Below are 115,343 nucleotides of genomic sequence, written 5' to 3'. Positions count from 1 at the left end.
CCATTCATCCCATTACAGGCGACTATTACTTAGTGTCTTCCAAAGACAATTTTTTTATGATACTCAGCAATGAAGGGCAATTTCGCTACATCCGTCAATTAGATAGTTCAATCTTTCGCAAACCTGAAGGCATCACCTTTTTACCCAATGGTGATCTCTTCATTTCCAATGAAGGTGTAAGCGAAATCGCAAATATTACCCGTTTCAACTATGTGAAAGATATTGAATAAGTAACGAATAAGAATTAAAATGAAAAAAACATTTCTAAATCAGGTTGTTGGGAATTTCAAATCTACAACTTATTTTTTGACCGTTACTCAACTCATGCAATGTAACTTCAATATAATATCCCGCTTACTATTCCTCTTTTGGAATTAAATGCGGAAAGGACAGCAGACAAATCGGGAAGTTATTTTATTCCACATAGCAAAATTTGCTACTTCATTTTATTTTTGAGTTTGATCATCTCTTGCTGTAAATCAATCACTGTACTCATCAATTTTTCAAGTGTTGTATCGCTGTTATTAGAAGGCAATTCTTTGCTAATAAACGCCTTTGCATTCCACATCTCTACCACTTCTTCAATTTTTATAGGATAAGGAGGATAGGCTGGATTGTCTGATTGTAGAATCAGCGTTTTGTTTTCATCAATATTGTTGAGTACTCTTTTGTAAACAATTCCTTCACTTTGTGAAACAATAATATAAGTATCATTGTTTTTTACATCATACCAATCTGCCACATATTCACCTACTACCACCGAACCAGGTTGAAGTGGCAACATAGAGTCTCCTTTTATTTCAAAAGCACGATATGTTCCTTGCGGCAAAAATGGGAGGCGAAATTTAGCCAAATTTTCTATGTATTCAGGATCAGCGTAACCATCTAAATACCCTGCTCTTGCTTTCTCGGCAACAAGTTCGATGTTCTCATTGTCGTTTTCATCAACGGTGATGGACAATACCCGCAGTTTTTTCCCTTCAATGTCTGTAGAAGGCATTTCGGTAACGCTATGAGGAGAAACAGAGGAATCTGTATAACTACTTGATCCAAAAACACTTTCATCTGCAATCTTTGCCAAATCTTGTGTTAGCAGTTTGTCGATAGAGATATTGAATTTTCGAGCAATCGTTTGAATGGTTTCATAATTGGGCTTTGCTCGTCCTTCCTCATACGCACCCAATGAAGACCGTTTGATGCCGATTAAATCCGCAAAACTTTGTTGTGTCATACTTTTTTGCTTGCGAATAAATTTGATATTTGCATTGATAGTACTACTTGCCATAACCGTACAATTTTTTCAGTATAATGTTGCTATTAAATTACTTATTTGGCTAAAAATTTTAGTTTAAACTAAGTAATTTGGTAAATTCTTGTTACTCTTGTAAATATACTAACAAATTTAAAGAATAGAAAGTTTCTAATAAAAAAAATAGTATTTCTCTCGAAAAAGTAGTAAATAGAGAGCGATTACGGCAATATCTGAGCAATTTGCAGTAAAATTTGATGAATCTTCCTAAAAAAAGAAGTCATTATTGCAATCGTTTGAAGACAAATACGATTTCTTTGCCATTTCCCGAAATGATGGCTTTCATACTATCTGCTGTCATTAGTTCGTAGCTTATTTTTTTAGGAAAATCGTGTTCAGGGTTTTCAAATACGACCACATTCTCCTGCAAATCGGTTAGCTCAAAGATAGTAGGTTGATTGTTGTGGGGTACAATGGCAATGTATTGTACTTTGTCTCCTTTAATTTGCAATTTTAATTGTTCTTTGAAAAGAACTTTATCCCCCTCCGTCGTCAATCCCACTCCTGCCAAATGTCCATCTTCTTGCAGTTCCCACAGCTCCAATGAGACCCTTTCGGGAACTTCATTGGTGCGTTGCCATTCACCTATTAGCCAATGTAATTGTTTCATCTTCAATTTATTTTCAGTGTTACTCGATTCATTTATACAGGCAGAAAATAGGAGTAAGTTCACCCAAATTAAGCAATGTAAATATTTCATACGTCAAATCTAATCAAATTTTAAATGGCTAAATATCGTGAACAAAAACCATTGCTTGTTGTAAAATAGGTAAAGATGGGGTGCATCTCAAATTATCGCAAGATGGAACGGTGTCGGTACGCTGTACCTTTTATTTACTTCTCCAATAATGTCCTACAAACAGGGTCGGAGCTACGCTCCTGATACGCAATTTCTTAGGAGCATAGCTCCGACTCTGTTTGTAGAGCGTGGAATATAAAAAAAGTTTTTAAGGTGCGTAGCACCGTCACCAGTTGCCCAATAATTTTTCAAAGCATGACAATTTGGGATACACCCTAAAGATGCTAAAAAAATATGCCATGAAATCACATTTACACTTATTGCTACTTTTTCTTTGCTCCATCTTTTCTACTTCAACTTTATTGGCTCAATTATCAGGTAATAAAGAAGCAAGAGATTGGTGGATCAACAATGTTAATTGGGATGGAAATACCCATTGGAGTGCCTATCTCATTCAGTCGCCTGCCTATATGGGACCCAATGCCTTACCCGTACCCAGTGTTTCAAAAGGAGTGATTGACAATCAGACAAAATTGCGTTTTTCTTTGCAGACACACTTCAGCAATGGTGACGATACCCAAAATCCTTTCCTCTCCTTCAATTATGCCGTTGCCCCCAAAAAAATTGCATTTTTCGCTTTTTTGTACCCAATCGAACACTTTGCGATGAGCAATAAGGTCAGAGATGAGCGGAGATTGTCAGATGCCTATTTTGTGCCGAGAGGTTTTGCAGCAGGGGATCTTTATTTTGGTGCAGCCATTCAAATACTCAAAAACAAACAAAATTTACCCGATATTGCGCTCAGAATGACCACCAAAACGGCTTCGGGAGGGGCAAAAGGCGGTAGTCGAAATACCGATGCGCCAGGCTATTACTTTGACCTTTCTTTGGGTAAAAAATGGTTTTTCAACCAAGAGGATGAAGAACATAGTATGTCCATTTATTCCATGCTGGGCCTTTTTGTGTGGGAAACCAATGCCTTGTCATTACCTCAAAACGATGCACTTTTGTTTGGAATTGGCACAGACATCCATTTGTCAAAATATACCATCCATTCTGATTTTGGAGGTTTTTGGGGCTACAAAAACAATGGTGACAGACCTATCATCTATCGCTTTGGTATAGATAGAGCTTTTGGCAAGGGACAGTATTTGTTGAAATATCAAGCAGGTATTCACGACTTTCCGTACAATTCCTTTGAAGCAGGGATAGTTTTTTACCTAACAAAACAAAAATAATTGCGTAAAAAAACCGAACAATTGCTAGCCTATTGATTGTTCAGATAGTGAATTGCTTCAATCCAATTTTTTAAAAAAAATAAAAGATTCCAGTATAAATGAAAATAATCGAATGTCCGAGAGACGCAATGCAAGGTCTGCATACCTTTATACCAACCGAGCGAAAAGTAGAATACATCAACGCACTGCTCAAAGTGGGCTTTGATACCATTGATTTTGGAAGTTTTGTATCACACAAAGTCATTCCACAAATGCAAGATACTTGGAAAGTAGTTTCTCAGCTGGATATGAGCGAAACCGACTCCAAGTTGTTGGCCATAGTTGCCAACGAAAGAGGGGCAAAGGATGCCTCTGAGTACGAGCAGATCACCTACCTCGGCTTCCCATTTTCTATCTCCGAAAAGTTTCAACTCCGAAACACCAACGCTACGCAAGAACAGGCCTTCAACAAAGCACAAGATATGTTGGAGCTTTGCCTTCAAAAGGACAAAACCTTAGTGGTTTATCTATCAATGGGTTTTGGCAATCCTTATGGTGAAATGTGGCACCCTGCTTTGGTGGAGCATTGGGCAGACCGCTTTGCTGCAATGGGTGTGGAGATTATTTCGGTGGCAGATACGGTAGGTTTGGCGGATTCAGAGGTAATCGGCAATGTTTTCAAAGTATTGACCTACGATTTTCCCGAAGTAGAGTTTGGCGCACATTTCCATACCGAAGCCCACCTTTGGAAGGATAAGATGGAGGCTGCTTACCGCAATGGTTGTGGTCGCTTTGACAGTGCTATCAAGGGTCTGGGCGGTTGCCCAATGGCTCAAAACAAATTGGTGGGAAATATGCCGACCGAAAATGTGATTGACTTTTTTGCGGATGAACGGGCTGATTTTTTTATTGATGAGGAGGCGTTTGAGGCGGCGAAAGGGATGGCGGTGAGGATGTTTATGGAGGAGTTTGTGGAGTGAAAGAAAGGGGGGGTAGAATCTTGGATTGACCCGTCCTGAAAAAAACTGAAGGAAATATTTATGGTCTTAGATACTGCCAATATTCTTGATTCTCCAACAAAAAAAATCGCCATATTTTTGTTTTTGATTGTTTTTTTGGAGAAAACAAGTGGGTAGGTAGGGACGTTTTTTTGAAGGGACTGAAATAGAAAGTCGCAATAAGATGATTATTACGACTTTCTATAATATTGATTAAGAAGGAGTTTCGTTTCTATATTTCCAGCCACAATTAGGACAACCTAATAATTCATATTGCCCTGCTCCTTTTTTAATATACCCATCATGATGTAATTTTCCATATTTACACTGAGGGCAGGTATCACCTAGTTTTAAATTTGCCATGATAATTTAATTTTTTGGAAGTGAAAAAATATTATGTATATATAATTATTTTACTCATATTTTATTTAAAGATTATTTAAGCAAATCCATACAAATAAAAACCTCTTTCATCAAATCTCCAAATATCATTTATAAACTCCCCCTTTTCCTCCGAAGCAACAGTTTTACTTCTTATCTACCCTTTCTATAATGCGGAAATCGCTCGTAAAAATCATTGCGCCATTCTCGACCAATCGTAATAGGAGGTTTTTCTTTGGGGCTAAGGTAGGTTTCATCAGAAAAATGAGGCAGGAAAATTTGGTGGCTTTTGACCCCTTCAATTTTGGAAGTATTGACCATGTAAGACTTATGAACACGCATAAAATCAGCGTGAGGATATTTGTCCATAAAGGTTTTGAGAGGAATAGTTAGGTGGGCATTGCCGTTTGTAGTAATGACTTTGCAGTATTGACCATCTGCTTTTACATATAAGATATCATGGAGGTAGGTTTCAAATCGAATGCCTTTGAGGTCAGGGAGAGCAATTTTTTGAAGGTTGAGCGAAGGTTGGCTTACCCTTTCTGATAAACGTTTTTGCATGTTCGCCAAGGCTCTGTTTAATTTGGCATTGGTGATGGGTTTTTCTACAAAATCGTAAGGAAGCGGAAGGGCGATTTCGTCATCTGACATATTGGTAAATTTGGTGAGGTAGATAATGCCTACTAAATAATCTTCTCTGATTCTTTGGGCAGCCTCGATACCCGTCATTTTTGTGGCTAAATCAATATCCATGATTATGATATCTGGAACCTGTTTTTGGCGCACAAAATCAATCGCAGCTTCACCTGTTTCGACTATTCCTATTATTGTATGCTTCAATGCTTTTACTCTTTTTGCTAAAGCAACAGCTGTTAATTTTTGGTTTTCAACAATTAATATGGACGACATAGTTGATAAGTTGTTAACTTGTAATTTTTATACGGAAAAATAATTGGTATGATAAAAATAGTGTTTTTTTAACTGCTTTGTAGAATATTCGGGTTGTTTTGTTAAAAAATTAGTCCTACATTAGAGAGAACTAACAACTACTGTACTCGTATGTCAACCACAATTCAACCATCAAAAATACTCCAATTGGAGGAATACGCTTTGGCTCTTATGAATCAAGAAAATTACCAAGGTGCGTATGAAAGTTTTAAAAAACTATCCAAAAAAACACAAACAGATAAGGAGAAAACTTCATGTTTCAACAATTTGGGCAATTTACATCACCTCACAGGGCATTATTCTCAAGCCATATCCTCCTATTCACAGGCGATGAAATATAGTGAATCCTTGAAGGGTGACAAAATGTTGAAAGCCTGCCTATACCTAAATTTTGCTGTTGTTTACAAAGAGCAGAGCATATTAGAAAAAGCGATTCCTCTATTAACCAAAATTATTCAACTATTTGAACCTGCTCAAACAATTGAAGTATTGGCCTGTGCTTACAATACATTGGCGAATATTTATCGCGCCCAAAAACGTTTTGAGCAGTCGCTGATTTACCACAACAACGCCTTGACTATTCGCTATGAATTGGGGAACAAGATGGAAGTGGCAAAATCTTTGAACAATATGGGTTTGGTATATAAGGATTGTGGCAAATCGGAAGAAGCATTGTCTTATTTTGAAGATGCTTTGAAGATAAAATTAGAAGAGGGGAATTTGCTATCTGTTGCTTCTTCATTGGCAAATATTGGAGGGATTTACGAGGATTTAAAAAATTGGGAGAAAGCAGAAAGTTATTATTTGCAATCTGCCGAGATTAGAATGGAACAAGACGATAAAAATGGATTGGCAGTCATTTTTACTTCATTGGGAGAAGTGTATAGACAGACAGGTAGGTACGACAAAGCTCTATCTTTCTTGGATAAAGGTCGACTCTATGCGGAAGAACTTCAATTGCTCGCTATTCTAAGAGCAAATCTGAAGTCAACGAAGAAGGTCTATTGCAGCTTGAAAGATTATCCGAAAGCCATTGTTTATTTTGAAGCGTATGATAAGATTAACGAACGTCTTTCCAACAAAAATTTGCAACAATCACTGGCGGAAATGCAGGTGAAATTTGAAACCGAGCAAAAAGACCAAGCAATTGTTTACCTCGAAAAACAAAAGGCTGTGCAGGAAGCTGCAAACGCAACGGTTGAAGCTGCTTTGAAGGATTTGCACCATCGGGTGAAAAATTATTTGGAAATTTTATCCGATATTTTGACGCTGCAAGCGGATTTGCTGACAGAAGGAAAGGCACAAGAGGTTGCCAAAACCAATGAAGATAGGGTGCGGGCGATTGGTATGATTCACAACTTGCTGTATCAAGAAAGTCACTTGGCAACCATTGATATGCAAGCGTATATGGAAGAATTGGTGGAAGAATTGGTTTTTTCTTATGGCTTTGTGGATATGGAATTACATTTGGAAGTCGACAAACTGTATTTGAATGTGGACAAAGCGATTCCTTTGGCTTTGATTACGAATGAATTGGTCACAAATGCCTTGAAGTATGCCTACAAAGACCATGTTTCACCTCAATTGACTGTTTGTTTGCTGCAATCTAAAGAGAATCAATTGTATTTGAAGGTTCAAGACAATGGAGTTGGGAAACCTCTTGTTGTCAAAAAGAAAAAAAGCAATTCTTTTGGTTTGACTTTGGTACATACACTTGCTGAGCAATTGAAGGCGGAGATGAAACAGTACAATGATAATGGAGCGGTGTATGAATTGTTGATTGGATCGTTCGTTGACCAAAGTAAAAGGCTGTTTTAAAAGAGAAGATTACAGTAATTTTAAAAATTACTGTAATCTATATTCGGCTTTCTAAGTATCTAACCAGATTTAAAAGGATATTAAAGTCTTCATAAGAAATTAATAATAAACATTTTGTGATTTTTGAAATGTACTAATAATTTTGATTAGGTACTTAATTGAATTTACTCCAACAGCTGTAGGGTAAATTCATTGGGTCTGATTTCGGTAATTTGGTCAATTGCAACAGTTGTATTGTTGACACTGACTTCAACGTAGTATTCTCCTATAAGCACATTTTGAAAAAATGCGATTCCGTATGTATCAGTTGTTTCGTCATCAGTTAAGTTGCTGATAGTCGTGTGTGTAATTGTTACGGTAGCATTTGAAACAGGTTGATTGTTCGGATTCACTACTTTCATGTCAGATGTGGTGGTCATTATGGTTTCATCTTCGTTGCCGATGCTGATGGTTGGGTAATGAATGGTATTGTCGTCTTTCGATGCAGTAGTAATCTGTTGTTCAGTAACTTGCGTGTAATTCAAATCTTCTTTTGTGCAGCTTTGTGTGCATAGAAGGGTGAATACGGCTACCATCAAAATGGTGCAGATGTTCGATGATCTGGTCATTGTTTCAATAATTTAATAAAGTGAGAAAATGACCACAATTTTGCCATGTCCAATAGGCATACTTCTCCCATTGAATTGTTTGAATATTCTATTTGTTTGTATGTTTGGAATATACCCGTTTGTGCAATGGCTATTGTGGCTATTACATTAGCGGGAAGGCTATGCCCTGCTTTTCAACTGCTTACTGCCTTCCCGAGTGGGTAAGGAGTGAAAAGCGGAGGGAACTAAAAGATGAACTACTTTGTTAGGCGTAGTAAATTCTTTATCAAGTACATTTTATCGAACTTTCTTCATAGTCCAATAATTTGTTGTTTGATACCACAAAGAAACCATACACGTTTTCACAGAAAGAATTTGTGAAAAATGTGAAAAAATATTTTTTGTTTTTCTTTAAAAGCCCTTATTATGAGCTATTTAAGATTTAAACTTCCTGATGAAATTTTTGAAAAGTTGAAGGATAGGTTGTTGGAAGAAATAGGATGTGATGAATATGAGGGAGTAGAAAGGAGCAAAATAGAACTATGTATTAAAATTGCTCCACTATTGAAACGGTATTATGAAGACCATAAAAAGCAACTAGCAAAAGAAGTTACGAAAGTTACCATCAGTAAAACGAGTGTATATAGAGCCTTTTTTAGTTTTGGTAGTAATAAACACAGTGGGTGTATCCTTTATTTGGCAGATTGGGTTTGTCGTTATCTTACTAATGACTTAGAAATGACTTTTCTCCAATATCAGGGCTTATCAAAACCAATAGAATTATCACAGTATTTAACACTTTCTTATGAAAAAGCAATAATTCGTGAAGGTGTGGATATATATATGCAGAAATATCCTGAGGAGCAAGAAGAAGAGGGTAAAGACGAACCTAATAAGAAAAATTCTGGTTTGCCAAAGTTTATTACTTCGATTCATTCGCCTCCAGAAAAATTCGTTGGTCGAGAAATAGAAATAGCGGCACTTCAGAAACGGTTAGAAAATGAAAGTTTACCCCTATTGGTAAGTGGCATGGGAGGAATGGGGAAGACTTCAATTGTAGCTAAATGGTTTGTTGAGCATTTAGATGAATATGACCATATTATGTGGATTGATTGCCGAACAAGTTTGCCACAGGCATTTATCAATAATTTGGAGGGCAAGGAATTACCCAGTGACTGGAAATTAAAAGAAAAAGAGTCTCCCAATGACTACACTAAACGCATTTTACACAAAATGCTGAATATCGAAAATAACAATTTATTGATAATTGATGGTTGGGACAACGAAACAGAAATCAATCAATATCGCCAAGAGCTAAATTTACCAAATTGGACTACTTTAATTACTACACGTGTTCGGTTATCTGATTTACCTTGTTTTTTAGTTGGAAAATTAGATACAAGAACAGCTTCCCAACTTTTTACAAAACATGCCCCAAAAGCTAAAAATGACTTTGCACTACCAAAATTACTTGAATACATTGACTACCATACCTTGACAATAGAATTATTAGCTAAAACATTTGAAAATACATTCTATATAGAGAATGTTGAACAATTACTCAAATTAATACAAGAGAATAAGTGGGAAGATGAAGATTTAAAAATAGACATTAAAGTTCGTCATAGCGAGGAATATGTACAAGTCTATTCTCACCTTTTGGCTACTTTTCATTTGTCAGAATTAAACGAGTTTCAAAAATGGTTATTATTACAGTTTTCTGTATTACCATCCATTTCAATAAATGGAAAAGAGTTAGGAGTTTGGTTGAAAGTAGAAAAAACAGACAGGAAAAAATATGTTACTAATTTAAATGTTTTGACAAAAAAAGGTTGGATTGAAAAACACAATTCAAATAATTATCAGATACACCCTATTATTCAATCAATAGTTCATTATCAAATATTGCCTACTAGTCAAAATTGTACCAATCTTATTGAGAGTTTTTCTGATTTCCTTGCTCCAGAAACAGAAAAAAATCCAATGGGAAAGTATAAATACATAAGAAATTCAATTTTTTTATTGGCAAATCTTAAATGGAAAGGAGAAATTATAGCAAATTTATGTAAGAATTTAGCTTGTACCCTACATGATTGTTATGAATGGGATTTAGCTTTAGAATATCAGTTGAAAGCAACTAATATTTATGAAAGTTTTTTGAAAAAACAACACCCTATATTAGCTTCTTGTTATAATATTTTGTCAATGATTTATCATGATTCAGGAGACTTGCAATCTGCGTTAATATACCAAGAAAAAGCCATCGAGATTAGAAAGAAAATTTTTAAATCACCTAATTCAGAATTAGCATCCTCATATGGTAATATTTCCTTAATACATTTGGACTTAGAAAATCTTGATAAGTCTCTACATTTTCAGTTAAAAGCATTTGAAATGTTTGAGTCTATTCTAAAACCAAATCATCCAAAATTAGCAGTTGTCTATAATAATTTAGCCAATATTTATCATCATTTATCTGATTTTCCTAAAGCATTGGATTTTCAAAAAAAATCTATAAATATTATAGAAAAAGAATTTGAACCAAATCACCCACATCTTGCTGGTGTATACAATAGTTTATCTTTAATATATAGCAGTATAGGAAAATTAAACGAGGCTCTAATATACCAAGAGAAGGCTTTGAAAATTAGAGAGCGCATTTTTAAACCAATACACCCTCAATTAGCCTTATCGTATAATAATATCTCAAGTGTATATCTGGATTTAGGTGATTTTCCCTTAGCTTTACATTATCAAAAAAAATCTTTACGGATTAAAGAAGAAATATACAGTGCTGATAATCATAATTTAGCGACTTCATATAATAATTTATCTATTATATACAACCATTTAGGAAAATTAAATGAGGCATTGGCATATGAACTTAAAGCAATAAAAATAAGAGAGGCTATATTTGGATTGGACCATTCATATACTGCTTTTTCTTATGTAAATTTATCTGATATATATTATAAATTAGGAAATAATAATGAGGCTAGTGAATATATCAATAAAGCTGTTTTTATATTGAAGAGAAACTATCCCGAAGGGCATTATCGTATAGAAAAAGCATTAAATCTTCAAATTAAGATAACTAAAAATTAATTTTATAAATATTTATTTCCTACATTTCGATAACTTTTTTATAATAGAATAAAAATCAAATTACTAAGAAATTATTTTTATATCAATTGATAAATTTTTAATTATTATTAAGTTTGATTTTCAATTCTTTATGAAATATGACCGAAGCATAGGTTATTTAAAATTAAAACCAGAACAAAAAAATAACAAATGGTAAGGTTTTTTTAGGACGACTCAGGACGACTCAATCTAAAACCCAACCCTAACCCCCAAACTAACACTCCTAGTCCCAGGATAACTCGCCCACTCCAAACCCTGAGCATTACCAGCCCCATTCCCCCCCTCAGGATTAATCCTATCAGGCAAACTCGAATAAATGTAAAACAAATCCCTACCCACAAGCGAAACACTCAAATCTTGAAAAATTTTACTCTTAGAAAGCAAGCGGTCGGGAAAATCGTAGCTAAGGCTGACCTCACGCAGTTTCACCCAAGTATTATCCAACACACCAGGCGAAGAAAGGAAGTGCCCCCAACCGCCTTTGTTAGGAACATATTTGAAGTAGTAATGCACAATTTCCTCATTCGGTGTGCCATCTGCATATACACCATCCAAAATTACCCCAATATTGCGGACATTGCCTTCGGGGTCGGTGTAGGGAAGTCCGCCGCCTTGACGTTCCAGAAGTGTTTCGGGGCTTTGACCAGTTTGCAAGCCAATCACATACGAACCTGCATAAATATCACCGCCAATTTTGGCATCGACAAGCGTACTCAAAGTGAATCCTTTGTAGCCCAAGCGCATCGTCCAACCGCCTGTCAAGTCGGGAGAGGCATTGCCGATGGGAACTCTACTGTCTGAAATGAGGTAGTGCGTACCTGCATCGTTGAGAATGGGCTGACCATTTTCGTGATAGACATAATCGTAGCCGACAATCGTTCCGTATTCTTCACCTTCTCTCACTGCAATTGCAGGGCCGTTCAATTCCCAAATATTTGCCAATTCGAGGATGCTTGCATCTTCGCCGAGACTGACCACATAGTTTCGATTGCGGCTGAGGTTGATGCCCGTTTCGAGGAACATATCTCTCGTTTTGAGGACTTGCACGTTGAGGATGGCTTCAAAACCTTTGTTTTCCAATTCGCCTCTATTGATGCGGATGTTGTTTGCTCCAGATGAATTTGGGAGAGGAGAATCGAGAATTTGGTCGTAAGAACGGATGTGGTAGTAGGTGAAATCCAAATTTACCTTGTCATCGAAGAAGCCCAATGTGGTGCCAATTTCGTAGGAATTGGCTTGTTGAGGAGTTAGTTCAATGGGAGGAATGGTTTCGGGTAGGGTAGCGGTTTGATTGCCACCGAAGCTGCCGATGTTATAGACAAAATCCAATTGGAAGGGGTCGGTGTCTGAGGCCGTCTGGGCATATGCACCACGGATTTTCCAAAAACTCCACCATTCGGGCAAACCTTGCAGTTTTTCGCTGGCGATGAAACTCAAAGAGGCTGATGGGTAAAAATAGGAATTGTTGTTGGTAGGAAGTGCTGATGACCAGTCATTTCTGCCTGTGAGTTCGAGAAAGAGGAAATTGCTGTAACTCAAATTGAGGAAGCCATAGACCGAATTGATTTGCTTTTCGTAGCGAATTTCACTGATTTCGGGAGCGTTCAGTTCGTCTTCGTAATTATTGAAGGAAAAGAGCCACGGGCTGACCCATTCTCCACTTTCGCCCTTCAATCCATATCGGGTTCTTTTCCACTGCGTTCCACCCAATGAAAGGCTTGCATTGAAGTTAGAGCCGAATAGGTTTTCTTTGTTGGCTGTGAGCAAAAATTCGTTGTTGGTCACAAAATCACGGTCGAGTTCATTGGAGTAAAAACCGTCTTGAATACCGAGTGCGTCAATTGGATCATTGCGTTGTTCAAATTCGTTGAGGGTGAAGTCCAAACCGACTCGTCCCATTGCAGTCAGCCATGGGGTTATTTCGTAGTTTAAGGTCAATGCGCCTAAGAGTTTGTTGCGGTCCAAAGTTGTGCTTTGATGGTAGGTATTCCACCACAAATGCGGCGGAGTGAAAGTAAAGGGATAACTTCCTCCATAATCGTTTCGTGTACCATCGGGCAAGGTGTTGAGTTCTCGCTCCAAACCCTTGTAGCTTCTGGGCCAACTGTATAGTATACCCTTGCCGAAAGATTTGTCATTGTCGTCGCCGAGAGTTGGGGGATTGAGGCGGTTGTAATTGAAGTAAGAAAGCGACAAATCTGCCTGCACTTTTGAAGAAATATTGAGGCGAGAACCGAGATTGACCGTTGTTTGGTTGTATTCGCTATTGGGTATAATGGCTTCATGTTCAGCTCTTGTGAGCGAAACACGCATTGTACCCATTTCACCTCCACCAGAAAAGGAAATATTGTGGGTTGTTGTGCTGCCTTCGTCAAAGTATTGCTTCAAATTGTCGGGCTGTGGGTCGTAGCTGCGAATTTCACCATCCCACCATCGGACGGGCTGCCCCAACATTTCTGGCCCCCAAGATACGCCTGTTGAATAGAATCCAAACAGTTCGTTGGTGGACTTTCCGAAAGGACCTTCATTGACATGCGTGGTACTTGGATACAAGTTTACGCCTTCTGAATCGACTTCAAATTTGGGTTCGAGCAGACTGATAGGGCCTCCTGCACCATATACATTCTGTACGTCTCGATAGTAGTAAGGTTGGATGATTTTGTGCTGAACGGAGTAGTTGATACCAATTCCTTTTTGCTTTTTGCCTCGTTTGGTGGTGATGATAACCACGCCATTTGCGCCCCTTGCGCCATAGAGTGCGGAGGCAGTAGGGCCTTTGAGGATGTTTACATCAGCGATGTCGGCAGGGTTGATGTTGTTGATAGCCGAACCCCAATCGACTCCTCTCCCGATGTCCTCCAATCCCGCTTGATTCTCCAGCGGCACACCGTCCACGACTATGAGAGGTTGGTTGTTGGCGTTGATGTTGTTGTTGCCCCGAATCACAAAACGGGTTGTTCCGCCATCTACGCCATTGGGTGAAATGACCTGTACGCCTGCCGAACGCCCGCTCAAGGCATTGACTACGTTGGGTGCATCGGATTTGGTGATGGCTGCCCCGTCAAATTTTTCGGTCGAATAGCCTAACTCTCGTTTTTGGCGTTTGATGCCCAAAGCGGTGACGACTACTTCGCCGAGTTGTTTGGTATCAGGTACTAAAGCGACTTCAATGCTTTGCCGCCCTGCAATGGGAATCGTCTGGCTTTCGAAGCCAATGTAGCTGAAAACCAAGGATTGGTTGCTATTTTCGGCTTCAATTTCATAGTTTCCTTCAATGTCGGTAATCGTTCCTGTGCTGCTTCCTTCAATGACAATGTTTGCGCCAATGATGGTTTCACCGCTTTCGGAATCGGTGACGTTGCCTTTGACGGTGTGTTGGGCTTGGGCAAAATTGCAGCAGAGCAGAAGGAAGAATGATAGGAAAATGGAAGTCCATTTTTGAAAGGGTAGCATTGTAGTCATAAGCCAAATGTTTTGCATCATTTAAGGCTTCAAAGGTAAGAAAAGCGGGGTAAAATAAGAGCATTGTTTTTTGTCCTCTTCAAAGCAAATGAAGGATTTTGGTATATGAACTGCACAAAAAAAGGGTAAAACTTTGAAGCAAATATTGCTATTCACTTCAAAATTTTACCCTACCATAAACTTCAATTCTAAACTATTTCAACCAACTATAACTGAATCGTTTGAAAGAATCTCTCTCCTTCACAAAGCACTTCTACTGTGTAGTCGCCCTTGCGAAGAACGGACAAATTATATACTTCTGAAGGTTGTGCACCTTTTTCTTGTATAATATTCTCTCCATTGGCATTAAAGACATTGACTTCAATGTCTTTATCTGTAAAAGCAACAACTTGCATCAATTGTCTCGCTGGATTGTATTGAACAATTGGACGAGTAAAGGTAAATCTATCTGATTTAGACATCAACACTTCACCGTTTGCGATTTGGAAAGCTTGGTTTACTACTTTTATTTCGTCAGTAATAATAAGGTGATACCGACCATCTTTCAAACCACTAAGGTCAAGTTTACGTGCATATCCGTTTTCTACCTTAGCTCGTTTCTCAAACAATACATCATTTGCATCATTTTTAATTTTAATCGAAACTTTAGGCGCATCGGTTTCTGGAATATACAAGGCGATAGCTTGGGTATTGTCCTCAGTTACTACTCTTATGTGAGAAGTAACGCCCATTGGAGTCTTTGCAAAAACGCTTCCAGACAATAACAAGGTTAGAACTAAAACAAAAGAAGATGTTTTTACAAGATTTTTAATTGAAATCATTTTTTAAGTATTTTATAAGGATTAATAAAATGGAATAACAAGTGATTTTAGAATTTAACAATTGTTAAGAAACTGATAATCATTTATTCACTTGATAAATATAAATCCCATAACCCCATCAAATTTCAATTGGTTCACTTATTAGTTTTTTTTATGGTTTTTAGCATTTATTAACTTGTTTTGAACGTTTTTTCGTTAAAAATCATGAAAATAGATTTTCTTCCCTTCAATCATTGCATAGGGTGGTTCAAAAGGAGGGAAATAGGTTGCTCTAATGTGGCGTTCGATTTTTTCGGCAGGCCAGTTGAGGTCAATTTGTTTGATTTCCTCGATTTCTTTGCGAAAATGATAGCTTGTACCTCTTGCTTCAATGAGTTCGTTTTGAGGGATGGGTGTATAATTTCCCTGCAAAATAGAGGCGATTTTTTCGGAAAACAATTGTCGAGAAGCTGTCAGTGTGTGTTGATAAAGGTCTTGCACCCAGCAACCTTTTGGAATGGGGAAACGTTTTTCTGCAAGAATGGCACCGCTGTCTATACCGACTTCAAGTTGGTGAAGCGTAGTGCCAAAGACTTGAGCCTCGTCGAGAATGGCAAAGGAGAATTGGTTGCAGCCTCGGTATTCGGGCAAGGGAGCCATGTGAAGGTTGACGGCGAGTTGACGGGCTTTGGCAATGTGTTGGGCTTTTAATATCTTGTGGTATTGAACGGATAATATGAAATCACATTCGGGTAGTTCATCTAAATTGGCAAAAAGATGAATTTTATTTTCTTCTGCAATCAGTTGAATATCCGACTTTTGGTGTACTTTTGAAGGCTGACCTATGCCTACTGCAATGACTTCAATGTTTAATTCATTGCAGTGCTTTTGAAGGTATTGAAGACAATAGAAGCCAATGGCTTTTGCGCCGAGGAAAACAATGGATTTCATTTGAAATGATAATTGAAATTGAAATGAAAATCAAAAATAGGAACAACTTGATTTTCAAAATCACAAAATGAAAAAATAATGAATAAAATAATTACAAAGTCTTTATACTTTTTTTTGTTTCTTACCTTGTTTTGTAGTTCATTTACTTCAAAAGCCCAAATCGGTGGCGAAAACGTTTATGAGTTTCTCGATCAGTCGACTTCTGCAAGGGTGACGGCTTTGGGTGGGCTTCAAATTGCTGCGATGGATGATGATGTGAGTCTTGCTGCTCAAAATCCTTCGCTTTACAATCCTCAAATGGATACGCATTTGTCCTTGAATACGGTTGCTTTTGTGGCGGGTATCAATCATGGATACTTGGGTTTTGCCAAAGAAGTAGATAGTTTGGCAACTTTTGGTTTTGGTATTCAGTATATTTCGTATGGTGATTTGATTGCAGCAGATGAAACGGGTCTGGTGACGGGGAGTTTTAGTGCGGCTGAATATGCGTTTAATGTGGGTGGCGCAAAGCAGTTTGGGAAGTTTTCGTACGGGATGAATTTGAAGATGATTTTCTCTAATCTCGAATCTTATAGTTCTACGGGTTTGGCTTTGGATATGGGCTTGACCTACTTTGATGAGGAATCCATGTTTAGTGCTGCATTGGTGGTCAAAAACATGGGAACACAGCTTTCTACTTATAGTGGTACTCGTGAAGATCTACCTTTTGATATACAATTGGGTGTTTCTCAAAGGCTTCAACATTTACCTTTTCGTTTTGGCATTACGGCCCATCACCTCCAAAAATGGGACATTCGCTACGATGATCCGAGTCTGCAAAGCAATTCTATCTTTGATACTGGAGACGAGAGCAATAAGAGCCATTTTGCAGATAATCTGTTTCGACACTTGATTTTTAGTGGCGAACTGTTTCTGGGTAAAAGCCTTGTGGTTCGGGCAGCCTACAATCACCAACGCAAACAAGAATTGGGCGTGGATATCAAAGGTGGCGGCGTTGGATTTTCTTATGGAGCAGGCATACACGTCAAGCGTTTTCACTTTAGCTATGGTAGAGCAATTTACCACCTTGCAGGGGGGAGTCATCATTTTAGCATCAGTACACAATTGAAGAAAGGGTAAAAAATAAAAACTGAGCCAATTTCAGCCTAATCTGAAAAGTAAATTTTTAAATATGGCAGAAAAATGGTTTCTTTGCTGAAAATCAACAAACAACCATTTTATTTATGCCTACTTCTTCCAAACCTATCGTTTTTTTGGCTTTTTCGAATGATGAAAAAAGTCAACTCCCATCCTTAAAAGCAGAGAGAATTGCCATTAAACAGGTATTTGAGCGTCTGGAATCAGAAGGGAAATGCGAGTTAATTGTTGAGGTTGAAGCCCGTTTAGATGATATTTTCAGGGTTTTTAGCCAACAGAATAACAATAACCGCATTGCGATTTTTCATTATGCAGGACATGCAGATGGTAAAGGTCTTCACACAGTCAATACAATAGGTGAAAACAAAACGACTTATGCCAGTGGTTTGGCAAAGATGTTTGCGATTCAAAAAAACTTAAAATTAGTTTTTTTGAATGGCTGCTCTACAGAAGCTCAAGTTGAAGTGCTGCAATCTGAAAATATTCCCAATGTTATTGCAACTTCAAAAAGTATTAGTGATAGTGTTGCTAAAACGCTTGCTGAAAAATTCTATGCTGCTCTTGTTCAGAATAAAACAATTGACGAGGCTTTTAGACTTGCCTGTGCTTATGTTGAAGGAGAAAACGGAATAGAAGGTGATTTTCGAAAATTATGGAAAAATAGGACTGAAAATGTATCTGGTTTTCCTTGGAAAAGTTCTTTTAAAAAAGGAGATTGGCGATTACTCAATGCTCGATTATCTCTCAATGACCCTTTTAAGATTTTTTTAGCGTATTCTACTCAGGATAAAGATGATATGGTGAAGTTGAGAAAGCAACTAAAGTTATTGAAGCGACAAAAGTTAATTGATATATTTGACGAAGCAGAAGTACAAATAGGAACGCTTACCAAAGATGTAATTGCTCAAAATTTAGATACTTCACACATTATTCTTCTATTTGTAACAGAAAATCTGTTTGATGATGCGGAAGAACTGATTGATGAAGCAGTCAGAAGAAATAAAAATGAACAGAAAATTTTGATTCCCATCTATGTTAGAAGATGTCCTATTGAAGATGAGGAATTCGCCAAATTGGAACCGCTTCCTAGAAAACACTTAAAAAACGGGCAGATCTGGCGATTTGTAGATGACTGGGATAATGAAGACAATGCCTACTACGAAATTGCTATGGGGCTGCGGAATCTAATCACCGCTTTGAAGCAAGAAAATTCCTAACTTATCAATATTGTGGTCAAAGTTTTCGGTTATTGAGCATTTGTTGGTAGCTTTAGGGTTTGATTTTTATTGGGTGTTATATCCTATTGGGGCAAACGCCTAAATTATATGTCGAACTTATTTTATATGATTTGGGAGAAAATTTTTGGTCGGGCAAACAGCAAAAATGAGCCTGATATTCGATTTGGTAGATACAGCGATGCTTACAAGAGTGATGAGCAATATGCTGCATGGGATAAAGCAGTAGCTGCTTTTGAAAAACAACAGTATGTAGAATCATATCAAGCTTTTTTTGACTACCTCCGAGATGAAGGAGAAGACAATGTGAGCTATGTGGTTGAAGATGGAGTGATTCATTTTTCGGTGATTCAGGGTTCTAAGGAAATCAAAGGAACAGCAAGCAATGAGCGTGTGGTCTGTGAAACGGATATAGCGACTTATGATAGGTTGATAGTGGCGGTGATGCGTAAGTTGGTTGAAATCAACTATGGATTGCACTATAGCCGCTTTGCTATACACGACAAAACGATTTGCCTCAAATTTGATACAAGTGTTTTGGATGGTTCTCCCGAAAAACTTTATTTTGCATTGAAGGAAGTAGCTACTCAAGCCGACAAACAGGATGATTTGTTAGTGAGTGAATTTTCGAGTTTGAAATTAATGGGCAATGACCATGTTGTGGAATTGCCTATTGAAGAGAAAAAAAACAAATATGCGTTTCTTCAAAAATGGATTAAAGATGCTTTTTTACGCATAGAATCACTTGATGCCAACAAACATACAGCAAGTATAGCCTATACTTTATTGAGCCTGACTTATCGAATAGACTACTTGTTGGCTCCCGAAGGAAGTCTGATGGATAGGCTGGAAAAAATCCACAAAGAATATTTCGGAAATTTGGAGGATTCACCTGTTCGCAAAAATGAAAAAATACAAAAAATATTTCGAGATATTTTAAGCGAGGAAGAAGACCTTATTTTGCGTGATTTGTATCGCATCAAATCTACTTTTGGCATTACTGCTCCGACTGCTCCTATTCAAATTGCTACGCTTATCAACAATGAAATTACGAGTATCAACGCTTATTTGGAAAGCAAACAAGACAATATTGCAGTGAGTATCTTAGAATACATCGCTCAATATTCAATGTTTTACTATGGTATTCCACAAGCTACAAGAGCCTTGTTTCACCTTCTCATTCGCACCATTCACTCTGATTATTTCACAGCATTGGGTTATTCGGAAGTGTATTACAATGCAGACACAAATACATTTAATACCAAAGCAATCCGCAAAAAAATCAATGCCATCAACAAGGATGCCATTGGTAGGTTTCCACACTTCAAGGTATATACCAACCAATTAAAATATACAAGCCTAGTAGATTTTCTTGTTTCTTTGTTGCGTCAAATCCAACAACTTAAATACGATAGACAGCCTTTATGAAAGATGTAATCGAACAGTTTAGAGATGTAATTATTCAGATTTCTACACCTCATGGTAATGGCACAGGGTTTTACTTAAAAGAATACAACCTGATTGTCACCAATCACCATGTCGTCAAGGAAAGTATTGATGTGATGATTGCAGGAAAATTGGTGCCCAAGACCATTCAGCCTGTGTTGTTCAAAGATCCTGCGTATGATTTGGCATTCATACAAGTGCCTGATTATATTGCAGATATTCCGAGTGTAGCTATTGCTGTTCAAAATGAATTGATGGAAGGGGATGCCATTATTGCTATTGGGCATCCTTATGGATTGAAATATACTGCCACACAAGGTATTGTTTCTAAGTCTTCAAGACTTTATAACAATGTGAACTATATACAAATTGATGCGGCGATTAATCCTGGCAATAGTGGTGGACCTTTGGTCAACAAATCGGGTATGATTGTAGGGGTCAATACATTTATCATTCAAGGAGGCAGCAATTTGGGCTTTGCTTTACCGACTCATTATCTGGTAGAATCCATCAAAGACTACCAGCAGCATTATGGTGAAAGGGTAGTGCGCTGTAGTTCTTGCTTCAATCTTTCTAAAAGGGCTGAAATTGATGACAACTACTGTCCTGATTGTGGCAATCGCATGGATTTTGAAGAAACGGCTTATGTGCCTTCTGGAACTGCTCAAAAAGTGGAGGACATTATCAAGGAATTGGGGAAAGATGTAGCCTTGTCAAGAAGGGGGGCGAATCAATGGGAAATAGAGGAAGGAAGTGCTATCGTAAGGCTTTCATATTCAGAAAATACAGGTTTTATCATTGGTGATGCCCATCTTTGTCGTTTACCCAGACAAAACATCGGTAGTTTGTACAAATACTTGCTTACGGAGAACTATACCCTCGAAGATTTGGTTTTTAGCGTGAGTCAGCAAGATGTTATTTTGTCATTCATCATTTCTGAACGCTATTTTTCAAGTGAAACAGCTAGAAAGGTATTTGGTAATTTGTTTGAAAAAGCAGATTACTACGACGATATTTTGGTAGAAAAGTATGGAGCAATCTGGAAGCGACAGGAAGAGTGAGGAATAAATGAAAATTAAAATGAGAATAAAAATGAAAAAATATGTATTGATTTGTAGTTACTGGTTGAGTTTTATGGTTTTTTCTGCTTGTTCAAGTAAGAATCCTTCGATTGCAGATGCGTCAACTGCGAACTACTACTTTAGCCTGAAACAGTTTTTTCAGTCTCAAATACAAAGTTTTCAATCTCAGCAAATTGTCCTCCACAAATTTGCATCGCTGAACGGTGAACTCGAAAAAAAGGCATTGTCTGAAATTGATTGGGAAACTGAATTTCGCCCGTTTGTCAATTCTGATATCAACAAACCTGCATGGAAAGACAGCTACCAAATTGATAGTAGTGCGAATGGTCTTGGTCAACTTCAAGTACATTATACTGCAATGAATCCCGATTTGCGAACCCAAAAAATAGACATCACTTTTGGTAAAGATGCTGTTACGCCGAGCTTTATTGAAGTGACCAATCTTAGCCGCAATCCGATTTATGATACGACTGAGAAGCTACAATATGATGTCAATAAACGTTATGTTATTGAAAATGAGCAGAAGGTGATGTGGATGAAACCTGATGCGTTCAAGATTGAAGGGGAGTTGATTTTTTATAGGGAGAGGGAATAAGGCAAACCCAAATCAAATTCAAACAATACTTTGGAAACAAGCATATTGCATTATAGAATTGCCCAACTCTTCACCATTTAGCATTACCCTTCAAATCAACTTCTCCAGCTCATACCCCAACAAGCGGTTGTGGTAATAATAAAGCAAGTTCATGTTGTCACTTGATATATCCCCAGCTTCGTTTTTTCGTACAGGACGCTCAGTGTGATACAATCCAATATTGCTCAATCCGTGATTGATAAGGCGATGTATATCGGTATTCAAATGATCTGCAATTTGAAGTTCACCCTGTTTTGCCCTCAGATTCAACTCAGTTCTGATTTTTTTGACCATTGCAACAAACTCCTCGTAGTCAATTACTCGCTCTTCTTCTGGCAAACGCATCAAGCCATAAATATCAAGCTTAGGATTCCTCTTTTTCAAAATTTCAAATGCAATAAAAGCAATTAAATCACTGGAAATAACCACATTGTAGCGATAAAATTGCTTCAAAATGTGTTCTCCTAGCAAGCGGGTATATTCTTCGTCACGCTGCTTGTCCTCACTCATTTTTCCATTCGATACAAAATAGTTGCTGATGTCAATAGGTTTTCCATTGTTGTCTAAACTATTGCCCTCGGCATCAACTGGGTGTCCAAAAATATCAATGGGTTTACCAAAAGAAAGAAGAATTTCGGAACGTTCGCCAATCATACTCGTCAAAAACTTATGTGCCTTTATGCCACTTGGGAACACATCTTTGTCAATATAGTATTTTTCCTTACCACTTTGTTTCAAATGTTGTTCAATCAATCGTTTGGCTTCCAGCACAAAATGGTAATTTAAGACAAGTGGTAGAATAAAAATTTTATTGCCACGCTTTGGGGTCAAATTTCCATATTTTGGAGGAGGGTCCACAAAATTGACTCTTTGCGCCTCCACAATCGTTCCAAGCAAGCCCAACTTCAAACGGGTTTCAATAGAACCAGATCGTGAACGAGTTCCTCCTGGAAAAAACAAACTGTGACAGCCTCGTTCAGTCACAATTTGTGAATACATCTTGAGTATTTCCATATACAGAGGGTTCTTTTTTCGCCTGTCCAAACGATAAGCTCCCAAGCGGCTCATAAAGTACCCAAATATTCGACTGTTAAACAAATTCAATCCTGCACCATACAAAAAGGCAGGTAAACCAATCGTGTGTAAAGACCAGCCAACCAAAATCGAGTCTAAATTGCTAAAATGAGTAGGCACAACGACCAATGTTCCCTTCAATGACAACTCCCGAATCAATTCGAGAGGGCCAGTGATTTTGAGGCGATCTTTGAGGCGGTAATCTACTTTCCAAAACTTGCGGGAAGAAAAAGCATTGAGCAAACGAGATAAAAAACGTGGCAATACTTTACTCGCAAAACGATAGGTAGGAGGGCGAAAAGTTCCAACTATTTCGTCTGCATATCGTCTAATGATGGTGTCAAAAATAGCCTCTTCATCTGGACTAAGTCCCTTTTCGTAATTGTGTTCTGTCACACTTTTCAGCAATACTTTCTTCACTTTTTTGTGCCAAAATCTCCAATCATCTTTTGGATCCACCCGCCACGGTTCTTCTTGTATGCGAATTTGCTCCAAGTACCTTGTACGAGCCAAAATATCATGTAGTTTCCGAGGACTGCCCGCCAACTCACGTATTTTTTCTTTGCTGCGGGCAATCAAATCTTCTAAAAATTCCGCTTTGGTTTCGCCAACTCTGTAAATAGGCCAATCTTCAATATTAGGAATCACAAAGTTGTATTCTCCTTGTTCATCTATTTCGTGTTTTAAAGGCATCGAGGAATTACTATTGATATTGAATGATAAAAAGAATTCCCAAAATACAAATTCAAGTTTGTAATCAAAACTTCAATGGGAAAATTACCTCACAATGATTTTTTTGTAAAATGTATCGTTTTTGATAGCCAGCTGCAAAATGTATGTTCCAGAGTTTAATTCCGCTGGTAACAGTATATTTTGCAGGTTATTGTAAAAGTGATTAAACACAAGAATGCCTTTTGAATCAAAAACAGATACAACTACTTTCTCCAACGGAAAAGCAGCATCCAATTGTAGCAAGGTAGTAGCGTCCGAAAGTGGATTTGGGTAAACAGTCCAACTCAAACCAGAAATGCCCTTATCTTCAATACCCACACTGAGGGGATAATTGTGTACTAAAAAATATTGGTTGTCAGTTTCTGAATAGCTCGACCCAGTTACATAATATCCACCTTCAATAGACGGAATGATATCGTATCCAATATCAAATCCCAAGCCTCCAAAATATTGTATTTCAACATTTTCGCCTTCTATGTTTACCTGACTTACCACTACATCGGTTTGCTGTGTTTCAGCATTAAAGCCATACCCTGCAACCATGTATCCTCCCGCATCAAGCTCCATCAAGTCAAAACCCGCATCCCCTTTTTCAGTGCCGTCAATGAATTTCTCCCAAATCAAGCCACCCTGTGCATCAATTTTGACCAACAATATATCAAAACCTTCATTCTTTTTAGGAACAGCTTCTCCCACAATGACACAATCACCTCTGCTGTCAATAAGCATATTTTTGCAGCCCCCATTTTCAAAACCATTAATGTCTAATTGCCAGATAATATCGCCATTTTTATCCAATCTAAAAGCCTCAATGCCATAGGCATTATTTTCTTGCTGTTTGTCGCCCACAAAGATAAAGTCTCCGTTCAAAGTTTCTTTGATGGAGACTCCGATTTCATTTTTTTGAGAACCATACGATTTTGACCATACCATCTCTCCGTTTTGACTGATTTTAGCCACAAAATGATCGTTTCCAAAACCTTCTCCTGTAATAAATCCACAGATAATCACACCATTGTCATTCGTTTTGTCAATGCTATAAAAAGATTCATTAAGATGCTCCTCTCCAAAAAAATTCAACCAAATTTCACTTCCATCCATATCCACTAACAAAACCATTCCATCTGCATTCCCTCCTACAATCGTGTGACTCTCTGCAACTATTGCAATCTTTCCGTCTTGAGTTATCACCGCATTGTTAGCATAGTCATGGTTGGGAGTTCCATAGGTTTCACTCCAAATAAATTGCCCTTCAGCACTAAATTTAGTGAGTGAAATCTCACTGTTTCCGTTTTCTGTTGCATCTGTATTACCGACCATCAGAATAGAACCATCGGGCAACTGAAGGGAAGCAATGCCTTTCTCATTGATATTGGAATCTCCAAAAACCAGTTCAAAAGGAACTGTTTGAGCCTTGAGTGAATGAATAATATTCATTAGGAAAAATACAGAGAATGAGTAGAATAAATATTTCATTTTGAAATGCCCGTTTTTTGAAATTGACAACAATTGCGAAGTTAAGTTATTGAAGGGAGAAGGAAAAGTTAGTGACGCAATTAGTTAGTTAAGGCTGGTTATTGGTGTTATTAACACAATTAAATTGAGATAGTTACGCACAAAAATAAGTTACTATTTAGATTCATTGAAGATTTGGGTGTGTGGACACTTTTGAAGTTTATTCTTAAAATATGGGAGAGATTGAAAATCAGTGTTTTCTCAAAAGAAAACGTCAAAAGCCTTAATTTTTCTACTAAAAAAAAACGGTCGCTTATGCCTCTACATAGAACGACCGCCATAGTAAAAATTAAACCTTAAAACCTCTTTTTTTAGATTGGTATATCCTATTAGACGAATTGAAGGATGGGTTTTGGACAAAAAAACAATTTTTTTTTATTTTTTTTTGCATTTTTCTAACAAGTTCGTTAATCCCTTCTTTTATTTAACCGTCTAAAACTGAATAATAAAAGTAGATTTAGATTCATCCTAAAAAACGCATTATTATGTTATACCAATTTTTTAAACTCGGCGCAATTGGTATGCTCCTCATACTCACATTTCTAACATTCTCAACAAATACTTATGCACAAGAACGCTACAAAACCGACCTCAAAAACCGTAGAACCCAAAATCAGCTAAAACGCATTTCAACCATATTGCCTTTTCACAAAATAGCGCAAACCGTAACTGTTGAAATAGACGAAGGAAGAGCTTTTTTAGAAGGGGATATTGCCATCAATCAAACTTCTCCCATCAACAACTTGATACAAGGTGCAGTTGCCATAGCCTCCAACAATTACCGATGGGATGAAGGAATCATTCCTTATACCATTCAAAACAATCACCCCGAAAGAAACACGATTTTGAAAGCAATTGAGTACCTCTCCAACAACACCAACATTTGTATGGTGCCTCGAGGTGGAGAACGGGATTATGTACAGTTTGTACGCTACAATTTAGGTTGTTGGTCTTATGTTGGGCGGCAAGGAGGAATGCAAGAAATCAATATCGGTAACTGTGATTTTGGAGCGATTGTCCACGAAATTTGTCACGCCGTAGGATTGTTTCACGAGCAATCCCGCTCTGATAGAGACAATTATATTACCGTCAATTGGAACAATATTGATCCTACTCAGCAGCAAAATTTCGAAAAACACGTTTCTATGGGCATTGATATTGGAGCCTATGATTACTACTCTATCATGCACTACCCTGCGTGGGCATTTAGCTATACTGGAGGAGAAACCATTAGCTGTCAAGGAGGAACATGTCCAAGTTCAATGGGCCAAAGAAATCAATTAAGCAGCGGTGATTTGCAAGGCATCAAATATTTATACAGCAATGCAATTGGTTGCGGCAACTCTCCACCTGTCACAAAGCCCACTACAAATCCTAATCCTCCCGTCACCAAACCAAAACCAACAACTAAACCAAAACCTCCAATAACACCCCCCGACCGAAACATTGTCGTAGCTGTCACCAATGCTTTGGGGGACAATCAATGCTCTGAAATAATTCAACTAAGCATTGGAGGGGCAAATACGCAAATGGATCTTTCACTTTCCAGCAAACAAAAAACCATTGAGTTTGTGTTTCTCGAACCAGGTTGGTACACTTATTCTATCAATGCCCAAACTACTTTTTACAAATCTTTTTGGGGATGGAATTACACCTACAATCGGAACGGGACAGGTCAAGGAAAAATTTATGTGGACAGCGACAAAAAATACTACTTGGCCATGAAAGCAAGTAACAATGATAGAGGCAATTATGTGGCCTACTTGCAAGAGCATTGAGAAATCCAAAAAATGGACACTAACACATCTTGCAAAAAATATATTATATTTGGGGCATGAAAAAATGGAAGCCTATCATTTACTGCTTGCTCACGCTATTGGTTGTGTTGGCAGATACAAGCCGCCTATTAGCTCCCAGTTTTTTGCAGACACAGTTGCAGTACCCTCGTGTGCGTGCCGCTCAAAGCGAAAAAGATGCTACTCTGCAAAAGATTTTTGATGCTAAAGGGTTGGAGTATCCGCCAAAAACTCTTTTCATGCGTGTGTTCAAAAGTGAACACATTATCGAGTTATGGGCTGCAAATGAAGTAGATAGTCCAATGACCATGGTCAAATCTTATGATGTATGTGCGATGTCAGGGGATTTGGGTCCCAAAAGAAAACAAGGAGACCAACAAGTTCCCGAAGGTTTTTACCACATTTCTCGCTTCAATCCCAGCAGCAATTATTACCTCTCCATGAAAATCGACTATCCGAATGATGCAGACCGCATTCAAAGTCCATATAGCAATTTAGGAGGTGATATATACATTCATGGACATTGCGCTTCTTTGGGCTGTGTATCTATCACAGACCCTATTATAAAAGAAGTATATTGGCTGGCAGCACAAGTGCAATACGGTGGAATGAGTGAATTGCCAGTCCATATTTTTCCTTCAAGGCTTTCCGACTTCAAATATTCTATTTTACAGCATCTATATGCAGATGAACCCAGCAATTTACAGCTTTGGAGTAGCCTAAAGCAAGCCTATGATTATTTTGAAATCCACAAACAACTTCCTCAAATTGAAATAGATGCTTTGGGTGAATATTTGGTACATCCACAATTGTAAAGAAAAATTGAAATGACAATAAATATCAAACATTCATTACTTCTTCAGCTCATGTTTTGCGGTTGGTTTATGACCTCTTGTCAGCAAAGAACGAATATAACCCAACTGGAAGTGAATGATTTTTGTATTGAAGAATATGAATTTGACTGCATCACTTTGGGCTTAGAAGGCTGCAAACTGATTGTTCAATGTGAAGATAATGCAGCTTCAAGCAAATCTGTGACCAAGAAAAAAAGAAAAAAGAATAAGGAGGAAGATGCCTTTCAAAAACACGTTCGTTTTTTCCTTCAATTGATGCAATCAGGCAAAATTGCAGAAGCCGCTGAATACAGTACGCAGTATGGTTTGAAGTCTTTTTTGAATTTTGATATTGATAAAATTGAAGATTTTACCATTCGTCACGCTAACTATGATGAAGTTTTAGGAACAGTTTTGGTGAAAATCAATCGCTTACCCGAAAAAATGTTTTACTTCAATATGCGTGACAATCGCTGGACTTTTGTAGGCACTGATGATGACTGGCGTGGTTAATTTTGAAGTGCAGACTTTCAATTTACAAACCTTGCAGATAAAAAAAGCCATCGAATCTTTTGTATTCGATGGCTTTTTTGAAATATAAAATTCTGAACTGCTTCATTAAGAAGCGGTTTTTTAATTTAAGTTCATTGCTTATCGGCCAATATTTACCCGCAAACCTGTGGTAAGTCCAAACGTATGAAATCGCTGTCTAACAGGATATTCCCAATGGTTAATCGGACGTACAACGTATTTCAAGGATGGTTCAATCAACAAATGTACTTTATCCGAAAATTTGTAATTGTAGCCAATACTGCTGTAAAGAGACAATCCGCTTCTTGATTTAAAAATCGGTGCATCATTTGTTCCTCGCAAATCAATAGAAGCCAAACTTTCAGGATCTAATATCCGTCCTTGTTGTGTAAATGCAAGATTCAATAAGATACCAAAATTCACATTGAAGTCAAATACTTTTCGGTCTTCCCGATAACCTATCAAAATTGGAATATCTATGAACTCGTATTTATTCTTATTCGTTTCCAAAGCAAAAGTTGTTTCTTTCCCTGTTATAGGATCAATCTCTGGAGGACGTTGGTACTCAAATTTTTCGGTAATCTTAGAATACAATATGCCTGTGCGAATTTCTGATACATCGTGTAAACGGAAAGAAGCCCTCATTCCAAGCGTATAACCAAATTTGGCTTGTTCTGACCTCAATCTGGCATTTACGTATTCGTTGGATTCTTGAGTCGATTCGTAGCTGGTCAAATTCTTAACCACATAATTTGGAGCTGCCACTAAATCTAGCCATAGCCACTTTTTCTTTTTCTTCTTGGGCTTTCTTGGCATCTCTTTTTTAATTTCTTTTTCCTTCAATAGTTCTTCCCCTGCAATTCGCTCGTTCATCAAATTTTCTGTAATGATTTCTTCTCCAATCTCGCCTCCATCTTCATTGGCATCTTTAATATGCAAAATATTTTCCTTCAAAGGAATAGCTTCCAATATCTGCGGTAAATCTTCTACACTCAAACGGCTGTAATCATAGTCAGGAATAGCTTGGTAATATTTAATAGGAGGGCCATAAGGATAGCTCACTTTTTTATTACCATCTGTTGAGTAAGCAGATTGCACCCATTCGTTGTCGAGATTCATTAAACTATTGTTATTCTTATGTTGCGTCCTGTTTGTAGTGATTGAATTTTGTTTTGAATTATTTTGGAGTTTATTGTTTACAATATGTGAAGTATTGTTCTTATTAGTATCTGCAAAAGTATTTTTTGCAGCATTGAAGGAGCTGATACGTGTATTCGTTGTAGTCAAATTATGCACCATGTTTGTTGAGGAATTGCTCCATTGGTATTCATTTTTGAATGGGACAAAACTGATGCTTTCTTTATTATTCTGGTCATAATTCATAGCAGTTGGAGAATAACCACTGTTTTCTATCGGCATTTGTTTCAAATCATTGGAATCAAATGCTTGCTTATGACTGTCAATCAAATTACTGACATCCATAGCTTTATCATTTGTATGAATTGCCAATTGTGTGTTGCTCTGTTGTTGGTACACCAACATCCACAGTAATCCCAATAGTGCAATAACAAAACTGGCAGAACGCCATCTGACACGGAAAAAATTCAGAAGGGTGTAAGGATAAGAGCGTTTTCGCTGAATATTATCCCATATATGCGGAGGCACATCTGAGACGTGTCCTTGCACTTTGTGTTTGATGAAATCATCTATGTCGTACATTTCTTTCATGCTACTTTTTTATCTGTTCAGACCTGCTTCTCTAAGTAAAATAATTTTTTTTTGGAGCATTCGACGTGCTTTGACCAACTGCGACCTTGAAGTGCTGGGGGTGATATCCAACATTTCTGCAATTTCGCCATGATTATATTCCTCTATAACATATAAATTGAATACAATCTTGTAACCATCTGGCAATGTATTGATTACTGCCATTATTTCATCCGCCGTAAGCTGCTGAATGGCTTTTGGTTCTTCTGTACCAGATTGATAATCTTCAATGCCAATAAGTTCTTTTTGAAAACTACTTTTATTGTAGTTGCTCAGTGCGGTGTTAATCATAATACGACGAATCCAACCTTCTAAGCTACCCTTGTGTTGGAACTTTGATATATTATTAAATATTTTAATGAATCCTTCTTGCAGAATATCCTCCGCTTCCAATCGATGCCTTGTATAACGTATGCAAACGGACATCATTTTGCCCGCAAATCGTTCATACAAAGCTCGTTGACAATATTTGTTTTCTCGGATACAACCTTTTATCAATTCATCGTCCGACACTAAATATCAATTAATCTAATAGCATCAGTGCTATTAATGGTTAGAGTAGCTTGGAACACAGTGAATGTGTTATGTAAAGAAAGACCATTGAAGTGCGTGAAACGCTGCTCAATGGTAATTTTTTTTTTCAAGAATTTTTCATTATTTTTTAAATTCCTAAAACAATTGACCGACTCACCGCTTGTCCTCCTGCTTCAATGCGGTAAATATATTGCCCTACGGCCAGACCCATTGAAGGCCGAAATACTGCCTCATGGGTTCCTGAAAGTCGATAGTCATTAACCAAAGTTTCAACTATTTGCCCCGCCAAATTATACATATCCAATCGAACATGCGCCGATTGCAGTAAAGTATAGTGTATGAAAATCAGACCATTTGCATCATAACGGGCTTGGTGTTCGATTGTAGGTCTTTGAGAAGCTGCAATTGAAGTTGCGTCTGTACAATCTAAACCTAAATCACTGATTCTATTGAAGTCATAACTCAACAAGTTGTTAACAGTTTCTCCATCTACACACAGCCAATTTTCCAGAATCGTCGCATAAACTTCCCGAAAATCGGTGTGAAATTTCAAATTACCAACTTCATCCAAGTCCTGCAAATTGGGAGGAGTGCCTAAAAAACCATTTCCATTCAAGCCACCGCCAAATAACATCAGAGGTGCAGCAGCACCATGGTCTGTACCGCCAGAAGCATTCTGTTCTATTCGACGACCAAACTCCGAAAAGGTCATTGCCAACACTTTGTCAGCCAAATCTGCGGCCTCCAAATCTGCAAAAAAATCGTGGATGCCACCTGCCAAACTGTTGAGCAAATTGGGATGTTGGTTGTTTTGATTGGCGTGTGTATCGAAACTACCGAGTTCAACCATAAACAATTTTGTACCCAAATTGCCTTTGATCAAGCGAGCCACCAACGACAACTGCTGCCCCAATTCGGTACTGTAATCCATATTATTTGTTCCCGCATCGTAGGCATTTTTGATTACATCCGCATAGATAAAGGTAGTATTGGCTACAGCCCTCAAAAAACTCAACTGATCGCCTACCAAGCATTCTGGAACGGCCTGTGTGTCATACAATGTACCCGTTTGAGCGATTTCAAACAATTGCTCAGGATTATTCACCACCACCGACAAGTTGTTCAACCCTTCCTTGAAAACCAAATTACCCGAACCTCCAATCTGTACGGCAGGAGGAACTGCAGGAGGGTTGGTCAAATAATCGGGGTATTCTCCACTCAAATAACGCCCCAGCCATCCATCCTGCACAACTTCGTTGGAATCACTTGCACTTGCCCATATATCTGATGAGCGAAAATGGGATAAGTTTTGGTCTGGATACCCTACACTATGCACCACCTTCATTTGCCCTTTTTGCCAAAGAGATTGCAGTGGGTTCATATAGTTGGGGATACCAAATTCGGAACTGAGTGCGATGAGGTTGCTGGTCGGTACTGCAATCGTAGGACGTAAACTGGAATAAGTGCCATAATCAAAAGTTGGAACAATCATATTCAAACCGTCATTCCCACCTTTCAAACGAATGAGCACCAAAATTCTATCGGTTTCTGCCTCCGCCAATGCCTTCAAAAAGGGAGAAGGGGTTGCAGCATTAATTGGTGTTTTTCCCAAAAGCATAGACACTCCTCCTGCAATGCTTAATCCTTTGAGGAAGCCTCGACGGCTCCATTGACGGTGTGCTTGTTCGTGTGCCAAACCATGTTGAAGGCTGCTACCATCTTGTTTTTTTGCAGCTTTGAGTTTTGATTTGAGTTGATCGAGATTATATTGATGTGACATTTTTTTATTTTTTTGGAGCTTGGAATACTTTTTCTGTAACGGTGATTTTGATCACCGATGTTTTTTAAGCCAATTGAAATTCAGGCAACTGTGAAATGTGAATGAGCAAAAGTGCCACCATCACTTCCACATAAGGCCAGTCTAAATTCCAACTTCCATCATCAAAATAATTTTGAGGTACTTCAAATTTGAATACCGTTGTAGCAATGTTGTATTCCTCTTCCGTTTGAAGCCCATTCACCACAAAATGATTGACAATCTTGCGGCTAATCAGTGCAGGATCATTGGAGTTGCCCGACAATTGTTTCGCAAAATTTACAAGTTCAGTTGGATAGGTTTCATAGACATAGCCAATGTATGCTTGAATGTATTGCCAGCGTGCTGTCAATGTAGCAGTTGTTATCCAGGCTTTATCCCCTGGCCAGCCCGCTACATCTACTGGATTGAAAAGTTGCTGCCCCAAGCCACCTGCTCCATATCCCAAAAACTGCACAATGTCAGCGCCATAGGTGAAATTTGCATCATTCAAAAAACTTATCAGATGCACCAATGGACTTTTGATTTGTGTGCCAGCATTGGCTTCGTCAAAGAAATGTTCGCTTTGAAACAGTTGATAGAATACAGGAGCCAATTCAAAATTATTGTCTTTGAAGGTTTTAGCCAATCCGTTTGCCACCGTTTCATTTACTTCAACTCCTACAAAATGTTTGTAAATTTTGGTACAGATATGTACTGCAATCTCATCTGATCGTTGTTCAAACAAAATATCGTGTAATTCGTCGTAGCCCCAATTACCTGTTTGACCAAAAATCGTTTTGATGCCGTTGTCGTGACGAGGTGCGAAAAAAACAGATTCACTGCAACCAACTGGAACGACCCAACCTGTCAAAGCTCTTGCAGTTTCTGCAATGTCGGTTTGGGTATAACCCTTGTCTTGCCCTAATGTGAACAATTCATAGAGTTCACGGGCATAGTTTTCGTTGGGTTGATTCTTATCATTTTGAATACCATTGAGATAAACCAACATAGCAGGAGTTTTGCCCATTTCGTAGGTAAACGTTTTGAAATTGCCAAGAGCGTATTGTTGCAGTAGTTTGTGGTAACTATACATTTGCGGAGGACAAACATAGACTTCTAATTGGGTCACAAAATGGTTGTGCCAAAAAAGAGCCAAGCGTTCTCTAAAACCGTTCGCCGCCATATCCGTCAGCCATCGGGTATTCCATTCTAAAATATGTTCTTGCAATGCGTCCATGTTTGTTTGATAATCTGTGACTGTCCAATCTTTCCAAGAAGGAGCAGTGGGTAAAGGCTGCTGGAGTGCATCAATCAGTATTTGGTCGACAAGGTGCAAGGGATTGACGGTCAAAGCAGCTTCAATTTGCTGATGGGATGCGCCAAAACCCATACGCCGCAAAAGGTGCATCGCTTTTTTTCGATTCCAAGGATTGGCTTCGTTGGGTGTATAAGGTGTTAAAGAACTGCTGGCACAGTTGGTAAGGAGTTGTGTGTTCATTGTGTAAACAACTATAGGATTGATGAAAAAAATAGAGAGTGAAAATGTGGCTGTGGGGGAGTTGTGTAGATTCAGTAGTGAATTTACTAAATTTTGGGGAGATATGCAAATGGAGAGGTTTGCGGTAGGCAAGGATTTTGGAAAATCATGAAAAACAAAAAAAATCCTTGATAAGCATTTAACTTACAAGGATTTAAAAAAAATGCGGCCCCAGAAGGACTCGAACCCTCAACCTTCTGATCCGAAGTCAGACACTCTATCCAGTTGAGCTATGGAGCCGTTTTGTATTGCTGTTGCAAAAATAACAACAATTTCCAAACATTCCGAATCTTCAAAAAGTTTCTTCAAACCAAGAATTCGAAAATTAATTCTTATTCTGTCTTTTCTTCCACAATCAAGCCCACTTCCACTACCAATGGAAACTGATCGTCTTTCATAGTTTGCGAAACCTCATATTGGTAAGTGCCTGATTCTTCAAAATTTTCAAAACCATCTGTAAGCACTTGTTCCAAATCCCACAAGTCACCCATACCTTCCCCGATATATCCCTCATTGCCGTCCATCATTTTGATGTTGAGTTCTTGCTCTGATTTCTTATTCGAAGGGCTGATGCGTTTGACATTCACCTTCAAGTGGTCGTACAAATATCCATCCACATACCGAATAGCGAGTCGAACATCTGCTGTTGCCACGGGTTTATCCATGTCAACTTTAAATACTACCGTATTGTCTTTTTGCCAAACATTGTTCGGAATATCAATAAAGTGTTTGTACAAAGCAGGTTTACAAGCAGAAAATTGCAGAACTACAACAAAAAGAAACAATAAAAGGATGTTTTTCATTTTTTGAATTTGAAGTCAATAATTGATTCGTAAGGCTTGTGCAATACTTCTCATGAGTGCAACAACCATTGAGCCGAGAATGTAAAAAACAACAGTTACTGTATACATAGTTCGGTATTCGTACAAGCTCATCACATCTGATTCGGAAAGGAAATCTGCTACAAAGTAGAGGATAAATGAGAGCAAAACAAACAATAGAAGAGATTGCCCAAAATATTTTGCTGATTTTTTGGTAATAAAAAAGCTAATAACTGCATTCAACCATGCATAAAAACCCATAGATGCACATCCAATAAACCACGCTGTTTCGTCACTGCCACTCAACAAAACTCCTATGAACATAGCAATTATTGCAATGCTTAACACCCAAAAAGCCTGTACCAATGGACTTGTTTTCTTAAAAACGCTGTAAGAAAGATATGTTTTTTGCATGAAAGCACTCTAAAGAGTCGTTTGATAAAAAGGAATGCAAACTCAATTTAAGCAAGCTACGATAAAGAATGATAAATGACAAAAATTGTTCTTGAAAAATGCATATTTAACTTAGAGTTACGATTTTATTAGGAAAATTAAGAACTCTGTAACTAAAAAAAAATGACAAATCACACTAAAAGTGTAGTCTATGTGTTTTTTTTACGATATTTATTTTTTTCTGCGGATTTTTAACAAATTAGATAGAATTTTCACTTTATATTTTATTTGTTAGGTGGTACCATTTATAGACTTCTGTATTTTCATTTTTTTGCGAAAAGAAACAAAAGAAGAAGGAATCTAATGAATAAATTTCACTACTTTTGCAACATGAATTTTTTAAACATACATCATCATATCCATCATTGCACTTTGCATTCCATTGAAGCAAAAGGTGGCTGACGTATGTTTTGAGATAGAAAAATTTAATTTTTATTCATCGAAAACGGCTTACCAATTGCGGTAAGCCGTTTTTTTTATGCAAAAAATTGACTTCAACAATGCAGCAAAAACTAAAAATTGCCATTCAAAAATCGGGTAGACTCAGTGAAGATTCCAGACAACTCTTGGAAGAATGTGGTATTCAAATCAAAAACGGCAAAAACAAACTCATTGCACCAGCCGTTAATTTCCCTTTGGATATCTTGTACTTACGTGACGATGATATTCCGCAATATGTCGAAGACGGAACTGCCGACATCGGTATTGTGGGGGAAAATGTGGTTTATGAAGAAAGCAAAGAAGCAAAGGTCGTTTGGAGCTTGGGTTTTGGAAAATGCCGTCTATCTTTAGCAATTCCTAAAAGTGAAACGTTTACAGACATCACCTATTTTCAAGACAAAAAAATAGCCACATCTTATCCTCAGATTTTGGGTGATTATCTTCAAAAGAAGGGCGTGACCGCAGACATTCACAAAATCAGCGGCTCGGTCGAAATTGCGCCGGGTATTGGTCTGGCGGATGCGATTGCAGATTTGGTAAGTTCGGGTAGTACGCTGTTTAGCAATGGATTGAAGGAAGTAGAGGTGATTTTGAAGTCAGAGGCTGTTTTGATTGCCAACAGAAAATTAGAATCCACGAAACAGCAAATTTTGGACAAATTGTTGTTCAGAATCAAAGCAGTACAAAAAGCCAATAAGAATAAATACATTCTACTCAATGCACCCAACGATGCGCTCGAAATAATCAAAACAATCTTACCTGGTATGAAATCACCTACGATTATGCCTTTGGCAGAAGCGGGTTGGAGTTCGGTTCATTCGGTGATTGCAGAGGATGAATTTTGGGAGGTGATTGACCGATTGCGGGAAGCTGGGGGTCAAGGGATTTTGGTGATTCCGATTGAGAAGATGATACTGTGAAATGAAAATAGACCTTTTTGTAGTGGTGATTTAAATCGCTGTGACATAAATTTTTAAAACAAAAAAATGAAACTATACATAAAACCCAAATCAAAGGAACTGCAAAAAATCCTTCAAAGACCTTCAATGGATTATTCGGATTTGGAGGACAAGGTCAGTCAGATTTTGGAGGAAGTGAAGGCAAAAGGAGAGGAGTCGGTCATACGATTTACGGAGTTGTTTGATGGAGTAATTTTGGACACATTGCAGGTAAGTACGGCAGAATTTGAAGCGGCGGAACAGCAAGTTGCGGAGGATTTGAAGCAAGCGATTCAAACTGCAAAGAGCAATATTGAACGGTTTCACCAAAGCCAAAAAACAGCTTCCATTGAAGTCATCGAAACCATGGAAGGCATTCGCTGTTGGCGCAAAAGTGTGGGGATTCAAAAAGTGGGTTTGTACATTCCTGGTGGTACAGCTCCTTTGTTTTCAACGGTTTTGATGCTGGGAATACCTGCAAAAATAGCGGAATGTGAGGAGGTGATTTTGTGTTCGCCTCCTCGAAAAGACGGTACTTTGCATCCTGCTATCTTGTATGCTGCAAAACTCGTAGGTATCTCCAAAGTCTTCAAAGTAGGTGGCGTTCAAGCGATTGCGGCAATGGCTTACGGAACGGAAAGCATTCCTGCTGTGTATAAGATTTTTGGGCCAGGGAATCAATATGTCACCCTCGCCAAACAGTTGGTTACGAAAGAGGGCATTGCGATTGATATGCCCGCAGGCCCTTCGGAGGTGATGGTAGTGGCGGACGAAACGGCTGTTGCTGCTTTTGTGGCGGCGGATTTGTTGTCGCAAGCCGAGCATGGGGCGGATAGTCAGGTGGTTTTGGTGGCTTTTGAAGAAGAATTGGTGCGGAACGTTCAGTTTGAAATCAATCGTCAATTGGAGGTTTTGCCCCGCAAGGACATTGCTGCAAAGGCATTGCAGAATAGCTTGGCAATCATTGCAGAAGATAGAGAAGCGGCTTTGGAAATGGTGAACGAATATGCCCCTGAACATTTGATTGTGTCGCTTCAAAATGCACGAGATTTTGCAGAAAAAGTGGTCAATGCTGGTTCTGTTTTTATCGGCAATTATTCTCCCGAATCGGTTGGTGACTATGCTTCTGGTACGAATCATACTTTGCCGACCAATGGTTTTGCCAAGGCGTTTAGTGGGGTATCACTGGATTCTTTTGTCAAAAAAATCACCTTCCAAGAATTGACTCCCAAAGGATTGCAGAACATCGCTGCAACGGTGGAAACGATGGCTTTGGCGGAGGAGTTGATGGGACATCAGAAGGCGGTGGAAATTCGGAGAATTGGATAATTGAGAATACAAAAGTTTTTAAAATTTTTGTATTCTATGTAAAATTTCAACAAAAAAAATAACATGAATACAATACAGCATCTTATTCGCCCCAATATCCAAAAAATGACTGCTTATTCTTCTGCTCGAAGTGAGTTCAAAGGAAAAGCAAATGTTTTTTTGGATGCCAATGAAAATCCATTCGATACAGGTTTGAATCGGTATCCCGACCCACTTCAATGGAAAGTGAAATCAGAAATTTCCAAGTTAAAGAACATTGTAATTCAAAGTATATTTTTGGGAAACGGTAGTGATGAGGTGATTGACCTGTTGATTCGCATTTTTTGTGAGCCGAGAAAGGATGCCATCATGGTTTTGCCACCGACTTATGGAATGTATGAAGTTTCGGCGGCAATTTCGGATGTGGAAGTACAAAGGGTTTTGTTGACTGCTGATTACCAATTGGATGTAAAAGCAATTTTGGAGGCAGTGAAAGACAATACCAAGTTGTTATTTGTTTGCAGCCCCAACAATCCCACTGGAAATTGTTTTACTTTGGAAGCAATTGAAGCGTTGTTGGAGGGTTTTGAAGGGATTGTAGTGGTGGACGAGGCCTACATAGATTTTGCATCAGAAGCAAGTTGTGTGTATTTGTTGAAGAAATACGTGAATTTGGTGGTGATGCAGACTTTTTCTAAGGCATGGGGTTTGGCAGGTATTCGCTTGGGAATGGCTTTTGCGTCTGAGGAGATTATTGACGTTTTGAACAAAGTGAAACCGCCTTATAATGTGAACCGATTGACTCAAAATGCGGCACTGAGGGCCATGCAGAATGTGGATCGGTATAGAAAGGAGCGCAATGCTATTTTGCACGAGCGAAATGTACTGACGAGGGCATTGCAGCAGTTTTCTTTTGTGGAAAAAGTCCATGCTTCTGATGCCAATTTTTTGTTGGTGAAGGTGAAAGCGGCTCAGGAATTGTACGATTATTTGACTTCAAAGGGAATTATCGTTCGTAATCGCTCGAAAGTGGTTTTGTGTGAAGGGTGTTTGCGAATAACGGTTGGGACGGAGACGGAGAATTTGGAGGTTTTGGCGGCTTTGGCGGGATATGTGGGTAAGGAATTATGACAAATAATTTTTTTTTTTGAGAATAGAATAAACATCTGTTACACAAAATAAAGTTTCATTTTTTATACAAATAATTTTTTTTTTATTATTAAAATAGTAAATAGATTTGTGGTTCACAATCGATTGATGAAAATATTGTTTTAAACCCATTATTCATTTCACAAAATTAGGGTGCATCCCAAATTGTCGCAGAAGCTAAAAAAAGCTATTTTTGAGGCACTAAATCAATAAAAATATGACAAAGGAAGAATATTTAGAATTGGCTTTATCTTATTGGGCATCATTTGAATCTTTGAAAAAAGAAGAAAGTTTTTATGACTATGAAAAGGGGTTTGAGGGAGTGATACTGAAATTTGGACAAGATTTATTAGAAAGTAGTATAAGTAAACCAGGAGAAGACCGTCGTAAAAAAAAACAATAGCAAGTCGATTTGGCTCTATCGCTATCGCCAAAACGCATATGTGGAGTAATGGTATCAATGGCTTTCAAGTAAGCCCTTATCTTCAAGAGTTACAAGCTTATGCTGGTCAATCGGATAACTATAGCGCAGCGGTGTGTGACTTAGAAAAATATCTACGTATAGAAACGAATCGTAGTCAAACAGAGCGAGTTACGAAGTATTACGCATCAGAACTTCAAAGTGTGAAACCTGTTTTACCAGTTGCTCAAAGAAAACTAAGTGAGTCTCTAAAAGAGAGTGTTGAACAAGAGGGGCTTGTCTATTCTATGATAGATGGGGGTATGCTTCAAACTCGTGAAGGAGAAAAAGGGAATGATTGGAAAGAAGTAAAGTTAGGGCGTATATTTACAGACCTTGACCACTATGAATTAGATAAGAATCATTGTTGGCTAAAGCAATCTATCTATGCTGCACATTTGGGTAGTCATAAAGATTTCCTGTGTAAATTTGAGCCATTAGTAGATATATTATCGCCGATAAATGAACGACTTGTTTTTGTTGCAGATGGAGCACCTTGGATTTGGAATTGGGTAGAAGAGTCTTATCCTAAAGCTACACAAATCCTTGATTTTTATCATGCAGCAGAGCATTTAAGTAAATTTGCTAAACTGTATTACAAAACAATAGAAGAGCAAAAAAATTGGTTGAACAAACAAAAAAATGCTTTACTCAATGATGAAATTAGTGTCGTTATAAAAGGGATTGAAGAGTTAGAAAAACGTGCACAAAAATCTGAAAAAGAACGAAATAGCCTGCTAAACTATTTGAGAAACAATGAGTTTCGCATGATGTATAAAACTTTTAGAGACACAGGTTTATTTATAGGTTCGGGAGCAATCGAATCTGCTCACCGAACAGTTATTCAAAAAAGATTGAAACAATCGGGACAAAGATGGACTTTAGATGGTGCACAGAAAATTATTGATTTGAGACTTATGAATATGAATCAACAATGGCATGAACTTATAAAATTGATACAAGCAAAGGAACTTGAATTATATAAAAAACAAGCATAAGGCGACAATTTGGGATGCACCCCAAAATTATTAAAATGAAAAAACTGAGAAAATTTATTAAACAAACAACAAACAACAAACAGCATTCCTAAGTTATGGCTGTTGTTTGCAAGTCTTTTATTTGTAACGAATGCCTGTCAGAAAGATGAAATTGCTGATGATACGCCTTCTACTGAACGTCCTATTCTAAGTTTTTCAAAAACGGCTGCTGAAAATGCCTTAGATTTTTTCGACCCCTATTTTGCAGTGAATAACAACCCCAACGTCAATCCTTCTGCTGCAAATGATAATCAAACAGTCAGTGATTCTCTACTTCAAGAGATTATACATGAACTCTCTAAAGAGAATAATGCACATGAGTTTGTGACTCGAACTACAGAATTGATTGGATATCCAATTTGGAGCAAAAGTACCTTGCATAAGGATTTTGTAAATGCTCCAAATGTGTCTATTGGGCTTACTCCTTTTGCGTTTTTAGATGGAGGTGAAACCAATTCTATTTTGATGACATTGAAGATAGACAGTAATTATTATTTCAATGTTTTGAGTAGAGATTATGCTGATTTTATAACCGATTCGACTACAATTAGTCAATTGAATTTGGATACGGAATTGGTGAATACTTTGGAAGCAAAAAAAGGTTTGTATTACACGTATGATGAAAGAATATTTGACCCACTAAAAGCGGAGAGTAGCTCTATTAGTGGAATTCAAATTCAAGATTTTAACTTGAGTAATTCTAATTCAGGAGGTAGCCCACAATACACTATGTTTGTTTACTTCTCTATTACATGTAGCTGTGAAAATATGTTTAATGGTAGTAGTGGTAGTGGGACTATAATTACCATCTTACATATAACTCCTGATGTCGGGGGCCCAGGCGGAACAACAGGAAATTCAGATACAGGCAGTGGAGGGAATAGTGGCAGCGGAGGTGGAGGAAGTTTTAACCCTCATGACGACGGTAACGGATCTGACCCCGATTTTGAAGATGAATCAGAATTTGACCCTAATTTCAATGATGCTTTGAATGGTTTTGAAGATAGGGTAATTAATAAAGCATTGGCTCAATTGGGAGTATTTAACCTTGAACTTACAGGCGATGAGCAGGAAATGATATTGGATTTTATAGAGTACCTCGATTCTACAAATCCCGCTTTTATTCCTGATCCTGAGCAAGCATTTCATGAGTATTTATTAGCTACAGACCCCGGATATGCAGAATTTGTAGCTGAATTCGCTTCTATGTCGCCTTGGATGTGGGAAATAATGAAGGAGTTAGTAATAGAAGCAATTATTGAATTTGCTAAGAAAAATGCTAAAATAACTATTGCAGAAGATGTTATTGAAGGAATGAGAGCTATAAATAATAGGGATTATCAAGAGTTTATTAAGACAATCACTAATTCAGCTTTTCAAAACAGCCCTCATTTAAAAGGCTTACGAGCTTTATTTACATCAGGGAGATTATTTCAAAAAGTTCGCTTTATTTGGGGTAAGTTTAATGAGATGATAAAAGAGGTCGGAGGAGATATAGTTAGTAAAATATTCAATGCTTTAAACAAAAATTTCAGTTTTTTGGAGAATATGGATTGGACAGGTAATAAAGGTATAAACCTAACTGGGATAAACCTTAAGGAGGTGTTTGATGATTTGGCTGAAGATTTTGGTGTAGGTGCAGCAGTATCTGATGGTCAAGCGGGATTTTATATTCAAATTGGAGATATTTTTATCAATTGGTATCCCGTTTCAGGGTCAACGAATGGACCCACTATCGCAATATATAAGTGTAATATTCCTGGATGTTCAGGTCCTCCTATAGACGGTGCAATGGGAGAAAATGTAACTGCACTGTACAAATTCAGGCAAATGCCAGGTTAAATAATTTTTCATTAACTTTATAGCTGCATCTCAATTCATTGATATGCAGCTATTTTAATTAGAAAGATATGATTTTAGAAAATAGGCATCCATTAAACTCATTCCAAGTAAAGGGACTTGAAAAAATTATTCAGGGTAAGCTTATTGGTATAAAAAATAATAAGATGAGTTTACATAAAGATAGCATGAGGGACACGCATTATTTTTACTGTAATAAATTAATGCTTTATTTCAAGAAAGGAGATGAAATATTCGTTTGTATATTTTGGTGTTACTACAAAATGAATGAAATATTGATGGATGAATTATGTTATACGAATATTGGATTGAGGAATTTTGAAATGAAAATGGAATATAAAGACTATTTTGATAGTTGTTTATTTGAAGGAAACAATGTTATTGTTTTACCAAATAGGTTTTATCAACATCATTTTGTTGTAAAACAAATAAAAATATATGGTGAGAATCGTATCTGCAAGTGGCAAAAGAGGAATATAGATAATTATTTTAAGGATTTTCCAAGTGAAGAGAAACCACAAAAAGTGTATGATTATTTGCTGACTACAAATATTATAATAATTGAAAACGAATTAGGAGACCAACTACTGATAGGAGGAAGTAGAGGTGATGTTTCATTTGGAATCACGAAAGACTATGAAAATAATCCTAATTATACGAACAACTTTTACCGAAAAGATGAATTAATACTGGGTTTTGGAGAGGAAGAAAAGAGTGCAGAAGAAATTTGGGAGGAAATGGGTTGGAGTGAAGAACAATGGGAAGAGGATAGAAAAAAACGAGAATTGGCGAATAAAACAACCGTGCCAAGAACAAGATTACTGTATCAATTTTCAGAACAGGGAGTTGAGCGTTTTGATTCTATGAAGTATTCCAATTATCGAATGTTTTTTGAGAAATAAATACGGTAGTGGATAGACACAATATCAAAAAGAAAATTAGCACAGAAGGGAAACAATTATTGAAGGAACTGATTGGAGAAGATATTATTCTGAATGGCAGAGTATCAGATATAAATGCTTCTTCAAATAAATTTTTGTCTGTAACAGTTTCTAGCAGTTGTTTATTTGTTCGTACACATAGTAGAGATGGAGTAAAATTTATTCTTGAGAACAAAGATATAGGGGAGACTTCGTCTTTTGAAATGTATCATCCATTGCAAGTGAAAAAGCAAGATTTTGGATATGAAGATACCAAAGAACTTGCCCAATTTTTTGTTACAGGAAGCAAATTTAAAGTAGGCAAAGTCTTGGTATATGGAAAAAAACGTTGGCATCAACCAGAAAACATACTTGATTTTTCAGGAAACTCTTTTGATGCTTCTAGTAATACTTTGATAGAGAGACCAAGAGATTATTTAGAGTCCGATGAGATATTGGTGTTTTTGTCAGTAGATGATTGGATATGTATAATGGTCAGAACAGATGATAGAGGGTGTTTCCTTATTGACGCAGGACATTTCGATATTGTACGAGATTTTTTATATAGAAGAACGTATAAAATTAGGGAAATAGATTGGAAGGATTGGGAATACAAAGGCCTTGCTTTGAATGGAATAGAATGGATAGATGAAAGGCTTGATTTACCTCGAAATCGGTTGATTTATGAGCCTATTTACAAGCTTTTAGATACGATTGAGTAAAAAATCTTGATATTCGACAAATATTTATCATTGCGCTTTGTATTCATTTAAATTAAACAGAGATTGACGTATATTTGGAAATAAAAGATAATGTTATCAATCGAAAACGGCTTGCCATAATTGCGGCAAGCCGTTTTTCGTATATATTTTGGTGAAATCGAATTTTGTTAAAAAATGGAAAAAACAATCGAAAAACAAACCTTTGTTTCAGAATTGTTGCCTGACAGTTTCAGTGGACTGATTGGGAAAACATTCAATGGCGTTGGAGCTAATACAACTAAAGGTAAATGTAGAGTAAGGGTTGATTTACATTTCAAATACATAGATCTTCAAGGGGATTTTTATTTGCATTTTTATCACAGAAAAGAGGAACTTAAAAATAGAGAAAGAACTACTTCTTATCGCCTCATGTTTAAAGGGCATGATGATACGATGACAGGAAGAATGTTGGATTACGATTTTTTTGAAGGAGAAAATCTATCAATAGGAAATAAAAACATTAGTTATAATGCAGGGGTAGGCCCTTTTTATTGGGAACATACGATAAACCGTATTGTTGCCATCGGAAAAGACTTTCATCAGGTGATAGACGACAAAGAACGCATTGACTTTTGGTTTATGCGGCGAGGAGTAAAACCCGATGAAGTGCATATCCGCAACCGAACATTGGATGCTATTGGGTTTGGCTTTACGAATGGAAAGTGGGTGTATGTGGTCAATGGTCATTTCACCCATGTACATTTTGATTCCGAACTTGAACCTTTGGAGTTTGCTACTCATAAGATGCAAGAAGCAGAAGAATTGAAGATATTGCAGGAGATACAGTAGTTTATCCATCGAAAACGGCTTGCCAAATTTGTGGTAAGCCATTTTTTTTTGAACCCAACTATCCATACCATCGTTTGATAGAATTATGACCACAAAAGAAAAAAATATGCAAAAAATACTTTTTATAGACAGAGATGGGACATTGATAATTGAGCCGCCAGTAGATTTTCAGGTGGATTCACTCGAAAAGTTGGAATATTTGCCGAGGATGTTTTGGTATTTGTCGAAGATAGTGCAGGAAATGGACTATGAATTGGTGATGGTCACAAATCAGGATGGTTTGGGAACAGAAAGTTTTTCGGAAGATACCTTTTGGCCTGCTCACAATAAAATGATGAAAGCATTGACCAATGAAGGAATTTACTTCAAAGAGGTATTGATAGACCGTTCGTTCCCAGAAGACAATACCCCTACTCGAAAGCCTAAAACGGGTTTATTGACGCAATACATGAACAGTAAACAATACGATTTGAAGAACTCTTTTGTGATAGGCGACCGATTGAGCGACATAGAATTGGCGAAAAATCTCGGTGCAAAGGGGATTTGGATAAGCGATATGAGTGATTTTGAAGGAGAATTGACCCTTCAATCAAAGGATTTAGTGGAAACCTGCGCTGCAACGGTGAAAGATTGGAAGGATATTTATACGTTCTTGAAGTCGCAAAATTCACAAGAAAGAAAAGCTACTATTCATCGAAAAACCAATGAAACTGATATTACTATCAGCTTAGAATTTGACGGTGAAGGCAAGGCAGACAATGATACGGGAATTGGATTTTTTGACCACATGCTCGATCAATTGGCGAAACACAGCGGCTGCAATTTGACGGTGAAGGCAACGGGAGATTTACACATTGACGAACACCATACGATTGAAGATGTGGCGATTACGATTGGACAAGCTTTTCGGGAAGCATTGGGCGACAAGCGGGGAATCAATCGCTATGGTCATTTTTTGCTGCCAATGGATGAGGCTTTGGCGCAAGTGGCGATTGATTTTAGTGGTCGCCCTTGGCTCGTCTGGAAAGCTGATTTTCACCGAGAAAAAGTAGGAGGGATGCCCACCGAAATGTTTGAGCATTTCTTTAAGTCTTTTTCAGATAATGCACAATGTAATTTGAATATCAAAGTAGAAGGTAAAAATGAACACCACAAAATTGAAGCGACATTCAAGGCTTTTGCAAAGGCGATAAAAATGGCGGTTCAGAAAGATGGAACGGACGAATTGCCGAGTACGAAGGGGATTTTATAGATGCAGGAGGTAGGAAGTAAGATACAAAGATTATTAATATTTTAACACTTCAACACCTTAACACAACAAAAAAACCATGATTACAATTATCAACTACAATGCTGGAAATGTACAATCTGTCCTGTTTGCGATGCAGCGATTAGGTATTGAGGCGGTTTTGACAGATGATTTGGAGGTGATTCGAGCATCGGATAAGGTGATTTTTCCAGGCGTTGGAGAAGCAAGCACAACAATGCAAAACCTGCGGTCGAAAGGTTTAGACCAATTGATTCCCGATTTGAAGCAGCCCGTTTTGGGGATTTGCTTGGGAATGCAGTTGTTGTGTGACTATTCGGAGGAAGGAGATACGAAATGTTTGGGCGTATTTCCGCAAAAAGTGGTCAAATTTGAACCCAAATTGAAGGTGCCACATATTGGATGGAACAGTATTTATGGGCTTCAAAATCCATTGTTTCACGCTGCATTGGAGTCGGAGTATGTATATTTTGTACACAGTTATTATGTCGAAAAGGGGTTTTACACCATTGCAGAATGTGACTACATCACCCCTTTTAGTGCTGCGATTCGCAAGGACAATTTTTTTGCTACTCAATTTCACCCCGAAAAATCTGGCAAAGTAGGAGAGGAGATATTGAAGAATTTTTTAGAGCTCTAACTATCACACCTTTCGCTGATAAACAGTTTTTTATAAAAAAAGTAACACACATTACAGCCCTAATAAAAAAACTTTTATTTGGAGAGGCGAAAATATATTTGCAATACCTAAGAATCTAATGTATTTTTGTCCTATGTATTCAAAAGAACTACTCAAAGGAACACTTCGAACGATTGTTTTAAAGCTACTTGCCGAACAAGGTCGCATGTATGGCTACCAAATTACACAAGAGGTAAAAACCCGCACCAAAGACGAAATTGTATTGACCGAAGGTGCATTGTATCCCACTTTGCACAAACTGGAAGCAGAAGGATTGTTGGTAACAGAGGAGGTTTTTATCGGTAAACGAGTTCGTAAATATTACCGATTGACAGAAACGGGCAAAGTTGCGGTAGTCGATAAAGTTCAGGAATTTGCAGATTTTGTGAAGACCATGCAAAAGTTACTGGAGTTTAAATTGGAAGTCAGTTGAAATGACTGGATGAACAAATAAGTGAAATGATATGGAACTTTCTGATAAACAAATAGACTGGATAGCGAGGGATTTGCAGCAGAGAGGTTTGACGTATCATCCATTGAAGGGTGAACTGCTTGACCACATCTGTTGTGCCATTGAATCGAAACACACAAATGGTGAAACTTTTGAAGTCACTTACCAAGAGGTGATAGCAGCATTTGGTGTTGAAGGAATAAAACATATTCAAACGGAAACACTTCATTTATTAACACATAAAAAATACATCATGCGAAGATTAACAGCATTGACTGCCACAACATTTATGGCGATTGTAGTTTTCTTGACTTTCAATATGTATGCTCAAAATGCACCGAGTATGCACCCTCTTGGTAAAGAGGTGAAAGTGACGAGTCATTTTGGAATGAGGATGCACCCTTTTTTGAAGAAAGAAGCCTTTCATAAAGGTATTGACTTCAAAGCAGCTTTAGGAACACCCATTTATGCAACAGCTGATGGGGAGGTGAAGGCAGTTATTGAAGACAAGGAAGGACATGGTAATCACTTGATTTTACAACACGATTCAGAATACAAAACAGTGTATGCCAACTTATCAGGTTTTGCTGTTGAGGCAGGTGTGATGGTTAAAAAAGGGCAGTTGATAGCGTATTCAGGTAATTCAGGAGCTTCTACTGCACCGCATTTACACTATGAAGTTTTGAAAAACGAGGAGCCTGTTGATCCGCTTGATTTCTTTTGAAGACCTTGATTTAGTAGTCAGTATTGAAGCCATATTTTTAATTGTTCATTTCATAATCTGTTAAGAAACTAAAAATGTCGATTCACTGACTGTTCTATTTGGTTTTACTAGAACAAAACTGACCTCAAAGGAGTTATATACCCACAAAGAGTGAAAAACTCTTTATCAATTTGGATTAGTTTTTCAAGATTTTTTAGGTTTTTAGGGTTAAAAATGGTTTTTGATTGAGCCTCACTGGTGATTCGGTGAGGCTTTTTTTTTGGGCAAAATAATATAGTTTTGCTTCAATTTTTACCAAGTAATTTAATTCGTTAAGCGATTATGCGTAACTTTCCCGCAAATTTCTAAACAAAATGCCTGAAACTTTATATTCCGCTCTTACACTGTTGTTGATTGGTATGATTACCGTTTTCATCATTTTATTTTTGGTGGTAGTCAGTGGAAATGTGCTTATTCGTTTGGTTAATAAATATGTACCCGCTCCAATCGAACGGTCTAAATCTTATTTGCCGACTAATGACAAAGGAACGGCGATACCTTCTTCAAAAATTGCAGCCATTGTAGCAGCAGTAGAAATGGTTTCAGAAGGTAAGGCACAAGTTGTGAAAATTGAGCGCAAAAAGTGATTTCAAAATAAAATAAAAATTCAATATATGGGTCGCGAGATTCAATTAAGTCTTGTTTATAGAGATATGTGGCAATCATCTGGAAAATACATGCCACGAGTTGACCAGTTGGTAAGAGTTGCAGAGCCTATTATCGAAATGGGTTGTTTTGCGAGAATAGAAACAAATGGTGGTGGTTTTGAACAAATTAACCTACTTTTTGGAGAAAATCCCAACAAAGCAGTGAGAGCATGGACAGCTCCCTTCAACAAAGCAGGAATACAGACACACATGCTCGAAAGAGGACTAAATGGTATTCGAATGAGTCCAGTTTCTGCCGATGTTCGCAAGTTGATGTTCAAAGTCAAAAAGAAGCAAGGAACAGATATTTCTCGTTCTTTTGACGGTTTGAACGATGCTCGAAACATAATTGACTCTATTCGCTATGCCAAAGAAGGTGGAATGATTGCCCAAGCTGCCTTGAGTATCACCCACTCCAAAGTACATACCGTTGAATACTACATCAATCTGGGCAAAGAACTAATTGAAGGAGGTGCTGATGAAATTTGTATCAAAGACATGGCGGGAATTGGTCGACCTGTTTCGATTGGAAAAATTGTGAAAGGTATCAAGGATGCTTTTCCGAAGATATTGATTCAATACCATGGCCATTCTACACCAGGTTTTTCGGTAGCCAGTTCATTGGAAGCTGCTAGAGCTGGTGCAGATATCATTGACGTAGGCATGGAACCGCTTTCGTGGGGAACAGGTCATGCGGACTTGCTCACAATCCACGAAATGCTCAAAGATGCAGGCTTTAGCCTTCCGCCAATCAACCAAGAAGCCTATATGGAAACTCGGCGATTGACACAAGAATTTATTGATGACTTCTTGGGCTATTACATTGATCCTCAAAACCGCTACATGAGTTCACTGCTTATCGGTCCAGGGCTTCCAGGCGGCATGATGGGGAGTTTGATGGCAGATTTGCCGCCCCGAGCCAAAAGCATCAACAAAAGTCGCGAGAAATTTAACAAAGAATCCCTCACCGAAAACCAAGTATTGATGGAACTTTTCAAAGAGGTAGAATACGTTTGGCCCAAAATGGGATATCCACCTTTGGTGACTCCTTACAGCCAATATGTGAAAAATACTGCTTTGGCAAATATCATGCAGATGCAAAAAGGTAAAGAGCGTTGGAGCATCATGGGCGAAGACGTGTGGGACATGCTTACAGGACGTTCGGGGAAACTACCCAGTGAAATTGCACCTGAATTGGTGGCAATGGCAAAAGCACAAGGGCGAGAATTTTATACAGGACATCCACAGGAACTCTACAAAAGTAAATTGGAGTTTTACCGCCAAGATATGCTACAAAAAGGATGGGATTTAGGGCAAGACGATGAAGAACTATTAGAGTATGCGATGCACCCTACCGAATATGTAAAATACAAATCGGGTGAAGCAAAAGCCAAATTTGAAGAAGATTTGGCAGAAAAAAGGGCTGCAGCCAAAGTTCAAGAAGATGCTGCAAAAGGCATTTTTTCTGCAAAACCAAATGATACCAACACACAAACTTCAATGCCAAATTTCCAACCCAAAACCCTCAATGTACGAGTTGGTGAGGAAGAATTTACCGTCACTGTGTCTTATGATGGTTCGGAAATGCCTGTATCACAAAGCCTGAATCCACCAGCCATTGAAAAATCTGCCTCCAATGGTCAATCTACCAATACCAACAACGGTAAACTAGAAGATATTTTGGCTCCATTAGAAGGTGTTTTCTACCTCCGCAAAAACCCAAGTGATCCCGCAGTCAATGTTGGAGATATGGTAAAGGTCGGTGATACAATTGGTTATATTGAAGCCATGAAAGTATCCAATGCAGTGAAAACAACCAAAAGTGGACGAATTGCAGAAATATTGGTGAAAACTGGGGAAGAGGTGGAAGATGATGATGTATTGATGAAAATTAGCCCCATGTAAAATTGAGGATTAGCATAAGTTGGTGTGTGAGGATTTTCACTCACCAATCACTATTCACCAATCACCAATCACCAAATGGATATTTTAGAAAAACTCTATAAAATGACTGCCTTTAGCAACATTGTTGCGAGTCCAAGCATATTGATTATGTTGGGATTGGCCTTCGCATTGTTGTATTTAGGTATCAAAAAACAATACGAACCACTTTTGTTGGTGCCGATTGGTTTCGGATTACTGCTCGCCAATTTTCCCGGTGGAGGTATGAATGTTATCCCTGCCATAGACAGCAGTGCACCAATTTTACATGCAACAGTTTTGGAACTTGCCAAAGATTACGGCATTATGAACATGCTCTACTATACCCTCATCAAAACAGGATTGTTACCCCCCATTATCTTTTTAGGTGTTGGAGCAATGACTGATTTTGCTCCAATGCTACGCAATTTGCGTTTGGCATTTTTTGGAGCAGCTGCCCAAATTGGTATTTTTAGTGTATTGATTGCCGCTTTTTTAATGGGTTTTGATCTTAAAGAATCTGCTGCTTTGGGGATTATTGGAGGGGCAGATGGCCCAACAGCTATCTATACGACCATTATGTTAGCACCTCATTTACTTGGGCCAATAGCCATTGCAGCCTACTCTTACATGGCTTTAGTACCTGTTATTATTCCGCTGGTGGTGAGGTTTACAGTTACAGAAAAAGAGCTGAAAATCAACATGAAACAACAGGATAGAGAGTTTCCGAATAAGATAAAAATCAACAATATGAGGGCGGTAAAAATCATTTTCCCCATTTTGTTAGTCACCATTGTTTCACTATTAGTTCCTTCTTCTGTTCCTTTGGTTGGCATGCTTTTATTCGGCAATTTAATCAAAGAAATAGGTAGCGACACCAAGCGATTGAGTAATGCCGCTGCAAATGGAATCATGAATACTGCCACCATCTTTTTGGGTTTAACTGTTGGTGCAACAATGACCGCAGATGCTTTCCTCAACTTTCAAACCATAGCGATTATTGTAGGTGGTTTTATTGCGTTTGTTTTTTCGATTACAGGCGGAATTATGGCAGTAAAAATCTATAATTTATTTGCCCAAAAGAAAATCAATCCGTTGATTGGAGCAACAGGATTGAGTGCTGTCCCGATGGCTTCAAGGGTTGCCAATGAAATCGCATTGGAGTATGATGATACGAATCATCTACTTCAATACGCAATGGCAAGCAATATATCAGGAGTCATTGGTTCTGCAGTTGCAGCAGGTGTATTGATTACTTTTTTGGGATAGAAGGAACTTTTTCCCGTTTATTTTGATTGAAATGGTAGTTTGTCTACAAAACTGACCCAATAACTTGAAATAGTTTTTGGGATTTAGTCGTTGTAATAATAGTATAATTGCGTAGTTCATTTTTCAATTGAAAAAACGCCATTACAGAGAATTGCGATATTAATGAGTAATTTGCTAAAAAAAACATCAAAAAATCTTTGTCAAAAACCTCAAATATCCTTATATTCGCAAAAGTATAAAAACAGTTGTAAGTAAAGGCTACAAAAAAAGACAAAAATACGTCATACCATTAAAGGTTTCCATCATAACAACTTTTTGTCAACCACTGCAAAACTCCAATCAGCATGAAGACCATTTTTACGCCTTTCATTCCTTCCTTCCTAGTTTTTCTGGGCATATTTTTATTTGCCCATGTCCATTTGTATGCCTTTTCAAATAGCCATCAGTCCAAAAAAGAACAACTTCAAGAACAAGATGTGGTTCAGTTAAGTCCAGAAGGGGATAGGGTTGCTTATATGCGAAATGGATTTATTTGGGTAGCCGACATACAGCAACCGAGTCACGCACAAAAAATTTCTGTTAAAGGAGAAATTATCAGTTGGCAATGGACTTACAATCATGCTCTATTGGTTGTTTACAAAGTAGATGCAGAAATGGGTATCCTCAGTATCAACATTGATGAATTTACCCAAACAGATGTAACTCCTTTCCCTCTTCAAAATGTCCAAATATTGGCTACTAGCCCTAAACGTCCTCATACAATTGCCGTGAGTATTCAGGCTAAAAAAAACATACAAAACGGAATCTATCACCTTCACCTACAAACAGGAAAAGCTTACCGAATCACTGATTTAGGAGATTACGATGGACGTGATTTTGATTCTGAACTGCATATTAAAGCATAATTGAAATAAGCTAATTCTTTTCCTTCTCCTTTTTGTGTCTTACCTTTGCCTAAAACAAATGTCAAAACGCAAAGCCACAAAAACAGCACAACAAACAGACAATCAAGGCAACACAAAACCTTCTAAGTCCTTTTTAGAACGTTACCAATGGTGGGGTCTTTTGTTGGTAGTAGGATGCACCTATTTGGTATTTGCAGGAGTGGTGAAAAACGATTTCATAGATTACCAAGATAATTTGTATATCCTTAGCAATGGTTTGATACAAAGTACTTCTTTACAAATTTTTGGTGAACCAGTAGCCAATCATTACCAGCCACTTACTCTATTATCTTTTGCCTTCAATTACCAAACCGCCAATCTCGCACCTGCTGCTTACCACTGGACAAACTTAATCTTACATTTAATCAATGTTGTTTTGGTCTTTTTCGTACTCTATTTGTTGAGTAACCGAAAGCCATTGGTAGGACTAATTGGAGCTATGTTGTTTGCCGTTCATCCCATGCAAATAGAAACGGTAGCTTGGTTGTCAGCACGTTCGGTTTTGGTATATAGTTTTTTTATTCTATTGTCACTTATCGCTTACCTTCAATACTACAACACCCTAAAATCCTGGTGGCGAGTTGCAGCTATCTTCACTTATATTTTGGCACTGTTTTCTAATTCTGCTGCGATTGTATTTCCTTTTGTTTTGTTGGCAATTCATTATTTTAGAGGTGATTCGATAGACCGAAAATTGGGAATGAAATGGGCCGAATTTTGGGTGATTTCTCTGGGATTTTTGGCGATGGCATTGTATTACCATCAAATAGGAAATGCAGAAGGAAGTATTGCATCTATTTTGATGGATAGCACTTATGCGTTTACGCTGTACTTTTTGAAATTCATTATTCCCTTCAAATTAGCTATTTTTCACCCTGCACCAAGTATCGTTCCCACACAAACGTTGCTGTATTACCTTTCTCCCGTTGTGGTATTAATGTTTGTAGGGCTTACGATATGGGCGTTTCGTTCTGCTCGTGTTTTGGCCTTTGGGTTGTTGTTTTTTGCAGCAAACATAGTATGGTTTCTGCCCTTTTTCCAACATTCGGAAAGCATTATCAACGAAAGCAATGTCTATATCGCCTATATTGGATTGGCGTTTGTGGTAGCAAATGGTATATACCATTATTTGCTACAAAGCGATAAATCACAACAATTTGTAAGCAAGGTAATATTGAGTGGAGGAATCTTTGCCGTCTTAATTTTGGCTTATACCAGCTATCAAAGAGTCGCCGTTTGGGAAAGTAATTTTACCATTTGGCAAGATGCGATTGACAAATATCCACAAACATCATACATGGGATATGCCTTCAAAGGCGACTATTACCGCAACATTCAAAACTATACGGAAGCCCTAAATCAATACAATCAATCCCTCCAAATCAATCCCAATTATGGCACAGTTTACCACCGAAGAGCCATCACAAATCATTTTCTTAAAAACACCAAAGCAGCAGAAGCAGATTACCTTAGGGCAATTGAAATGAATGAAGAAAAGTATATGTCTTACGCCAATCTCTGCAAAATTCATCGGATGGAAGGTGACTATGAACAGGCAATGAAAGAATGCAATGCTGCCATTGAAGGAGGTGATTTTGTAGAAAAACACAATGTCTATTTGCAGAGGGCAACTATGTTAGCATTGGCAAAAAACTACGAAAAAGCCCTTGCCGATTACAACGAATATTTGAAGTATGAAACGGAAGATGGAAAAGGCTATCGTTGGCGGGCCATCGCTTATTACGAGTTGCAGAACTACGATGCCGCTATGAAAGACATTCAATCGGCCTTAAATCTCAATGCAAGTGATGCCATTGCGTATTTGTATCGATATCGAATCCACAAATTGCGGAATAATGTTGAGGAAGCAAGATTAGACAGCATACGGGCAAAAGACTTGGGTGCACCTTTTTAAAAGCGTGTAAAAAACTATTGAAGTTTGTTTTGTGGATTTTAAGCATTTGACAATCAATTGATTGTCGGAAACACTAATTTTCGTAACTGTGTAATAATCAAAACTCTATGCCTCAGTGTTCAATAGAAACTATCCGAACTATTGTTACAATGACTTCAAATAAATCGGTAAACCATCGGTGGGTTCTTGCAGTGGAACTGCTCGATAAGGAGCTTTGTAATTTTCGGGAACAGTCCACTCAAATTGCTGCAATAAGTGATTCATAATCAATTTGATTTGCATTTCTGCAAATGCAAACCCGATACAATGGTGCTTCCCCGCCCCAAAAGGTGCATAGGCATGAGGGCATTTACGGTGTTCCTTTCTTTCTTTGTCAAAACGCTCAGGATCAAATTGTTCAGGTTTTTTCCAAAGTTCATCATTGTAGTGATTGTGCTGTAAAACAACACCCAAACGGGTATTGGCAGGAATGGCATAATCTCCAAATTGCATTGCATGGGTACTCACCCGAGGCAACAATATAAGTGGTGGATACAGTCGCAAAGCTTCTTTGATTGCCAAATCCATATCTTCCAAGATTCGCAAATCTTTGACTTCCTTCAAATTATTTAAGTCCAGTTGGGTAGCCTCTTTGCGAACACGCTGCTGCCATGTTGGATTTTTGGCAAGCAGATAGGTAAGGCTTGTAAGCGTGCTTGCGGTGGTGTCGTGGGCAGCCATCAGAATAAAAATGAGGTGATCTACGATTTCTTGGTCACTCAATTGATTGCCTTCTTCACTTTTGGCAAAGCAGAGAAGGCTAAAAAGATCTTTTTGAGGATTTGCACGTTTCTGTGCAATCAGGGTTTTGAAGTAAGCCTCCAACTTTTTTCTTGCTTTAACACCACGAGCATAAGTGCTAAAGGGTATAGCTACTGGAATGGCCGTTGCTGCTTTCACCACTTCAATAATATGTTGATTCACAATAGCCAAGTCTTTGGAGAAATCCAACCCAAAAAATACTTTTCCCGCCATTTGAAGGGTCAATTCCTTGTAGGCGTTGAAAGCAAACACCTTTTTTTGTGTCCGCCAACTTTCCACAAAATCTTCAATAATCGGCAGCATCATTTCCAAGTATCCGTTCATCGGGTCTTTTTCAAATGCCGTTCGCAAGATATTTCGATGGTACTGATGGCGTTCTCCGTCCATGAGCATCAAACCATTGGGAAACAAATCTTTGAGTGGAAATTCCCATGCTTGTTCATTAGAAGTGTATTTTCCTTGCTCAATTAGCAAGAACTGATTCGCTGCTTTGTCTAACAATACCAATTGCGTTTTTCCGAAATATTGCATTTTGAATACATCTCCATATTTCTCTTGTTTGTCCTTGTAGAGTTGAATTGGGTTTTTCAAAAACTTAAACATGTCGCCAAAAAAGGGTAAACCCCAATCGCCTGGAATGTCTGATAGTTGTGCTTTTTGCTGATTCATGGTTTATATATTTAAATGTGCTGCAAAATAAGAAATTTAATAGTATTTTTTTTTTCAGTATTTGAAATACAAATCACTTGTTAAAAATTGCTAAAGAACTGCAATACCTAAAATTTTCACTGTATAAAAATTATATTTGCATGGATACATACAACATATATTTCACCTAAAGTCGCTTCAATATGGACACGAAACACATTTATTTTCAAAGCTACAATGAAAATCATCTACCCAATCATGAAGCCCACAATACCAATAGATTGGCATATTCTTCCTTCAAAAAAATTGAAGATCAAGGGACTGTTGGTGGAATAGCGATTAAATATGTTATACAAGGATTGGAGGAATATGCTGTGGGTTATGACAGTCATGAGGTCGGTGATAATCAGTTTTTATTGCTCAATCAAGGAACTCCTTTTCATGTATCCATCGACACAAAAGATTACACCAATGGTATTTGTGTGAATTTAAGTACCTGTATGGTCAAGGATGTGTTGAGGAATTTTGAAGCAAAAGAGGAAACCTTGCTCGATTTTCCTTTAGATTTTGATGAAATGAAGGGTTCGATACCCATTATTGACAAAATTTATCCCGCCAATGAATCGTCTATTTTGGGGAATCAACTCAAAAAACTGGCACATCAAATTGAAAGTCAAAAAATAACAGACTTATCAGAACATCACTTGTTGACTACCCAAGATGTGTATTATGACCTCACACTTGCTTTGCTGCAATTGCAGGGTAAGGCTTTTGACCAAATGAACAAATTGTCGAGTGTGAAGCGAAGCACTCGCAAGGAATTGTACAAACGCCTGTCGGTTGCCAAAGAATTCATTGACGAAAATTTAGATAAAGGTATTGACATTCAAGACATATCGAAAGTAGCCACTATTTCTCCCTTTCATTTTCACCGCACCTTCAAAGCCGTTTATGGTTTGTCTCCCCACCAATACCGCATCCAAAAACGATTGGGCAAAGCTGCAGAACTTTTGATGGACATCGAACATTCTGTTACAGAGATTGCTTTTCTCACAGGTTTTGCCGATATTCACTCCTTTAGCCGTTCTTTTAAAAAGGAGTTTGGTATTCCACCTTCAAAATATCGGCGATTTAATGATGAATGACAGGTAATTATGTACAAAATTCCCAATCGAAAGATACAGTTTCAAGACCTTGGTTCGGTAAGTTATGAAGACGCTTGGAAATACCAAGATGAACTATTTCAAAGTGTAGTTGCAGAAAAAGTGGCCAATAGAAAAAAGGCGGAATCAGAACAATTGCCAACCGACAACCACTTGATTTTCTGCAATCACCCCCACGTTTACACCCTCGGAAAAAATGGGTCAATAGACAATTTGCTGCTCAATGAAGCCGAATTGGAAGACCAAAACATCGAATTCTTCAAAATCAATAGAGGAGGCGACATTACCTATCATGGCCCTGGTCAAATTGTGGGTTATCCGATTATGGATCTTGACAATTTTTTCACCGACATTCACAAGTTTTTGCGGTTTTTGGAAGAAATGGTTATCCTCACTTTGGCGGAATATGGTCTTGAGGCAGGACGTATCAAAGGCGCAACAGGTGTTTGGTTGGATGGTGAAAATCCATTGAAGGCAAGGAAAATATGCGCTATGGGAATCCGCTGCAGTCGATGGGTGACAATGCACGGATGGGCATTTAATGTAAATGCCAACCTTGATTACTTCAACAATATTGTTCCTTGCGGCATCACTGATAAGGCAGTGACGTCACTCCACAAAGAATTGGAGGTGGAAAAGGTGGATATTGAAGAGGTGAAAAGTAAATTGAAGAAGCATTTTACAAATTTATTTGAAGCTGAACTGGTGAAAAATTTGCAGCCGGTGAGATAATTTGTTCAAGTCTTAAAGAAATAATTATCTTAGACCTTTAAATTTTTCCGCTACTGTGTAGTTTATATTCTCTAACAAAAGAGAAGCATAAGAAAATTAAGTGAATTTGTAAATATTTGAAAGAATGAAAGACATTGCAGTAATTGCACTTGCTTTGGTGATGTTCGGTTTGATAGGTTATTTTGCAGCAGCACAGTTTGGCTATATTGAAGGAGTTGGTGGGATTTATCATTTATTTCAAGACTCACTTGGCAAATGGGTGAATCTTGCAGTTTTTATTGTGGTGTTGATTACCATTGGTGCCATTTTCTTTCGGTTTGACAATGCAAGTACAATCCTTGCATGGATATTTATGTTGATTACGTTTCCGATAGTGGGCTTGATTGGAAACTTGTATTTAAGTCGTGAATACCTATTGGGGCGAAAATTGTCTCAAAAAGAAGATAAGGATTTGGAATATCTGAAAAAATCTGGTGTTTTAGAAAATGATTATTCTGCCAAACACGATACGATAGCAAAGGAAGATGTCATTCAGGAGAAAATGAATATCGTGAGAATGTTGTCCAACAACTGCAAGGCCCTGCTGACTGACTGCAATAAAATCACTTTGTTGAACAATGGTAAAGTTACTTACGATGCTTTGTTGAAAGCCATCGAAGCAGCAAAAGAACATATAAATATTGAATACTACATCATTGAAAACGATGTTATTGGGAACAAAGTAAAGGACGCTTTGATCAAAAAAGCAAAAGAAGGAGTAGAGGTGCGACTTATTTACGATGGTTTGGGAAGCTGGGGAATGGGGGGCAAGTTCAAAAGACAACTCAAAGATGCAGGTGTGCAGATAACTACTTTTCGGTCGGTTTCTTGGCTGATTTTTGCCACCAAAATCAACTTTCGCAACCATCGAAAAATTGCTGTCATGGATGGCAAAATTGCTTTTGTTGGAGGCATCAATATTGGCGATAATTATATCAAAGATCCTGAATTGGGCTTTTGGCGAGATACACACTTACAGATTGAAGGAGAAGCAGCTCAAAGTTTACAAGCTATTTTCTTGGCAGATTGGTTACATGCGAGCAGAGAAAAAAATGTAGACGTTGAGAAATACTTGAAAATACACCGTCCTGATAATAAACAATGGGTGCAAATAGCGGCAAGTGGCCCCGATTCGGAATGGTCTAGCACTCTACAAGCTTTTTTTGCCGCTATTACTACCGCCAAAGAATATGTTTATATTGCTACTCCCTATTTTATTCCCACCGAAAGTATTTCGACTGCTCTTTGTGTAGCTGCTTTGAGTGGTGTAGATGTCCGAATTATTCTCCCAAAAGACTCCGATTCTTCAATCGTAAAATGGGGAACACGATTCAATGTTGGGCAACTTTTGGAGGCAGGGGTAAGGGTGTTTTACTACGCCAAAGGATTCATTCACAGCAAGGTAATGGTAGTAGATGATGTGTTTGGTTCGGTTGGCACTGCCAATATGGATATCCGTAGTTTCGACCAAAACTTAGAAGTTAACGCATTGTTATACGATAAAAAAATCGTGGCAGAATTGAAAAAATCTTTTCAAGAAGATTTGACTTATAGTGAAGAAGTGACACTTAAAGATCATCAAAACCGACCCTATTTGGATAGGGTGAAAGAACGGGCTGCGAATATGGTGTCGCCTTTGTTGTAGGAGAAAGAGTATAAAAGTCTCATTCCACTAAAATCTTCCATGAACCGTAAAAAAATAAAACGTTTTTTGGCTTTTTAGCCCAAAGTCCGCAAATATTTATCCACATACAATTGCTTCGACTTCAATTTGTACTGCATCACATAACGAGGGTGTTCCAATGGCACAATTTTGTCGAAAAACTTCCTTTCCTTGTTCAAAGCGTTCAAGAACTTAAAATTCTTACCACTTCCCATACAAAAGCCTGTACTTCGGTCAATTCCAAACTCCAATTGTGCTTCAATGGATTCAATGATAAACGGTGTAACCGCTTCCTGCAATGTCTTGCTATCGTAGTAATTGTAGTTTTTTTCATTGCCCTTTGCATCACGAATCACAAAACCGAGCGGACAAACCGAACTGATATAAACGTCTTGATAAAACGCCTCCGCACCACCATAAGCTTCAATAACATCGTACACAAAAACCGATGATAATTCGTAGGTTTTCACTCCTTCAATGCTCAAGCCACAATAGGTTGACATTCGGTGGGAATCGGTGAAAGGAACTCCCGTCACACCCGCCCCGAATCGCCCAGGATTGATGCCCAAAATGAGTTTGCGCTTCTTATTATCGTTGTAAAATTTGCGGTAAAACTGACTGGAAGTTTCCAACACCTTTTCGTTTGTTGCAAAGGGATTCATTACGCCAATGTTGGGAGGGAGTTTGGCGGTCAATTGAAGGGATTTGTTGAAGGAGATGATTTTTTCGGCGAAGGTTAGAATTTTCATTTTTTTCTATTTTCACTGTTTATACACTTTGTAAGTGTAGGTCTCATTTTTTGAGGTAAGTTTTAATAAAAACACCTTCCCATGAATTTCTCGCAAATCAATTTGCATAGTTCGTTCCAATTTCGGAAAATCAGTTTCAAAAAGTAAGTCCCCATTAATCCCATACAGAGAAGCAGATAAACCTTCAACACTTTCTTTTATTTCTATATGTAAGAAATTGCTTGAAGGGTTCGGATAAATGTTTATTTGAGGTAGCTCGAATGGCTGTAAATTGGAAACAACAATAGATGTATCTTGATAAATAAATACCTCATCTGTCATCTCAAAATCTGCTTTTCTTCCACCTGCAATAAATAATTTATCTTTATGTGAAATCATTGAAATATATTGGCGACTATCTCCATACTTGTAATTTGTCCATAATTCAGTATCTCCATCATAGATAAACACCAAAGCCCCATTAATGCCAGTACCCGCAGAAAAATAGGCTTTATTTCCTAACACAGTTGCTTTTACACGAAAAAGTGACGTTGCAGAACTTAAAATGCTTGAATTTACTGTCATTTCTGCAATATCTACAATTTCTGCAATTGTAGTTTCTCCACCTACAAAAATAGCTTTATTATCTAAACGAATACCTTGTAGTTTACGATTTTCATTTGATAGAAAAAGTGTTTGAATATTATAGGTTTCTGTATCTATTATTTCGACTAAATCTGAAAATCCAGAAGATAAGCTATTATCAAGCTGTCCACCTGCTAAGATTATTTTGTCTTCTACAACAACCAACCCCATATCATATTTTCCTTCTGTCAAGGTGAAATTTTCCCATTCACCAGTATTTGTATTCAATACATCCACTACATCAGAATTTGTAAAACCTGCTTTCGGGTCTCCTCCTAAAAAAAATATTTTATCATCTACCACAGCAGTAGTAATATCTGAACGCCCAGCAGATAAGCTATCAACAGACCATTCTTTAGTCATTAAGTTGTATATATCTACCACTTTACTGGCTGGCTCAAAAGATTTTTTACCTCCAGCGAAATATACCTTATCATTATGAGTCACAGCAGCATAACCAGACCTCCGATTAGGGTGGTCAATTGTTTCCCAAGATTTTGACTGTTTATTATACAAATGTATTTTACCTACATTATCAAAACTAATCAAGTAATTTTCTGTTTGAACTGTTGTTAAATCAGCTCCTGAATAGAAAGAAAATTCCTCTGTTCTCCATTCATCAGTCGAGGAGTTATAGATTTCTACAATATTTGTATCGGGCCCATTAGCACCTTTATTACCTCCAATGAAAAAAACTTCATCTCCCATTGAAGCTACTGCAATCTTTTCCTTTGCTACAGATAAATTAGTTGAAGTCCATTGGGCAAAGAGGGAGGAACAACTAAAAACCAATAAAAAAACAAATAGATTTTTACACAAATCACGGAGAACACAAATAATTTTAATCATTTCATATAAATTTTAGTCTTACAAAGATAACATATAAATTTTAGTCTTACAAAGATAACATATGAATTTTAGTCTTACAAAGATAATTAATCAAATTCACCCCTTCAAAAACTTTCCTCCACTTCCGCTATTAAATTTTAGCTTTTTTTCTTACATTAGACACCAAAACACTCAAAAACCGCATCAAAACTTATGTGAACAAGAACTGTTAGATAGAAAGGAACTTTCACACTGAATTAACCTTTACATTATGCGAGATTCTTGTCCATACAACCACGAGTAGTTCTTTTTCATCTATAAGTTCTTGTTCAAAAAATCAACAGCATCCACCAAAAATCCAACAAAAACCAAATAAATAATCCATGATAAACTTCACAAAATTTCAATTTTTCACCTTCCTCACTCTACTTTTCGTAATTTTAGCAACCATTATTAGTTGTAGCAACGCTCAAAAAATCGAAGGCATGAATTGGAACCCCGATCAGGACTACGCAGACCAATGGCTGCAAGTCCAAAAAGCAGAAAACGAAGGACTCACCCAAAATGCGGAAGACTCTGTCCGCAAAATATACCAAAAGGCAAAAGAAGACCAAAACGCACCACAGGTCGTCAAATCGCTTCTGCACCTTTGGAAATACACGACTTACAAAGAGGAAAACAGCCAGCAGAAGGTGATGAATGAGATTACCGAAGAAATCAAAAAGGCACAAGAACCCCTCCAGTCTGTCCTGCAAAACATACAGGCAAATCTCTATTGGCAATACTATCAAAACAACCGTTATAGAATACTCAACCGTACCGAAATTGCCAACAACAAACCCGAAGATTTCCAAACTTGGGATGCGAATACGATTATTGGAGAATCCATTCGCCTCTACCAAGCTTCTTTGAAAAACAAGGAATTACTCCAAAAAACCAAGATAGAAACCTTCAAAGACATCCTCGTAGAAAACGAAAAATCCAAAGAATACCGTCCGACACTCTACGACCTATTGGCGCACGATGCGCTTGATTTTTTCATGAGTTCAGAATCTAATGTCACAACGGCTGCCGACCAATTTCAAATTACCCAAAAAGCAGCCTTTGATCCTGCAAGAGATTTTGTAAATCACAATTTTACCACCACCGACCCACTTTCCACCAAATTTTACGCCATCAAGGTATTCCAAGATTTGGTGCGTTTCCATTTGAACGATGAAAATCCAACAGCACTTGTTGATGCCGATTTGAAGCGATTGGACTATGTACGGGACAATTCCATTTTGCCCAACAAAGACGAATTGTATTTAGAAGGTTTGAAAGCTTTGGAAAACAACACCTTGACCCATCCATCTTCTGCAATGGCAAGTTACAACATAGCCAAATTTCACAGCCAAAAAGGAGACAAATACCATCCAATCAATACGCCTGAACCACGTTGGGAAAAGAAAAAAGCATTGGAGTTGTGTGATGCAACGATTGCCCGACATCCGAATAGCAGAGGATCAAACAATTGTGCCTCATTGAAGGAAAACATCATGCGGAAGAACCTTCAATTTACCCTCGAAAACGCCAACCTACCCGAGCAACCTTTCAGGGCATTTGTCTCTTACCAAAACGTCTCAAAAGTATATGCCAAGGTTGCAGCTATCACCCAAGAAGATGAGGAGGCAATCGAAAAATTAGACAAAACAGAACAGCAACTCAATTACCTCAACCGATTGAAGGTGTTGGACAATTGGACAGTGGATTTGCCAAACGAAGGTGATTACCAAAGTCACAACATTGAAATAAGCATACCCAACCAAAAGGTTGGAAGATATGTGGTCATGTTGGCAACGACTGACAACTATTCAATGAAAAAAGAAGCGGTTACCTTTCAATATACCGTTGTCACCAACTTGAGTACATTGAAGAATGGACACAAAAATACGACCGATTTTTTTGCTGTCCACCGCAAAACAAGCGAACCGATTGACAATGTAAAATTTGAGATTTACGCTCGAAAATACGACTACAAAACCCGTAAATATGAGGAAGTATTGTTGGGACAAGGCACATCTAATTTTGAAGGCAAGTTTTCTTTCAATGTCAATCAAGACAGAAATTATTACTCCAACAAAAGAGTCGTAATGACCAAAGGCGATGACCGTTATTCTTACAACGACAATCTTTACTACCGAAACGAAAGCCCTCAAAGCCGTCAAACACGCACCTTCTTTTTCACAGACCGTTCTATCTACCGTCCAGGTCAAACTGTTTACTTCAAAGGCTTAATGCTCACAACAGACGGTAAAAATAGTGATTTGGTATTGAACAAAACAACGAAAGTGGAACTCTACGATGTCAATTACCAAAAAGTAACCGAGTTGGAACTCAAAACCAACGATTACGGAACCTTCAATGGTAAATTCACCTTACCCACAGGCGTGTTGAACGGTAGAATGACTATCAAAGAGTCAAATGGCAGCACTGACATTCAAGTAGAAGAATACAAAAGACCCAAATTTGAAGTGAGTTTCAACCCAATTGAAGGCTCGTATCGCTTGAACGAAACCGTCAAAGCAACAGGTTTGGCGAAAGCCTATGCAGGTTCGGTGATTGACGGAGCGGAGGTCAAATATAGAGTCGTTCGCAGAGCGAGTTTCCCCTATTGGTTCAGATGGTGGATTCCTTACCCTGCTTCTTCCGAATTGGAAGTCACCAATGGCGTGACCAAAACCAACGAAAAAGGCGAATTTGAATTTGAGTTTACCGCCATTCCAGACGCAAGCATTGACTCCAAACAAAAACCACAATACACCTACACGCTTTATGCAGATGTGACCGACATCAGTGGCGAAACCCGAAGCAGCGAAAGCAGTGTCAGCGTGGGCTATATTTCGCTTTTGGCAAGTGTCAGCGTTCCTAATGAAGTGAACCGTGACAGCACCGCCAACTTCAAAGTCAGTACGACTAATTTGGGTGGAGAATTTGAAGCAGTAGATGTAAAAATCGCCATCCACGAATTGAAGCAACCTGAACGGGTTTTTAGAACCCGAAGATGGGAACAGCCCGACCAATTTGTGATGTCAAAAGAAGAATATTACGACACCTTTGAATACGATGTTTACAAAGACGAGAACCGTCCTGCAAATTGGGAAAAAGGCAAAAAAGTATTTGAACAATCCTTCAAAACTGCCAAAGACTCCAAAATCAGCCCCAATGACATCAAAAGTTGGAGCGTTGGAAAATACGTTCTTGAATTGACCACCAAAGACAAATACGGTGAGGAAGTGAAATTTGAGAAATACTTCGATGTCTTTTCGTTCTTGACAGACGAAATCCCATTGAAGGAGGCCTTTTGGCACACGCTTTCTCAAACCGCAGCCGAACCGAACGAAACCATTGTGATTGCCTATGGCTCTGCTTTACCGAATACCAAAATCCTCTTTGAAGTCGAACACGACCAAAAAATTGTGGAACGCAAATGGCTGACCGCAAACAAGGAACAAAACATTTACAATGTCAAAGTCTTGGAAAAATACCGAGGCAACTTTGCCATTCATCTAAGTGCTATCCGCAACAACGAAGCCTTTACCGAAAGCCACAACATCAATGTTCCGTGGAACAACAAAGACCTCAAAATTGAACTATCTAGCTTTCGCAACAAACTTTATCCTGGCGCAGAGGAGCAATGGACAGTGAAAATCAGTGGCATGAAGGGCGAAAAAGTAGCCGCCGAACTCTTAGCGAGTATGTACGATGCATCTTTAGATGCCTTCAAATACCACGGATGGAGTTTTGGCAGCATTTACCCAACCTACTATGGACAAAGCCGTTTTTCATCAGATAGTGGCTTTGGGGTAGGCAACTCCCAATTGTACGCTGAGAATTGGAATGAGTATGACCACAGATTGGAATACCAAAACTACGACCAACTGAATTGGTTTGACTTTAGTTTGTATGGTTATCGGTATTACGGTAGAGCAGGTGGTGCTTTGGCTGGTGAAGGAAGAAGGTATAAAGCTATGTCAAAAGCACCGATGCCTTCTGCTGCTCCTGCAATGGAAATGGAAGAGTCTGCGGGAATGGAATACTCTTCTGCTGAGATTGCGGATGATTCTGTTACTGCCGATGAGTTGAAGGTAGCTGCAAATGGGGCAGAAAGAGATCAAAATGGAGGAGATGATACACCTACCGAAACTGATTTTGAAGATGTGCAAGTGCGTACAAACCTTAACGAAACGGCTTTCTTTTTCCCCGAATTGCGGACGAATGAAAAAGGCGAAGTGATGTTGTCATTTACCGCCCCCGAAGCTTTGACCCGTTGGAAATTCATGGCGTTTGGACACACCAAAGATTTGAAGTATGGGCAGATGACTGAGGAAATTGTGACGCAAAAAGATCTAATGGTGATGCCAAATGCACCCCGTTTTTTCAGAGAAAGCGACGACATCGTTTTTGCTTCAAAAATCTCCAATCTGACCGACAAAGAAATGAACGGAACGGCTGTTCTGCAATTGTTTGACGCATTGACCATGAAGCCGATTGACAAAAAATTGGGCAATACGACGACTTCCGTCAACTTCACTGCAAAAGCCGAACAAAGCACTGCCGTCAATTGGAAATTGAAGATACCCAAAGACATTCAAGCAGTTACCTATCGAGTAATTGCGAAATCGGGTAAGTTTTCGGATGGTGAAGAAAGTTCGATTCCCGTTTTGACCAACCGAATGTTGGTGACAGAAAGTATGCCTTTGCCTGTTCGTGGACAAGGCACAAAGGAGTTTACCTTTGAAAAACTGAACAAATCCGAGCAGTCTTCTACGCTTCAAAACGAAAGATTGACGCTTGAATTTACTTCACAACCTGCATGGTATGCCGTTCAAGCATTGCCCTACTTGATGGAATATCCGCATGAATGTGCCGAGCAGATTTTCAGCCGTTTCTATGCCAACAGCATCGCATCCCACATTGCGAACTCCGACCCCAAAATTGCAGCCGTTTTCAAAGAATGGGAAAAAGCTGCTGCAACGGCTTCCTTGGACGATGGCGCAGGAAACGAATCGGGCGCATTGTTGTCGAATTTGGAAAAAAACCAAGAATTGAAGTCTTTGCTGCTGCAAGAAACTCCATGGGTTTTGCAGGCGAAAGACGAAAGCGAGCGCAAACGCAGAGTGGGTGTTTTGTTCGACATCGACCGAATGAGGAGCGAATTGACCAAATCCTTGAAGCAATTGCAGCAAATGCAAGTCAGCAATGGCGGATGGTCTTGGTTTCCAGGAATGCCCGAAAGCCGCTACATTACGCAGCACATCGTTTCGGGTTTGGGACACCTCGACAATTTGGGCATCAAAAACGTGCGAGAGGACAGCGATACGTGGAACATGACCCAAAAAGCGGTGCAGTATTTGGATATGGTCATTCAAGAGGATTACGACAACTTATTGAAATACAAGGCGAATTTGAAGGAAAAACAAATCGGCAATGTGCAGATTCAGTATTTATACGCCCGCTCTTTCTTCAAAGACATTCCTGTGGACAAATCCTACAAAACGGCTTTTGACTACTATCAAGGTCAGGCTGCCGAATATTGGTTGAGCAACAACAAATACCTGCAAGGAATGATTGCGCTTGCCCTTCACCGCTTCACAAATGGCGACTCGAAAACGGCAAATGGCATCATCGAATCCCTTCGCCAAAATTCGGTCAACAACGAAGAAATGGGTATGTACTTCAAAGATATGGCAAACGGTTGGTATTGGTACCAAGCTCCGATTGAGAGTCAATCGCTGTTGATTGAAGCCTTCAATGAGGTGGCGAAGGACGAAAAATCGGTGAACGACATGAAGGTGTGGCTTTTGAAGCAGAAACAAACGCAGGATTGGAAAACGACCAAAGCAACGGCAGAGGCTTGTTACGCACTGATTTTGACGGGCGATGATTGGTTGTCAAGCGACGAAATAGCGACCATCACCGTGGGCGGCAAAAAACTCGACCCCAAAAACGACCCAACGGTCAGCGTGGAGGCGGGTACGGGCTACTTCAAAAAAACATGGGATGGCGAAGATGTGACCGCAGACATGGGCAAGGTGACGGTGACGAAAAACGACAAGGGCGTGGCTTGGGGTGCTATGTACTGGCAGTATTTTGAGCAACTCGACAAAATCACTTTCGCCGAAACGCCTCTTTCTATCAAAAAGGAATTGTTCCTCGAAGAAAATACCAAAAACGGCCCCAAATTGACTCCTTTGACCGACAACGCTAAAATCAGTGTGGGCGATAAGGTGAAGGTTCGCATCGAAATTCGGGTGGATAGGGATATGGAATATGTGCATCTGAAAGATATGCGGGCTTCGGGTTTTGAGCCGATGAACGTGATTTCGTCTTATAAGTACCAAGATGGTTTGGGCTACTACGAAAGCACCAAAGATGCGGCTACCAACTTCTTTATGTCGTGGCTGCCGAAGGGTACGTATGTGTTTGAATATCCGCTACGTGCAACGCATCAAGGTGATTTCTCGAACGGGATTACGACGATGCAGTGTATGTATGCTCCTGAGTTTACGAGTCATTCGGAGGGGATAAGGGTGGTGATTGGGGAGTAGATAATTAATATTGAGATATTTTTGGGGAAACCGAAGCTTTTTTTGAGGAGGAGCTTCGGTTTTTCTTTTTATAGATTGTGAAACTAAATACAGGAGAAGTTTGTTTTTCCTAAAATTTTAATTTTATGACAGTACTAGAAATCAAACAAAATATCTACAATATCATTGAAGAAATTCAGAATAAATCTATTTTGGAAGAGTTGCACTTGGCTTTATTGGAAGCACAAAAAGCAGATGCTAATAATGATTTTTGGGATGAATTGAGTTTTCAGCAACAAAAAAGTATTGAGAAATCTTTACAAGAAGTAAAAGAGGGGAAGACTATTCCTCATAGTGAAGTCCAAAAAAAATACCATCAATGGCTTATGAGATAGAATGGACACAAAATGCGGAATCAACTTATAGCGATATTGTGCATTATCTGGCTGAGGAATGGTCTGTTGATATTGCTTCCAAATTTATTGACAATGTGGAGAGTAAACTGCTGCTATTGTCCCAATTCCCACATATAGGAAGGAAATCTGCAAAGAGAAGTCAGGTGCGAAAATATCCTTTGAGTCGACAGAATATGCTTGTTTATCAACTAATTGGTGAAACCATTCTTATCTTGTACATATATGACACAAGGCAAAATCCCGATAGTCATAAATTTTGAATTTATAAAATATATCCGCTTTGGGCAACGCATCAGGGGGATTTCTCCAATGGGATTACGACGATGCAGTGTATGTATGCTCCAGAGTTTACGAGTCATTCGGAGGGGGTTAGGGTGGTGATTGAGTAGGGTGTATGGGAACAGGAATTTTGGGATTCGGAGGGATTTAAATTTGGAAACCCCCGAAGCTTTTTTGAAGAAAGGCTTTGGGGGTTTCTTTGCATTTGTTATATTTCAAACTTTGAAAGTGTTCCGTACATATTACAAACGCACGTAATTTTATTTTTTTCATATGAGTGAATTGCATTTACTATTAAAAGAAATTATGCAGACTTCATATCTATGAATTTCATTAGTAATAGTTTTTTTTTAAAAATTTATAATTCCAATATCCTCTTTAGTTATTAAACTCAATTTTTCAGATTTACCAAGGCTATATAAAAATTCTTGTACTGGTTTGAAAATATTTAAGCAAAGCCTCCAATCAGTCATAAACTTTGCGATAAACCTATTTAAATCAAGTGGTTTTGTCAAAGTTAATTCTTCATTGAATAGATTGGATTTATCGTTTGTGCTATTAATTGCAGATTCTAACATCATTAATAATAGGATTCCTTTAAAGTCTGCTTCTAAATTTTGGCTAATAAAGACTCCCTTATAATTATATTTTTCACAAAATTCTTCAATTACATCTAAGTCTAGATGCCCACCTATTTTATTTCTAACGTGCTTCCATTTTGACATGACTTTTCTTAATTCCTTTAATTCTAATCTTAATTCTTCAGGCATTAATGTAGCTAAATGATTCTTTTTCAATAGTTTATCTGTCAATGAATGATAATTTTCAAATAGGATAATCACATCAATTATATCATAAGTTAATTCCCCTTTAGATGCTATTGCTTTTGGAGTTTTTAAGTCTTCAAATTTCAACGACTTAACCCTACTTATACTATCGTTTATTTTTATAGTTTTAAAGTGTAAGTACATTAACTTTACTTGAATACTACTTATCTCTGTTGTAATTAATGTCATTTGAATTTGATTTTCTTGTTTTTAATAACCACTACTAAATTGTTTATATAATAATATGTATATCCAAATATTTCACAGGGTTATTTGAAGTAAAATTTAGATAGCTAACATTCATAAATGCTTGTATCTTACTTCAAAATTCACAAAACCATTCATCAGTTTCTTCCATAATACAAATTATGAAGAACTATCTCGAATTGAATTATGATGATGCTGTATTAAGCATACGAGTTAGCTTTATGAAGGACAATTAGAAATATAGTTTCCGATTTTAAAAATATAAATAAATATTTTATTACATATTTATTCTTTTATTTTAATTCTGATTTTAGAAATTAAAATTCTTAATTCTTCTGGTAATCCGTGATTGCATTTACAAATTTCACAATAATCAGTTTTCAAATCTTCAATTTCTTCATCTCTTATTCGAGTGATTATTTTATAATCAAATAAATGTATTGTAAGTGTTTTTAGAATTTCTTTATTATTGCTTTTTGTATTTTTTAACTTATTAAGAATTAAATCCATAATTTTTAAAATACTCATAAGTTCTGAAACACTTTGTGTGCTATGCAGTTCTTCTGGTGTGCCGTGGTAATGGCATCTTATCTGAGAAAATAAATGATAGAAAGCATCTCCACCTGTAAATTCTTCTTCTATATCTATTTCCTCTACATTTCTTAAATCATGAACTGGTAAAGTTGTGAATTTAAAAGTATTTATACTTTCAAGTAGATAAGAATACAACTGATTAAGATTCTGGGCATCTGTTTCGCATTCTTTTAATTTGTTTTCCTTATCAATTTGACGTTGAACTAACTCATTTGCTTTTACTTGAGCTTTTAAGGCATAAAAAACTAAAAATGCTCCGATTAAATTCAAAAACGGAGCTGTAATTCCACCAATTGTATCTCCAATTTGTCCTGTTTCGCTAAAATTAAATCGTTCGTGAAAATACTCGAATGTTAGTAGAAAAGGCATCATTATTATTATTACTATACCAATTCCAAGCAACCATTTAGCTTTTTCTAAAATTGAATTAATTTCCCTTATTTTTTTTTTCTGTCATTTACTTTTTCTTATCTTAAAAATTAATCTTCATTTATTTTCGATAAAAAAAGATTAATTTTTGTATGATTTCTTAAAAATTAATCTTCATTTATTTTCGATAAAAAAAGATTAATTTTTGTATGATTTTCAAATATTTAATAATTAGTGTTTTTTGTCTTTTGGTGGATTTGGGTCATTACCGTAACTATCTTTATCTCTAACTTTTCCATCTCTTCCATGAATTACTACGTCAGATTTTTGATTTTTAGCAATTTCTCTTGCAAAATTAATTGCTTCTTTTTGAGTATTGAATTTTTTTGTAGATTTGGAATTTCCTGCTCCTTTCACAGACCACTTATTGTCCTTTTTTACAACATGCTGATTTTTACCCATTTTAAAATATTTTTTTTGTTTAAAAATTAATTATCAATATCTAAACACCATACTATGGTTATTTAGTTCCCTAATGTTACGTATTTTTTTCTTTTTTGCATTCAAAATTCACAAAACTAACATTGGAGTTGGATTGTTTTTTTGGTAATCAGGCATATGCTTCAATAAGAGAATAAAGACGTAAGAATATATAGATAGTTGTTGTATAATTCAGTAACCCAAAAGCAAAAATCATAAAAAAATGAATCAATTAGCAGCCTTGCACGATATAGCGATGGAATTTGTGGATGAAGCCTTTTTCGCCCAAAAAAGAGGGGATGAAACGACCGCACAATTGTTCTATCAAAAAGCCTACAATTTGGAGCGCACCTACGCTTTGTCGATTCCGAAAGAAGAAAGCCATCAGTTGTCCCGTTCCGTTTTTTTGAGGAGTGCGGCTACTTTGGCTTTGGATTGTCAAAAACCCTCCGAAGCCAACGAGTTGGCACAATTGGCATTGCAGGACAATCCGCACCCTGCTATTGTGCCTGAATTGCAGGAGGTGCTTGCGAAGGCGGAACAGGCTGCGATAACGATAGGAGGAATGGATTCGCCTTTGTCGTCGACAAGTCATGAGGATTCTTCTGTGGGGAGTTTATTGGTGGAGGAATCTGAATCCGAATTGGAGTTGGAGTCTGAAAGTTCGGCGGTTTCTTCTCCGAAAATGCGGCGGATTCAGTTGACTATTGGGGATGAAAAGGAGGGGGAATTGTTGATTGCTTTGCTTGGGAAGTTTGATTCTGTTGGGGTGAGGTATTTGTAGGGGGGCGTTCCAAGTGTCGCCAAGTCCTTCGGACGTTGAGCGAACTCTACACTAATCAAGAGAAAACTCGACAATGTTTGAAAAACTTGTCGACGTTTGAATGACCGCCCTCAACTGTTGTCAAAGTCTGCGACTGTTGACAAAGTTTTGGAGAAGAGAACTAAGATTCCAAGAATAGTGTTTGGATTGTATGTATTTGTCAAAACAAAAAATTAAGGAAAATGGCAGAATTGACATTAAAACTCGATGAAGAAGCAGTTGCCGCTTATCAGACTGCTGATGAAAAAACAAGAAATAAAATAGATTTTTTGGTGAATAGGTGGTTAAAAGAATTGCTAACTTCTAACCCCAAAGAACGCTTACTTCAAACTATGCACGAAGCAAGCAAGGAAGCACAAGCAAATGGATTGACGATGGAAGAATTGAATAAAATATTGTCAGATGATGAATGAGATTCGATTTGTTATCGATACCAATACGCTGATTAGTGCCTTTCTGTTTCGGAATTCAACTCCCTATAAAGCAGTTCAAAAAGCTACAAAAACGGGAGAAGTCCTACTATCTTTAGCTACTTTAGAAGAATTGCAGTCGGTTTTGTTTAGGGCAAAATTCGACAAATATATTACCTTAGAAACTCGAAAACAATTGCCTAGTGATTTTATAAGTGTTGCTGAACTGGTCGAAATAATCGAAGAAGTAATAGCTTGTAGAGACCCCAAAGATGACAAGTTTTTGAGTTTGGCAGTGAGTGGCGATGCAAGTGTGATTGTTTCTGGAGACAAGGATTTGTTGGTGCTTCATCCCTTTAGAGGGATTGATATTCTCAAGGCAGTAGATTTTTTGGAGGATTTTTAGAATGGTAAAAACAGTACAAATCATGGAGGATAACAACAAGGATTTTTGGGATGAATTGAGCAAGGAAAGGCAAAAGAATATTGACCAAGCTTTGAAGGAAGTGCAAGAAGGGAAAACAATTCCTCATGCTGTAGTTCGGAAAAAAATATTGCAATCTATTCGGAAAGCAGAACGAGATATCAAAGAAGGGAAATTATATTCTCTGGAGGAAGTTCGTGAAATGTTGCAAAAGAAACGAAAAAAATGAATCAATTACCCACCTTACACGATATAGCGATGGAATTTGTCGATGAAGCCTTTTTCGCCCCAAAAAGAGGAGATGAAACGACCGCACAATTGTTCTATCAAAAAGCCTACAATTTGGAGCGAATGTATGCTTTTTCGATTCTCAGAGAAGAAAGCTATCAGTTGTCCCGTTCCGTTTTTTTGAGGAGTGCAGCGACTTTGGAAGACAATGAATAGTGAAACTTTGGCAACGGTTTTTCACCTTACCAACAGTTGAACGATATACATGGAATCCACTTCAAAGTTGTCAGAGTCTGCGACTATACCGACTTCTTCGGCATCCAAGATTGACAAAGTTTCGTCACACGATTCATGAGAATTTAGAAAACCGAAGTTTTGGAAACTTCGGTTTTCTTTTTGTATATATTTTTCGGAGAACCAAAATTAAGAGAATATTGTTTTTTTTAAATCAGAGATAATGAGTGATTCAACATTAAAATTCAATCAATCGGACGTTTTTTGGACAACAAGAAGTGATAAGGTTTATTAACTTTATGCTTCAACAAGAAAAGTCTATAGATTTAAAAAAAAACATCAGTTTTAAACATTGCTTCAAATAAAAATAAGATACTATGATTCAATTTCGCTTTTTTTCGTTTTGGATGTGCCTTATCCTTGTTGGCGCATTCCTTAGTTTCAATAGTTGCACAGATGAAGTGCCTGAGCCAGAGCCTCCTATTGAAGAAACTCCTACGCCCAATGATGTGCGATTCAAACTCATTGGCGGTTCTTTTGGTGAACAAAGCATTATTTTTGAAAAAACAGATGGAACTATCTCCAAAACGGGCTATGATGAGGCAACAGGTGCAACCCGACTTTACACCCTTGCCCCCAAAAGTAATAGCAACCAAAACGACATTATTGACATTTACTTTCCTTTCACCCCAACGACAGGAGCAGGTCAGTTTGTTTTGCAAGCAGATAACCGTCAATCCAAGATTCAAGACTTCAACATTTACATCAATGGAACCAAACAGGTTTCTATGAAAACCATCACCATAGAAATTGATGAATACGGCGCAATTGGTGAACGCATCAAAGGGCGATTTTTTGGAAAGGGGTTGGATGAAAGCATTGGAGGCACGGAAATCAACATCAACTTTGGAGAATTTGATATGTTGCGAAGTTTTTAAATGACAATCAATGCAAGCAATTCCTCCTCCCTGTCTTTTGGTTATGGGTGTTTCGGGCTGCGGCAAAAGCACCATAGCACACCTTTTGTCCGAAAAACTATCCTTAACGTTTTTGGAAGCAGATGATTTTCATCCGCTTGTGAACAAACAAAAAATGTCGGCAAAAATTCCATTGACCGATACCGACCGTTTGCCGTGGCTGCAAAGGATAGGCACTGCAATGAAGGTGCAAGAAGAAAACGGCTTTGTCCTTGCCTGTTCTGCATTGAAGGAAAGTTATCGTCGGTTGCTACAATCCGCCATTGATTCATCATTGCAGATAGTGTTCCTTGAAGGCAGTTCCGAGCAAATTTTGCAGCGAATGAACGCAAGAGAAAACCATTTTATGCCAACTGATTTGTTAAAAAGTCAGTTCCAGGATTTGGAAATTCCCGAAAATGCCATTAACATTGACATTCACAAACCTCCTCTCGAAATTGTGGAGGAAGTACTTCAATGTTTAAATCAAACACAATGACCGACATCGGTATTTTTGGCTTAGGAGTCATGGGCAAAAGTTTGGCGAAAAATATTGCCAATCAAGGTTTTCAAGTATCGATTTACAACCTTCCATTGAAGGGAGAAGAACAGGTAGTAACGGATTTTGCAGCCGAAAACCCAGAAGCTGCTTTTTTTGCTGCAAAAGACCTCCTTCAATTTGTGGAATCACTCACCCGTCCCCGCAAAATTTTGTTGATGGTCAAAAGCGGCGCACCCGTTGATGCGGTGATTGCTCAATTGGAAACGCATTTATCAGAAGGCGATATTCTCATAGACGGAGGTAATTCTTATTTCAAAGACACGATTCGGCGAGAGAAAGAATTGGCTGCAAAAGGGATTTTGTATGTGGGAATGGGTGTTTCGGGAGGAGAAAAAGGGGCATTGTTGGGCCCTTCAATGATGCCTGCTGGAAAGGAAGAAGTCAAACCTTTATTGCTTCCAATTTTGAAGGAAATAGCTGCAAAAGCGGAGGATGGCGAACCCTGTGTAGATTGGATGGGTGGCAACGGTTCGGGACATTTCGTCAAAATGGTGCACAACGGTATTGAGTATGCCGATATGCAAATTTGGGCGGATACCTATTCTATTCTAAAACGCATTTTTCCTGATAATCAAGCTGCAATGGCGGATTATTTAAGGGGTTGGCAAAACACTTTACACCACAGTTATCTACTCGAAATCACCCTGCAAATCCTTCAATTTCAAGAAAATGGCAAGTATCAATTGCCGCAAATTTTGGATGTAGCAGGGCACAAAGGAACAGGATTGTGGACGGTCAAGGAAGCATTGGATTTGGGCGTTCCTATTCCAACAATTGCAGCAGCGATGAACAGTAGAATCATCTCCACCCACCGTTCCTTACGAACCAGATTGAGGCATCAATCGAATCACCTAATACAAGATTTTCCTTATGCAGAAATTGCCAACATCCTCAAAGATGCCGTTTTAGCAGCCCGATTGATTGCACTTGCCGAAGGGTTTCATTTACTTTTTGAAGCAGGTAAAACCTACGAATGGAACTTGTCTTTGGCTGCAATTGCCAAAATCTGGAGAGGCGGTTGCATCATTCGCTCCAAAATGCTGCCCGAAATCGTATCTGCCTTTGAAGGAGAACCCAACATTTCCCACCTATTTGAATCTAACTCTTTTGCTCACTTATTGACTTCCAAAATACCCGCCTTAGAAGAATTAACCGTATTATTGGCACATCAAAACTGCTCTTGCCCTGCTTTGACTGCGGCTTTGCAGTATTATCATTCGATGCACGAAGCCTATTCCTCTATCAACTTGATACAGGCACAAAGAGATTGTTTTGGAGCGCATGGCTACCAAAAGTTGAAGGGAGATGAAGAGGTTTTTCATACCGAATGGGAAAATTAAAATTCAATTAAACCAATGGATTACACTTTACTCTTAGCCGTTTTTGGAGCAGTTGCTTTGTTGTTGATTTTAATACTTGTATTCAAAATGCAAGCATTTTTAGCCTTGTTAATCAGTAGTATAGCTGTTGGTTTATTAGCGGGTATGTCTTTTGAAGCCATTATTGAAAACATCAAAAACGGGATGGGTGGCACTTTGGGTTATGTGGCAACGGTGGTAGGAATCGGAGCTATTTTTGGGGCAATACTTGAACACAGTGGCGCAACCGAACGGTTATCATCCTTTTTGCTCGACAAATTTGGGATGGAAAATGCCCCTACTGCTTTGTCGATTTCGGGCTTTCTTATTGCTATACCTGTGTTCTTTGATGTAGCGTTTGTGATTTTAGTGCCGATGTTGTATGCTCTGCAAAAGAAGTCAAAAAAATCACTTTTGTTCTTTGCCATTCCTTTGTTGGCGAGTTTGGCTGTTACCCATTCGTTTATCCCTCCAACTCCTGGCCCGATTGCTGTTGCAGACATCATTAAAGTGTCTTTGGGTTGGGTAATTTTATTTGGTTTTATTGTCGGGATTCCCACTACTATAGTTGCTGGACTTGTGTTTGGAAAATACATTTCGTCCAAAATATACGTAGAAGTTCCTGAGGCTATGAGTAAGCCAATTCCTGAACGAACCTATCAAAAAGAAGTATCAATTGGTTTGATACTGTTCTTGATTCTAACACCGATTGCTTTGATTTTGGCCAATACAGTTGCCGATTTGATGGTCAAAAATGGCAGTATTGAAGCAGGATTCATGCCCAATTTGTGTCAATTTATTGGACATCCATTTGTAGCTTTGATTATCAGTACTTTGTTGGCACTCTATTTATTGGGAACACGACAAGGTTTTTCCAAAAGTGAATTACAAGATGTGAGTACCAAAGCATTAGGCCCTGCAGGTGTGATCATTTTAATTACAGGAGCAGGAGGTGTTTTCAAGCAAATGCTCGTGGAAAGTGGTGCAGGGGTGATGATTGCACAGCAAATGATAGAGTACAATATCGTACCGATTTTACTCGCCTTTTTGCTGGCTTTGTTGGTGCGTGTCTTGCAAGGTTCTGCAACGGTTGCGATGATTACAGCGGCTGGAATTATCGCTCCTATCATGGAAAATTTTGCCTTATCTGAACCTCAGTTGGCCTTGATAGTGTTGAGTATTGCAGCAGGTGCAACGGGTTTTTCACACGTCAATGACAGTGGGTTTTGGTTGGTTAACCAGTACCTTGGATTGTCCGAAGCCCAAACCTTGCGGAGTTGGACAGCTATGACAGGAATATTGTGTTTGACCGCTTTGACCATTATTTTTGTATTGAGTTTTGTGGTAGCTTGATTTACTCTAAACTCACTGTCAAATTATAGCCACCACTTCCTTCAAATGATTGAACCACAATGTAATAGTCGCCCGATTGAACACTCGGTAATAAGATGCTTTCTACTGAGCCTTCTTGAATACTTCGGCCATCAAAATCATTTTTGGTCGGGATAGCTCCTCGTTTTACATACAGGTCAAAATCGTTGTTGGTACTGCCTACTGGCACTTCCATACGGATTTTGAGGCGACCGCCAAGACTAACCTTAATCACTGTTTCCTCCAATTCTTGGCGTAAAATACCGCCAACCAAAGCCTTGAGAGGTAATTCATTGATACCACTACCCGCAGGGGCAACTTCTAAGGTTGCATCCAAATTGTAGCTACCTTTTCCTCGATAAGCCCTTGCCATGATGTAATAATCTGCAGCAGTTGGATTGGAAATCACTATTTTTTCATTAGACCCTTCCTCCACACTGCTTGCATCATACTTGCGGTTTTTGGGTTCAGGAACTGCTCCCTTGCGTAGATACAAATCGAAATCTTGGTTGTTGCCAATGGGTGAAGTCATGCTGATAACCAAACGATTGCTCATACTGACTTTATACACATGGCGTTCATTGCTTTGTCTAATCACACTCGTTACCGCTCCTTTCATCGGGATGGCACGAATTTCGGAAGGAGGAACAACAACAGGCGGGGTAACGGGGGGAGTAATAGGAGGATCAACGGGAGTAGGTATGATCACAGGAGGAGTTGGTATATCTGGAATACTTCCACCACTTGCCATTACCACCGCTTTAAGTGTATTGATACGTCCATATCCAAAATACACCGAATGTCCATTGGAGTCGTACAAATTTGCATCACCAATTTTATCTGCAGTTTTCTCCAATATTTCTTTGACTTGTGTTGCTTTCAAGCTGGGTTTGACCGACAAAATCAAAGCGCATACCCCTGCAACAAGTGGGCAGGCACTGGAAGTACCTCCAAAACCAAAGGTGAAATCACCTGCATCATATCCTTTATGTCCAATACTTCCGCTGGGCAGTACGATTGTACCCGTCACGTCAGCAGTGGTGACACCTGCACCACCCGAACCATTGGAGGGCGCACATACAGAAATTCTCTTACCAAAATTGGAGTAACTGGACCATTCGTCCTTGCTATTGGAGGCAGAAATGGTGATGACATTTGGGTGGGTTGCAAAGCCAGTGACGGCATCGGGTTGGCTAGCACTGTTGATGCTTCTAGCCGAATTTCCTGCTGCAAAAACAATCACGCAGCCTTTTCCGTTGCGTCCTTCAATGGCACATTTCCGAATGGCTTGTACCATGCGGGTACTCATCACAAAACTATTGTCCTGTGATCCCCAACTGTTGCTGACTACATCTGCCCCATTCTGAGCAGCATAGGCAAACCACTTTTCGATTTGACTATCACTGATCCATGCAAAACGTATCGGTATAAACTTTGCATTGGGAGCGGCTCCCACAATGCCTGTACCATTTGCAGCACCAATCGCCACTCCTGCAACGGATGTACCATGCCAATCGCCCAAATGGGGCGTAGGGTCAGGTGTTTCAGATTCAAAATCCCAAGGAGCTGTGACTTTTCCTCCACTTCCTCTCAAGTCGGGATGGGTGAGGTCGAAACCGCTGTCAATCACTGCAACAGTAATGTTAGAAGATCCCAAACTGTTCATGTATTTCCAAGCCTCTACTACCTTGGCATCCGAACCCGCTTTGAAAGCATTTGCTCCCCAATTGCCGTGGTTTCCAGTATTTTGAAGGTGCCATTGGTCTTTGAGCAGTTCGTCAGAGGGCAATGTCAATGCGCTGAGTCCTATGGGGGTTAATAATTCAGGTTCTGCCACTTTCACCATTTCCAATTCCTGCAATGCCACTACTACTTTGATGGGATTAGGCGAATCAGGTGTGACACTTGTGATGTAGATATGTGAACTCCGCTTTTCGAGGATGGCCAAATGCAAATGCTCAAAAATGACTCCCATAATGGCAGGTTGAGTTTCAGGAGTAAACTCTATGTAAATCTGACCAGAAGGAATATAGGGTGTATCTCCATCATCGGTCGTATGAAAAACATGCGTACCAATATTGACGGATGGCATTGCACGAACATTGTTCAGGGTGTTTTCGACAGATTCAAAACTGGGAAGGGAGGCTTCTAATATTTCAAAATGACCGAGTTTGGTGGTAGTAGATTTGATAACTGGTGCAGCAGACCTTGCATTGGCTGGCATACTTGCGGTCAAAGGTGTGTCGTCTCTTTTACTCACTGCAATGAATCGGTTACTTTTACTGACACTCAGGGTGGAGTATCCATATCTAAATGTGGCTTTATCCATAAGTTATGCTAAGTTTTTTGGGTTACTTAATCGTAGTTTCTAAGTCAATGATGCTTAATGTTGATGACATTCGATTGTGGGTTTGGATTGGATGTCAATGATGGGCAAAAAAACTACGAAAGCAATGGTAAAAATAAAAATTTGAGTAAAAATACATTTTTTTGAAAAAATAACATTTTTAATTTGTTTAATTCTTTAACTTTTATCGTGTTTATTTTATTATTGGATAAATTTGACCTATGCAAGATTCTTTCAAACAATTAAGTAGTAAAATAGGTAAAATGCCTGGTCACCTTCAATTTGTGGGAATGCAGAGGCAGGCTAACATTGAAATGAGTGTGATGGCGTATCAACCTAATGTGGGAAAATACCTGGAACGGGTCGAAGTGACTGACATCAAGAAAAATTGGCAACCTGAAGAAACTGTTTGGCTCAATATTGACGGAGTACATGATGCAAATTTGGTTGAAGTGGTTGGCAAACAATTTGAAATTGATGCACTTGTACTGGAGGATGTACTGAATACCACTCATTTACCCAAATTTGAAGATGTGGATAAGTACTTATTTTTGACCCTCAAAATGCTGTATGTCAATGATGCAAAAACCAGAATTGAGCAAGAACACTTGAGTTTTCTACTGCTGGACAAGTCGGTCATTTCTTTTCAAGAACGGAAAGGAGATGTGTTTGAGCCAATTAGAGAGCGCATTTTGCAGGGTAGGGGAAAAGTGCGGACAAAAGCGGCAGATTATTTGTTCTATTTGTTGTTGGATGCAGTAGTGGACAACTATTATTTGGTGCTTCAATATTTGGAGGAACAAACGCTATCGTTTGAAACCAAACTGCTGAAAGATGTGCCTGCTACTTTGGAAGAGATTCTGCAATTGAAAAAGCAGTTGATTGAGCTGCGAAAAATGATTTTTCCGTTGTCAGATATGCTCACCAAAATCATCGAGGCTGAAAGTACGTTGATTCAAGAAAACTCACTCAAGTATTTTCGAGATGTGAAAGACCATATTCTGCACGTCACTGAAAACCTCAAAGACCTCCGAGAAATGACCAATGGCTTGATTGACCTCTACATGATGAACGCCAGCAATCAACTTAACCATGTCATGAAAACCCTCACCATCGTTGCCACTATTTTTATTCCCCTGACTTTCGTGGCGGGAATTTATGGCATGAACTTCGATTTTATGCCCGAACTGCATTGGCGCTACGGATACTTTTTTGCGTGGGGCGTAATGTTTTTTGTACTTGTGGTGATGCTTTGGTTTATGAGACGGAAGAATTGGGTTTAATTTAGTGACTGGTGACTGGTGACTGGTGACTGGTGATTAGTTGATTTTTGCTGTACTAAGGTGGTCAGGTAGATTTATATTAACAATTAATATTTTATAAAAAAAAACTGATTATCATTATTTTAATTTACTGCTTACAACAACTTCTTCACCTCCTCATACTCCTCTGGTCGGTTCACATTCTCCAATGCCGCCACATCAGGCACCTGCAAAAGGGCAATATCCGAATTGATTAAGACCTTTCGGGGGCAAGAATAGGCTTGTGCTAAAAATTGAAGTAAGGTCAGGTAGGATTTGGATTCCCAGATGGTAATCAAAGGTTCGGGAAAATTTGTGGCGGGATTGTGGAAAGCCGTAGCGGTTTTGGAAGGATTGCGATTGTCCACCAAGTATTGTAAAGTATCGGCATCCAAAAGCGGTAGGTCACAGGCAACGACAAGCCATGCAGCATTGGGATTGTGCTGAAAAGCGGATAGAATCGCTCCAAAAGGCCCCAAACCCAGCAGGGAATCTTGCAATATTTGGTGTTGGGTGTCGATATTCGAGACCTGGTCTGGGCGGCAAGAAATAAATACTTCCTCACAAAATGCTTGCAGCATATCACCTACATATTCCCGCTGTGCTTTGCCGTGGTAATCAATCAGGCCTTTGTCTCGACCCATGCGCTGACTTTTTCCACCTGCCAATACCAAACCGTAGAGAGGTGGCTGGTTTGTGTTTACTTTTTGCAGCAGAAAATTCGCTATTGCAGCCGTATTGATACTTTGTAGTATCGGAATGTCGGCTATATTCGGAATTTGTGTTTGAAGGAAAGGAAAAATACTGTCATTTTCTCCCTCCAACAAAATCAGGTCGACATTGGTTAGTCTATCTAGTTTTCGCTCCAAAGAATCTTTTTTTCGGGCATCTATGACCACAATTTGTTTTTGAGCCTTGAAGTGATTGCCATTGACGAGTACGATGTCTTGTTCATGGAAAAGGCTGCGGTATTGATAAGTGTCGAATTTTTCATTGTTGAAGTCTATGCGGTGATGGGTGATTTTATCGGTATAGACCAAACTTGCACCTGCATCCATTGCCGCATCTTCTTTTTTGCCCTGAGTTTTTTCTGCATCTGCACTTTGGTGATCGGCATCTACATAGCTTACTTTGAAGTCTTTGGAAAGTATTTCGATAACTTTATGCGCAATTTTTTGGATATTGCCGCAGGGTGTACCGATGATGGCCCATTCGTTTCTTCCGAAATGACCGAGTTGGGGTTTGGTCAGTTTGGCGTGTTTGGTATGTTGTGTTTTCATATTTTTGTGATGTCGGTTTTCTACAAAGATAATGCTTACATTTGGGAAACATTCATTTGAGTTTTAGCAAAACAATAACTTCATGAAACAAATCAAAATTGGCACTTTCAATGCTTACAACTTGGTTCTACCCAATACCACTTATTATGGCTGGAAAAAATATACTTCGGATGAGTACCGCAAAAAAATATCTTGGATGGGATGGCAGTTGGATACCATGAAAGCAGATATTATTGGCTTTCAGGAAGTTTTTCACAGGACGGCCTTGGAGGAAGTATTGGATTCGAGTCTTTACTGTAAGGATTACCACATCGTGATGTCGAAACCTTCATCGACTGTCACTTCGCCCGACCTTGCTCCGATTGTGGCTTTGGCGACCAAATTTCCAGTGTTGGATTACCATGTAGTGGAGGATTTCAACGAGATGTTGCTGTTGGATACAGAGGTCAGTGTGCCTATTTTTCAGTTTTCACGTCCTGTGCTAATTGTAGAATTGGAAATGTATGGACAAGCAGTAACGGTTTTTGTAGTGCATTTAAAGTCCAAACGCCCTGATATTGCAAAGGGGGCGGATGCGGATGATCCGATGGAACAGGCGAAAGGTCAGGCGAGATCTTTGATTCGTCGAGCGGCGGAGGCTACTGCTTTGCGGAGTTTGTTGCTGCAATATCTCAATAAGCGCAGCTATCCCGTTATTCTACTTGGTGATGTGAACGATTCGGGTAGTGCGGTTACAACGGATATTCTTGCAGGTCAAGAACCTATGAGTTATTGGCACAAGGAAAAGAAAATGAAATATTGGGATGTACTGCTCTACAATGTGAAAAACATTCAAGCTCTGAAAAGTTACCAAGATTATTACTATACGCACATTCACAACGGACATCATGAAAGCTTGGACCATATTTTGGTGAGTCAAGAATTTGTGCGGGAGAATCCGAATCATATTGGAGAAGTGCGCTATGTGCAGGTACTCAACGATCATTTGCAGGACAATACTTTGAGTCGAGAAGGAGTGGAGGGCTGGCAGTCGGATCATGCTCAGGTGGTCGCAACGATTGAATTTGAGTGAGTTGTTTTGGAGTTTTGAATATCAGAAGGAAGAAAATCAACTTTCTATCAACAGAAAACTACAAAAGTCTTCGTATCAATTTAGGAAGTTATTTTTTCGCCATTACTTAAATGACAAATTCCCTTCCTTCAATGGCTAATTCTGTAGTGGGGAAAATGGGCTGGGCTTCCTCCAAAAAAGGACTTAAATCGTAGTATCTGGAAGAAAAATGCCCCAAAAGTAGTTTTTTGACTCCCGCTTTTTTGGCAATCAAGGCAGCTTGTTTGGCAGTACTGTGTCCTCGTGGTGCGGCTAATTCAATTCGTTCTTCCAAATAAGTGGCTTCGTGATAGAGCAAATCTATTCCTTCAATAAGGGGTAAAATGCTTTCGGTATAGGCAGTGTCGCTACAATAGGCATAGGTGCGAGTAGGCAAAGGGTTGGCAGTTAATTCACTATTAGAAATAATTACTCCTTCTGGGGTGGTGTAATCTGCGCCTTTTTTGATGTCTGGAATGGCGGCGAAAGGGATGTTGTAGGTGGTAATTTTATCCTTCAACATTTTTCGATCACTTGCTTTCTCTTCAAATACAAAACCCGTGCAAGGCACTCGATGATCGAGTACGATACTTTTGACGGTGATTTGTTTGTCGTCTAATAACAATTCTGAAACCGAAGGATTGGTGGCATGGAAAATCAATGGATATGGGGAATCTTCTAATTTCCAACCATTTATTTCGCCATGTAAGGAAATGACATTCAGCAGTGGCGTAGGTGCATACAAATGAACAGGGGCTACCCGTCCCAAAAGTGCAAAGGAATCCAAGAGTGGAATCAGTCCTAAATAATGGTCTCCATGCAAATGTGAAATAAAAATATGATTGATTTTGGAGAAGCGAATTGCATATTTTTGAAGCTGCATTTGCGTACCTTCTCCACAATCAATCAAATAGAGTTGTTCATTGACATTGAGTATTTGAGCAGAAGGATGTCTGTCATAAATAGGCATGGCAGAATTGCTACCCAAAATGGTGACACTGAATTTAGTCATTTTGCATCAATCTTCAGCGTCTCCTTCATCGGCTATTTCTTCATCTTGTAGTTCATTCACCAATTCCTGCATCATCACATAATCCCTTGCTTGTTGAACAGAGGCTATGATAGTTAGAACGCTGTCTAACTGAGAAATCTTAAATAAACGATTGACATTGTCAGCAATGGCTGCAACGATCAAACTACCACCACTTCTACTACACAAACGATTGCCTACCAATATGGCACTCAATCCCGAAGAATCTACAAAAGATACTTTTTCGAGGTCAAGGATGATGTTTCTAATGCCTTCGTTGTGCAAAATGGTTAATTCAGTTTTCAAGTCAGGAGCAACAAGCGTGTTTAGCTTAGACTCTAACAATGAAAAAACTGTATAGCTATCTTTTTTGTCTAAAGCGAATTTCATAGTAATATATAAATTTTAATGGGTTAATAGCTCATTTATTTACCACAAGGTACATAAGATTTTGGCTAAAACCTTAGCGTGATTTTCATTTTTTTACCATTTTCACAAACAACTCACTGTTTGCTCTGGGTAAAATGGAGTTATAACAAGGCTCCATTATCTGAATGTTAAAATAATCTTCAAAATAAGAAATATATTCTTCTTTCTTGCCTCCAAAAGGAGGATGATCGTCATTTAACGGAATATTGAATAGTAATCCAACTATTTTCCCTTCATTTTTTAATAATTGGTGCGAATGTTGTGCATATTTTTTTCTGAGACTTGGATTTAAAGCACAAAAAAACGTTTGTTCAATCATTAAGTCGTATTGACCTTCGTGTTGAAAAAAATCAGCATTTATCAATTGAGATACAGGAAAATCAGGTATCCGACTTTGAAAATTTTGCAGTGCTTTGAGTGACCAATCTAACAAAAAAACATTTTTAAATCCATTTACAAATAAGTATTCTACTTCATGAGCATTTCCCGCTCCAGGAACTAAAATATGTAAATTTTTATTTGTTAATTGATCAAAGTAATGTTTAAATGGTTCACTAATATATCCAATATCCCATTGAGTTTCTCCATTCAAATACCTTTTATTCCAATAATCTTTTGTTAGTTCAAGCATAATTTTCTTGTATCTTTGCTAATGTAGGTTGTCCAAAGCCATTCAATCTTTTAAATCGTAAAAATAATAATAATGACGGAAACAAATACCAAATCACGTCAAGCTATTTACTTAATTCTCATTTTACTTTTGTTGATTACAAACGGTTGGCTTTTTTATAAAGTTCAAAAAATGAAACAAGAAAAGCAAGATGTAGAGGTAAGCATGACAACAGAAAAGGAGGCTCTGCAAGTTGAACTGAATGACTTAATGGAAGAATTGGATACCTTCAAAGAAGAAAACATCGAGCTGGATAGTACCCTTCAAAGTATTCGTATTCAAATAGATGAACAAACTACGGAAATTGAAAACTTATTGAGTAAAAATAGGGCGAGTCGCCAAGAACTCTTACAGGCGAAAACAATGCTCGAAACACTACGCAATACTGTGGAAAGCTATAAAGGAGAATTGGATCAGCTAAAATTGGCAAATGAGCAATTGAACAATCAAAACCGTTCACTTCGAGATGATGTAGTGGTCAAAGAAGAAACCATTAAAAACCAATCCGATAGTATTTCGCAATTGCAGGTAGAACAACAAATGTTGAGTACCAAAGCTAGCATTTTGAATGAAGAAAAAGAATTGCTCGCTTCAAAAGTAAACCGTGCAGCAGTTTTGCAGACAAGTAGTATCGAAATTACAGGTGTGAAATACAAAGGTTCGGGCAAAGAAGTGATGGTAAACAATGCAAAGAGAGTAGAAAAACTAAAGGTCTGTTTTGATGTAATGCCCAATCCTGTCGCCAAACCTGGCGAAAAAGAAATCATGCTCCGTATTGTATCTCCTGGTGGTGAAAGTCTTTATGTAGAAGCCTTTGGTTCGGGCATTATCGACAATGCAGAAGACGGTACACCTATCAAATACACCATCAAAGGAGCAATAGACTACAATGGCAAACGCAACAACTATTGCATGTTTTGGGAGCAAGGTACACCTCTCGTCAGTGGAAGCTATTCGGCTGAATTGTACCATGAAGGTTATTTGATTGGTCGAAATAATGTCAGTTTCAAATAAGGTGACATTGTTTTTATATCCCTATCTTCGCCAAATATCTAATGTGATACAATGACGAATAGTTCGAATAATCGGAATACGCTTTTTAGAGTCTTTTTTACTCTTTTCATTGATTTCTTTGGCTTTGGCTTGATTGCTCCTGTTTTACCATTCGTTTTTTCAATGAATGAAACAGGACTTTTCAGAGATAGTTTTCCACCCGAAACCCTTACCTTTTTATATGGCATTGTGATAGGTGGATATTCGCTGGGCGCATTGTTTGGTTCACCTATATTGGGTATGGTGTCAGATTGGAAAGGCAGACGTAAGATATTGATGTTTGCGAACTTGATGAGCGGCATCGCTTATTGTTTGGCAGGATTTGGTGTTTATTGGGTGAGTTTCTGGTTTATTTTTATAGGGCGGTTGATGTCGGGAGTTTTAGGCACGACTCTCAATACTGTACAAGCAGCCTTGGCAGATGTGAGTGATGACAAAAGCAAGGCAAAAAACTTTGGGCTAACAGGTGTTGCCTTTGGTTTGGGTTTTGTGACAGGTGTAGCGTGTATGGTATTTTTGTCGGGTTTCGATTGGTTTTCTTATGACCTCGCTTTTCTATTTGGGGGACTTTTGAATTTCTCCAATATTCTGTATATCAAATTTTTCTTTCCCGAAACCCTTCAAACCAAAGCTCCTGTACGCAAAATTAGTTGGCTGACAGGAATTCACAATGCAAAAAAGGCGTTTACTTACCCCAAGTTTCGACTTATTTTTATGGTCATTTTCATGTTGACCATTGCACTTGCATTCTTTTCGCAGTTCTTCCAGTTTTATCTGATTGAAGAATTTGACTACAATGTGCGACAGGTTGGCTTAATATTCATGTACATAGGTGTATTGATTGCATTAGCACAAGGTGTCTTGCTTCGTCCGATTGCCAATCGTTTATTACCTTCAAAGATACTCAGTTGGTCTATTCCATTTTTTGGATTGAGTTTCTTGTTGATTTTATTGCCCAAAAGCACCCTTATGCTTTATATGGTATTGCCAATTTTGATATTTTTTCAAGGTATTACCTTTCCCAGCTCACTTGCCATCGTATCTAATTTAGCAGATGATGCGATTCAAGGCGAAGTAATCGGTATCAATCAATCTATTCAATCACTCTGCAATGCCTTACCTGCCATACTATTTGGGGCAGCCGTAGGCTTCAATGTTCGATTTCCGATGTTGTTTGGAGCGGCATGTTGTTTGATTGCTTGGATAATTTTTGTGAAATTTTTGAAGACCATAAAATAGCGTTTGTATATTTCTCTCAAAACATCAAACAAGTAACGGTCAAAAAATAAGTTCCCGATTTAGACTTTTGTAGTTTCATTTAAAAATTTACCAGAAGGAAAAAAAGCGACTTTCTATCAAACAGAAAACTACAAAAGTCTTTGTATCAATTGAAGAAGTTATTTTTTCGTTGTTGCTTACCAAGTTCTTTTTATTATGAAAAAGAAAATCTTTGGTGCAAGACAAGTATTGGCATTTTGGAATATCGGTTTATTGTTGTATTTTATATGGCAGGTCAAATTTGTTGAAGCAAGGTATATTTTAATGCTCATTCCCACAATGTTGATTTTGGCTTCTGCACTTATTTTCCAAATATGGAAATGGCTCGCCAATCTTTCAATATCAGACTATTATATCACAATACTCAAACGTTTACTTTTAGTTATTTTGGTCTTGATTTTTGGTACGGGTATTCAGCAATGGGTCAATTGGAGCAAGTATCACCGCAATCGAGAACATACAAATGCCTCTATCATTGCAGGAAAATGGTTGTCCGAAAATGTAGTTAATGACTGTACTATTTATTGTGATGAAACAAGTTATATCCCTGATACATTTTCCAAAATATTTCGAGAAAAACAATGTCGGTTGAGTAAGATTTCCGAACTTCAAACCGATATTATTATGTTCGTTGATTCTCGGTACACGCAATTTGAAGATTCGACAAGCGTGCATAATTTCTTATTGGAGGAAGAAAAGTTTTGGGATATTCACTATTTTTATCATGCTTTTCAAGATTCTGTCTATCAAAACTACCATTTATGGAAAGATTTTAGAGGTGTACGAATTTTTAAACGTAATTGAAAACCCTTAATCATGTCAAAAAAAGTTAAATTTAACCGAATCAATGTCGTTTATTCTACGAACCCCGACTTCAAACCTCAATCAGAGGAAGAGGAAGAAGTCGAAACATTGGAGGTAAACAAACAACAATTGAAGGTGTTGCGTGACCGCAAAAAACGTGGTGGAAAAACGGCAACTTTGGTCGAAGGTTTTGTAGGCTCAGATGAAGATTTGAAGGAGTTGGGCAAAACCTTGAAGTCGAAGTGTGGCGTGGGCGGCTCTGCAAAAGATGGAGTTATTTTGGTTCAAGGAGACGTTAAAGAGAAGGTGTATAACCTGCTCAAAGAGATGGGATACAGCAAAACAAAAATGTCTGGAGGATAGTATAGTGATTAGTAAATTAGTGACTGGTGATTAGTTTTCAAAACTATTAATTGTCAGTTCTTTGTGCAAAAAATAAGTTGCCACGTAATTTGGTTTATGCTGTACTAGTTTTTTTCTTCATTTTCCTTCAATGAGTGGCTTCATTTTTCAATCCTAAAAAACCTTCTTTTATGAAAAATCTTATTTGGTATTGTTGCTTTGTATGGATGTTTGCAGTTGTAGCTTGTTCTCATGGTAGCGACCAATATGCGCCTTCAATCGCTAAAGATGCAGGTAATTACGAAAATGATGCTTACAATGAGGAGGCTACTTACGAAGCAAAAGTTGTGTCTACAGACCAAATAGCGGACGGAAGTCGTATCACTGAAGAAACCAAAACACAACCTAAAATCATCAAAGATGCTTCAATTCGCTACCGTGTGGAAGACTACAAAGAAGCCCGTAAAACCATTGACGAAGCTATTGCAGCAGTAGAAGCATACATCACCTTGGAAGATGAATCTAAGAGTGGCTATTCGTGGGAAAATAATTTGGTGATTCGGGTGTCTTCCGAAAAATTTGATAATTTGCTCGAAGCACTGGAAAAGATAGCGATTTACACCGACCACAAACGTATCAATGCCAAAGATGTAACCGCAGAATACATTGACATTGAAGCCCGCCTCAACAACCGCAAACAAGTTGAAAAACGCTTTCAAGAGATTTTGCAGCAAGCCAAAAACATCAAGGAAATTTTGGATGTCGAAAACGAAATTCGCAAAATCAGAGAGGAGATTGATGCGGCGGAAGGTCGTTTGAAATACCTTCGTGATCAAGTGAGTTACAGCACTATCAACCTCACCTATTACGAACAACTTGATTATGAGGCTGCTCCCGAAAGAAGTTATTTCACCAAAATCAGTAAGGCGATTGGCGAAGGTTGGGATGGTTTTTTAGAATTTACCATTGCCATCATGTACGCTTGGCCTTTTTGGATTGTTTTGGGTGTGTTGATTTGGTTTTTTAGAAGATGGTGGACCAATCGAGGGAAGAAGCCAATGTAAGGAGATTATAAATTTTTTATTAATGTGTTTATCATTAGGCTGTTTTACAGCCTAATGATAAATTTCCCCCTTTGGAGGGGGTTAGGGGAGGAAAGCGTAAAGAAGTGGCAATTTATACTTCTCCTTCTTCATAATTCAATATCCAATTTTCAATAACCCTACCAACATTTAATACATCTTGAAAAATCAGTTGGTCGTTAAACCGAAGAAAAGTAAAGCCAACCGCTTCTAATTCTTTTTGTCGTTGTTCATCTCTTTGTACTGCTTCTTCAAAATGATGAGAACGACCATCAATTTCAATAATCAAGAGTAACTCTCTGCACATAAAATCGACAATGTAATTCAAAACAGGGCGTTGTCGGTTAAACACATAACCTCTCATTTTCTTCCCCCTTAATACCTCGAACCACAATTTAATTTCTGATTTAGTAGAGTTTTTGCGTAACTGACGAGCGAGAGAGAGTAATTCTTTGTTATAGTGCCAATTATTTTGTGGAGATGCTTTCATTTTAATGTAAACTATGGTTTTCCTCCCCCTGCCCCCTCCGAAGGGGGAAACACAGTTTTTGGGGCTGGGTAATAAAATTTTGAATGTATTGGAAAATCACAAATCATTTATTGATGTATTGAGTATTAGGCTGTTTTACAGCCTAATGATAAATTTCCCCCTTTGGAGGGGGGTAGGGGGAGGAGGCACACACATTAAAACAATTTCCCCTGCTCAATCCCATCTTTCCGCACAGCCTCCACTTTTTTCTCTTTCTCTCGAATCTCCACCTCAGCCTTTTCCTCCGCTTCTTCCTTATTGGTGATAGACACCACATTCACCTCATACACCTTGTGGTAATTTCCCAGTTTATTGCCAATTGCAGAACGCCCTTTGATGTCGATAAACTCCGAAAAATTGAGGCGTTCCATGACTTTTTCACCTCGAAGTTTTTCATTGCAGAGATAATCCACAATTACCTCATCACCAATCGCAGCATAGAGCAAGTAAGAACCGTGATTTTCAGGGAGAAAGCTGAATTTTTCGCCCAAAGTAGTCGTGTCAATTTGGAAACGTTTGACGTAGTAGGTTTTATTGGATGCTCGGTAATAAATCGCATTGACCACCATATCTGGGTCAAACTTTTGGATGCTCAGGGTCTTTTTCATGTCGTAGCGATTGGTCATTTCAAAGTCGGTCATTTCGTAAGAACCGTCCTCATGTAAGACCAAAATAGTATCACCCGTGTCAAATTCACCCAACAATCTGCCCCGTTTCTTTGTATTCAAACGTCCAACCGATTCATCGAGCCAAATTTTGCGTCCACCCAAAGTAGCCGTACCGACTTCCATTTGTCGAATTTTGGCTATAGGATATTTTGTCAGCACATTCCCTCTTGAAGTACGTCCTTTTATCGCCAATTCTGCAAAATCGTACTCCAAGGTTTTCACCTTCGCTTTGCTGCGAGGATGCAGTTTGATTTCCACCATTTCGGACTCACTGTTGGGATGCACTTCAAAATAATGCAATTTGGAACGCTCATGCTCCGTCATGATGTTGTATTCTCGGTCACGGGTAACGGCAGTCACTGCAAAGCGTTTGACATACGAGCGGTCGCTATCGCCGTCGTAGTAAATAGCATGGTAAATGCGCCGTTCATCGTTCTTTTTCCAAACAGCTACGTGTATAATGTCCTTGCCGACAAAGGCTTTGTCCGAAATTTTGGTGACCAAATAATTGCCGTCTTTGCGGAACACGATGATTTCGTCAATGTCTGAGCAGTCGCACACATATTCTTCCTTCTTCAATCCGTAGCCAATGAATCCGCCTTTTCTATCCACATACAGTTTTTCGTTGGCAACCGCTACTTGCGCCACTTGAATGGTATCAAAATTGGCGATTTCGGTTTTGCGCTCTCTGCCTTTGCCATATTTCTTCAGCAAATTGTTGAAGTAATCCACCGCAAATTCTACCAAATGAGCAAGATGGTGTTTGATTTCTGCAATCTGTTCCTCCAATGCTTTGATGGCATCTTTGGCTTTGAAGGTATCGTATTTGGAAATGCGTTTGATGCGAATTTCAATCAATCGGAGAATGTCGTCACGACTCACCTCTCGCACAAATTTCTTGGTGTGTGGCTTCAAGGCTTTGTCAATGATTTCGATGACCTCCTCAAAGGTTTCAGCTACTTCAATTTTTCGGTAAATGCGTTTTTCGATGAAAATCTGCTCCAAAGAAGCAAAATGCAGTTTTTCGAGCAAGGCAGCTAAATTGATTTCCAATTCGCTTTTCAGCAATTGCAGCGTGTATTCGGTAGAACGACGCAGCAAATCGTTGGTGCTGGTAAAAACGGGTTTGTTGTCAATGATTACACAACAATTTGGCGCAATCGACACCTCACAGTCCGTAAAGGCATACAATGCGTCAATCGTCACATCGGGCGACACACCCGATGGTAGTTCGACTGCTATTTCCACATCCTTAGCCGTATTGTCTGTTACCCTTTTGATTTTGATTTTGCCCTTTTCATTCGCCTTCACGATGGATTCCATCACTATTGAGGTCGTCTTGCCGAAAGGAATCTCTCGAATCACCAAAGTCCGTTTATCGGAAGCATCAATTTTGGCACGAACCCGCACACGTCCTCCGCTTTGTCCTTCTTTGTAGTTGGAAAAATCGGCAGAACCGCCTGTTTGAAAATCGGGTAAAATTTGTACCGTTTTGCCTTGGAGAATGTCTATTGAAGCCTTTATCAATTCGATAAAATTGTGGGGCAGAATTTTAGTGGAAAGTCCAACTGCAATTCCTTCAACGCCTTGCGCTAAGAGCAAGGGGAATTTGACGGGAAGGTAAACGGGTTCTTGTTTGCGGCCATCATAAGAGAGTTGCCATTCGGTGTTTTCTTTGTTGAACGCCACTTCAAGGGCAAACTTGGACAACCGCCCTTCAATGTATCGAGCTGCCGCCGCACTGTCACCTGTTCGGTAATCTCCCCAGTTTCCTTGGGTTTCGACCATCAAATCTTTTTGACCCAATTTGACCAGTGCATCGTATATCGAAGCATCTCCATGCGGATGATACTGCATCGTTTGGCCCACTACATTCGCAATTTTGTGGAAACGCCCATCGTCCATTTGCTTCAATGCGTGAAGGAGGCGACGCTGCACAGGCTTCAACCCGTCTTCCATATACGGCACAGCCCTATCCAAAATCACATAGGAAGCATAGTCCAAAAACCAATTTTCATACAATCCCTTCAAAGAGGTGATGTTTTGCAATTCACCCTCTTCCTCCTCATTGCCTTCTCCATCTTCACCTTCTTCCTTCAATTCTCCATTTTCATTCACCTCAGAGGGCAGTTCTCCATTCTTATTGTATTCTTCTTCCGAATTATGTAGTTCTATGTTGTGGTTGTTTTCTTCTGACATCTAATTTTTGGGGTTTTACAGCTCAAAAAATGGTTCTCTGATAAAATGAAACTACGGTAGTTTTAGAAACTAACTTAGTCTTCTTTACTCCTTAAATACACAAAAATAGTCAAAGAAGCAAAAATAAAATTCTTGGCAAATATACTAATTTTTTTAGTAAATCTGCAAAGCTATTTTTTGAGGCTGCAAAGATAAAATTATTTTGGGGTAGAACTCCGTTGCCCATTTAATTGGGTGCATCCCAAATTGTCGTAAGTGGTGTCGGTACGCTGTACCTTTTATTGACTCCTCCAATAATGTCCTACAAACAGGGTCGGAGCTACGCTCCTAAAAAATTGCGTATCAGGAGCGTAGCTCCGACTCTGTTTGTAGAGTGTGGAAGATAAAATGTTTTGAGGTGCGTAGCACCGTCACCAGTTGTCAAATAATTTTTCAAAATATGACAATTTGGGATGCACCCCATAGTTTTGGGTATAGTGTTGAAAATTCCTTTCAGTAGCCGATTCCTGTTCGAGGCTACATCATCACTCTCAAATCACTTGATTTACGAAAAAGAATCACGTCCCAACAAGAATACAAAAATTTTGAAAATTTTTGTATTCTCCAAAACCGTATCCCATCCCTTCAAACAATAGTTCGTGCAGAAATTACAACAATTTAATTATCAACAGTTTAGAAGATAATTTTTATTTTGCTAATTATTTGATAATCAAAATTCTGTGCCTCCGTGCCTCTGTGTTCATTAAAAATTGCACGAACTATTGTTCAAACATTGAAGCAAAAAAAGTGGTTAACCCTAATAAAAACCAAAAACCATGTCCTATATGAACTTGTACCACCGAACCCTCCTCACAATTGTACTTTGCTTTTCCTTCAATATGCACCAACCTACAAACCTCAATGCCCAAACCCCCGACTGGGAAAATCCCGAAGTCGTCGAAATCAACAAAGAAGCACCACACGCCACCTTGTTTCCCTACGAAAACCGCAGCAAGGCATTGACCTTCCATAAAAACGAATCCGACTATTTTCAAACCCTCAATGGCGAATGGAATTTCCATTGGGTCGAAAAACCAGCCGACATCATAGAAAATTTCTACGAAGAAAGTTTTGACGACAAACTTTGGGACAAAATCGAAGTGCCATCGAATTGGGAATTGCAGGGCTACGGTGTGCCGATTTACGTCAATATTCCCTACGAATTTACCAAAACCCCCGAACCGCCCAAAGTGCCACACGACTACAACCCCGTAGGTTCCTACCGCAAAACCTTCAATGTGCCAGCTAATTGGAGCGACCGACAAGTGTTCATACATTTTGGGGCGGTCAAGTCGGCATTTTATATCTGGGTCAATGGGCAGCGGGTCGGCTACAGTCAGGGTAGCAAAACACCAGCCGAGTTTGACATCACGCCCTATATTCGCACAGGCAATAACTTGGTCGCCATTGAAGTCTATCGTTGGAGTGATGGCAGTTATTTGGAGTGTCAAGATTTTTGGCGCATCAGTGGCATTGAGCGAGAAGTATTTGTGTATGCTACGCCCAAAGTGCATATTCGGGATTATTTTGTCAAGGCAGATTTGCGGGACAATTACGAAAATGCTTGGCTCGAAGTCGAAATGAACCTCCGCCGATACAGCGACCGAAGCGACAGAGAAGGCACGATGGAAATGGAATTGTTGGATGCCGACGGACAGCAGATTCGCACTGCCAAACGAGATTGGGAATTCAAAAACGAAGATGGCGACGAAAAACTGTTCACTTTTGGCAAACCCATTTTCGAGCCGCAAAAATGGACCGCCGAAACGCCCTACCTCTACACGCTTTTGGTGACATTGCAGGACAAAAGGGGCAGAACTTTGGAGGTGCTGTCCTCCAAAATTGGCTTCCGCAAGGTCGAAATTGTGGACGGTCAATTGCTCGTCAATGGGCAGTATGTGTATATCAAGGGAGTCAATCGGCACGAACACGACCCAACAACAGGTCATGTTATTTCGGAGGAATCCATGCTGCAAGACATTCAATTGATGAAGCAAAACAACATCAATGCCGTCCGAACTTCGCACTATCCCAACGATCCTCGCTGGTACGAACTCTGCGACGAATACGGTTTGTATGTGGTCGACGAGCCCAACATCGAGTCGCATGGCATCGGCTACGACCCCAACAAAACCTTGGGAAACAAGCCCGAATGGGGTGAAGCACATTTGCAGCGCACACAGCGAATGTTGGAACGGGACAAAAACCATCCTTCCATCATCATCTGGTCATTGGGCAATGAGGCAGGAAATGGGGTGAATTTTTATGCGACTTATGAGTGGATAAAAAAGCGGGACACAAGCCGACCTGTGCAGTACGAGCGTGTGCAAAATGGCTATGGAGCGACTTCAACTTTTGACTACAATACCGACATCCTTGCGCCAATGTATGAGTGGGCGGACGATTTGGTGCTTTTCGCTGCAAAACATCCCGACAAACCTGTGATTCTCTGCGAATACGCACATGCAATGGGCAACAGTGTAGGAAATTTGAAGGAATATTGGGACATCATCGAAGCGCATCCGCAATTGCAGGGTGGTTTTATTTGGGATTGGGTGGACCAAGGTTTATATAAAACGCTGGAAAACGGCAAAACGATTTTTGCCTATGGTGGTGATTTTGGGGATAAAAACACGCCGAGTGATGCCAATTTTCTGGCGAACGGTTTGGTACAACCCGACCGACGACCAAATCCACATTTGTGGGAGGTCAAAAAGGTGTATCAATACATCAAAGTCGAGGCGGTAGATTTGGAGCAGGGTACCATCAGAATTGACAACCAATATGCCTTCAAAAGCTTGGATGACTTGTATTTGCAGTGGCAAATTTTGGCAGATGGAAAACCATTGAAGGAAGGAAAAATCATGGATTTACCGATTGTAGCAGGCACAGATGCCACAATTCGTTTGGAGGACTTTGCCTTTGAAAAACAAAACGATGTAGAATATTTCCTCAATGTGTCTTTTCGCACCAAAGCTGCAACGGCAATGATTCCTGCCAACCACGAATTGGCGGTTGAGCAGTTCGGAATAGAGAATACTTTGAAATCAAAAGTAAATGGGGCGAAAAATATTCCTGCTCTTAGTGTCAAAGAAGTAGGAGAGGAGTATGTCATTGAAGGAGATAATTTCAGCATTTCTTTCAACAAGCGACAAGCTGCAATGACTTCCTTCAAGCACAAAAACACCGAATTGATAGCCTCCCCTTTGCAGCCCAATTTTTGGCGAGCCGCTACGGACAATGATTATGGGGCAGAATTGCCGAAAAAATTGAAGGTTTGGAAAACGGCTTTTGAGGAGGCGACTTTGACCAAAATGGAGGTGAAAAAAGTCAGCACTTCTCAGATAGATGTGCTGACCGAGTGGAGCTTATTGAAGGGAGACGCAAATCAAACGATTCGTTATCAAGTTTTTGGAAATGCAAAAATTGAAATTTCAAATAACTTTGTAATTCAAAGTAAAAATAATCGTCCAATGCTTCCAAAATTTGGGATGAAAATGCGGATGGCTAAAGATTTTAGCAATTTTGCTTGGTATGGGAGAGGGCCACAAGAGTCGTATTGGGATCGAAAAACGAGTGCTTTGGTGGGTTTGTATGAGGGTACGGTAAGCGAACAGGTGCATCCTTATGTCCGACCGCAAGAAACGGGCAATAAATCGGATGTTCGGTGGGCGACTTTGACAAATGAGCAGGGTAGGGGATTGAAGGTGAGTTTTGTTGAAGGAGGCGATTATTTGAATGTGAGTGTGAATCATTTTGGAGAGGAAGATTTGGATGGGGGAGAGGTGAAGAGTCAAACGCATTTTGGAGAATTGGAAGAACGGGACTGGACGACTTTGAATATTGATTTGCAGCAAATGGGCGTAGGTGGTAACAATAGTTGGGGTGCATTGCCTTTGGAGAAATACCGCTTGCCATTTAGGGATTATGGATATTCGTTTGTATTGGAGGTGGTGGAGTAATATTTTTTGATGTAGAAAGAGACTTCGGAAGCTTCATTTCATAAAAGATTAATTTTTAGTAAAATAATTCCTTGATTTTTTAAGCAGCAAACTTCCGAAGTCTCCAATCACAGATTTTGTCAAAGCCCCAGACTTTTGAAGTTTTCTTTGAAGAAAGGACTGGTTTTCAAACATTTTATCTCTTTCAGCACAAACTTCAAAAGTCCAAATCGAGAAACAACTGTCATTGCTTCAAAACCGTTTGAAAATAACGTTTTTCATTGGTGGTCAATTCAACACGCAAAAGTCCATTGGGTGCGGTTGATAGGTCAATTTTGTCGTGCAAACCGTCGATTTGCAAAATCAATCTATTGTGAATGTCAAATACCTGAATACTTACATTCTTAGAGTTGATTTGTGCATCCCACTTCAAATTCAAGGCATCCGAAAATGGGTTTGGGAAAGCTTGAAAAATCGTGTTGTCTTTCACAAACTCCTCTGTATTGACAGCACCTTTTTCTAAGTCATATTTATACACGGCTGTTTGGAATTCAGATGCCCCTAAACCAACATAGGTCTCTCCATTGATGATGTAAACCTCTCCATCAATAACAAAAGATGCGGGTGCCCAACGTGATCTATCTGGATGTGGAGGCAATTCTTCCCATGTGTCCAAAGCAGGGTCATACGCCCAAAACTCACCCGTAGGCATAGAGGAATGGTCTTCGTTTTCGCCACTGAGGACATAACCTATGCCATTGTGAGAAAACTGTGTTCCCGCCACTCTTCCGTTACTAGGAAGGTCTGCTACTTGTAGCCATGTTTCATTTATAGGGTCATATTGAAACCATTCATTCGAGATAAATCCACTTCCATGTCCTAAGCCTGTATAGATGTAGTTTCCAATTCCAAACTGATAGGGATGGTGTCGAGCAGGAGCAGGAAAGTCTGGTTTTTGTGACCAAGAATTGGATGTTATGTCATATTCCCACCAATCTTTCGCATTTCCATTAGTCGTACCACCCATTCCAACAAATACTTTTCCATTGTGTGCAATCATTGCTGGGTGTATGCGCGCCATGCAAGGGCAACTTTCCAACTGCGTCCAGCTCATATTTGTTGGGTCAAATACCCACAAATCGTTCAAATTATTTGATTCATCCCTACCAAATCCAAAGTAAGCTTTTCCATCCCAGATATCTCCAATTGCATAAGCACGTGCTGCGCCAGGAAAATCATCTAATCTTGTCCATTCATCAGTGGTGGGGTTGTACTGATAGAAATTTTTGTTCTCATCAGCCTGAGTGGAATATCCCGATACGAGATAACCTTTTCCATCTATTCCAAAACCGAATGAATGATATGTTTGGCTAAATTCATTCGGTAGAGAGGCAACTTGTACCCAATCTTGTGCTTGGGAATGTGTCCAAATGCAAATAAAAAAGAGAAAACTGTAGATTAACTTCATGTTTAAATTTTGTGTTTAAAATAGTCAAATGTAGGGTCTCTGAAGTTTGAAAAATGTAGTTTAATTAGCAGAAAGGGGAAAAAACATTTTTTTATTAGGATAGTAGAAGTGTGGAAAGATGGGATTTTGTTGGATTTGTAGAATTAGAATATTTGGTTCAACCGTTGACAAAGTTTACAACTGTTGTCAAGGTTTTTTAGAAAGGTTTTGGTGAAGAATCCGCTGCAAATCTTCGGGTGTGTCGATAGAAGGTGATTCAAAGTGGGTAATGGCCGTTTGAATCGAAAAGCCATTTTCCAGCCAACGCAATTGCTCCAAACTTTCGGCTTGTTCGAGCAGAGAGGGGAGGAGTTGGGTGATTTCCTGCAAAGTGCGGCGGCGATAGGCATATACGCCAATGTGCTTGAAAAAAGTGTGGTTTTGCAGCCATTCTGATTGCGGAATGTTGCGGAGGTGCGGAATACATTGACGGCTGAAATAAAGAGCATTTCCATTTTCGCCTCGTATTACTTTGGGCTTGTTCACATCCCAAAGCACCGAATCTTCTTCAATTGGCTTAATCAAAGTAGCAATCTCTGTTCGTTCATGGTCAAATAGTTGCACCAAAGCGTCAATTTGTTCGGGCTGAATAAAAGGTTCATCTCCTTGAATGTTGATAATTATATCCGCTTTTTCAATTCCATTATTTTCTGCTTCAATTAGTTGCATGGCCTCCGCACATCTATCTGTGCCGCTTTGATGATTGGGAGAGGTCATCACCACATTCCCACCAAATTGCAGAACGTGTTTTTGTATTCTTTCATCGTCCGTAGCAACATAGACAGCCGAAATAGATGCCGATTTTTGGGCTTGTTCATAGACCCTTTGAATCATACTTTTGCCCTTGATGTCGGCCAAAGGTTTGCCGGGGAATCGGGTTGATGCGTAGCGTGCAGGGATAATGACGATAGAAGTTGCAGAAGACATAACAGACAATATTTTAACGTTGGTGACAAAAACAAAACTGCCCAATGTGTCACAAAGATACACATTGGGCAGGTCTTATCATATCACCGAAATAATCCAACTATTTAGGTTCATCAAGATTTTAGTGGAAGGAGACTTTTGTAGTTTATTCTGAAAGATATCGAATGTTTGAAAATCAGTATGCTCTCAAAAGGAAACTACAAAAGTCTTTCCATGAGGCACTATTTAACAGCTAAAGTTGATTTACTTCCAGTTTTAACTTCTACCAATTCAACGTTTTCTGCCTTGTCAGTTGTAGCTTTACAAGAAGTTGCTGGTTTACAATTGCGAAGACTATATGTACCCAATGTGCCTAAAAGTGAGTTTCTTGTCACAGGTGCTTTTGCTTCTGTGTTTGTAGTGGGAACTTCTACACAAGAATTCTCGGCTACTTTGCAGCAACTACTGTAAGGTTTACAACAGCCAAAAGGTGATAAAGAAGCATTGGTGATCGTAGTTTCCGTTTTTGCAGACTCAGCAGACTGGGAAACAGTAGCCGTTTCAGCAGGTGTTTCGCTTTTGAAAAAACGTGTACTCGATTGACAAAATTTTTGGACATTTTTCAAAGGACAAAAATGCCAATTGCAGCAATCGGCATTTTTGGATGCAGTTGCAGTAACCGATGTACAATTTACAGCAGTTTTTGAATTAGCTGTTTGGTCGTTTTGCGCTTGATTGGTCGTAAGCGAGAAAAGGGCAAAAATCCCCATTAAAAGAATCAATTTTTTCATTTGAATTACAAATTTAGAAAGTGAAATAAATGATAGCCAAAAAGGAAAATACCTTAAATGGCTAACTCCATGCTTGTTACTGCAAATATAAAGGCCTTTTGTGCTGCAAACTGTTTCAGACTTGTTAGGGAGTTGTTAAGGACTTGTTAAAGATTAGTAGAACAAAAAAGCTTTGTTTTATTTTGTAGTATGATGCGATTGAACAATGTCAAAATAATTATTGGTGCTTCAACAGTAGCGTTGATTGCGCTCATCTTTTTTCAAGTACGGTGGTTGATTCAGGCCAAAGATTTGATTGAAACGAATTTTGAGCAAAAAGTTCGGATGGCTTTGTGCTATGCGGTTGAAAATATGGAAACAGATGGACGGGCGTATAAATATGGTTCTCCTCTGTCGGCAAGTGTCTGTTCTTCAAGTCAAAACAATCAAACTAATGCGTTGTCTATCATTGAAATACTCAATGAACAGGGGGAAGAAAATCAAATTTTGAAGCAAGCACTTTCGGCAGCACTGACTTTTTATGGCATTGACATGGAGTATGAAATGAATGTGTGGGATATAGGAATGGCAGGACACAATTTTTTGGGCTGTGGTAATGATAAAGCCTATTGTTGCCCGCTTTCTCCTTTCCCAATCGGGAATAAAAATGAATCTTCTTTGATGCTCAATGTGCAGTTCCCCAACAAAACGAGGTATGTGTTGGGGCAAATGGGTTTTATGTTGATTTCTTCGATTTTGATTCTGCTTTTTATCAGCATTGTTTTTATACTTGCCAATTATACCTTGATACGCCAAAAACGCATCAGCGAATTGAATGTCGACTTTTTCAACAATATGGCGCATGAATTTCGCACTCCTTTGACAAATATTTCTTTGGCGAACAAATTGTTGGTTAAGAACAGGCAAGACTTAAAAGACAACCGTTATTTGGAAGTGGTCAAACGAGAGAACAACAAACTACTCCAACAAATCGAGCGGGTTTTGTATCTGGCAAAATTGGAAAATGGTGACTACCAACTTCAAAAAACTTCTATACAATTGGACGATTTGATTCGTGAGGTGGTGTCGGATATGGATATGCAAATCAAAGAACGAGAGGCACATATTGAAGTACAAATGGGTGAGAATGAAAGTTGGCAAATAGTAGGGGATAGGCTGCATCTCGGCAATGTGTTCCGCAATTTGATTGACAACGCTTTGAAGTATTCTGATATGGGAACATCGGTTTGGATTCGTTTGCAGAAAAAGGAAAATGGTGTGGTGATTAGCTTCAAAGACAATGGGATGGGAATTGCAAAGAGTGAACAGGTGTATATTTTTAATAAGTTTAGCCGCATTGCGAACCAAAATATACACAATCAAAAAGGTTTTGGATTGGGTTTGTCGTATGTGAAAATGATTGTGGAAAGGCACAATGGTTTTGTGGAGGTCATGAGCGATTTGCAGAAAGGATGTCGGTTTGATTTGTTTTTTCCAGCTTGATTGCTGATGGATATGAAGTTAAAATAAAAAAGGAAATGTACCATATATTGTTAGTAGAAGATGATTTGACTTTGGGTTTTTTGTTGGTAGAGTATTTGGAAGCAGAGAATTACAAAGTGAAATTGTGCAGAGATGGGAGTTCGGCATGGAAGTCCTTCCAAAAGGAAATCTTTGATTTGTGCATTTTGGATATTATGTTGCCAAAAATAGATGGCTTCACCTTGGCACAACAAATCCGACAAGAAAATAGCACAATTCCTTTTCTGTTTCTGACGGCTCGTTCCTTGAAACAAGACAAGTTGCGGGGTTTTTCGCTAGGAGCGGAGGATTTTATTACAAAACCTTTTGACGAAGAAGAATTGCTGTGCCGATTGCAGGTAATTCTGAGGCGAAAAGCCGAAGGTGAGGAGCTGCAAACATTTCCCAAACAGTTTCAGGTTGGAGATTATTTCTTTGACTATGAACGACAAGAGTTGTACTACAAAGATACGGTCAAGCGCATAACCGAGAAAGAAAACGAGGTATTGCGCTTACTTTGTATTCACCAAAACAAGATTCTGAGGCGAGAGGATGCGGTGAAGCAGATTTATGGTGAGGAGGATTATTTTTTGGGGCGCAGTTTTGATGTGTTCATATCTCGCATCCGCAAACTGCTGAAAAAAGACCCTCGTGTGCAGATTGAGAATGTGTTTAAAGTTGGGTTTATTCTGAATGTGCCTTCCTAATCAAAATTGCTCAATAGCGATGGGTTTCAAACCCATCGCTATTGAGCAATTTTGATTATTTTTGAGCAAAAATTATTCTACAATGAGAGTTAAACAAGTAGTTTATGTTCTTTTGGGTGTTTTACTTCAACATGCCTCTTTATTTGCCCAAACTCCAACGGAGGACAATGGCATGGCAAATCTGATGTACCAATCTGGTAAAATCTATGTAGTGGTTGGAGTTATTTTATTGATATTCATCGGAATAGTGTTTTATTTGGTGGCTTTGGATAGGCGTATAAAGCGGATGGAAGATGAAATGTAAATCTTTCGTGACTACTTGAATTTTCTAAACAACTTATTAAACGCCTCAGTCTTATTATCGACTTGAAGTTTTTCGTAAGAATTGTAAATATGGCGCTTCAATGTGTTGATAGATATTCCCAATTTATCGGCTACTTCTTTATACAATGCTCCCGTAGAAAGCAACTGCAATACCTCCATTTCTCGGGGGGTGATGTTCGCCTCGGCAACAATATCTGTCTTCTTTTTTTGGAAACGTTGCACAAGTTTGCGGGCTATATCGGGACTCAAAGGACTTCCACCTTCATGTACTTCTCTGATGGCCTGCAATAAAAACTCTGGCTTGCTGCGCTTCAAAATATAAGAACTCGCTCCAAATTCCAATGCCTGATATACTTTTTCATCCTCATCATACACCGTACACATCATAAACTCCGTCTTTGGACAAAGTGGTTTGAGTTGTCGCACACACTCGATGCCATCTATACCAGGAAGTCCAATGTCCATCAATACGACATTGGGGTGGATAGTTGGGATATATATAACTGCTTGTTCACCATTCGGATAACTGCCCACACAGTGATAGTCTTTTTCCATACTGATAGTATTTTGGAGCAGTTCGCGAATGTTGGCATTGTCCTCAACAATGGCTATCGTAATTAATTCATCATTCATATTTTATCTTTTTTCAGTGGAAATAACAAGGTAATCTTAGTGCTTTTAGGATTGGAAAAATAGGTCATTTCACCATTGATATTTTCCATGTTGTGCTTCATATTGCGGAGTCCATTGCCCAAAATATCCGTATTTTCAGATACCACAAACCCTTTGCCATTGTCCTCGATTTGAACCATAAATACATCACTTTCGATGGCAAATCTAAGATTGACATGGCTCGCTTGTGCATGTTTCACTATATTGTTCAATGCCTCTTTCGCCGTCAAAAAAATACTGCGGCGCACCGCACCTTCTAATTCTATATTCGGGATAACATCCAGTGAATCAATTGAAAAAGAAATATCTGCATCTGTTAAAAATTGAGAGGTAAATTTTCGGATATAAGCGACCAGACTTTGAAGGGAATCGTTGTTGCTGTTCAAACTCCAAACGATTTCATTCATACTGTCGACCAAACTGCTTGAGCTATCAGCTATTATTTCAACTTCTCGGCTATTCAGTTCGGGGTGTTTCCTTTTGAGTAGTTCGGCACTCATCGAAATAGAGGTAAGCGTTGCCCCCAAATCATCGTGTAGTTCTTGTGAAATTCGGTTGCGTTCTTTGAGTTGACTTTTCAAGAGAGCTGACTTCAATTCAAATTCCCTTTGTTGCTCCAAAATTAACAGTTCTTGTCGGTGCAACTGTCGCCGTTTTTTCAAATAAAATAGGGTGAACAGGATAGCGATTAACATTGCAGCCAGCCCAACAATCAGCCATGTAATCGTTAAATTTTTATTTTGATTTTGCACCGTCTGTTGCAGAATGATTTTATCCTTTTCGGCTTGTTCGATTTGATGCAATCTTTTGGTACCAAATAAATTTTTATTTTGCTCTATTTTCTCATTTAATAAACGGTTAATAGTCGTCAGATTATCAATGGTTTCTTTGGTTGAAGTGTTGACATCTTTTAGCTTGAATTTCGTTTCAGCATACTTTAGTTGTTGTTCCTTAGATAGCTGTTGTGGCCCCGAATTTTCTTCAAACAACCTCAAATAATACCGAGCAGAATCTGGATTGTTGAGTTGACTGTGTGTGAATGCCAGTTTGAATAGGGTTCTGGTAAAACTACTGATGTCTTGATTAACAATTGACTTTTCCTGCAATAGATGAAAATAGAACAAGGCACGGTCAAAATTTGATTGAGCTAAGGCATGACGGCCTTTCATTTCCAACAGATTCGTATTCAATGTATCGTCAAAAACCTGTAAAACGTAGGTTGCCGAATCTAGGTATTGGCGAGATTGAGGCAGCTTATCCATCTCAATGTATAAATCCACCAAAGACAGGTACATAAAACCCATTTCTCTTTTATCCTTACGCATTCTTGTTCTATTCAATACGGCAAGTTTGTATTTTTCTGCCGTCAACAAGTCACCCTGCATTTTGGTCATTTCAGCCAAATTGGTCCAAGCATCCAATTCCGCCCCCCAATCTTGACCACTGGCTAAATAATCAATCGAGCGAAGAAAATAATAGGAGGCAGAATCGAGGATGTCTTGTGCGCCATACAAAATAGCAATGTTGTAGTTGGCATGTCCCAAGAATGTACTGTCATTCGTCAGCTTGGCAATGGTCATGGAGGATTGTGCCAATTCCGTAGCAGTTTCAAGGTCTTGTGCCAAAGCAGCCCTATTGAAAACCCCGTAACGATAATAACTCATCAAAGGGAGGTAAATCTTTTTTTTGAGTGCTTCTTGAGCGAATGGTTGCCAAGCCTGAAAAGCACTATCAGGGTAGTCAAATTGTATATCAAAAATAGAATCTATGGCATGAACAAGTCGGATGGAATCTTGTGTGTAGCTTAGGTTTCGCACTGGATTTGGAGCTTGTTTTTTGGTGCAAGCAGTCCAAAACGAACCTATCAAAATGACAAACAGGCATTTAGACAACAAGTTTTTAAATGGGCTTGGCGAAAAATCCATCATTGCGTAGTAGCTTCGTGCTTAAATTTTGTGAAATAAACAATTAGTTCAGCTTCACTTTTTAGCAAGGTAAAATAAACTTTCCAATCTGCTTCAATTTTGTACTTGACTTCAAGCCAAATTCCATTCTGTTGTGTCACTTCCGCCCTTATTTTGGTTTCATAAATCACAACATCCGCCTCTCTTTTATACCTCGTAATATATACAATTTTGTCGGCTTGTGCCTTAAATAGTGTTTGGTAAATCAAACGTGATTTTGCTATGTCATTGTTGTTCATTTGATGTTTGCTTTTTTGAAAAAATCAATAATGGCTTCGTTTCCTTCTTCAACAATATTCATTGGAGGTATTTTTATTGGATTGTCGTCAAAAGAAATAGAAATATATAGGCTGAAAAAGTCTTTTAAAGGCGTTAAATCTTCAATTAGATTTCCATCAACATTAATATATTTAAGCGATATGGGAATAACACCTATTTCTCTAATTCTGTTATTCAATATTTTTAGGCTTTCAAGTTTGCTCGGTAAGTTTTCAATACTCCTTATTTTATTACTACATAAGTCCAGTTTTTCTAAACCTATAGGGAGGTTCTCGATGCGCTCTATATCGTTGTCAAAGAGGTAAAGTTCCAATAAACTATCTGGTAGATTTTGTAGTGTACGAATCTTACCATACCCAGCATTTAGTTCTCGCAAGGTATCAGGCAAGTTTTCCAATTTTTTTATTTTATTGCCGCCCACAGATAAGGTCTGCAAACCCATAGGCAGCGATTCAATTTTTTTAATTTGATTAAACTTAATACTCAAACTCTTCAAACCACTGGGAAGCGCATTCAAATCTGGAATTTTATTGTAGTCAGCTTCTAGCACTTCCAATCCATCGGGCAAATATTCTAACTTTTGTAAATTCCCTCCAGTATTCCAATCTCCCGAAATAGATAACTTTTTTAGATGTACTAAGCGTGTAAGTTCCGATGGAAGTTTGTCTATCTTGTTCGGAATCATTTTTACATCAAATGAACTATACCGCAAGGAGTTATCAGCACCTTCTTCATAATCAAAATATTCGGATGTGGGGCCGTTGGTTAAGATTAGTTCTTCCAACCACTCCAGTTCAAACAAAGTAGGAATATCTTTCGATAAGTTTGCTAACCCACAATGACCTAAATTTAATTTCCCTGTTTTCCTCCTTTTTTCGTTGGCAATCAATTTGAGTGCTACACTTATATTTGACATGGTTAAAATAGGGTTTGTAGTTAAAAAAAAGTCTTTGAAGCATTCACCCTATTTATTAATAAAATGGGCTAGGTAATGATTACCCAGCCCATTTTTCCTTCAATTGTTTTTAAATTAAAGGTGCATTAAACGCAAACAAGGCAAACTAAAATATCTAATTGGTCAGTCAGCAAAATCAGCTAACTCGTTTATAAAAAATCATTTTCATTTGTGTTTTTAAATTGAATTTGCACTTGCCTTACTTCACACTCCATCCACGCTTCAACCCAGTGTGGATTTTTCCATCCCAATTAACCGTTTCGATATCCGCAGGAGCATTCAATGTTACCGTACTTTTGTCCTCACTCCAAGACATTGTTACCTCTTTGTACTTATTATCGGCATTGATAATGATGTGCAATTCGTCAGAATTTGGGCTGTAACCATGATTCCAAATCGAAGAACTACCATCTTGTAAATAAATAGCAAAACTGCTCACATACCCCAATACCATTTTGAAAGCATCTTTACTTCCCTGAACATTTTGTGCATTCACAGTGATAGAATATCTATCTGCCAAATCTTCAATAATACTTGAACAATATTGACGGTTATCTACATCAACAGCTTCACCAAATCCACATTTTTTATTCAAATAAGTATCGCCGAATTTATCTGACAAATCAGCAAAAGCACCTCCCATACGGCCAAATGTAGAGAGACCTTTTGGATACATTTGGTCGCTGAGTACCTTTTCCCACATACTTTCCGAAAAGTTTAAAGTAGCCATGGTTTCGATTACACGAGCATCGAGCCAGTTGGATTCTTCCTCAATTTGCTGAACAAGTGTTTCTTTATGATTTTGAGCCATAATATTGGTTTTAGTTGACAAAAATAATAAAATAAATAAAAAATAATAGAATTTCATAACAAATAGATTTGGTAATTTTAAAATTTCAAATAAAATCGCACTTTGAAGTTTTAGTTCTGAAAATCAAACTATTATTGATATTAAAAACTTGTCATTCAGTCTGTTGTGGCAGATGTGCTACATTCCATTTTTGATAATTCAAAGTTACTATCTTTTGAACTGCGGTGAAATAACACTTTTGTGTCAGGCAATGGATAAAGAATCAAATACTTCTAAATTATTTTAACCGACCACAACAGGGTAGGTTTACCTGTTGTTCTACTTGATGAATGAATTCCTTCGAATTTCATTCATTGGTCTCAAAAATATTTGAAAAGGATAAATCTTTATAAGTCTATAACTACCAATTAAAACCGATTCTGAAAATACAGTTACCTAACCTTCTAAAATACTGAAATGTAGATTCCCCAAAGCCAATAATCACCTAAATTTTCAGAGAACCCCAAAAGGAGAGGGTGTTTTTTCAATTTAGAGAAATGCTATTTAACATAATATAAATTATAGGCAAAATTACCAGTTTCTAAGCCTAATCTCTAAGGCTTTAGAGAATTCTGATTGAATAATGTCCACTGAACACTCTTCAAATGTCGGCGGACTGAATTTTGCTCGTGCATTGTTGGAGAATCCAAACATTTCTTTTGGAATCCCAATCCAATTTCTATCCAATTCCCAATTTTCGTTTTCATCGTGATATACACTCACCGCATATTGCCCAACCTTCAAGCCTTCAAAAAACGTCTCAATCGATGTCGGAAATTTTGTAGTGCTATCAATCGCTACAATTTTGTACTGCAATGGCTCATCCAAAAAAGTTTCTTCTGAATCGTAAATAGCTACCAATATCACTCCCCTAGAATTTTGAATATTGGTGATTTCTACCTTCAATTGTTGGCTGTTTTTCTGAGAAAAAACACTTAAACTATTGAATATGAGCAATATAATGTATTTTCTAAGGTTCATTAAGCGTTTGTAGCGTTTGTTGTTGTTAAATATGCCTCATAATACAAAAAAAATGTCCTTTACGCCGATTCTCCAAAAGACAGAATCAACACAAAGGACACACCATAAAATGAAATAAATAGGACTTATGATGGTAGAAATTGGTAGAGTAACCCAATTCATCCACTTTTACTTATTGTAAATAATCGTTTAAATGATTGATAATAATTAAGATACAAATAATTACACTATTTAATTATCCACTTTTTTTCTATACTTCCTTCAATTGTCTGCCAATTGATTACAATGCTTGTTAAATTTGCAAGAACCTTATCTAACAATTTGAAAAGCATAAGACCAAATTGAAGGAAGCAATTCACAACAGTATGTCGAACTACTTGTTTTCTTACTAAATTTGAACACATAAAATTACAAACATGAATCGAATAACTATTTTCTTAGCTTTTTTCCTTTTTATACAGGCCAATTTTGCGCTTGCCCAAGTCGTCACTTGGGAACCCGTTTTGGTGACTGCCGAAGACATGATAACCATCACCTTTGATGCCAAAGAAGGCAATGGTGAATTGGCTGGTTCGGGTGGGCCTCTTTACGCCCATACAGGTGTGATTACCAGCGAAAGCACTAGTCCAAGTGATTGGAAATATGTCGTTTCAGATTGGGGTATAGCCAATAACAAGGTGCTATTGACTGCAATTGGTGACGACAAATACCAAATTTCTTACAACATTCGCAGCTACTACGGCGTACCTTCCAATGAAGCCATTTTGAAGTTGGCTTTTGTGTTTCGCAATGTCGATGGCTCAAAAGTTGGGCGAGCTACCGATGGAGGTGATATTTTTATTGACGTGGCGCAAAGCACTGGATTGCAAGCTACTTTTGCAGAACCCTTTGAGCGTCCCTATATTGCCCAACTCAATGAATCGTTTACCATTGCCGTACAAGCGAGCGAAGAAGCGACCATTTCTATTTATATAGACAATTCCTTGGTATCGCAAAATGTAGGTACTCAAGCGGTGTATGAAGAAACCGTCACAGAGGAAGCCAAAAAATGGGTGAAATATGTGGCAAGCACCAACACCGAAGAAGTCGCCGACTCTTTCTTCTATTTGGTACAGCCCTCCAATACCGTTGCTTCTTTGCCAAACGAAATTGAAGACGGAATCACTTATTTGAATGACAATTCTGTGGTGCTTTCACTTTATGCGCCGAGCAAAAAGTTCGTGTATGTGATTGGCGACTTCAATGATTGGGAATTGGACAACAATTATCTGATGAAAGTCACGCCCGAAAACGACCGTTATTGGCTGCAAATAGATGGATTGGAAGCAGGTAAAGAATATGCCTTTCAATATTTGGTGGATGGATTCATCAAAATTGGCGACCCTTATGCCGAAAAAGTTCTCGACCCGTGGAACGATCAATTCATTACCTCCGATGTCTATCCCAATTTGAAGTCCTACCCTGCTGGAAAAACCACCGATATTGTGAGTGTCCTGCAAACGGCTCAAACGCCTTATACTTGGACGACAACAGATTATGAACGACCAACACAATCTAATTTGGTGATTTACGAATTGTTGATACGGGATTTCTTGGGCAGTCACAGCTACAAAGATTTGACCGACACACTCGATTATTTACAGCGTTTGGGCGTAAATGCCATTGAATTGATGCCGATTATGGAGTTTGAAGGCAATAATAGTTGGGGCTACAATCCGAGTTATTTCTTTGCACCCGACAAATACTACGGCACAGAAGAAGATTTGAAAAGATTTATTGATGAATCCCACAAAAGAGGTATTGCCGTTATTTTAGATATGGTCTTGAACCATGCCTTTGGACAATGTGCCTTGGTGCGTTTGTACCCGAATTTAGACGAAAGCCCTTACCACAATAAAGTTGCCAAGCATCCCTTCAATGTGGGTTATGACTTCAACCATGAAAGTACTGCTACACAATATTTTGTAGATAGAGTGAATGAATATTGGTTGACCGAATACAAATTTGACGGCTATCGTTTTGACCTTTCCAAAGGATTCACCCAAACCGATTCAGGCAATGATGCAGGTCTTTTTGGTCAAAGAGACGAATCCCGCATTGCGATTTTGAAGCGAATGGCAGACAAACTTTGGGAAACCGACCCAACTGCTTATGTTATTTTGGAGCATTTTGCAGACAATAGTGAAGAAAAAGAATTGGCGGATTATGGCATGATGCTTTGGGGAAATGTGAACCACGATTATGCGGAGGCTGCAAAAGGTCTTTCGAGCAATTTGACAGGTATTTCCTACAAAGGGAGAGGCTTCAATTCTCCTCATTTGGTGGGGTATATGGAGAGTCATGATGAAGAACGCATGATGTACCGATTGGTCAATAATGGGAATAGCAATGGTAGCTACAATACACGAGATTTTGCAACGGCTATTGAGCGAGCAAAAATGGCAACTACTTTCTTTTTGCCCATTCCTGGGCCCAAAATGGTGTGGGAGTTTGGTGAACTTGGGTATGATTTCTCTATCAACAGATGTACGGACGGAACGATTAACAACAATTGCAGACTGTCTGACAAGCCCATTCGTTGGGATTATCAAGACGATGCCAACCGCAGTAGTTTGTTTGATCATTACCGCTTGATGATTGCCTTGAAAAAAAACTACCCTACTTTCCAAACCGATAATTTTAATATGGAAATGGCTTCTACCTTCAAGGTAGTTCGCCTTCGACATGCAGAAATGGATGCCATCATTGTCGGCAATTTTGATGTAGTCCAGAAAACCAAGTTGGTCACATTCACCAAATTTGGCACTTGGTACGATTTCTTGACAGGTGAAGAATTGGAGATTTTGGATACTTTCCGAGATGTGACCTTGGCTCCTGGTGAGTTCCACATTTACACCTCCGCTCCTCTCCCATCACCTGCCGATATTTTGATGACTTCTATTGAAGACCATGAAGTATTGACTGCCAAATACCAAATCCGACACTTTCCCAACCCTTTCCAACAAACGGCAACAATTGAATATGCTTTGCCGAAAGCTGCAAATGTGTCTGTGCGTATCTTCAATGTGTTGGGGGAAGAAATTGAAGTATTGTTTGAAGGAAAACAAAACGCTGGGCTGCAATCTTTGCAGTGGAATGCAAGCGATTTTCCGAATGGAACGTATTTTTATCAAGTTGACATTGAAGGGGAACGGGTAAGTGATAGGCTTTTGTTGTTGAAGTAATTGGATTGAAGCATTTTGTGCCTATTCTCAATGTGAAGCCTCCTTCGTAGTTCATTCATGGGCTACGAAGGAGGCTTTTATATGTATTACACTGCAACGAAAGTTATTTGACACTCAAAAGGGTTAGGTGTTGTGTCGAGGCTACGCCCCTCATGAAAATCTATTTACCATTATTTCTACACATCTGGGATTCCGATGAAATTTATTTTGCTTTCACAGTCACGAATCAACTATTCCGTATTATTTTGTAAACAAGGTCAGTTTTTGCTTCAATTCGGGGAGATAGTTGAAAACTTCTTTTTTCATAATCAAAATGTAATCGCTGACCTTTTCTCGCTCAAAAGTAGAAGCTTTCGCCATCTGCTCAACAGTTTGTGCCAATTCTTCTAATTCGGTCAAACCTATCATCATAAAGCTCGGTTTGATGCGGTGGGCAATCTTATAGACTTTCTCATGGTTGAGGTCTTCACAAGCATCTGAGAGTTCGTCCATTTGTTTGGGAGTCTGCTCCAGAAAAGTTTCTAACATGTCTTGTATAAAATCCAAATCACCATCACTGAATTCGTAAAGGTATCGAAACGTATCTTTTATGCTTTTATTCGTATCTTCTGCAATTGATTCAACGCCATTTATTTGCTGTATAAAACTCAAATCCAACCACTTTTCGAAGATACCTTGCAGCATTTTGGGAGAAAAAGGTTTGGTTAAAAAATCATCCATCCCTGCATCAAAAACCCTTCTTTTTTCATCGAGCAGAGCAGCTGCCGTCAGAGCAATGATGGGGGTTTTGATATTGGGATTTTCAGGATTTTTTCGGATTTCCAAAGTGGCGGCACAGCCATCCATTTCGGGCATGTGAATATCCATCAGTATCAACTGGTAAGCACTTTTTTTAGCCATTTCGACTGCTTCTAATCCATTGACTGCCAAATCAAAATTTGCATTCCAAATTTTCAATATTTTGGTAATCAACTTTTGATTCATATCATTGTCTTCTACCACCAATACCCGTACTTTTTCGAGCGAAAAGGAAGTTTCCATTTTCAACTCAGTTTTAAGGTTTCTAAGTCCTTTTTTGCCATCTTTTCCGAATAACAGACGGAAGCAAAATTCAGTACCTTCACCTTCTTTGCTTTTCACTTCAATGTTTCCTCCTTGCCTTTCTACCAGTTCCTTGACGATGGAAAGCCCCAATCCTGTGCCTCCATATTTTCGGGTCACTTGATTATCTACCTGTTTGAAGCTTTTGAAAATAAGCGGTAGTTTTTCAAGAGGAATTCCAATGCCTGTATCATGGACATTAAACTGTATCAAATAGGTATCGTGGGTTTCCTCCAATAGTCTGACATCTATGCCGATTGAGCCTTGTGGGGTGAACTTTGCCGAGTTGCCGAGTAGGTTGATAAGGATTTGATTCAAGCGAGTCGGGTCTCCGATGATTTGATTTTCGATTTTGTAGTCCAATGAAAAAGCTACACTAATAGGTTTTTCTTTTACTTTATATTGAAAACTGGATTGAAGTGATTTTAGGAGTTCGAACAAATTGAAGGAGCTTGACTCAAATTCAAGTTCTCCTGCTTCAATTTTAGACAAATCCAAAATATTGTTGATAATCGCCATTAGACTATCAGCCGAAAACATAAGGGAATCTACATAGTCTTTTTGGACTTCGGTGAGATTGCTTTGATACAGTAGGTGCGACATTCCAATGACTGCATTCATGGGCGTGCGAATTTCGTGGCTCATGTTGGCCAAAAACTGTCTTTCGGCCAATCGTGCTTTTTCGGCTTCATGTTTGGCTCTAATCAATTCGTTTTCATCTTTTTTTCGGTTGGTAATATCACGAAAGAACATACTGAAAGAATCTTTCCCATTGATTTTGATATGCGAAACGGTCATTTCAATCGGAAATTCTACTTGGTTTTTTCGCAATGCAGTCAACTCTAGGAATTTGTCAAAGTAGGTATTTGTCTCATTTTTAACGAACTGATCAGCTGCTCGTTGGTAGTATTGGCGGTAAGTTGGTGCAATGATAAAATCCACGACTCTTTTACCAAAAACTTCGCCCTTTGTGTACCCAAAAATGGTTTCGGCCTGTCTGCTCCATTCAATTATTTTCTCTTTTTCGTCAATAATTACCACAGCATCCAACGAAGTATCAATCACTTGTCTGAGCTTAGACTCTTTTTCGACCAGTTTCATTTTGTTGAATCTTTCACGTTCATACGCAAAACATCCTTCTACTGAGACTGCAAATTTATTCATCACATTTTGCAGCTGTGATAATTCGGTGGAATCATAGGGCTTTTGCCTATTAGCAGTATAGGCTTTCAAAAAACCAAAATTGCCTAGTCTAAAGAAAGAATAAGTTCCTGATTTTACTTCTTTTTCATGTATGTAGGCATTGAAGTCTTCGGAATGAGAAGAGGAGGATACGGAAAAAAAATTCT

The 115,343-nt window shown here is 38.6% G+C and carries 98 protein-coding genes and 1 tRNA gene (2 of these 99 only partly in view); 59 read left to right on the top strand and 40 right to left on the bottom strand.

Annotated elements, in window-relative coordinates; genetic code table 11:
• A protein-coding gene (locus R3E32_03460) for a hypothetical protein (GenBank protein MEZ4883772.1) crosses the window boundary here: on the top strand, positions 1 to 230 show its end. It extends 718 nt beyond the left edge of the window; 230 of the gene's 948 nt are visible here — the last part of the coding sequence; its start codon lies beyond the left edge, outside the window; the stop codon is at positions 228 to 230.
• A gap of 206 nt (positions 231 to 436) precedes the next feature.
• Here R3E32_03460 and R3E32_03455 read toward each other — a convergent pair whose 3' ends face one another.
• Together R3E32_03455 and R3E32_03450 are read right to left on the bottom strand one after the other, a co-directional pair.
• Positions 437 to 1,285 carry a LexA family transcriptional regulator gene (locus tag R3E32_03455; GenBank protein ID MEZ4883771.1) on the bottom strand — a complete coding sequence of 283 codons (849 nt, stop codon included), beginning with the start codon at positions 1,283 to 1,285 and terminating at the stop codon, positions 437 to 439.
• A 247-nt stretch (positions 1,286 to 1,532) separates the two neighbouring features.
• Entirely contained in the window at positions 1,533 to 1,919 is a 387-nt protein-coding gene (locus tag R3E32_03450) for a DUF6265 family protein (protein MEZ4883770.1), read from the bottom strand.
• 428 nt (positions 1,920 to 2,347) lie between these two features.
• Here R3E32_03450 and R3E32_03445 point away from each other — a divergent pair, with 428 nt between their 5' ends.
• Both R3E32_03445 and R3E32_03440 read left to right on the top strand, forming a co-directional pair.
• The gene (locus R3E32_03445; GenBank protein ID MEZ4883769.1) at positions 2,348 to 3,286 is read left to right on the top strand and encodes a hypothetical protein; all 939 of its coding nucleotides are present in this window, start codon (positions 2,348 to 2,350) and stop codon (positions 3,284 to 3,286) included.
• Between the two features lie 98 nt (positions 3,287 to 3,384).
• A complete protein-coding gene (locus R3E32_03440) occupies positions 3,385 to 4,245 on the top strand; it encodes a hydroxymethylglutaryl-CoA lyase (GenBank protein MEZ4883768.1) in 861 nt (286 codons plus the stop codon).
• Positions 4,246 to 4,476: 231 nt separating this feature from the next.
• Here the strand turns inward: R3E32_03440 and R3E32_03435 are convergent, their stop codons facing one another.
• A complete protein-coding gene (locus R3E32_03435) occupies positions 4,477 to 4,626 on the bottom strand; it encodes a hypothetical protein (protein ID MEZ4883767.1) in 150 nt (49 codons plus the stop codon).
• Between the two features lie 171 nt (positions 4,627 to 4,797).
• Positions 4,798 to 5,553 carry a response regulator transcription factor gene (locus tag R3E32_03430; GenBank protein MEZ4883766.1) on the bottom strand — a complete coding sequence of 252 codons (756 nt, stop codon included), beginning with the start codon at positions 5,551 to 5,553 and terminating at the stop codon, positions 4,798 to 4,800.
• Positions 5,554 to 5,703: 150 nt separating this feature from the next.
• Between R3E32_03430 and R3E32_03425 the strand changes: the two genes are divergently transcribed.
• Positions 5,704 to 7,410: a tetratricopeptide repeat protein gene (locus R3E32_03425; protein MEZ4883765.1), complete on the top strand. Its 1,707-nt coding sequence runs from the start codon at positions 5,704 to 5,706 to the stop codon at positions 7,408 to 7,410.
• 164 nt (positions 7,411 to 7,574) lie between these two features.
• Here the strand turns inward: R3E32_03425 and R3E32_03420 are convergent, their stop codons facing one another.
• Positions 7,575 to 8,018 (bottom strand): carboxypeptidase-like regulatory domain-containing protein, encoded by a 444-nt coding sequence (locus tag R3E32_03420; protein ID MEZ4883764.1) that lies wholly within the window; start codon positions 8,016 to 8,018, stop codon positions 7,575 to 7,577.
• A 45-nt stretch (positions 8,019 to 8,063) separates the two neighbouring features.
• Here R3E32_03420 and R3E32_03415 point away from each other — a divergent pair, with 45 nt between their 5' ends.
• Together R3E32_03415 and R3E32_03410 are read left to right on the top strand one after the other, a co-directional pair.
• Complete coding sequence (locus R3E32_03415) at positions 8,064 to 8,222, top strand: hypothetical protein (GenBank protein ID MEZ4883763.1); 159 nt, start codon at positions 8,064 to 8,066, stop codon at positions 8,220 to 8,222.
• A 201-nt stretch (positions 8,223 to 8,423) separates the two neighbouring features.
• The gene (locus R3E32_03410; GenBank protein ID MEZ4883762.1) at positions 8,424 to 11,102 is read left to right on the top strand and encodes a tetratricopeptide repeat protein; all 2,679 of its coding nucleotides are present in this window, start codon (positions 8,424 to 8,426) and stop codon (positions 11,100 to 11,102) included.
• 228 nt (positions 11,103 to 11,330) lie between these two features.
• Here the strand turns inward: R3E32_03410 and R3E32_03405 are convergent, their stop codons facing one another.
• The 3 genes from R3E32_03405 to R3E32_03395 form a co-directional block, all read right to left on the bottom strand.
• On the bottom strand, positions 11,331 to 14,603 hold the full coding sequence (locus tag R3E32_03405) for a SusC/RagA family TonB-linked outer membrane protein (GenBank protein ID MEZ4883761.1): 3,273 nt from the start codon (positions 14,601 to 14,603) through the stop codon (positions 11,331 to 11,333).
• Positions 14,604 to 14,809: 206 nt separating this feature from the next.
• Positions 14,810 to 15,424, bottom strand: coding sequence for a hypothetical protein (locus R3E32_03400; GenBank protein MEZ4883760.1), 615 nt, complete (start codon positions 15,422 to 15,424; stop codon positions 14,810 to 14,812).
• Positions 15,425 to 15,619: 195 nt separating this feature from the next.
• On the bottom strand, positions 15,620 to 16,354 hold the full coding sequence (locus R3E32_03395) for a formyltransferase family protein (protein ID MEZ4883759.1): 735 nt from the start codon (positions 16,352 to 16,354) through the stop codon (positions 15,620 to 15,622).
• 78 nt (positions 16,355 to 16,432) lie between these two features.
• On the opposite strand from R3E32_03395, the gene porQ reads away from it, so the two are divergent.
• The 5 genes from porQ to R3E32_03370 all read left to right on the top strand — a co-directional run bounded on the left by porQ (position 16,433) and on the right by R3E32_03370 (position 21,849).
• A complete protein-coding gene (gene porQ / locus R3E32_03390; GenBank protein ID MEZ4883758.1) occupies positions 16,433 to 17,473 on the top strand; it encodes a type IX secretion system protein PorQ in 1,041 nt (346 codons plus the stop codon).
• Positions 17,474 to 17,607: 134 nt separating this feature from the next.
• Positions 17,608 to 18,708, top strand: a complete 1,101-nt coding sequence (locus tag R3E32_03385; protein MEZ4883757.1) for a TIR domain-containing protein — start codon at positions 17,608 to 17,610, stop codon at positions 18,706 to 18,708.
• Positions 18,709 to 18,816: 108 nt separating this feature from the next.
• The gene (locus tag R3E32_03380) at positions 18,817 to 20,154 is read left to right on the top strand and encodes a hypothetical protein (GenBank protein MEZ4883756.1); all 1,338 of its coding nucleotides are present in this window, start codon (positions 18,817 to 18,819) and stop codon (positions 20,152 to 20,154) included.
• The gene (locus R3E32_03375) at positions 20,151 to 21,233 is read left to right on the top strand and encodes a trypsin-like peptidase domain-containing protein (protein MEZ4883755.1); all 1,083 of its coding nucleotides are present in this window, start codon (positions 20,151 to 20,153) and stop codon (positions 21,231 to 21,233) included. The genes R3E32_03380 and R3E32_03375 overlap by 4 nt, the downstream gene beginning before the upstream one ends.
• 31 nt (positions 21,234 to 21,264) lie before the next feature.
• Entirely contained in the window at positions 21,265 to 21,849 is a 585-nt protein-coding gene (locus R3E32_03370) for a hypothetical protein (GenBank protein ID MEZ4883754.1), read from the top strand.
• 90 nt (positions 21,850 to 21,939) lie between these two features.
• Here R3E32_03370 and R3E32_03365 read toward each other — a convergent pair whose 3' ends face one another.
• Together R3E32_03365 and R3E32_03360 are read right to left on the bottom strand one after the other, a co-directional pair.
• On the bottom strand, positions 21,940 to 23,655 hold the full coding sequence (locus R3E32_03365) for a 1-acyl-sn-glycerol-3-phosphate acyltransferase (GenBank protein ID MEZ4883753.1): 1,716 nt from the start codon (positions 23,653 to 23,655) through the stop codon (positions 21,940 to 21,942).
• A gap of 84 nt (positions 23,656 to 23,739) precedes the next feature.
• Positions 23,740 to 25,170 (bottom strand): T9SS type A sorting domain-containing protein, encoded by a 1,431-nt coding sequence (locus R3E32_03360; protein MEZ4883752.1) that lies wholly within the window; start codon positions 25,168 to 25,170, stop codon positions 23,740 to 23,742.
• A 524-nt stretch (positions 25,171 to 25,694) separates the two neighbouring features.
• Here R3E32_03360 and R3E32_03355 point away from each other — a divergent pair.
• From R3E32_03355 to R3E32_03345, 3 genes are read left to right on the top strand one after another with little or no spacing between them, the layout of a single operon-like run.
• Complete coding sequence (locus R3E32_03355; GenBank protein MEZ4883751.1) at positions 25,695 to 26,987, top strand: M12 family metallopeptidase; 1,293 nt, start codon at positions 25,695 to 25,697, stop codon at positions 26,985 to 26,987.
• 56 nt (positions 26,988 to 27,043) lie between these two features.
• A complete protein-coding gene (locus tag R3E32_03350) occupies positions 27,044 to 27,820 on the top strand; it encodes a L,D-transpeptidase family protein (protein ID MEZ4883750.1) in 777 nt (258 codons plus the stop codon).
• 12 nt (positions 27,821 to 27,832) lie between these two features.
• A complete protein-coding gene (locus R3E32_03345; GenBank protein MEZ4883749.1) occupies positions 27,833 to 28,351 on the top strand; it encodes a hypothetical protein in 519 nt (172 codons plus the stop codon).
• Positions 28,352 to 28,489: 138 nt separating this feature from the next.
• Here the strand turns inward: R3E32_03345 and R3E32_03340 are convergent, their stop codons facing one another.
• The 7 genes from R3E32_03340 to R3E32_03310 form a co-directional block, all read right to left on the bottom strand.
• Positions 28,490 to 30,097, bottom strand: coding sequence for a hypothetical protein (locus tag R3E32_03340; GenBank protein ID MEZ4883748.1), 1,608 nt, complete (start codon positions 30,095 to 30,097; stop codon positions 28,490 to 28,492).
• Between the two features lie 9 nt (positions 30,098 to 30,106).
• Entirely contained in the window at positions 30,107 to 30,649 is a 543-nt protein-coding gene (locus R3E32_03335; GenBank protein MEZ4883747.1) for an RNA polymerase sigma factor, read from the bottom strand.
• Between the two features lie 148 nt (positions 30,650 to 30,797).
• Positions 30,798 to 32,450 (bottom strand): DUF1501 domain-containing protein, encoded by a 1,653-nt coding sequence (locus tag R3E32_03330; GenBank protein MEZ4883746.1) that lies wholly within the window; start codon positions 32,448 to 32,450, stop codon positions 30,798 to 30,800.
• Positions 32,451 to 32,514: 64 nt separating this feature from the next.
• Positions 32,515 to 33,966 (bottom strand): DUF1800 domain-containing protein, encoded by a 1,452-nt coding sequence (locus R3E32_03325; protein MEZ4883745.1) that lies wholly within the window; start codon positions 33,964 to 33,966, stop codon positions 32,515 to 32,517.
• Positions 33,967 to 34,171: 205 nt separating this feature from the next.
• A tRNA-Arg gene (locus tag R3E32_03320) sits at positions 34,172 to 34,245 on the bottom strand.
• A 92-nt stretch (positions 34,246 to 34,337) separates the two neighbouring features.
• The gene (locus tag R3E32_03315) at positions 34,338 to 34,808 is read right to left on the bottom strand and encodes a gliding motility lipoprotein GldH (GenBank protein MEZ4883744.1); all 471 of its coding nucleotides are present in this window, start codon (positions 34,806 to 34,808) and stop codon (positions 34,338 to 34,340) included.
• A 15-nt stretch (positions 34,809 to 34,823) separates the two neighbouring features.
• On the bottom strand, positions 34,824 to 35,240 hold the full coding sequence (locus R3E32_03310; GenBank protein ID MEZ4883743.1) for a hypothetical protein: 417 nt from the start codon (positions 35,238 to 35,240) through the stop codon (positions 34,824 to 34,826).
• A gap of 539 nt (positions 35,241 to 35,779) precedes the next feature.
• Between R3E32_03310 and hisG the strand changes: the two genes are divergently transcribed.
• From hisG to R3E32_03220, 18 genes are all read left to right on the top strand, one after another.
• Complete coding sequence (hisG, locus tag R3E32_03305; GenBank protein ID MEZ4883742.1) at positions 35,780 to 36,640, top strand: ATP phosphoribosyltransferase; 861 nt, start codon at positions 35,780 to 35,782, stop codon at positions 36,638 to 36,640.
• A 66-nt stretch (positions 36,641 to 36,706) separates the two neighbouring features.
• Complete coding sequence (gene hisD, locus R3E32_03300) at positions 36,707 to 37,987, top strand: histidinol dehydrogenase (protein ID MEZ4883741.1); 1,281 nt, start codon at positions 36,707 to 36,709, stop codon at positions 37,985 to 37,987.
• Between the two features lie 63 nt (positions 37,988 to 38,050).
• Positions 38,051 to 39,097: a histidinol-phosphate transaminase gene (gene hisC, locus R3E32_03295; protein MEZ4883740.1), complete on the top strand. Its 1,047-nt coding sequence runs from the start codon at positions 38,051 to 38,053 to the stop codon at positions 39,095 to 39,097.
• Positions 39,098 to 39,332: 235 nt separating this feature from the next.
• Positions 39,333 to 39,518 (top strand): hypothetical protein, encoded by a 186-nt coding sequence (locus tag R3E32_03290; GenBank protein MEZ4883739.1) that lies wholly within the window; start codon positions 39,333 to 39,335, stop codon positions 39,516 to 39,518.
• 38 nt (positions 39,519 to 39,556) lie between these two features.
• Positions 39,557 to 40,573 carry a hypothetical protein gene (locus R3E32_03285; GenBank protein MEZ4883738.1) on the top strand — a complete coding sequence of 339 codons (1,017 nt, stop codon included), beginning with the start codon at positions 39,557 to 39,559 and terminating at the stop codon, positions 40,571 to 40,573.
• Between the two features lie 102 nt (positions 40,574 to 40,675).
• Complete coding sequence (locus R3E32_03280; protein MEZ4883737.1) at positions 40,676 to 42,454, top strand: hypothetical protein; 1,779 nt, start codon at positions 40,676 to 40,678, stop codon at positions 42,452 to 42,454.
• Between the two features lie 68 nt (positions 42,455 to 42,522).
• Positions 42,523 to 43,374: a hypothetical protein gene (locus R3E32_03275; protein ID MEZ4883736.1), complete on the top strand. Its 852-nt coding sequence runs from the start codon at positions 42,523 to 42,525 to the stop codon at positions 43,372 to 43,374.
• A gap of 8 nt (positions 43,375 to 43,382) precedes the next feature.
• Positions 43,383 to 44,114, top strand: a complete 732-nt coding sequence (locus R3E32_03270; GenBank protein ID MEZ4883735.1) for a hypothetical protein — start codon at positions 43,383 to 43,385, stop codon at positions 44,112 to 44,114.
• 174 nt (positions 44,115 to 44,288) lie between these two features.
• The gene (locus tag R3E32_03265; protein ID MEZ4883734.1) at positions 44,289 to 44,942 is read left to right on the top strand and encodes a hypothetical protein; all 654 of its coding nucleotides are present in this window, start codon (positions 44,289 to 44,291) and stop codon (positions 44,940 to 44,942) included.
• 106 nt (positions 44,943 to 45,048) lie between these two features.
• A complete protein-coding gene (gene hisB / locus R3E32_03260; protein MEZ4883733.1) occupies positions 45,049 to 46,194 on the top strand; it encodes a bifunctional histidinol-phosphatase/imidazoleglycerol-phosphate dehydratase HisB in 1,146 nt (381 codons plus the stop codon).
• A gap of 76 nt (positions 46,195 to 46,270) precedes the next feature.
• Positions 46,271 to 46,849 carry an imidazole glycerol phosphate synthase subunit HisH gene (gene hisH, locus R3E32_03255; protein ID MEZ4883732.1) on the top strand — a complete coding sequence of 193 codons (579 nt, stop codon included), beginning with the start codon at positions 46,271 to 46,273 and terminating at the stop codon, positions 46,847 to 46,849.
• 133 nt (positions 46,850 to 46,982) lie between these two features.
• Positions 46,983 to 47,321, top strand: coding sequence for a PadR family transcriptional regulator (locus R3E32_03250; GenBank protein ID MEZ4883731.1), 339 nt, complete (start codon positions 46,983 to 46,985; stop codon positions 47,319 to 47,321).
• A 31-nt stretch (positions 47,322 to 47,352) separates the two neighbouring features.
• Positions 47,353 to 48,063, top strand: coding sequence for a M23 family metallopeptidase (locus R3E32_03245; protein MEZ4883730.1), 711 nt, complete (start codon positions 47,353 to 47,355; stop codon positions 48,061 to 48,063).
• A gap of 353 nt (positions 48,064 to 48,416) precedes the next feature.
• Positions 48,417 to 48,689 carry an OadG family transporter subunit gene (locus tag R3E32_03240; protein MEZ4883729.1) on the top strand — a complete coding sequence of 91 codons (273 nt, stop codon included), beginning with the start codon at positions 48,417 to 48,419 and terminating at the stop codon, positions 48,687 to 48,689.
• 27 nt (positions 48,690 to 48,716) lie between these two features.
• Positions 48,717 to 50,654: a biotin/lipoyl-containing protein gene (locus R3E32_03235; GenBank protein ID MEZ4883728.1), complete on the top strand. Its 1,938-nt coding sequence runs from the start codon at positions 48,717 to 48,719 to the stop codon at positions 50,652 to 50,654.
• Between the two features lie 75 nt (positions 50,655 to 50,729).
• Positions 50,730 to 51,938 (top strand): sodium ion-translocating decarboxylase subunit beta, encoded by a 1,209-nt coding sequence (locus R3E32_03230; GenBank protein ID MEZ4883727.1) that lies wholly within the window; start codon positions 50,730 to 50,732, stop codon positions 51,936 to 51,938.
• 344 nt (positions 51,939 to 52,282) lie between these two features.
• On the top strand, positions 52,283 to 52,843 hold the full coding sequence (locus R3E32_03225) for a hypothetical protein (GenBank protein ID MEZ4883726.1): 561 nt from the start codon (positions 52,283 to 52,285) through the stop codon (positions 52,841 to 52,843).
• 58 nt (positions 52,844 to 52,901) lie between these two features.
• The gene (locus R3E32_03220; protein ID MEZ4883725.1) at positions 52,902 to 54,797 is read left to right on the top strand and encodes a tetratricopeptide repeat protein; all 1,896 of its coding nucleotides are present in this window, start codon (positions 52,902 to 52,904) and stop codon (positions 54,795 to 54,797) included.
• A 144-nt stretch (positions 54,798 to 54,941) separates the two neighbouring features.
• Here the strand turns inward: R3E32_03220 and R3E32_03215 are convergent, their stop codons facing one another.
• Entirely contained in the window at positions 54,942 to 56,267 is a 1,326-nt protein-coding gene (locus R3E32_03215; GenBank protein MEZ4883724.1) for a cytochrome P450, read from the bottom strand.
• Positions 56,268 to 56,449: 182 nt separating this feature from the next.
• Between R3E32_03215 and R3E32_03210 the strand changes: the two genes are divergently transcribed.
• The 3 genes from R3E32_03210 (at position 56,450) to cls (ending at position 59,825) form a co-directional block, all read left to right on the top strand.
• A complete protein-coding gene (locus R3E32_03210; GenBank protein MEZ4883723.1) occupies positions 56,450 to 57,391 on the top strand; it encodes an AraC family transcriptional regulator in 942 nt (313 codons plus the stop codon).
• Positions 57,392 to 57,400: 9 nt separating this feature from the next.
• Complete coding sequence (lipB, locus tag R3E32_03205) at positions 57,401 to 58,141, top strand: lipoyl(octanoyl) transferase LipB (protein ID MEZ4883722.1); 741 nt, start codon at positions 57,401 to 57,403, stop codon at positions 58,139 to 58,141.
• A 124-nt stretch (positions 58,142 to 58,265) separates the two neighbouring features.
• Positions 58,266 to 59,825 carry a cardiolipin synthase gene (cls, locus tag R3E32_03200; GenBank protein MEZ4883721.1) on the top strand — a complete coding sequence of 520 codons (1,560 nt, stop codon included), beginning with the start codon at positions 58,266 to 58,268 and terminating at the stop codon, positions 59,823 to 59,825.
• 74 nt (positions 59,826 to 59,899) lie between these two features.
• Here the strand turns inward: cls and R3E32_03195 are convergent, their stop codons facing one another.
• On the bottom strand, positions 59,900 to 60,592 hold the full coding sequence (locus tag R3E32_03195) for a DUF4918 family protein (GenBank protein ID MEZ4883720.1): 693 nt from the start codon (positions 60,590 to 60,592) through the stop codon (positions 59,900 to 59,902).
• Between the two features lie 12 nt (positions 60,593 to 60,604).
• Positions 60,605 to 62,065, bottom strand: a complete 1,461-nt coding sequence (locus R3E32_03190) for a T9SS type A sorting domain-containing protein (GenBank protein ID MEZ4883719.1) — start codon at positions 62,063 to 62,065, stop codon at positions 60,605 to 60,607.
• A 464-nt stretch (positions 62,066 to 62,529) separates the two neighbouring features.
• Here R3E32_03190 and R3E32_03185 point away from each other — a divergent pair, with 464 nt between their 5' ends.
• The 3 genes from R3E32_03185 (at position 62,530) to R3E32_03175 (ending at position 69,289) form a co-directional block, all read left to right on the top strand.
• The gene (locus tag R3E32_03185) at positions 62,530 to 68,634 is read left to right on the top strand and encodes an alpha-2-macroglobulin family protein (protein ID MEZ4883718.1); all 6,105 of its coding nucleotides are present in this window, start codon (positions 62,530 to 62,532) and stop codon (positions 68,632 to 68,634) included.
• A gap of 125 nt (positions 68,635 to 68,759) precedes the next feature.
• Complete coding sequence (locus R3E32_03180) at positions 68,760 to 69,008, top strand: hypothetical protein (protein ID MEZ4883717.1); 249 nt, start codon at positions 68,760 to 68,762, stop codon at positions 69,006 to 69,008.
• The gene (locus R3E32_03175) at positions 68,993 to 69,289 is read left to right on the top strand and encodes a type II toxin-antitoxin system RelE/ParE family toxin (protein ID MEZ4883716.1); all 297 of its coding nucleotides are present in this window, start codon (positions 68,993 to 68,995) and stop codon (positions 69,287 to 69,289) included. Before R3E32_03180 ends, R3E32_03175 begins: the two co-directional genes overlap by 16 nt.
• Positions 69,290 to 69,658: 369 nt before the next feature.
• On the opposite strand, the gene R3E32_03170 is transcribed toward R3E32_03175, so the two are convergent.
• The 3 genes from R3E32_03170 to R3E32_03160 form a co-directional block, all read right to left on the bottom strand.
• Positions 69,659 to 70,324, bottom strand: coding sequence for a hypothetical protein (locus R3E32_03170; protein MEZ4883715.1), 666 nt, complete (start codon positions 70,322 to 70,324; stop codon positions 69,659 to 69,661).
• A 303-nt stretch (positions 70,325 to 70,627) separates the two neighbouring features.
• Entirely contained in the window at positions 70,628 to 71,338 is a 711-nt protein-coding gene (locus R3E32_03165; GenBank protein MEZ4883714.1) for a hypothetical protein, read from the bottom strand.
• 198 nt (positions 71,339 to 71,536) lie between these two features.
• Positions 71,537 to 71,767, bottom strand: a complete 231-nt coding sequence (locus R3E32_03160) for a DUF2188 domain-containing protein (protein MEZ4883713.1) — start codon at positions 71,765 to 71,767, stop codon at positions 71,537 to 71,539.
• A gap of 241 nt (positions 71,768 to 72,008) precedes the next feature.
• Here R3E32_03160 and R3E32_03155 point away from each other — a divergent pair, with 241 nt between their 5' ends.
• From R3E32_03155 to R3E32_03115, 9 genes are all read left to right on the top strand, one after another.
• Positions 72,009 to 72,569: a hypothetical protein gene (locus tag R3E32_03155; GenBank protein ID MEZ4883712.1), complete on the top strand. Its 561-nt coding sequence runs from the start codon at positions 72,009 to 72,011 to the stop codon at positions 72,567 to 72,569.
• A gap of 221 nt (positions 72,570 to 72,790) precedes the next feature.
• Entirely contained in the window at positions 72,791 to 73,021 is a 231-nt protein-coding gene (locus tag R3E32_03150; protein ID MEZ4883711.1) for a hypothetical protein, read from the top strand.
• Entirely contained in the window at positions 73,011 to 73,424 is a 414-nt protein-coding gene (locus R3E32_03145) for a putative toxin-antitoxin system toxin component, PIN family (protein ID MEZ4883710.1), read from the top strand. Before R3E32_03150 ends, R3E32_03145 begins: the two co-directional genes overlap by 11 nt.
• Before the next feature lie 22 nt (positions 73,425 to 73,446).
• The gene (locus R3E32_03140; protein MEZ4883709.1) at positions 73,447 to 73,671 is read left to right on the top strand and encodes a hypothetical protein; all 225 of its coding nucleotides are present in this window, start codon (positions 73,447 to 73,449) and stop codon (positions 73,669 to 73,671) included.
• Positions 73,668 to 73,886, top strand: coding sequence for a hypothetical protein (locus R3E32_03135; protein MEZ4883708.1), 219 nt, complete (start codon positions 73,668 to 73,670; stop codon positions 73,884 to 73,886). Before R3E32_03140 ends, R3E32_03135 begins: the two co-directional genes overlap by 4 nt.
• A 395-nt stretch (positions 73,887 to 74,281) precedes the next feature.
• On the top strand, positions 74,282 to 74,842 hold the full coding sequence (locus R3E32_03130) for a hypothetical protein (GenBank protein ID MEZ4883707.1): 561 nt from the start codon (positions 74,282 to 74,284) through the stop codon (positions 74,840 to 74,842).
• Positions 74,843 to 74,852: 10 nt separating this feature from the next.
• Positions 74,853 to 75,359 (top strand): gluconokinase, encoded by a 507-nt coding sequence (locus R3E32_03125; protein ID MEZ4883706.1) that lies wholly within the window; start codon positions 74,853 to 74,855, stop codon positions 75,357 to 75,359.
• Positions 75,356 to 76,762 carry an NADP-dependent phosphogluconate dehydrogenase gene (gndA, locus tag R3E32_03120; GenBank protein ID MEZ4883705.1) on the top strand — a complete coding sequence of 469 codons (1,407 nt, stop codon included), beginning with the start codon at positions 75,356 to 75,358 and terminating at the stop codon, positions 76,760 to 76,762. Before R3E32_03125 ends, gndA begins: the two co-directional genes overlap by 4 nt.
• Before the next feature lie 15 nt (positions 76,763 to 76,777).
• On the top strand, positions 76,778 to 78,133 hold the full coding sequence (locus R3E32_03115; protein ID MEZ4883704.1) for a gluconate:H+ symporter: 1,356 nt from the start codon (positions 76,778 to 76,780) through the stop codon (positions 78,131 to 78,133).
• Position 78,134: 1 nt separating this feature from the next.
• Here R3E32_03115 and R3E32_03110 read toward each other — a convergent pair whose 3' ends face one another.
• Entirely contained in the window at positions 78,135 to 80,480 is a 2,346-nt protein-coding gene (locus tag R3E32_03110) for a S8 family serine peptidase (protein MEZ4883703.1), read from the bottom strand.
• Positions 80,481 to 80,719: 239 nt separating this feature from the next.
• On the opposite strand from R3E32_03110, the gene corA reads away from it, so the two are divergent.
• Positions 80,720 to 81,781, top strand: coding sequence for a magnesium/cobalt transporter CorA (corA, locus tag R3E32_03105; protein MEZ4883702.1), 1,062 nt, complete (start codon positions 80,720 to 80,722; stop codon positions 81,779 to 81,781).
• A gap of 134 nt (positions 81,782 to 81,915) precedes the next feature.
• Here the strand turns inward: corA and R3E32_03100 are convergent, their stop codons facing one another.
• A complete protein-coding gene (locus R3E32_03100; GenBank protein ID MEZ4883701.1) occupies positions 81,916 to 83,079 on the bottom strand; it encodes an NTP transferase domain-containing protein in 1,164 nt (387 codons plus the stop codon).
• Positions 83,080 to 83,161: 82 nt separating this feature from the next.
• Between R3E32_03100 and R3E32_03095 the strand changes: the two genes are divergently transcribed.
• The gene (locus tag R3E32_03095; protein ID MEZ4883700.1) at positions 83,162 to 84,151 is read left to right on the top strand and encodes a hypothetical protein; all 990 of its coding nucleotides are present in this window, start codon (positions 83,162 to 83,164) and stop codon (positions 84,149 to 84,151) included.
• 106 nt (positions 84,152 to 84,257) lie between these two features.
• On the opposite strand, the gene R3E32_03090 is transcribed toward R3E32_03095, so the two are convergent.
• The 3 genes from R3E32_03090 to R3E32_03080 all read right to left on the bottom strand — a co-directional run bounded on the left by R3E32_03090 (position 84,258) and on the right by R3E32_03080 (position 86,259).
• Complete coding sequence (locus R3E32_03090) at positions 84,258 to 85,181, bottom strand: ribonuclease Z (protein MEZ4883699.1); 924 nt, start codon at positions 85,179 to 85,181, stop codon at positions 84,258 to 84,260.
• A 6-nt stretch (positions 85,182 to 85,187) separates the two neighbouring features.
• Positions 85,188 to 85,589: an STAS domain-containing protein gene (locus R3E32_03085; GenBank protein MEZ4883698.1), complete on the bottom strand. Its 402-nt coding sequence runs from the start codon at positions 85,587 to 85,589 to the stop codon at positions 85,188 to 85,190.
• 85 nt (positions 85,590 to 85,674) lie between these two features.
• Complete coding sequence (locus R3E32_03080; protein MEZ4883697.1) at positions 85,675 to 86,259, bottom strand: SAM-dependent methyltransferase; 585 nt, start codon at positions 86,257 to 86,259, stop codon at positions 85,675 to 85,677.
• A 171-nt stretch (positions 86,260 to 86,430) separates the two neighbouring features.
• Between R3E32_03080 and R3E32_03075 the strand changes: the two genes are divergently transcribed.
• The 5 genes from R3E32_03075 (at position 86,431) to R3E32_03055 (ending at position 90,839) form a co-directional block, all read left to right on the top strand.
• A complete protein-coding gene (locus tag R3E32_03075; GenBank protein MEZ4883696.1) occupies positions 86,431 to 87,312 on the top strand; it encodes a hypothetical protein in 882 nt (293 codons plus the stop codon).
• A 51-nt stretch (positions 87,313 to 87,363) separates the two neighbouring features.
• Positions 87,364 to 88,590: an MFS transporter gene (locus R3E32_03070; protein MEZ4883695.1), complete on the top strand. Its 1,227-nt coding sequence runs from the start codon at positions 87,364 to 87,366 to the stop codon at positions 88,588 to 88,590.
• A 195-nt stretch (positions 88,591 to 88,785) separates the two neighbouring features.
• Entirely contained in the window at positions 88,786 to 89,433 is a 648-nt protein-coding gene (locus R3E32_03065; GenBank protein MEZ4883694.1) for a hypothetical protein, read from the top strand.
• 12 nt (positions 89,434 to 89,445) lie between these two features.
• Positions 89,446 to 89,796: a translation initiation factor gene (locus tag R3E32_03060; GenBank protein ID MEZ4883693.1), complete on the top strand. Its 351-nt coding sequence runs from the start codon at positions 89,446 to 89,448 to the stop codon at positions 89,794 to 89,796.
• A 170-nt stretch (positions 89,797 to 89,966) separates the two neighbouring features.
• Entirely contained in the window at positions 89,967 to 90,839 is an 873-nt protein-coding gene (locus R3E32_03055; GenBank protein ID MEZ4883692.1) for a DUF4349 domain-containing protein, read from the top strand.
• 112 nt (positions 90,840 to 90,951) lie between these two features.
• Here R3E32_03055 and R3E32_03050 read toward each other — a convergent pair whose 3' ends face one another.
• Positions 90,952 to 91,347 (bottom strand): endonuclease domain-containing protein, encoded by a 396-nt coding sequence (locus R3E32_03050; protein ID MEZ4883691.1) that lies wholly within the window; start codon positions 91,345 to 91,347, stop codon positions 90,952 to 90,954.
• A 194-nt stretch (positions 91,348 to 91,541) separates the two neighbouring features.
• The gene (locus R3E32_03045) at positions 91,542 to 94,253 is read right to left on the bottom strand and encodes a DNA gyrase/topoisomerase IV subunit A (GenBank protein MEZ4883690.1); all 2,712 of its coding nucleotides are present in this window, start codon (positions 94,251 to 94,253) and stop codon (positions 91,542 to 91,544) included.
• An 815-nt stretch (positions 94,254 to 95,068) separates the two neighbouring features.
• Here R3E32_03045 and R3E32_03040 point away from each other — a divergent pair.
• Positions 95,069 to 98,254: a glycoside hydrolase family 2 TIM barrel-domain containing protein gene (locus R3E32_03040; GenBank protein MEZ4883689.1), complete on the top strand. Its 3,186-nt coding sequence runs from the start codon at positions 95,069 to 95,071 to the stop codon at positions 98,252 to 98,254.
• Between the two features lie 223 nt (positions 98,255 to 98,477).
• Here the strand turns inward: R3E32_03040 and R3E32_03035 are convergent, their stop codons facing one another.
• The 3 genes from R3E32_03035 to R3E32_03025 all read right to left on the bottom strand — a co-directional run bounded on the left by R3E32_03035 (position 98,478) and on the right by R3E32_03025 (position 101,437).
• Positions 98,478 to 99,701 (bottom strand): kelch repeat-containing protein, encoded by a 1,224-nt coding sequence (locus R3E32_03035; protein ID MEZ4883688.1) that lies wholly within the window; start codon positions 99,699 to 99,701, stop codon positions 98,478 to 98,480.
• Between the two features lie 186 nt (positions 99,702 to 99,887).
• On the bottom strand, positions 99,888 to 100,667 hold the full coding sequence (gene kdsB / locus R3E32_03030; GenBank protein ID MEZ4883687.1) for a 3-deoxy-manno-octulosonate cytidylyltransferase: 780 nt from the start codon (positions 100,665 to 100,667) through the stop codon (positions 99,888 to 99,890).
• Between the two features lie 221 nt (positions 100,668 to 100,888).
• Positions 100,889 to 101,437, bottom strand: coding sequence for a hypothetical protein (locus R3E32_03025; protein MEZ4883686.1), 549 nt, complete (start codon positions 101,435 to 101,437; stop codon positions 100,889 to 100,891).
• Between the two features lie 189 nt (positions 101,438 to 101,626).
• On the opposite strand from R3E32_03025, the gene R3E32_03020 reads away from it, so the two are divergent.
• From R3E32_03020 to R3E32_03010, 3 genes are all read left to right on the top strand, one after another.
• Positions 101,627 to 102,919 carry a HAMP domain-containing sensor histidine kinase gene (locus R3E32_03020; GenBank protein MEZ4883685.1) on the top strand — a complete coding sequence of 431 codons (1,293 nt, stop codon included), beginning with the start codon at positions 101,627 to 101,629 and terminating at the stop codon, positions 102,917 to 102,919.
• A gap of 35 nt (positions 102,920 to 102,954) precedes the next feature.
• Positions 102,955 to 103,644, top strand: coding sequence for a response regulator transcription factor (locus tag R3E32_03015; GenBank protein MEZ4883684.1), 690 nt, complete (start codon positions 102,955 to 102,957; stop codon positions 103,642 to 103,644).
• Positions 103,645 to 103,726: 82 nt separating this feature from the next.
• Positions 103,727 to 103,948 (top strand): hypothetical protein, encoded by a 222-nt coding sequence (locus R3E32_03010; protein ID MEZ4883683.1) that lies wholly within the window; start codon positions 103,727 to 103,729, stop codon positions 103,946 to 103,948.
• A gap of 11 nt (positions 103,949 to 103,959) precedes the next feature.
• On the opposite strand, the gene R3E32_03005 is transcribed toward R3E32_03010, so the two are convergent.
• The 6 genes from R3E32_03005 to R3E32_02980 all read right to left on the bottom strand — a co-directional run bounded on the left by R3E32_03005 (position 103,960) and on the right by R3E32_02980 (position 109,669).
• Positions 103,960 to 104,601, bottom strand: a complete 642-nt coding sequence (locus R3E32_03005; protein ID MEZ4883682.1) for a response regulator transcription factor — start codon at positions 104,599 to 104,601, stop codon at positions 103,960 to 103,962.
• Positions 104,598 to 106,568 carry a histidine kinase gene (locus R3E32_03000; GenBank protein MEZ4883681.1) on the bottom strand — a complete coding sequence of 657 codons (1,971 nt, stop codon included), beginning with the start codon at positions 106,566 to 106,568 and terminating at the stop codon, positions 104,598 to 104,600. The genes R3E32_03005 and R3E32_03000 overlap by 4 nt, the downstream gene beginning before the upstream one ends.
• Complete coding sequence (locus R3E32_02995; GenBank protein MEZ4883680.1) at positions 106,565 to 106,843, bottom strand: DUF6150 family protein; 279 nt, start codon at positions 106,841 to 106,843, stop codon at positions 106,565 to 106,567. The genes R3E32_03000 and R3E32_02995 overlap by 4 nt, the downstream gene beginning before the upstream one ends.
• Positions 106,840 to 107,799 carry a hypothetical protein gene (locus R3E32_02990; GenBank protein ID MEZ4883679.1) on the bottom strand — a complete coding sequence of 320 codons (960 nt, stop codon included), beginning with the start codon at positions 107,797 to 107,799 and terminating at the stop codon, positions 106,840 to 106,842. The genes R3E32_02995 and R3E32_02990 overlap by 4 nt, the downstream gene beginning before the upstream one ends.
• A 238-nt stretch (positions 107,800 to 108,037) precedes the next feature.
• On the bottom strand, positions 108,038 to 108,649 hold the full coding sequence (locus R3E32_02985; GenBank protein ID MEZ4883678.1) for a hypothetical protein: 612 nt from the start codon (positions 108,647 to 108,649) through the stop codon (positions 108,038 to 108,040).
• A gap of 570 nt (positions 108,650 to 109,219) precedes the next feature.
• Entirely contained in the window at positions 109,220 to 109,669 is a 450-nt protein-coding gene (locus tag R3E32_02980; protein MEZ4883677.1) for a DUF2141 domain-containing protein, read from the bottom strand.
• Positions 109,670 to 110,085: 416 nt separating this feature from the next.
• Between R3E32_02980 and R3E32_02975 the strand changes: the two genes are divergently transcribed.
• On the top strand, positions 110,086 to 112,893 hold the full coding sequence (locus R3E32_02975; GenBank protein MEZ4883676.1) for an alpha-amylase family glycosyl hydrolase: 2,808 nt from the start codon (positions 110,086 to 110,088) through the stop codon (positions 112,891 to 112,893).
• 240 nt (positions 112,894 to 113,133) lie between these two features.
• Here the strand turns inward: R3E32_02975 and R3E32_02970 are convergent, their stop codons facing one another.
• Positions 113,134 to 115,343, bottom strand: partial view of an ATP-binding protein gene (locus tag R3E32_02970; protein ID MEZ4883675.1) — the 3' portion only. Its footprint extends 283 nt past the window's final position; only the last 2,210 of its 2,493 coding nucleotides appear in the window; the start codon falls outside the window, past its right edge; it ends in the stop codon at positions 113,134 to 113,136.

It is taken from the genome of Chitinophagales bacterium (assembly GCA_041392475.1).
Classification (GTDB): domain Bacteria; phylum Bacteroidota; class Bacteroidia; order Chitinophagales; family UBA2359; genus JAUHXA01.
The sequence above is the reverse complement of the archived record's forward strand: the minus strand, read 5'-3'. Positions and strand labels throughout refer to the sequence as shown.

Coding starts and splice junctions, on each gene's coding strand:
- R3E32_03440 (MEZ4883768.1), top strand. CDS start 3,385: ATGAAAATAATCGAATGTCCGAGAGACGCAATGCAAGGTCTGCATACC.
- R3E32_03040 (MEZ4883689.1), top strand. CDS start 95,069: ATGTCCTATATGAACTTGTACCACCGAACCCTCCTCACAATTGTACTT.
- R3E32_03240 (MEZ4883729.1), top strand. CDS start 48,417: ATGCCTGAAACTTTATATTCCGCTCTTACACTGTTGTTGATTGGTATG.
- R3E32_03345 (MEZ4883749.1), top strand. CDS start 27,833: ATGACAATAAATATCAAACATTCATTACTTCTTCAGCTCATGTTTTGC.
- R3E32_03450 (MEZ4883770.1), bottom strand. CDS start 1,919: ATGAAACAATTACATTGGCTAATAGGTGAATGGCAACGCACCAATGAA.
- R3E32_03020 (MEZ4883685.1), top strand. CDS start 101,627: ATGATGCGATTGAACAATGTCAAAATAATTATTGGTGCTTCAACAGTA.
- R3E32_03215 (MEZ4883724.1), bottom strand. CDS start 56,267: ATGAATCAGCAAAAAGCACAACTATCAGACATTCCAGGCGATTGGGGT.
- R3E32_03065 (MEZ4883694.1), top strand. CDS start 88,786: ATGAAAAAGAAAATCTTTGGTGCAAGACAAGTATTGGCATTTTGGAAT.
- R3E32_03250 (MEZ4883731.1), top strand. CDS start 46,983: ATGTATTCAAAAGAACTACTCAAAGGAACACTTCGAACGATTGTTTTA.
- R3E32_03155 (MEZ4883712.1), top strand. CDS start 72,009: ATGAATCAATTAGCAGCCTTGCACGATATAGCGATGGAATTTGTGGAT.
- R3E32_02975 (MEZ4883676.1), top strand. CDS start 110,086: ATGAATCGAATAACTATTTTCTTAGCTTTTTTCCTTTTTATACAGGCC.
- R3E32_03455 (MEZ4883771.1), bottom strand. CDS start 1,285: ATGGCAAGTAGTACTATCAATGCAAATATCAAATTTATTCGCAAGCAA.
- R3E32_03150 (MEZ4883711.1), top strand. CDS start 72,791: ATGGCAGAATTGACATTAAAACTCGATGAAGAAGCAGTTGCCGCTTAT.
- R3E32_03375 (MEZ4883755.1), top strand. CDS start 20,151: ATGAAAGATGTAATCGAACAGTTTAGAGATGTAATTATTCAGATTTCT.
- R3E32_03405 (MEZ4883761.1), bottom strand. CDS start 14,603: ATGACTACAATGCTACCCTTTCAAAAATGGACTTCCATTTTCCTATCA.
- R3E32_03130 (MEZ4883707.1), top strand. CDS start 74,282: ATGATTCAATTTCGCTTTTTTTCGTTTTGGATGTGCCTTATCCTTGTT.
- R3E32_03140 (MEZ4883709.1), top strand. CDS start 73,447: ATGGAGGATAACAACAAGGATTTTTGGGATGAATTGAGCAAGGAAAGG.
- R3E32_03365 (MEZ4883753.1), bottom strand. CDS start 23,655: ATGCCTTTAAAACACGAAATAGATGAACAAGGAGAATACAACTTTGTG.
- R3E32_03075 (MEZ4883696.1), top strand. CDS start 86,431: ATGAAACAAGAAAAGCAAGATGTAGAGGTAAGCATGACAACAGAAAAG.
- R3E32_03275 (MEZ4883736.1), top strand. CDS start 42,523: ATGATTTTAGAAAATAGGCATCCATTAAACTCATTCCAAGTAAAGGGA.
- R3E32_03195 (MEZ4883720.1), bottom strand. CDS start 60,592: ATGAAAATTCTAACCTTCGCCGAAAAAATCATCTCCTTCAACAAATCC.
- R3E32_03045 (MEZ4883690.1), bottom strand. CDS start 94,253: ATGTCAGAAGAAAACAACCACAACATAGAACTACATAATTCGGAAGAA.
- R3E32_03370 (MEZ4883754.1), top strand. CDS start 21,265: ATGAAAAAATATGTATTGATTTGTAGTTACTGGTTGAGTTTTATGGTT.
- R3E32_02995 (MEZ4883680.1), bottom strand. CDS start 106,843: ATGAACAACAATGACATAGCAAAATCACGTTTGATTTACCAAACACTA.
- R3E32_03430 (MEZ4883766.1), bottom strand. CDS start 5,553: ATGTCGTCCATATTAATTGTTGAAAACCAAAAATTAACAGCTGTTGCT.
- R3E32_03115 (MEZ4883704.1), top strand. CDS start 76,778: ATGGATTACACTTTACTCTTAGCCGTTTTTGGAGCAGTTGCTTTGTTG.
- R3E32_03225 (MEZ4883726.1), top strand. CDS start 52,283: ATGAAGACCATTTTTACGCCTTTCATTCCTTCCTTCCTAGTTTTTCTG.
- R3E32_03035 (MEZ4883688.1), bottom strand. CDS start 99,701: ATGAAGTTAATCTACAGTTTTCTCTTTTTTATTTGCATTTGGACACAT.
- R3E32_03070 (MEZ4883695.1), top strand. CDS start 87,364: ATGACGAATAGTTCGAATAATCGGAATACGCTTTTTAGAGTCTTTTTT.
- R3E32_03025 (MEZ4883686.1), bottom strand. CDS start 101,437: ATGAAAAAATTGATTCTTTTAATGGGGATTTTTGCCCTTTTCTCGCTT.
- R3E32_03285 (MEZ4883738.1), top strand. CDS start 39,557: ATGTGGAGTAATGGTATCAATGGCTTTCAAGTAAGCCCTTATCTTCAA.
- R3E32_03445 (MEZ4883769.1), top strand. CDS start 2,348: ATGAAATCACATTTACACTTATTGCTACTTTTTCTTTGCTCCATCTTT.
- R3E32_03420 (MEZ4883764.1), bottom strand. CDS start 8,018: ATGACCAGATCATCGAACATCTGCACCATTTTGATGGTAGCCGTATTC.
- R3E32_03425 (MEZ4883765.1), top strand. CDS start 5,704: ATGTCAACCACAATTCAACCATCAAAAATACTCCAATTGGAGGAATAC.
- hisB (MEZ4883733.1), top strand. CDS start 45,049: ATGCAAAAAATACTTTTTATAGACAGAGATGGGACATTGATAATTGAG.
- R3E32_03350 (MEZ4883750.1), top strand. CDS start 27,044: ATGAAAAAATGGAAGCCTATCATTTACTGCTTGCTCACGCTATTGGTT.
- hisD (MEZ4883741.1), top strand. CDS start 36,707: ATGAAACTATACATAAAACCCAAATCAAAGGAACTGCAAAAAATCCTT.
- R3E32_03265 (MEZ4883734.1), top strand. CDS start 44,289: ATGGAAAAAACAATCGAAAAACAAACCTTTGTTTCAGAATTGTTGCCT.
- gndA (MEZ4883705.1), top strand. CDS start 75,356: ATGACCGACATCGGTATTTTTGGCTTAGGAGTCATGGGCAAAAGTTTG.
- R3E32_03125 (MEZ4883706.1), top strand. CDS start 74,853: ATGCAAGCAATTCCTCCTCCCTGTCTTTTGGTTATGGGTGTTTCGGGC.
- R3E32_03090 (MEZ4883699.1), bottom strand. CDS start 85,181: ATGACTAAATTCAGTGTCACCATTTTGGGTAGCAATTCTGCCATGCCT.
- R3E32_03290 (MEZ4883739.1), top strand. CDS start 39,333: ATGACAAAGGAAGAATATTTAGAATTGGCTTTATCTTATTGGGCATCA.
- R3E32_03085 (MEZ4883698.1), bottom strand. CDS start 85,589: ATGAAATTCGCTTTAGACAAAAAAGATAGCTATACAGTTTTTTCATTG.
- R3E32_03310 (MEZ4883743.1), bottom strand. CDS start 35,240: ATGCAAAAAACATATCTTTCTTACAGCGTTTTTAAGAAAACAAGTCCA.
- kdsB (MEZ4883687.1), bottom strand. CDS start 100,667: ATGTCTTCTGCAACTTCTATCGTCATTATCCCTGCACGCTACGCATCA.
- R3E32_03135 (MEZ4883708.1), top strand. CDS start 73,668: ATGAATCAATTACCCACCTTACACGATATAGCGATGGAATTTGTCGAT.
- R3E32_03220 (MEZ4883725.1), top strand. CDS start 52,902: ATGTCAAAACGCAAAGCCACAAAAACAGCACAACAAACAGACAATCAA.
- R3E32_03340 (MEZ4883748.1), bottom strand. CDS start 30,097: ATGAAAGAAATGTACGACATAGATGATTTCATCAAACACAAAGTGCAA.
- R3E32_03190 (MEZ4883719.1), bottom strand. CDS start 62,065: ATGATTAAAATTATTTGTGTTCTCCGTGATTTGTGTAAAAATCTATTT.
- R3E32_03010 (MEZ4883683.1), top strand. CDS start 103,727: ATGAGAGTTAAACAAGTAGTTTATGTTCTTTTGGGTGTTTTACTTCAA.
- R3E32_02980 (MEZ4883677.1), bottom strand. CDS start 109,669: ATGAACCTTAGAAAATACATTATATTGCTCATATTCAATAGTTTAAGT.
- R3E32_03110 (MEZ4883703.1), bottom strand. CDS start 80,480: ATGGATAAAGCCACATTTAGATATGGATACTCCACCCTGAGTGTCAGT.
- R3E32_03080 (MEZ4883697.1), bottom strand. CDS start 86,259: ATGCTTGAACTAACAAAAGATTATTGGAATAAAAGGTATTTGAATGGA.
- R3E32_03145 (MEZ4883710.1), top strand. CDS start 73,011: ATGATGAATGAGATTCGATTTGTTATCGATACCAATACGCTGATTAGT.
- R3E32_03180 (MEZ4883717.1), top strand. CDS start 68,760: ATGACAGTACTAGAAATCAAACAAAATATCTACAATATCATTGAAGAA.
- R3E32_03330 (MEZ4883746.1), bottom strand. CDS start 32,450: ATGTCACATCAATATAATCTCGATCAACTCAAATCAAAACTCAAAGCT.
- R3E32_03060 (MEZ4883693.1), top strand. CDS start 89,446: ATGTCAAAAAAAGTTAAATTTAACCGAATCAATGTCGTTTATTCTACG.
- R3E32_03160 (MEZ4883713.1), bottom strand. CDS start 71,767: ATGGGTAAAAATCAGCATGTTGTAAAAAAGGACAATAAGTGGTCTGTG.
- R3E32_03095 (MEZ4883700.1), top strand. CDS start 83,162: ATGAAACAAATCAAAATTGGCACTTTCAATGCTTACAACTTGGTTCTA.
- R3E32_03315 (MEZ4883744.1), bottom strand. CDS start 34,808: ATGAAAAACATCCTTTTATTGTTTCTTTTTGTTGTAGTTCTGCAATTT.
- R3E32_03325 (MEZ4883745.1), bottom strand. CDS start 33,966: ATGAACACACAACTCCTTACCAACTGTGCCAGCAGTTCTTTAACACCT.
- lipB (MEZ4883722.1), top strand. CDS start 57,401: ATGTACAAAATTCCCAATCGAAAGATACAGTTTCAAGACCTTGGTTCG.
- R3E32_03015 (MEZ4883684.1), top strand. CDS start 102,955: ATGTACCATATATTGTTAGTAGAAGATGATTTGACTTTGGGTTTTTTG.
- hisH (MEZ4883732.1), top strand. CDS start 46,271: ATGATTACAATTATCAACTACAATGCTGGAAATGTACAATCTGTCCTG.
- R3E32_03050 (MEZ4883691.1), bottom strand. CDS start 91,347: ATGAAAGCATCTCCACAAAATAATTGGCACTATAACAAAGAATTACTC.
- R3E32_03235 (MEZ4883728.1), top strand. CDS start 48,717: ATGGGTCGCGAGATTCAATTAAGTCTTGTTTATAGAGATATGTGGCAA.
- R3E32_03415 (MEZ4883763.1), top strand. CDS start 8,064: ATGTCCAATAGGCATACTTCTCCCATTGAATTGTTTGAATATTCTATT.
- R3E32_03435 (MEZ4883767.1), bottom strand. CDS start 4,626: ATGGCAAATTTAAAACTAGGTGATACCTGCCCTCAGTGTAAATATGGA.
- R3E32_03170 (MEZ4883715.1), bottom strand. CDS start 70,324: ATGACATTAATTACAACAGAGATAAGTAGTATTCAAGTAAAGTTAATG.
- R3E32_03245 (MEZ4883730.1), top strand. CDS start 47,353: ATGGAACTTTCTGATAAACAAATAGACTGGATAGCGAGGGATTTGCAG.
- R3E32_03210 (MEZ4883723.1), top strand. CDS start 56,450: ATGGACACGAAACACATTTATTTTCAAAGCTACAATGAAAATCATCTA.
- R3E32_03055 (MEZ4883692.1), top strand. CDS start 89,967: ATGAAAAATCTTATTTGGTATTGTTGCTTTGTATGGATGTTTGCAGTT.
- R3E32_03000 (MEZ4883681.1), bottom strand. CDS start 106,568: ATGATGGATTTTTCGCCAAGCCCATTTAAAAACTTGTTGTCTAAATGC.
- R3E32_03005 (MEZ4883682.1), bottom strand. CDS start 104,601: ATGAATGATGAATTAATTACGATAGCCATTGTTGAGGACAATGCCAAC.
- porQ (MEZ4883758.1), top strand. CDS start 16,433: ATGAATAAAATAATTACAAAGTCTTTATACTTTTTTTTGTTTCTTACC.
- R3E32_03400 (MEZ4883760.1), bottom strand. CDS start 15,424: ATGATTTCAATTAAAAATCTTGTAAAAACATCTTCTTTTGTTTTAGTT.
- hisC (MEZ4883740.1), top strand. CDS start 38,051: ATGAATACAATACAGCATCTTATTCGCCCCAATATCCAAAAAATGACT.
- R3E32_03355 (MEZ4883751.1), top strand. CDS start 25,695: ATGTTATACCAATTTTTTAAACTCGGCGCAATTGGTATGCTCCTCATA.
- corA (MEZ4883702.1), top strand. CDS start 80,720: ATGCAAGATTCTTTCAAACAATTAAGTAGTAAAATAGGTAAAATGCCT.
- R3E32_03380 (MEZ4883756.1), top strand. CDS start 18,817: ATGTCGAACTTATTTTATATGATTTGGGAGAAAATTTTTGGTCGGGCA.
- R3E32_03175 (MEZ4883716.1), top strand. CDS start 68,993: ATGGCTTATGAGATAGAATGGACACAAAATGCGGAATCAACTTATAGC.
- R3E32_03360 (MEZ4883752.1), bottom strand. CDS start 25,170: ATGAAATATTTATTCTACTCATTCTCTGTATTTTTCCTAATGAATATT.
- R3E32_02985 (MEZ4883678.1), bottom strand. CDS start 108,649: ATGGCTCAAAATCATAAAGAAACACTTGTTCAGCAAATTGAGGAAGAA.
- R3E32_03410 (MEZ4883762.1), top strand. CDS start 8,424: ATGAGCTATTTAAGATTTAAACTTCCTGATGAAATTTTTGAAAAGTTG.
- R3E32_03395 (MEZ4883759.1), bottom strand. CDS start 16,354: ATGAAATCCATTGTTTTCCTCGGCGCAAAAGCCATTGGCTTCTATTGT.
- cls (MEZ4883721.1), top strand. CDS start 58,266: ATGAAAGACATTGCAGTAATTGCACTTGCTTTGGTGATGTTCGGTTTG.
- R3E32_03100 (MEZ4883701.1), bottom strand. CDS start 83,079: ATGAAAACACAACATACCAAACACGCCAAACTGACCAAACCCCAACTC.
- R3E32_03230 (MEZ4883727.1), top strand. CDS start 50,730: ATGGATATTTTAGAAAAACTCTATAAAATGACTGCCTTTAGCAACATT.
- R3E32_03185 (MEZ4883718.1), top strand. CDS start 62,530: ATGAATTGGAACCCCGATCAGGACTACGCAGACCAATGGCTGCAAGTC.
- R3E32_02990 (MEZ4883679.1), bottom strand. CDS start 107,799: ATGTCAAATATAAGTGTAGCACTCAAATTGATTGCCAACGAAAAAAGG.
- hisG (MEZ4883742.1), top strand. CDS start 35,780: ATGCAGCAAAAACTAAAAATTGCCATTCAAAAATCGGGTAGACTCAGT.